The sequence below is a fragment of the Arthrobacter sp. NPDC056691 genome (genome assembly GCF_042791415.1).
In the GTDB taxonomy this organism is placed as follows: domain Bacteria; phylum Actinomycetota; class Actinomycetes; order Actinomycetales; family Micrococcaceae; genus Arthrobacter.
The window spans coordinates 1-83,342 of record NZ_JBHTXX010000028.1; the positions used below are offsets into that span (position 1 = coordinate 1).

The following is an 83,342-nucleotide window of genomic DNA, read 5'->3' on the forward strand; positions in this document are numbered from 1 at the left end:
GCTACCAGCCGAAAAAACAAAACACCCCCGGTCCGTAGACCGGGGGTGTAGCCGATGTCTCGGGACATCTGTAGTCGATGTCCCGAGACATCACATGCGTGCGCGAGGGGGGATTTGAACCCCCACGCCCTTTCGGACACTGGCACCTGAAGCCAGCGCGTCTGCCGTTCCGCCACTCGCGCGCAACTTCTCCCACTCGGCCCCACCGGAATCCGGTTTGTACCTCGTAAAAGCAGCGAGATCAAGCATAACGGACGTTCCCCGCAAATTCCTAATCGGGGCGTGGGAGCCACTTTGCGGCACGGTTTTCCCCTGCGAAGCCACGGCGAGGCGGGCCCCTAAGCCGCGGCCAACGGAGGATTCGCGCCTGTGATCGCGCCCACATTGACTGGGGAATCGTGAACGAATCGGGTTCCCGGCGCGTTGTGGATTAAGGTCTTTCGCAGACGTGGCAAGTAGTATCGGATACATAGGCGCCCGCTTCCGGCGGGCACAGTGTTCTGTTGTGACTACGTTGCCAGAATGAGTTTCCCGGGACGTGCTATCCCTCAGCAGCAAGGAAAGGAGAAGACCATGGGTTTGCTGGACAAGGTCGAGCGCGGCATTGAAAAAGCCGTCCGCGGCGTCTTCTCCACCGGCTCCAAAGCCCAGGTTGAGCCCGTGGAAATCGCGAGCCGCCTCCGCCGCGAAGTTGACCACAAGGCCATCACCATCGCCGCCGGCCGCACTCTGGTGCCCAACGTCTTCGACGTTCTCCTGAGTGACGAGGATTTCCAGCGCGCCCAGGAATGGGGAACGCCGTTGGCCGAGGAACTCTGCGATGTCGTAATTAACCACGTCCGCAGCCAGGGCTACATCCTCCAAGGGCCGGTCCGGATTTCTTTCCGCCGGGACGAATCCCACCGGGCCGGCGACTTCGAAATCATCTCAAAGACCGAGAAGTCCTCCGGTTCAGCGCCGGCCGCCCCGCGGGCAAATGTCCCGGCAGCGCCAAGCCGCCAGCCGGTCCGCCTGCAGCCTGTCCTGGACATCGACGGTCAGCGGTATTCACTCAATGCGCCCTCAGTTGTCCTGGGCCGTTCATCAGAGGCTGACATCCTGGTGGACGACACCGGAGTCTCCCGCCGGCATCTGGAAATCCAGACCCACGACGGAACCACCACCGCCGTCGACCTTGGCTCCACCAACGGCAGCTACGTCAACGGACATAAAGTGGCCGGCAGCATGGAGCTCACCGACGGCTCCACCATCACGATGGGACGGACCAAAATCATTTTCCGCCTCCTGCCCGCCAACAATGGCGGCCGCCCATGAGCGAACTGACCATCACTGCCCTGCGCTTCGGGTTCCTGCTTCTTCTCTGGGTCCTCATCTTCAGCATCGTCTCTGCCATGCGGCGGGACCTCATGATCGGCCGCAAGGCCGCCACCGGGGCCCCCACGGCACGGCAGGTGCGGAAGAACCCCGAACTCGCCGAACCGGCTCCCGCGCCGGCCAGGCAGCAGGCCCGCCAGTTGGTGGTCACCGAAGGCCCCCTCAAGGGCCGTACTGTCCCCCTGGCTGCCAGCCCCATTCTGCTGGGCCGCGCGCAGGAGGCCACACTGGTGCTTGAGGATGACTACGCTTCCGGCAGGCACGCCCGGCTTTTTCCGCAGGGAAGCCGCTGGTTCATCGAGGACCTCGGCTCCACCAACGGCACCTATCTGGCCGACCAGCAGCTCACCAGGGCCCTCCCCGTGGACCTTGGTGTACCCGTGAGAATCGGCAAGACGGTCATTGAATTGAGGCCGTAGCCATGGCCGCTCCGGACATGCCCGCGGGCGAGGTGCCAGCCTCGCCTCGGCCCCTCATCCTGCGCTACTCGGCGCGCTCTGACGTGGGCCGCATCCGCGCGAAGAACGACGACTCCGCCTACGTTGGCCGGCACCTCGCCGTTGTGGCTGACGGCATGGGCGGACACGCCGGCGGCGATGTCGCTTCCGCCGCCACCGTCCTGGACATGATCCACCTGGACACCGACGATTACGACGACGACGCCGGCACCGTACTGGCCGACGAGATCCAGACCGCCAACTCGCTGCTCTCGGAACTCGTCCACATCAATCCCAAGCTGGCGGGCATGGGCACCACCGTGACCGCCCTGCTGCTGGCCGGGGGAAAGCTGCATTTCGCCCACATCGGTGATTCCCGCGCCTACCGGCTGCGCGACGGCGAGTTCGAACAGATCAGCGTGGACCACACGTTCGTCCAGCGCCTCATCGACGAAGGCCGGCTGCGCCCCGAAGAAGCGGAAACCCATCCGCACAAGAACGTCCTGATGCGCGTCCTCGGTGACGTCGATGCCAGCCCCGAGCTGGACCTCGCCACGATCGATGTGCAGCCCGGTGAGCGCTGGCTGCTCTGCTCCGACGGCCTGAACTATGTTGCCGGTCACGTCGTGGAGCGCACCGTGCGCGAAACGCCGGATCTCCGCGAATGCGTCGAGACACTCGTAGACCTCACCCTGGAGGCGGGCGCGCCAGACAACGTCACGGTTGTCATGGTGGAGATCGTGGAAGAAACGCCCGACGACGTCAGTACGGCCGCCGTCGACATCGTGCCCGGCGCCGGACAACCGGAAGCGATTACCGGAACGAAGGCAGCGGCCCCGGACGAAGCAACGGCTCCTGCTGCCGAGCCCGCCGCCGGGGCTCCTGCCGCCCAGCCCGCCGACTCGAAGCCCGCGGCTCCTCCCGCCCCGCCCGCCGCAGCACCCGCGTCCGCCGGCTCCCCGCCTGACCGGGCCTCCGGGCCAGAGGGGGCGGAAGAAGGTGGCGGCAAGCCGTCCAACGAGCCAGCCACCAGCACCGATCCCCACCTGGGGGAACATCTTTCCGCCGAGGTGCTGCGTGAGGAGCTTTCCTCCCGGCCGCACATCCTCGTCGGCGCAGCCGTTGCTGCTGCCGAAACCGGCTCCATCCCTACCATTGCGGGCCGCACCGTCGCGCGCCGCGCGGCCACGGTCCTGACCCACAAGTCGGACCAGGCCCGCGAGGAGGCTGACGACTTCACGCCGGCCAGGCGTCCGCGCCGCTGGCTCACCCTGGGAATTGCGGGCGCCGCACTCCTGGTGCTCGCCGTCGGCCTCTGGCTCGGATACGCCTGGACCCAGACGCGCTACTACATCGGCGAATTCGACCAGCGGGTGGCCATCTTCAACGGGGTATCCCAGCGCCTCGGGCCCATACAGCTTTCCACCCTGGAGGCGGTCACGGACATCAAGATGGACTCGCTGCCCCAGTTCTCGCAGCAGCGGGTCCGCCAGACGGTCCCGGCGCGGGACCTCTACGATGCCCAGCGGATCGTCAAGAACCTGGAGCGCACAGGAAGCACCGCGCCTTCGGATGAGTGCCTGACGGCGTCACCCACCCCCACAGCTTCGGTCACGCCCACGGCCACCGCGAAAGCCACGGGTACAGCAACGGCCAAGGCCTCCGCCACCCCGAAGCCAACAGCCACGGCGTCCCCTAAAGCGACCGCAACCGCCAAGCCGACGGCATCGCCGGCCGCAACAGCCGGCGCCTCGGCCGTACCCACCCCAACCGCAACCTGTGAGGGGGGCCAATGAGCCACGCCGACACCATGCCCAAACCCCGGCGCAACGTGGAACTGCTGTTGCTCGTGCTGGCCCTGTCGGTCAGCATCGGTGCCAACGCACTGATCAGCATCGATGAGCAGACGTCACTGGACACTGACTTCTGGTTCCAGTCCAGCCTGCTCGCCGTGGCATCGCTCGTGTTCCACGTCGTCCTCCGGCTCCGCGCCAAATATGCCGATCCGGTAATACTTCCGCTGGTCATCACCCTTAACGGCCTGGGCCTGGCGATGATCCACCGCCTCGACGCCCCGGGTGAGGACACCGGCAACAACCAGCTGCGCTGGACCGTCATCGCCATGGCTGTTGCCATCGCCGTGATCTGGTTCCTCAAGGACCACCGCGTCCTGCGCCGCTTCACGTACATTTCCCTGGCCGTCAGTGCCCTGCTCCTGATCCTGCCGCTGGTCCCCGGCATCTCCGCCGGCGAAATCCTCGGTGCCCGGGTCTGGATCCGGCTCGGTCCCATGACCTTCCAGCCGGGTGAGGTCGCCAAGATCACCCTCGCCATATTCTTTGCCGGCTATCTTTCCTCGAACCGCGACCTCATCATGCTGGCCGGACGCAAGATCGGCCCCATGCAGTTCCCGCGGTTCAAGGACATGGGGCCCATGATCACCGCCTGGCTCGTGAGCATCGGCGTGCTCATCTTCCAGCGCGACCTCGGATCGTCCGTGCTGTTCTTCGGCCTGTTCATCGTGATGATCTACGTGGCCACCAGCCGCATCAGCTGGGTGGTCATCGGCGTCGCCCTGATCCTCGGCGGCGGCTTCGTGGCGTCCAAGGTCTTCTCGCACGTTGCGCTGCGCATCGACAGCTGGCTCAATGCCTTCACCGAGGAAGTCTTCGGACGTTCCCCCGGCGGCAGCGGCCAGATCGTCGAAGGCCTGTTCGGCATGGCCAGCGGCGGGCTCGTGGGCACCGGCCTCGGACAGGGCCGGCCCAACCTGGTCCCGTTCGCCAACAGCGACATGATCATCGCCTCCTTCGGCGAGGAACTGGGCCTGATCGGCCTCTTCGCGATCGTGATGATGTACCTGCTGCTCTTCACCCGGGGTTTCCGCGCGGCCCTCGGCACCCGCGACGCCTTCGGCAAACTGCTCGCGTGCGGCCTGTCCTTCGCGGTGGCCCTGCAGTGCTTCGTGGTGATCGGCGGCGTCACGCGGCTGATCCCGCTGACCGGCCTCACCACGCCGTTCCTGGCCGCGGGTGGCTCCTCGCTGCTGGCCAACTGGATCATCGTGGGCCTGCTGCTGATGATCTCGCACACGGCCCGCGGCCCGGTGGACACCTCACCGATGCAGCCCGGCCGGACACCGGAGGCTCAAAAGCCGGTGACCGCGGCAGGAAACCGGCAGGACCGTAACGCCACCCAGACTCTCCCGGACGCTCCCACCGAGGCGGTGAAACACCTGTGAACCAGGCCATTCGACATTCATGGATCGCCGCGATCGCCATGTTCGCCCTGATTTTCGGCGCGATCAGCTACGTCCAGGTGGTGGGCGCGGACGAACTCAAAGCCAACCCGTGGAACCGGCGGGCCATCCTGCAGAACTACTGCAATGACCGCGGGGCGATCCTGGTGGGCGGCTCTGCCGTCGCCGAATCCGTCCCGGGCAATGAATCCTGCAAGTTCCAGCGCAAGTACAACCAGCCGGAGCTGTACGCCGGGCTGACCGGATACTTCTCCCGGAGCTACGGGGTCACCGGCCTCGAAGGCGCCATGGATGCCCAGCTGGCCGGAAGTTCGGACCAGCTGTTCTTCGACCGGATCGGGCAGCTCTTCCTGGGCAACCAGCCCAAGGGCGCGTCCGTCGAGCTGACCATTGACCCCAAGATCCAGAAACTGGCGTACGACCTCATTCCGGACGGCCAGCGGGGCTCGATCGTGGTGACCGATCCCAAGACGGGCAACATCCTGGCCATGGTCAGCAAGCCGTCCTACGATCCCAACCTCATCGCCACCCAGGACGTCGCCAAGGAACAGGCAGCCTACAACGAGGCCATCAAGGTCCCGGGCGTCAACCTGAACCCCTCGGTCAGCGGCCCCACCGGCGCCCTGCTGGCACCCGGCTCGGTGTTCAAGCTGGTGGACACGGCAGCAGCCCTGAACTCCGGCAAGTACAACGCCGACAGCGTGCTGCCCAACCCGGCCCAGATGAGCTTCCCGGGCATCGCGTACCAGCTGCCCAACTACGCCGGCGGCAACTGCTACACCCGGAACACGGCCAGCTTCGCGTTCGCGCTGCAGCAGTCCTGCAACACGCCCTTCGCCAGCATTGCCCGCGACCTCGGGGAAAATGCGATAGCCCAGCAGGCCAGCAAGTTCGGCTTCGGCCAGGAGCTCGGCGACCAGCTCAAGCTGGACTACGCCAAGAGCGTTTTCCCGTCGGATCTCGACGCCGCCGGACTGGCCCAGTCGGCCATCGGCCAGCGCGACGTCCGGGCTACGCCGCTCCAGATCGCACTGATGACCTCGGCGATTGCCAACAGCGGGGTGCAGATGGCTCCGAACCTCATCAAGGCAGTCCGTTCCCCGGACCTCAGGGTCATCGACGAACCCAAGCCGGTGGCTTTGCGGACCTCGACGACGCCGGAGATCGCCGGACAGATCACTGACTGGATGACCAGCGTGGTCAGCGAGGGCATCGCCTCCGGGGCCGGCGTCCCCGGTGTCCAGGTGGCCGGCAAGACCGGCACCGCAGAGCTCGGGAACGGCCTGAACAACTCTTGGTTTACGGGCTTCGCCCCGGCCAACGATCCGCAAGTCTCCGTCACCGTCGTCATGCAGGGCGTGGACATCACCACCGGAGCACAGCTAACCAGTCCGAACGCAAAGAAGATTTTTGAGGCGGTGTTGAATAAGTGAGGCCTACATCGGGAATCACCCTCGGCGGCAGATTCCAGTTGACCACGCGTATTGCGATCGGCGGCATGGGTGAAGTCTGGAAGGCCAAGGACCAGATCCTGGGCCGCATCGTGGCCATCAAGGTGCTCAAAGAGGAGTACACGGGCGACCCCGGCTTCCTCCAGCGGTTCCGCGCCGAAGCCCGCCACACCGCCCTCCTCAACCACGTGGGCATCGCCAACGTCTTCGACTACGGCGAGGAGGAAGGCTCCGCCTACCTGGTCATGGAGCTGGTCCCCGGCCAGCCGCTGAGCAGCATCATCGAGCACGAGCAGGTCCTCTCACCGGACCGCACGCTGTCCATCATGGCGCAGACGGCACGGGCCCTTTCCGTGGCCCACGCCCAAGGCCTGGTGCACCGTGACGTCAAGCCCGGAAACCTGCTGATCACCCCCGACGGGCGGGTCAAGGTCACCGACTTCGGCATCGCGCGCCTGGCGGACCAGGTGCCGCTGACCCAGACCGGCCAGGTCATGGGCACCGCGCAGTACCTTGCCCCCGAGCAGGCCACCGGCCAGACCGCCACCGGTGCGTCGGACATCTACTCACTCGGCGTGATCGGCTACGAGTGCCTCACCGGACACCGGCCGTTCTCCGGGGAGTCCCAGATCGCCATCGCCCTGGCCCAGGTCAACGACGCGCCGCCACCTCTGCCGGAGTCGCTTCCCAAGCCGGTCCGTGCGCTCCTGATGTCCATGCTGGCCAAGGATCCAAAGAACCGCCCGGCCAACGCCATCAAGCTGGCCGAGGCGGCAGAGGCCATCCGCAACGGTGACATCTCCGCGGCCCATGCCGCCGTCCCCGGCATGCTCCTGTACGAAGGGGGCACCGGCGCCATGACGGCACCGGTGAATATCGCCACCGCGCCGACCGGCGTGATCGGCTCGGAGAAGAACTCGACGACGGCCACTTCCGCGCTGCCCGTGCTGGGCGCAGCGGCGGCCGGTGCTGCGGCCGGCGGGGCGGCAGCAGCCGCCGGAGACCCGGATGCCGCGCCGACCCGGGCGGGAAGTACGCTCTCGCGTGCCGATGCCCTGGCCGCCGAACGCTCCTGGGACCAGGAACCGGAACAGTACGACGACGAACCAGAGGATGAGCCCGAGCGGCGGAAGCGCAGCCCGTGGACCTGGCCGCTGATCGCCCTGATCCTACTGGTCCTGTTCGCTGTCGCCGGTATCCTGCTGAGCCAGGCAGGTTTCCTGTTCCCGGGCCAGAACCCTGCCGCCACCGCGTCGGGCACGCCCAGCCGCAGCGTGAGCACCAGTGCCACGCCCACGCCGACCCAGACGTCGGAAACCCCGACGCCGACCCCCACACCGACGCCCACGCAGACAACTCCCGAGGCCATCAACGTGATTCCGGAGGCGTACCTCGGCAAGCAGTTCAGCGAGGTACGCACCGAACTCATCGCTCTGGGCCTCAAGGTGGACGGCAAGGAAGTGTTTAACCCTGCCACTCCCGGCACGGTCACCGACCTCAACCCGTCGGGTCCGCTGCAGGCCGACGACACCGTCACGGTCACCTACTCCAAGGGGCCCGAAAAGATCAAGGTTCCGGACATCAGCACGGGCAGCAGCGAAACCGAGGTGCAGTCAGCCATCGAGAAGGCCGGGCTGCGCTGGCAAAAGGGCGCCGACGAGGCCGGCGAACCCGGCCAGGAACCGGGAACGCTTGTCCGGACCGAGCCCGACAGCGGCCGGGAGGTCGACGCCGGGTCGGTCGTGACCTACCACCTTGCCGAGGCGCTGATTCCCACACCCACGCCAACTCCAAGCGGCTCGCCGACTGGAAGGTAAGCCGTGACCACGCCACGAACTCCGTCACACCGGGAAGACAACGTCCCGGTGACCAGTCAGCGCGTCCTGAACGGACGCTATGAACTCGGGGAACTCATCGGCCGCGGGGGCATGGCCGACGTGCACCGTGGCCTGGATAGCCGGCTGGGCCGGACGGTCGCCATCAAGCTGCTCCGCCCCGACCTGGCCCGGGACCCCCAGTTCCAGGCCAGGTTCAAGCGCGAGGCCCAGGCCGTCGCAGCCCTGAACCATCCGTCGATCGTGGCAATCTACGACACCGGCGAGCACACCGTGCCGGGCGACGGGCACGACCAGGTCCGCGTTCCCTACATAGTCATGGAGTTCGTGGCCGGCAAGACCCTCCGGGACCTGATCAGGGCCAGCGACATCACCATTGACCAGGCGGTGGAGTACACGCTGGGTGTCCTGTCGGCACTGGAGTACAGCCACAAGGCCGGAATCGTGCACCGGGACATCAAGCCGGCGAACGTGATGTACTGCGAGAACTCGGACATGGTCAAGGTCATGGACTTCGGCATTGCCCGCGCGGTTGCCGATTCCTCCGCGACGATGACCCAGACCCAGGCCGTGGTGGGCACCGCCCAGTACCTGTCGCCGGAGCAAGCGCGCGGCGAGGCCGTGGATGCCCGCAGCGATCTGTACTCGGCAGGCTGCCTGCTGTACGAAACGCTGACCGGCCGCCCGCCCTTCGTGGGTGAAAGCCCCGTGTCCGTGGCGTACCAGCATGTCCGCGAGAGGCCCGAACCGCCCAGCAATTTCAACCCTGATATTTCCGGGGCGCTGGACAGCGTGCTGGAAAAGGCGCTGCAGAAGAACCGTGCAGACCGTTTCCAGGACGCCGCGGCTTTCCGCCGTGCGCTGCGGGCCGCGAAGAACGGGATTGCCGTCCCGGCGTTGTCACCAAGCGAGGCGCCGACTGACCCCAATGACATCCCTGAGCCGCACCGCACGCCGCCGACGGAAGCGTTCTCGATGACCGGAGCCAGCTTCCTCGACGACGCTCCCGGTGGCCGCCTTCGGCGCACCCGGGACACCGATGATGATGAGTCCGTGCTGCCGGCTGAGGCCTCGGCCGTCTACGAGACGGCCGAGCACGACGAACTTCCGCTCGGGCTGCCCCGTGAACGGGAGCGATCCGGCCTACAGAAGTCCCGGCGTCGGGCCTGGATCACGACGTTCGTGATCTTTACCCTCCTGGTGCTGGCTGGCGGCGGCCTGTGGTTCTACAACTTCCTCAACCAACCGCCTGCCGAACCGGCGCGCGTCGCGATTCCCTCGGTGGAGAAGCTGTCCGAATCAGAGGCGCTGCAGACGCTCTACGACGCGAAATTGCGGCCACAGATCAAGCGGGTGCAGAACGACTCGGTCGCCAAGGGGACTGCCATTGGCACCGCGCCGCCCGCGGGATCGTCGCTGGAACCGAACTCGGAAGTGGTCCTGAACATCTCGGCGGGCCCCAGTGCCGTCAAGATCCCGGAGACGCTGCCGGGACGGACGGAGGCGGCGGCCCGTGACATTTTGCGGCAGGCGGGACTGGTGGGCGCGCCGTCCACCACCATGGCCAACAGCGCCACTGTTCCGGCGGGCCTGGTGATCACCACCAAGCCGGCCCCGGGCCAGCAGGTGGCGGTGGGGAGCACTGTCGAGATCCTGGTTTCCACCGGCAAGGTGGCCATGCCGGAGCTTCGCGGCATGACCCGCGCCGAGGCCGAGGCGGCACTCAAGGAACTCGGCCTGGTTGCCATCATCCGTGAGGTGGAGAACTCCCAGGTCCAGCCCGGCAAAGTGACCGGCCAGAGCGATCCGCTGAACTCGCTCGTGGAACAGGGCAAGGCCATCACCGTAACTGTGGCCACAGCCCCTGCGCCGGCCCCGGAGCCCACACCCACCCCGACGCCGACGGCGAGCCCCACCAAAGGCAAGTAGGGCCGAACCAGCCCTAGTGCTGGATAAGCGGGCTGAGCTTGGCTGCCCGCTCGGCCGCGCCCTTCATGCCCAGCGACTCGAGCCAGTTGCCCAGCATCTGGTAGCCGCCCTCGGTCAGAACGGACTCGGGGTGGAACTGGACACCGCACAGCGGTGCGGTGCGGTGCTGCAGCCCCATGATGACGCCACTGGCGGTTTCCGCTGTGATCTCCAGGATCTCCGGAATCGTGTCCCGGACGGCGGCCAGGGAGTGGTAGCGCGTGGCCGTTACGGGGGAGGGCAGGCCGGCAAAAACGCTGGCCCCGTTGTGCTGGACCAGCGACGTCTTGCCGTGCATGAGCTCGGGGGCGTGGGTCACCGTTCCGCCGTAGGCCTCCGCCAGGGCCTGGTGTCCGAGGCACACGCCGAACATAGGCTTTGTCTTCTCGCCGCACCACCGGATCAGCTCGATGCAGACTCCCGCTTCGGACGGCGAGCCCGGGCCGGGCGAGATGAGTACGCCGTCGCGCGTTTCTGCCATTTCGATCGCTTCGGCGAGGGTCACATCGTCGTTGCGGACCACTGTTGTCTCTGCGCCCAGCTCCTGGAGGTAGCCCACCAGGGTGTAGACGAAGCTGTCGTAGTTATCCACGACGAGAATCTTTGCTGTGCTCATGGGTTTTTTGGCGCACCAATCGTTGAGTCGGTGAATTGGGTGAACTGGGACATCCAAGGGAAAAGGAACTCGACCATCAGGAACAGGGCACCGGCAACCAGCACCAGCGACGTGACTATGCGGAGCCAGAGGGGGCCGGGGAGATGACGGAATATCCAGCCGTACATGCCTATGCTCCCCCTCGAGTGCGGGCCACCTGGGCTGCGATCTCGGCGGGCGGCCCCGCCGAGGCCGGCTGCCAGTGGTCCAGCACCGAGTACGCGATGATCCGTTCCTCGGAGCCGAAGCGGGGGTTGCAGCTGGTCATGGTGAGAAGTCTTTCGGTGGGGCGCACTCCGGGCTGGTTGGGCACCGGCAGGAGGACATCGGCTTCAGTGGGCATGACGATGCGGTTGTTGCGGAAGACATAGACGTAGTAGCCGTCCCGCGTCTGGACGTAGATCTTGTCCCCGGGCACCAGCGTGTGGATGTTGTCCAGCACGGCGCCGTGCGTCTGGCGGTGGCCGGCCACGGCGAAGTTGCCTACCGCACCGGGCATGGAGGTGTTGCCGTAGTGCCCAAGGCCCAGGGTGTCCAGGACGTCCGCGCTGGTGCCTTCGACGATGGGCCGGGTGTAGTTCTCACCGAACCGGGGGATGTACATGATTCCGATGGTGCCGCCGTGCCCGGGGGCCTCTCCCACCACGGGCGCTCCGTAGTCCTTCGGGCCGGCAGCAGCGGTGCCGCCTGTGGCTGCCGGCGTGGGCGCGGGGGTCACGGGTCCGCCCAGGTCCCGGGCAAAGTCCTTGACCGCGGCGCTCTGCTTGGCATCGGACTCCACGTTGGTCCACCACAGCTGCCAGGCAACAAACAGCAGCAGCACTATGCCGGCGGTGATGAGCAGCTCGCCGAAGATCTGGACGGCCTTCCGCAGGATTACGACGCCGGTTGCCGGCTTGGCGGTGGCCGTCACCTTCTCCTGCACTACCAAGCGATCTCCTCCAAGGCGGTTGCGGGGCACCGGCGCGGACTGAACTACAGCTAGAATTGGCTGCTAGTAAGACTTCAGACCTGACCAAGAGTGTGCAGACCGCCGGCAATCCCCTTCCAGCAGGATATCAAGCCTCGGTCCCTCCTCTTGATTCAGCCGCCAAGGAGGACATGTGCCCGAGTCAAAGCCCCGCAAGAAGCCTGCCCGCCCCGCCGAGCCCGTTTCCACCGAGGCCTACAAGCCGAACCCCGTCTGGTTCAAGCCGGTCATGTTCGGCCTGATGATCATCGGCCTGCTCTGGATCATCACCTTCTACATCAGCCAGGGTGTGTTCCCCGTCGAGTCTTGGGGGTCCTGGAACATCATGGCCGGGTTCGGCATCGCAATCGTCGGCTTCCTGATGACCACGCGCTGGCGCTCCTGAGCCCGCGCCCATGACCGCAGAAGGCGTCATCATCGGCGACGATGGGCTGGCCCGTCCGCTGTGGGCTTCCACGGATCCTCTTCTGCGCGAGTATTACGACACTGAGTGGGGCCTGCCAGTCCGGGACGAGCAGGGCCTGTACGAGCGCATCAGCCTCGAAGCTTTCCAGGCGGGCCTGTCATGGGCCACGATCCTGCGCAAACGGCCTGCCTTCCGGGCGGCCTTCGACAACTTCCGCCCCGAGACCGTGGCCGCCTTTACCGACGCCGACGTCGAGCGGCTGCTTCAGGACCCCGGCATCGTCCGCAATCGCCTTAAGATCCGTGCCGCGATCACCAACGCCAACGCCACCATCGCGCTGCGCGCCGAGGGCGGCCTCGTGGACTTCGTCTGGAAATTCCAGCCACCGGCGACCCCCGCCCCCGTCACCTACGCCGGCGTGCCCACAACGTCCCCCGAGTCCATAGCCCTCTCCAAGGCACTGCGGAAGAAGGGCTTTGCCTTCGTGGGGCCCACCACCATGTTCGCCCTCATGGAGGCGATCGGAATGGTGGACACACACCTAGTGGACAGCCACCGCCGGGGAACGTCAGGCGTCTGGGCCTAACCGCTGCCGGGCACGCTGCCGTCCCGGACCGGCCGGCCCACCGATGACCGGTCCACACATGTTGGTAAAGATATCCACAGTGTTGATAACTTCGCTGGCTGCGGCCCGGGGAAAGGGCACCGCGTCCCCGGTTGGCGGCGCGGGAGGGCCGAAACTTGCATTTTCCAAGTTATTAACAGTTGTGGAAATGACTGTGGAAAACCCCGGCCGCTAGCCCTTTTCAGGCCGGACAGGGTGCTGGCTGGTGATGGAAACGCGGTTGAAGGCGTTCATCGCGATGGCCAGCCAGCTCACCGCTGAGTACTGCTCCTCGGTGAGGTGCTCCCGCGCGTAGGCGTCTTCCAGATCGCGTGTGCGGGCATCCGGGAGGACGGTGACGCTCTCGGCCAGGGCCAGCGCGGCACGCTCGTGGTCCTCGAACACCGCGGTGTCGCGCCATGCCGGCAGGACGGCCAGGCGTTGGGCGGATTCCCCGCCTTTGACGGCGTCCTTGACATGCATGTCGAGGCAATAGGCACAGCCGTTGATCTGCGATATCCGGACATTGAGTAGTTCGATCAGCTTCCCGTCCAGGCCGGTCTCAAGCATCGCTTCCTTGGCCTTTAGCCCGAGTCCGTTCAGTGCCCGCCAGGCTGCGGGGTGGTGCTTGTCCAGGAAGATGTGGTTGTGGGTACTCACGCCATAGAGACTACACGGGCGCGGTGTGGATACAGGGACGGTTATCCACTTAGCAACAGGCGACTACCCACAAGTTATCCACAGATGGGGAAAACTTGTGGGGATCGTTGGCAGGAACGGCAGAAACTAGGCGTTGCGGGGCCTCTGCGCCGTGGAATGACAGACCTGTGAGTTATTAACACTGTGAATAACCCTGTTGAAAGCACGCCCGCAAAGCGGGCCAACCGGCTTTGAGATGTCTGTCTAGGCCCAGAACACCCCACTGCGGTGAAATTTGGATGAAGTTGTCCACTTAACCACAGCGGCGGGCACCAAAGTTATCCACAGGTGTGGATGAAGCCGCGCACATTGTCCTTAACCGGCTCATCGGCCTGTCATCCCGGGGTCTGGCCGGTGACTTACACCCATGTAAGTTATTAACAGTGTGGATAACCGCTGTGGAAAACCCACCGGCGCAGGTCCACGACGGAGGTGCACCGGCTGCGGCCTGCGCACACAAAAATGCCCCCGCTTCGGAAAGCGGGGGCATGGGGGAGGACTGGACCCGGCAGAGCTGCCGGAGCCCCAGCGTCAGGACGCCACGAGCACCCGGTACCAGGACGCCGCCACCAGCAGGGCCATCACGAGCGCCAGCCCGCCCGCCTGCAGGATGTTGCGTCGCGGGCCACGTGGGGCGTAGGCGATGGCAGCTGCGCACAGGGCGCCGGTGATGAAGCCGCCCAAGTGGGCCTGCCAGGCGATCTGCGGCACCATGAAGCCGATGACGCCGTTGATTGCGATCAGTACCCAGAGCTGTCTTGTCTCACCGCCACGGTGGCGCTGCACAACGAGCATGGCACCGAACAGCCCGAAGATCGCGCCGGAGGCGCCCACGAGTCCCACGGGCCCGCCCTCGGGCAGGATCGGTGTCAGCAGCAGGTATCCCACCGACCCGCCGATGGCGGACAGCAGGTACACAGCAAGGAAACGGATCCGGCCCAGCAGCGGTTCCAGCGCCTGGCCGAAAATCCACAGGGTGTACATGTTCAGGACGATGTGGAGCAGGAAGCCCTGGGAATGCAGAAAGGCCGAGGTGAGCATGCGCCACGGCTGGAACACCCCGTACTCGGGCGTCGCATAAACCGATGCGTAGGCGAGGGTCCGGAACACCGCGTTTCCGGGAAGCAGCCACTGCAGAACAAAGAGCAGGACACACGCGGCGATGATCGCGTATGTCACCACAGGCTTGCCGGACGCGACGGCACCGCCGTAAACGGTCCGTGCTGTCGGCGTCGTACGCTTTGCCTCGTTGACGCAGTCAACACACTGGAATCCGACGGCGGCCGCGCGCTGGCACTCGGGGCATGCCGGCCGCCCGCAACGCTGGCAGCTGACATACGAGGGCCGGTCCGGATGCCGGGGGCACACCGGTACCTGCGCTGACGGCTCCGCCGCCGGAGTTCCGTAGCTCATGTGGCTAGAGCTGCTCGATGTCGATGCTGTTGATGGTCACATCTTCAACCGGGCGGTCGCCCATGCCGGTGCGGACACCTTCAATGGCGTCCACAACCTTCTTGGATTCATCGTCAGCAACTTCACCGAAGATGCTGTGCTTGCCCTGCAGCCAGTCGGTGGGGATGGTGGTGATGAAGAACTGTGAACCGTTGGTTCCCTTGCCCATCTGGATGCCGGCGTTGGCCATGGCCAGCTTGTAGGGAGCGCTGAAGCTCAGCTCGGGGTGGATCTCGTCGTCGAAGCGGTAGCCCGGTCCGCCGGTGCCGCGGCCCAGCGGGTCGCCGGCCTGGATCATGAAGTCCTTGATGATGCGGTGGAAGATGGTGCCGTTGTAGAGCGGCGTGCCCGTCTTGTCCTCGCCGGTTTCCGGGTGGGTCCAGGCCTGTTCGCCGGTGGCCAGTCCGACGAAGTTCTTAACAGTCTTCGGCGCGTGGTTGCCGAAGAGGTTCACAACGATGTCGCCGAGGCTGGTGTGGATGGTTGCTTTTGCAGTTGCTGAGGCAGTCATACGGCCATTCTTTCACGGCGCGTCAACGCGAACCCGGGCGGAAAAGACAGTTCCGCGCTCGGTGAAATCCACCGTGAATCCGCCGGAACAATAGCAGCCCGGCTATTCGTACACGTAGGCTAACAACAGAACCGTCACATTAATCGGGAGGTAGTTGTGAAGAAATCGGATCGTATTGCCCGCGAACTGGAGTTGTCGGTCAGTTCTGCAGTTGAGAACGCAAAAGACCGCGTGGAAGCAGCAGTGGACTGGGCAGTTCCCCGCCTGCAGCACGGCATTGATACGGCTTCCCCCAAGATCCAGGAGGGCCTCAAGGTGGCGGCCCACAACCTTGCCGACGGTGTCGCCACGGTAACCCCGCGGCTCCAGGACGGTTTGGCGCAGCTTGCCCCGAAGATCCACGACGTCGTGGAAGGCGCCACCCCATACATGCATGACGCACTGGACCGGGCCACACCCGTTATTGCGCAGGCCCGCGACCGCGTAGTGGTGGAGTACCTTCCGCGGCTCTCGGACCAGATCGGAACCGCTTCCGAGGCTGTCCACAGGACACTCGAGGGCACCCCCGCCCGCGTTGACGCCGTGGCCCAGAAGCTCGGCGACGTCGGCATCATCCACACCATCCAGGAACAGGCCCATGTTGCCGGCGGCCACCTGAAATCAGCCGCCAACGAGGCCAGCCGGGCAGTGACGGGCAAGGCGCTGGTAGTGGAGCCCCAGAAGCCGAAAAAGCGCGGACTCCTCATTCTTGGGGTGATCACAGCGGCCGTAGCCGCCGGCGTGGCCGCATGGAAGGCGTCAAAGCCGGTCGAGGATCCGTGGAAGACCCCCGCGCCCGTGACGCCCGCACCCTCGACGCCGGTTGCAACCACCCCGGCAGCCTCCGCCACCCCGGTAGCTGAGAGTGCCGTGTCCGAAACTCCGGCGCCGGTTCCCGCCGCAACCACGTCGGCTTCGTTGGAAGACTTGGCCTCCTTGGAAGAGGACAACGCCGACGCCTCCGCCGATAAGGCAAAGCACGTTGCCGACGACGCGGATTCCGACGCCGGCCAGGTTGCCACCGATGAAAAGACTGCGGTGAAGAACATCGCATCCAACATCGGGAACGGTGCCGATAAGAAGGCCTAGCCAAATGCCCGCAGGGCAGTAACAAGAGGGGTTCCGCAACGGCGGGGCCCCTCTTGCCGTCTCTGCGGGAGTATCCTGTGCCCTCCCTGCCTGACGGGCACTGTGCCGCCGTAATGGAAAGCATCGGTGCTAAGTTTGAGGTGATGTCACCCGATAGATCCGCAGAGGATGCCTTGACTGACACTGAGCCGCGCGTATCGATTGTTATCCCGGCCTACAACGAGGAAAGTGTTATCCGGCAGTGCCTCATCGCGGCGGTCTACCAGTCGGTTCCGGCGCACGAGATCATCGTGGTGGACAACATGTCCAAGGACCGCACGGCATCGATCGTCACCCAGATGCAGCAGGAGTACCCGGAGAGCCCCATCATCCTGCTCCGCCAAGACATGGCGCAGGGACTCATCCCCACCCGCAATTTCGGCCTGGACAACGCCACCGGCGACGTCCTGGGGCGGATCGACGCCGACTCGGTGGTCGAACCTGACTGGGTGGAGCAGGTGCAGAAGGCCTTCGAGGACCTCTCCACCTCCGCCGCCACCGGGCCCGTGGTCTATTACGACATGCCGATGCGCCGCTTCGGACTCAAGGCAGATGACAAGATGCGCCAGCTGATGCTGAAACTGGCCAAGCACCAGTACCACTTCCTGTTCGGCTCCAACATGGCCCTCCGCCGGTCCGCGTGGGAGACCATCCGCGGTGAAACCTGCCGGGATGAAAAGGATGAGATGCACGAGGACATCGACCTGTCCCTGCATCTCGCGGACCACGATCTCAAGGTCCAGTACTGGCCGCAGATGGTCTCCGGGATGTCGGCCCGCCGGCTTGAGGACTCACCGCGCGACTACAGGTACTACGTGACGCGCTTCGACCGCACGTACAAGGCCCACAACGTGAAGAAGATGGCCCTCAAGGCACCCATGGTGGTCTTCTTCTCGGTGTATTTCCCGGCGAAGCTGCTGCGCGCCATCCACACCGTGAACACCAGCCAGCCGGTCCGCCGCGGCGGCCAGTAGGCCGGCGTCGTCAGTCGGTCCCCAGCCCGGCCAGTCGGCGCTCCTCAGGAGGCTTGCCCCGTCGGCCTTTGCCGTTCCGCTGTCCGGCCACCACAACGGCGAGGCCCACGAGGATGAACGCCAGCCCGACGTAGGTGCCGGCTGGCAGCTTCTCGTTCAGGAACACGGCGGCCAGCAGTGCTGCACCGGGTATTTCGAGCAGGATAATCATGGATACCAGCAGCGGGCTCATGGTTGCCAGCAGGTGGTTGAATGCCGTATGCCCCACGAGCTGGGCGCACACCGTGATGGCCAGAATTCCCAGCCAGCCGCCGGCGTCGAACCCGGTCAGCGGCTGGTTGGTGAATATTGCCAGTACCGCCACCAGGACAGCGCACATGCCGTAGCAGAGGGCCGTGTAGGTTCCGGTGGTCATGCTCTGGCGGGCCCGGCCGCCGGCAAGGGTATAGATGCCCGCTAGTAGCCCGCCGGCCATGGCCAGGACGTCGCCCAGCAGGGCATCTGGGGAAGTGCCCATGTCGAAACCCGTAATGGCCACGACGCCGCCGAAGGAGATGCCCAGGCCCACCAGCACCTGCCAGCGGTGCCGCACGCCGCGGAAGAGCTGAATGACGGCGATCCAGGCGGACTGCAGGCAGACGAGGGCGGTAGCCGCAGCCACGGAGGTCAGCTGCAGGGACGTGATGAAGCAGGCGAAGTGCAGGGCCAGGGCCACGGCCGCAACGAGCGACCAACGGAACTCGTAGCGCCCGATCCGGCTGAACTGGCGCGGTTCCCGGATCAGGGTGGGGGTGGCCATGACGGCGGCCGCGATGGCATTGCGCCAGAAGGCGATGGCGAGGGCCGTGACAGTGGTGGCGCCGAGCGTGGCGGCGATGAGCGGTCCTGATGAAGCCACGCCCAGGACGCCCAGGGCTGCAAAGAAGAAGTTCACGCTTCCACAGTAATGTGCCGGCCACACCCCGCCGGTTGGGGCCGATTGGGTCTGTCGAACCCGGGGGGGGAACCTCCACGGGCCGGCGCAGGAGATTAAAGCAAAAGGCCCCGGCCGTTTCCGACCGGGACCTTTCTTATGGTGGAGGCACGGGGACTCGAACCCCGAACCCCCTGCTTGCAAAGCAGGTGCGCTACCAATTGCGCCATGCCCCCATAAGAAGCAACCCGTCCATCATACCCTAGTTCCGGAGGCTGGCTGACCAGCCTCCGCACCGGGATCCGGGCTATTCAACCTTGTCGGTTGATTCGCTCCAGACTGTCTTCCGGGCTTCGGATTCCTGCACCTTTTTCTTGTACAAGAGGACGCCTGCGACTGCAGCTGCAATAACCAGCAACTTCTTCACACGCACCCCGTTCCGGCTTGATTCCTGGGAATCGCACCTAAACCTCGACTTGAACCTGTGCAGGTTCCGTGGGCGTACCAGGACTTGAACCTGGGACCTCTTCGTTATCAGCGAAGCGCTCTAACCGCCTGAGCTATACGCCCCGATGCCTCATCGGGCCGAGACATGACTCTACAGCACATCCCGGCCCGATCTCAAATCGAGGCATTCCGGCAGGGTTTTCCCGCGGAAATACAGGGTTTTTAGTCGTCTGTCAGGGTCACGCCGATGCCGCCAACAAGGGTTGCCGAAATGTTGTACAGCACAGCTGACAGCATGGACAGGGCAGTCAGCAGCACAACATTCACAACGGCGATGATGGTGGCGAAGGATGCCACCTGGCCGAGCGAGGCGACCTTCTTCAGCTCGAAGCCGCCGCCCTCGGAACCGGCAAGGGTTCCCAGCAAGCTATCCACCTGGTCGAAGATTCCGGTCAGGTCGAGTACGGTCCACAGCACGATGGCGGCGACCACCGTGACGATGCCGAGAGCGACGGACAGCAGGAACGCCATCTTCAGGACGGACCAGGGGTCCACCTTGCTGACCAGCAGCCGGGCGCGGCGCACCTTGGCCTTCGGAGCCGGTTTGACCAGCCCCGGAGCACCCGGCGCACCTTGGGGGCGCTGTCCTGGCGCCGCCGGGCGCTGCGCCGGCGCGGCCGGCCGCTGGCCCTGCGGACGCTGTCCTGCGGGCGCCGGGCGCTGTCCCGCACCTGCGGGGCGCTGTCCCGGAAGTCCCGACGGCGTGGCCGGGCTCTGCTGGGGACGCACCGGGGCGTTCACCCGGGGAGCGGATGCCGGCTGACGCATCCCGCCGGGACCATTACTGCTCGGCTTGGGAAATGAGTCGGAATTGCTCACTCGTTACCTCCGGTGTTGTCTTCGTTCGCCTCAGCATCGCCGGACGTTCCTTCTGCTTCATCGGCCAGTGCTGAAGCCGCCGCTGCGGATTCCTCGTCTGGTCCGGCATCTTCAGCCAACGTTACGTCATCAGCGGCGATAGCCAAGATTTCTGACGCACCCGGTTCATCGGCGTGGTCGGCTTCAGACTCTCGCTCGGCGCTGGCTTCAACTTCGGCTTCGAGGCCGCGTTCGGTGTTGCGGGCAACCTCGATGATGCGGTCGTTCTTGTCCGGCTTCGCGAAGATGACACCCATCGTGTCGCGGCCCTTGGCCGGGACGCCGGCCACGGATGAACGGACAACCTTGCCGCCGCCCATGACCACCAGGACCTCGTCTTCCTCCTGGACGATCAGCGCGCCCACAAGATCGCCGCGTTCTTCGGCGAGCTTAGCCACCTTGATGCCCAGGCCGCCGCGGCCCTGGAGCCGGTATTCCTCGACTTCCGTCCGCTTGGCGTAGCCGCCTTCGGTCACGACGAAAACGTAGGAGCCCTCGGCCACCACGTTCATGGCCAGCAGTTCGTCGTCCTCGCGGAACTTCATGCCTGTCACGCCGGACGTGGCCCGGCCCATGGGACGGAGCGCGTCGTCGGTGGCCGTGAAGCGGATCGACTGTCCCTTGCGGGACACCAGCATGAGGTCATCCGTCTCGGAAACCAGCTGCGCGGAGACCAGTTCATCCTCTTCCCGGAGGTTGATGGCGATGACGCCGGCAGACCGGTTGGTGTCGTAGTCCTCCAGCCGGGTCTTCTTGACCAGGCCGCGCTTGGTGGCCAGCACCAGGTACGGCGCGTGCTGGTAGTCCTTCAGGTCCAACACCTGTGCAATGTGCTCGTCCGGCTGGAAGGCCAGCAGGTTTGCCACATGCTGGCCCTTGGTGTCGCGGCCGCCCTCGGCAAGTTCGTAGGCCTTGGCCCGGTACACCCGGCCGAAGTTGGTGAAGAAGAGCAGCCAGTGGTGGGTGGTAGTAACGAAGAAGTGTTCCACCACGTCATCGCCGCGCAGCTGGGCACCCTTGATGCCCTTGCCGCCGCGCTGCTGCGAACGGTAGTTGTCGCTCCGCGTCCGCTTGACGTAGCCGCCGCGGGTGATGGTGACCACCACTTCCTCTTCGGGAATGAGGTCTTCCATGGACATGTCGCCGTCGTAGCCCATCAGGATCTGGGTGCGACGGTCATCGCCGTGCTTGGCCACGATCTCGGCGAGTTCCTCGCTGATGATCGTGCGCTGGCGTTCCTCCGAGGCGAGGATCGCGTTGTATTCGGCGATCATCGCCTCGAGCTCGGTGTGGCGGTCCTGGATCTTCTGGCGTTCCAGGGCAGCGAGCCGGCGGAGCTGCATGTCGAGGATCGCGCGGGCCTGGATCTCGTCGATGTCCAGCAGCTGCATGAGGCCATCCCGTGCTGCCTCGGTGGTGCTCGAGGCGCGGATCAGGGCAATGACCTCGTCCAGCATGTCCAGCGCCTTGAGAAGGGCACGCAGGATGTGCGCTTCTTCCTCCGCCTTGCGCAGGCGGTAGCGCGTGCGCCGGGCGATGACATCCAACTGGTGGGTGACCCAGTGGCGGATGAAGGCATCGAGGCTGAGGGTGCGCGGCACCCCGTCCACGATCGCCAGCATGTTGGCACCGAAGTTCTCCTGCAGCTGGGTGTGCTTGTAGAGGTTGTTCAGCACCACCTTGGCGACGGCGTCGCGCTTGAGGACGATGACCAGGCGCTGGCCGGTGCGGCCGGAAGTTTCATCCCGGAGGTCGGCGATGCCTTGAACCTTGCCGTCCTTGACCAGTTCGGCGATCTTGATGGCCAGGTTGTCCGGGTTTGCCTGGTAGGGCAGCTCGGTGACCACCAGGCAGGTCCGTCCCTGCAGTTCCTCGACATTCACCACGGCGCGCATGGTGATGGAGCCGCGGCCGGTGCGGTAGGCATCCTCGATGCCCTTGTGGCCCAGGATGGTGGCGCCGGTGGGGAAATCCGGTCCCTTGATCCGCTTCAGCAGTTCTTCGAGCAGCTGCTCGCGGCTGGCGGTCGGGTTGGCCAGGTACCACTGGACGCCGTCGGCCACCTCGCGGAGGTTGTGCGGCGGGATGTTGGTGGCCATGCCGACGGCGATGCCCGAGGAGCCGTTGACCAGCAGGTTGGGGAACCGTGCCGGGAGGATGGTGGGTTCCTGGTTCTTGCCGTCGTAGTTGTCCTGGAAGTCGACGGTCTCCTCGTCGATGTCACGGACCATCTCCATGGCAAGGGGCGCCATCTTGGTTTCCGTGTACCGCGGGGCCGCGGCACCGTCGTTGCCGGGTGAGCCGAAGTTGCCCTGGCCCAGCGCCAGCGGGTAGCGCATGGTCCAGTCCTGGATCAGGCGCACCAGTGCGTCGTAGATCGCCGTGTCACCGTGGGGGTGGTACTGGCCCATGACCTCGCCCACCACACGGGCACACTTGTTGAAGGCGCGGTCCGGGCGGTAGCCGCCGTCGAACATCGCGTAGAGAACGCGGCGGTGGACCGGCTTCAGCCCGTCACGCACATCCGGCAGCGCACGGCCGACAATGACGGCCATCGCGTAGTCGAGGTAGGAACGCTGCATCTCCGTCTGCAGGTCCACCTGCTCCACGCGGTCGACCAGCACGTCGCCCTCCAGCACCGGCTCCGTGCCGTCCGGGGACTCGGCCGGGACCTCAGGTGTTTCGTCACTCATAGTCTGTATTTTCCGTTTCAGGTATATGTCTGTTCTGGAATATCAAGGGCGCAAACCCGCTAGATATCGAGGAACCTGACGTCCTTGGCGTTCTGCTGGATGAAGTTTCGGCGGGATTCGACGTCCTCGCCCATCAGCACGGCGAAGATCTGGTCGGCGGCCGCTGCGTCCTCCATGGTGACCTGCAGGAGGGTGCGCCGGTCCGGGTCCATGGTGGTGTCCCAGAGTTCGGTGTAATCCATCTCGCCCAGACCCTTGTAGCGCTGGATACCGTTTTCCTTCGGAATGCGGCGGCCCGATGCCTGGCCGGAAACCAGCACGGCGTCACGCTCACGGTCGCTGTAAACGTAGTCGTGCGGCGCGTTGGACCACTTGATGCGGTACAGCGGCGGCTGGGCCAGGTAGACATAGCCGTTCTCGATCAGCGGGCGCATGTACCGGAACAGCAGTGTCATCAGCAGCGTGGTGATGTGCTGGCCGTCCACGTCGGCATCAGCCATCAGCACGATCTTGTGATAGCGCAGCTTGCTGAGGTCGAAGTCCTCGCCGATGCCCGTGCCGAATGCTGTGATCATGGACTGGACCTCGTTGTTGCCCAGCGCCTTGTCCAGGCGTGCCCGCTCCACGTTGAGGATCTTACCCCGGAGCGGAAGGATGGCCTGCGTCTCCGGGTTTCGACCGCGCTTGGCCGAACCGCCTGCCGAGTCACCCTCCACCAGGTAGACCTCGCACTTCGCGGGATCCTTCGAGGAGCAGTCGGAGAGCTTGCCCGGCATGCCGAAGGACTCCAGCGGGCTCTTGCGGCGCGCATTGTCGCGGGCCTTGCGCGCAGCCATGCGAGCCTGCGCGGCGGAAATGGCCTTGCGGATCACGTCGCGCGCCGGGGCGGGGTTGCGTTCCAGCCAGTCGCCGAGCTGGTCGGTGACCACGCGCTGCACAAAGCCCTTGACCTCGGAGTTGCCCAGTTTGGTTTTGGTCTGGCCCTCGAACTGGGGCTCGGACAGCTTCACCGAGATGACGGCCGTCAGGCCTTCGCGGATGTCGTCGCCGGTGAGGTTCTCCTCTTTTTCCTTGATGATTTTCTGCTCCCGCGCGTAGCGGTTGATGAGCGACGTCATCGCGGCACGGAACCCTTCTTCGTGGGTTCCGCCCTCGTGGGTGTTGATGGTGTTGGCGTAGGTGTGGACGCTCTCGGAGTACGCCGTGGTCCACTGCATCGCCATCTCGACGGCGATGTGCCGCTCGGTGTCCTCGGTCTCGAAGGCGATGACGTCCTCGTGGACAACATCCACCTTCTTGCTCGAGTTCAGGTGCTTGACATAGTCGAGAAGACCATCGTTGTACTGGTAGACCACGGTGCGGTGCTCGGCCAGGACCTCGCCCTCGGTCAGCACGCCGTCCAGGTCCAGGTCGCCGGCATCGTCCGTGCCGGCCGCCGCCTGGCGCTCGTCCGTCAGGGTGATCTTCAGTCCCTTGTTGAGGAAGGCCATCTGCTGGAAGCGCGCGCGGAGCGTCTCGAAGTCGAATTCCACGGATTCGAAGATGCTCGGATCCGGGTAGAAGGTCTGGGTGGTTCCCGTCTCGGCAGTTTCCTCGCCCTGGACCAGGGCGCCTTGGGGCTTGCCGCCGTCGGCAAAGGACATGCGCCAGACGTGGCCCTGCCTGCGGACCTCGGTGTCCACGCGGCTGGAGAGCGCGTTAACGACGGAGATACCCACGCCGTGCAGGCCGCCGGACACGGCGTAGCCGCCGCCGCCGAACTTGCCTCCGGCGTGCAGGATGGTCATGACCACCTCGACGGTCGGCTTGCCCTCGGTGGGGTGGATGTCCACCGGGATGCCGCGGCCGTCGTCTGTTACCTTGACGCCGCCGTCCGCCTGCAGAACAACTTCGATGTGCGTGCAGTAACCTGCCAGTGCCTCATCCACGGAGTTGTCCACAACTTCGTACACCAGGTGGTGCAGGCCGCGCAGACCGGTGGAGCCGATGTACATGCCGGGCCGTTTCCGTACGGCCTCGAGGCCCTCAAGAACGGTGATGTCGCTGGCGCCGTACTCCCGCGGTGTGGCAGTCTCAGCCGGGGCGCCGGACGTCCGGGCATCCTCCGCTACAGGCTCCACTGCCTCGATATCTGCATTGTCGTTAGCCACAGGCGCTTTCGACTCCTCTATGTTCGATGATGGCCGGCCTCCGCCGTCCGCCGGGGAAGGGCGTCCGCCAAAAGGCACGTCACTGCCAGCGCCAGCTGCTCGGTTGACCTGCGGAACCGTTCCCACGCGGAAAAAGCGCTGGAAAACGGACTCAGTCAACGTTTCACCGGCGCCCAGTTATCTAGAGGAATTCTATCGTGAAACATCGTCGATCCCCGCATTGGCGGGGCGCCGACGCGGCTCAATATGCCTCTCGCTGGCCATTGGCCCCGCCTGCAAGGCTCCAGCAGTCCCTGTTTTGGACTCCTATACGGCCGACGGCGGTTTAAGCGCCCTGCACGCCGTTTGTGCTGTCGGCTATCCGTACGTGTCCCTCGGCCCGCGTCCGTTGACAGTGCGGCCGCCCTTGCGCCAGTTCGGGGCGGCCGGCCCCAGCACCTGGATGCTGGTGACCACTCCATCACCGAGTTCGGTGCGGAACTTTTCGAGCAGGCTCATGCTGAGCAGCCGGAGCTGCGTCGCCCAGGCAGTGGAGTCGCACCGGACATGAAGGGTGGTGTCGGTGAAGCTTTCCGGGGTGCAGTGCGCGGCGATTTCCGGTCCCACGAGTGCCGGCCACTCGGCCATGACCGAGCCGACGGCGACCGGGGAGGTCCAGCCGCGCTCGGCAACCAGCCGCCCCACCACCTTTCCCAGCCCCAGGGGGTCGCGTCCGGTGGAGTGGAACTGGCTGAAGCCCCGTGTTCCCTGGGCCGCAGTTCGCGGTTTTTGTCCGGTGCCTGCCCGTGGCGCTTTCCGGCGGATCTCCCCACGGGCAGCCGCCGCCTCACGCATCCTGTTTAGCGCCGCCTGGGCGGCATCGATTTCATCGGGATCGCGGCCCGGCTGCAGGCCGCCGTCCTTATCCCTGTTCATCGATTCCTCCCGGAATTACTTTCACCCGCCGGCCCGCAAGCTCGTCCGGAATATCGGCGTCGACGGCGGCGGTCACCAGCACCTGCTCGGCGCCGGCAACTATTGCGGCCAGTTTACGCCGCCGCTGGACATCAAGTTCGGCGAAAACGTCGTCCAGGATGAGGATCGGCGCTGAGCCACCGGTGCGGGCGTCGTCAAGCATGACGTAGTAGGACGCCAGCCGGAGCGACAGGCACATCGACCAGGTTTCACCGTGTGACGCGTAGCCCTTGGCGGGAGCCTGCCCCAGCACGAGTTCCAGCTCGTCCCGGTGCGGACCTACCAACGAGATGCCCCGTTCGACTTCCCTGCGGCGGGATGCCGCGAAGGCCTGCATGTAGCGTTCGGCGAGCTCCTCCACGGACAACAGGCGAAGATCCTCGGCCGGGTTTCCCGGCCCGGATGGTGCCGTCGAAGCGCCAGCCGGCTCGCCGTCGTCGTCCATTATGTTCTGCAGTGTCGACCTGTAGATCGCATCCGCGGCTTTGGAGCCGTCGGTGAGCTGGGCGTACGCGCTGTTGAGATGAGGCCGAAGGCGCTCAACGAGTTCCAGCCTGGCGTGCAGCAGTTCCGCACCGGCGCGCGCCATGTGCTGGTCCCAGACATCGAGGGTGGCCTCGTGGCCGGCAGTGAATTTCCCGGCCCGCGCCGACTTCAGCAGTGCGTTGCGCTGTTTGAGGACCCGGTCGTAGTCGCTGCGGGTGGCGGCGTGCCGGGGAACCAGGCTCACGAGAAGCTCGTCCAGGAAGCGGCGGCGGTTCGACGGATCGCCTTTGACGAGCGCCAGGTCCTCCGGAGCGAAGAGGACGGTGTGGCAGATGCCCAGCAGGTCACGCGCACGGACGGGGTTGCTGCGGTTGATGCGTCCCCGGTTGGCCCGGCCGCCGTTGATTTCCAGCTCCAGGATGGTGGATTGTTCGCCGCGGACCAGCTTCGCCCGGATCAGGGCGCGGTCGGTTCCGAAACGCAGTAACGGAGCGTCGGCGCTGACCCGGTGGGAACTGAGGGTCGCAAGGTAGCCGATGGCCTCCATCAGGTTGGTCTTGCCGATTCCGTTGGAGCCGACCAGGACCGTGACGCCCGGGCCAAAGCGGAGATCCACCTGGGCGTAACTGCGGAAATCGGTCAGGGACAGGTGTTCTAGGTACACGCGATCTTCAAATTCTCGGGAACCGTCGGGCCGGAAGCCGGGCGGAACCCGGACACGGAGCTACTTGGCCGGACGGGTGGCATGCCCGCCGAACTGGTGGCGCAGCGCGGACACCATCTTCATGGCCGGCGAGTTGTCCTCGCGGGAGGCGAAGCGGGCAAATAGCGCGGCGGTGATCGCAGGGGCCGGCACCGCATTGGCGATGGCTTCTTCCACGGTCCAGCGGCCTTCACCGGAGTCTTCGACGTAGTCATCGATCGAGGCAAGTCCCGGATCCTCGTCCAGGGCCTTCACCATGAGGTCCAGCAGCCAGGACCGGACAACCGTTCCCTTCTGCCAGGCGCGGAAGGTTCCGGGAAGATCCGTAACGATTTCCTTGGCAGCGAGGAGTTCGTAGCCCTCGGCGTAGGCCTGCATCAAGCCGTACTCGATGCCGTTGTGCACCATCTTGGCGTAATGCCCGGCGCCGACGCCGCCCACGTGCACGAAGCTGTCCGCACGGTCACCCTCCGGACGGAGCGCGTCAAAAACCGGAAGTGCACGTTCAATGTCCTCGGCGGCGCCGCCAGCCATGAGCCCGTAACCGTTCTGAAGTCCCCAGACCCCGCCGGAGACGCCGCAGTCAGCGAAGCGGATTCCCTTTTCGGCCAGGGCCGCACCGTGCTTCTGGTCCTCAGTGAAGCGGGAGTTGCCGCCGTCGATCACCATGTCGCCGGGCTGCAGCTTGGCGCCGAGCTCGGTGATGACGGCGTCGGTGATTTCACCGGCCGGAACCATGACCCAGATGAGGCGCGGCGCAGGAAGCACGGCAATGAGGTCGTCCGTGGAGGCGACATCGGTGACCTCGGGGTTGCGGTCGAAGCCGGTGACTTCGATTCCGCCCTTACGCAGCCGCTCGCGCATGTTGAAGCCCATTTTTCCAAGGCCGATCAGTCCGATATGCACCGTGTGAACTCTTTTCTGCGCGGAGGTTTGGGATGGGCGGTCCTCCCAACCAGGTAGCAGCTCGAGGCGTTTTGAAGGCTCAGAAGCCCCTCACCTGCTACCCAGTTGGGGTGTGGCTTAGTTGGGCAGGCGCACCGGCATCACGAGGTAGCGGTAGTCGTCCTGGTCCTCGCCGTCGATGTCGTTCTGTGCGGTAATCATTGCGGGCTTGGGTGCCGTGGTGAAGGAGAATCGCACGAACTTGGTTTCGATCACGCTGAGGCCCTCAACCAGGTAGTGCGGGTTGAAGGCAACGGTGATGTCCTCGCCGGACAACTGTGCCTCGAGCTCTTCGGAGGCCTGGGCGTCCTCACCGGTGCCGGCGTCGAGGTGCAGCTGGCCCTGGGTGAACGCGAGCCGGACCGGGGTGTTGCGTTCGGCCACGAGCGAAACACGGCGGACAGCCTCCACGAGCTCCTGGGTCTGCACCGTGGCGTGAATGGGCGTGGAATCCGGGAACAGCGAGCGGATCTTGGGGTAGTCGCCGTCGACCAGCAGCGACGTGGTGGTGCGGCCGCCGCTTTCAAAGCCGATGAGTCGGCTGTCGTCGTCGGCGATGGCGAGGTTGATGTCACCGCTGCCGCCCAGGGTCTTGGCAACTTCGTTGAGCGTTTTGGCCTTGACCAGGGCACTGGTGGAGATGCCGGGAGTGACAGGCTTCCAGGGAACTTCCCGCATGGCGAGCCGGTAACGGTCGGTGGCCAGGAGGGTGATGAGGTCGTCCTCGATCTCCATCCGCACGCCGGTGAGGATGGGAAGGGTGTCGTCCTTGCTGGCGGCGATGATCACCTGGGACACGGCCTGGGCGAAGGCGTCGCCGGCAACAGTACCGGTGATGGTGGGCAGCGCGGGCAGAGGCGGGTATTCGGCCTCGGGCATGGTGGCGAGGTGGAAGCTGCTTCGGCGGCAGGTGAGGGTCACCTTGTTGCCATCGGTTTCGATGTCCACCGGCGCTGAGGGAAGGCTGCGGCAAATGTCCGCGAGGAGCCGGCCCGAAACCAGGATGGTGCCTTCTTCCCTGATGTCGGCAGGTATTTCAAGCCGCGCGGACGTCTCGTAATCGAAGCTGGACAGGCTGACGGTCCCGGATTCGGCCTTGAGAAGGAGACCGGAAAGCACGGGTACGGGCGGCCGCGGAGACAACGACCGGGCTGTCCATGTGACGGCTTCTGCCAGGACGTCCCGTTCGACTCTGAACTTCACGGAAGGGTGCCGCCTTTCATTGCTGCTGCCATTTTCTGAACGGGAACTCGCAAAGAGCCCACAAGACCTTTGCCCCCAAACCCCGGAACCTGCATGGTCCGCGCATGGCCGACTGCAAACGAACCCAGGGATGGGAGCGCTGCAGACAGCTTAGCCGGAACTACAAGCATTTCCCCATCCCCGCCGTTGCTGCCGGCTCTGCCGGCGGCCAGTGGCCGATCCTTTGGCCGGTGCGTGGAGGTCGGGGAAGGAGATTGTTGTTTGAGGGATTTCAATTTTTTGGGATTAGTAGTGTTAATAACTGCTGTGGAAACTGTGGATAACCCCGTTTCACGGCTCGGATCCGCGGTTAAGCCCTGTTCATGGACTGTGGGTTCGGCACGTTTTAAACAGGCTGTGGATGGGGACAACATTTTTGGCCTGTTTGCGTGATCCACAGACGCCTTAAGGGTTTTAAGCCCATTAACCGCGGTTGTCCCCTTAACTGTCCACAGGGTTATCCACACGCACCTGTTAATAAGGTTAAGAACCTCGGATCAGGAGTCGCGCTGCTGCTGCTTGATGCGGTTGGTGAGCTCCGTGACCTGGTTGTAAATCACACGACGCTCGGCCATGAGTTCACGGATCTTGCGGTCGGCGTGGATCACCGTGGTGTGGTCGCGGCCGCCGAGCTCCTGGCCGATCTTGGGAAGCGACATGTCGGTCAGCTCGCGGCACAGGTACATGGCGATCTGCCGTGCGGTCACCAGCGTCCTGGTCCGCGACTTGCTGCAGAGCTCCTCCATGCTGAGCTTGAAGTAGTCCGCCGTCTGCTGCAGGATCTGGCCGGACGTGATTTCCTGGGCGCCGTCGTCGGTGATGAGGTCTTTGAGCACCATCTCCGCGAGAGCAACATCCACCGGCTGGCGGTTGAGGCTGGCGAATGCGGTGACGCGGATGAGGGCGCCTTCGAGTTCGCGGATGTTGCTGGCGATCTTCGACGCGATGTATTCGAGTGCGTCGTCGGGGGCGGAGAGGCCTTCGCTGAGGGCCTTCTTCCGGAGGATGGCGATGCGGGTTTCAAGTTCGGGGGGCTGGATGTCCGTCAGCAGGCCCCACTCGAAGCGGGATTTCATCCGGTCCTCGAAACCCGCGAGCAGCTTGGGCGGCTGGTCCGAGGTGATGACCACCTGCTTGTTGTTGTTGTGCAGGGAGTTGAACGTGTGGAAGAACTCCTCCAGCGTCCGGTCCTTGCCGGCCAGGAACTGGATGTCATCGATCAGCAGGACGTCGACGTTGCGGTACGTCGTCTTGAAGCTGGCGCCTTCGTCGTCACGGATCGAGTTGATGAAGTCGTTGGTGAATTCCTCGGAGTTGACGTACCGGACGCGGATGCCGCTGTAGAGGCGCCGGGCGTAATGGCCGATGGCGTGCAGGAGGTGCGTCTTGCCCAGACCCGAGTCACCGTAAATGAACAGCGGGTTGTAGGCCTTGGCGGGCGCTTCCGCCACGGCGACGGCTGCGGCATGCGCAAACCGGTTGGAGGATCCGATCACGAAGGTGTCGAAGACGTACTTCGGATTAAGCCGGCCGAACTCGTGTGAAGTGCTCGGCAGCATGGGCTGCGGCTTCTGTTCAATGGAGGGGTCGTTTGCGAGGGAAAGCTCGACGGCGGGTTCGGGCTCTTCGTGGATGGGCACCAGATCGGTGTCGACGTCGATCGCGCATCGGATGTCGTCTGAGAAGACGTTGCGGAGAGCGTCATCGAGGGCGTCCTTGACCTGCGTCTGGAGCACTTCCCGGGTCAGTTCGTTGGGCACTGCGACGAGAAGGGTGGAACCGATGAGGCCCTGGGCCTGCGCGAGGATGACAAAGCCGCGTTGCCGGGGCGAGACGCGGTCGTCCTGTTCGAGAAGATTCACCACGCGCCGCCAGGAACTTCCGACAGTGTTGGCGTGGTTGGCTTCGTCTACTGTCATCAAATTTGGTTCCTCAAAGCTTGCTGCCTGCATTACATGCAGCCGCAAGCCCGAACCAGGGTGCTGGCCCGGCTTAATCCACAGGGTTATGCACAGTCCGTGGATAATCGGCTACTGAGACACTCTAGGGGATGAAAAGCCTAGAAGATAGCTGGGAAGTGCCTTGTGGATAATTACACCGTTGTGGTTCGAAAACGCCGGTTGTGAGCCGCTTCATCCACAGGTTCGGCGCCCCCGTTAGCCACAGCTGGGGAAACACGCCGGGCGGCCTGCTAGTTTGACTCCTGCCCGCGTTTTGCCCTAACGTTGTGGAGTCCTTTGTGCCTGCTTTCTGACCCTATTTTGGACTTCCGGACACTTCGCGTGTTCGGGAAAAACCTAGGGGAAGCAGACACATACAAAACTTAGCGTCGGCCAGTTCTTCCCCTTACTGATCGGGTGGGCGCACCTTTGATCCACTGGAGTAACTAACGTGAGCAAGCGGACTTTTCAGCCGAATAACCGCCGTCGGGCCAAGAAGCACGGCTTCCGCCTTCGTATGCGCACCCGTGCCGGCCGCGCCATCCTGGCCGCCCGCCGTGGCAAGGGCCGCACCGAACTGTCGGCATAAATACTGACTTGTCGGTCTTCTTCCTTCTGCGAGATTAGCGGTGCTTGCCACCCGTAACCGCCTGAGGACTTCAACCGATTTTTCAACAACTGTACGTTCCGGCGTCCGCAATGGACGCCGGAACGTAGTGTTATATACGGCAACTATTGGAGCCGACGAACCCAGCCGCATCGGGTTCATCGTTTCCAAAGCTGTCGGGAACGCTGTTGCCAGGAACCTCGTTAAGAGGAGACTTAGAGAAGCCGGCGCTGTCTCGTTGCACGAGTACGGCACCGGATTCGCTATTGTGGTGCGTGCTTTGCCCGCCTCCGCAACAGCCAGCTGGGATGAACTCCTGGCGGATTACAACGCCGCCTTGGAAAACACCATGAGGCGGCTGGCTGGCCGCCTTCCGGCGGTGACCGGAAAACGGCCAGCTGGAACGCTACCGGACGCAACAACACAGGAAGGGACACAGCGTGCTTGACCCGACTGCCGCCGTCGTCCGTTCCCCGAAGTCCGCAACAGCGGCCGCGGGCAGCTTCATCTGGAACCTGCCCCGCAATATCCTCATTCTTCTGCTTCTGGCCTACCGCAAGGTGGTTTCGCCCTTGTACGGCCAGGTTTGCCGCTTTTTTCCCTCCTGCTCGGCCTACGCGCTTGAAGCGGTCACCGTCCACGGCGCTGTCAAGGGTGGCTGGCTCGCGGCCAGGCGCCTGGCACGTTGCCACCCGTGGAACGCCGGTGGTGTGGACCATGTCCCCGCCGGCCACCGGGAATGGCCTGAAAACCGGACCCCCAGAATTGTTGTGCTGAATAACCCGGATAAGTACCTGGCTGCTCAGACTGATGAAGAAGGCCGCGCTGCGGCCTGACGAATAGGGAATCGTATGGACTTCTTTGGAACAATCATGGCCCCGTTCAAGTGGCTGGTCTCAGTCATTATGGTCGGCTTCCATGACGGATTGAGCTTCATCGGCCTGCCGGCCGCGAACGGCTGGACCTGGACGCTGTCCATCATCGGGCTGGTGCTGGTGATCCGCGCCGCCCTTATCCCCGTGTTCGTCAAGCAGATCAAGGCGCAGCGAGGTATGCAGCTGCTGCAGCCCGACCTGAAGAAGATGCAGGACAAGTACAAGGGCAAGACCGATCAGCTTTCCCGCCAGGCCATGGCGCAGGAGCAGATGGCCCTGTACAAGAAGCACGGCACCAACCCGTTCTCTGCCTGCCTCCCGATGCTCATCCAGATGCCGTTCTTCTTTGCGCTGTTCCAGGTGCTCTCCGGCATCAGCTCCGCCAAGGCCGGTGGCCAGGGCATCGGCGCCATGAGCATTGAGCAGGTCAGGCAGTTCGACGAGTCCAGCATCTTTGGCGCTCCGCTCTCCGCGACCCTGCTTCACGGCACGCCACCCAACGGCAACGTGGTGACGGTGTGGATCCTCTCCATCGTGATGATCCTGGCCATGACTGCCTCGCAGTTCATCACGCAGAAGCAGATCATGGCCAAGAACATGTCCGAAGAGGCCATGGCCAGCCCGTTCATGCGCCAGCAGAAGATGATGCTGTACATCCTGCCCATCGTCTTCGGTGTGGGCGGCATCAACTTCCCCATCGGTGTCCTGATCTACTGGACCACCACCAACCTGTGGACCATGGGCCAGCAGTTCTTTGTCATCCGCCGCATGCCGACGCCGGGATCCCCCGCAGCCAAGGCCCTCGCCGAACGCCGTGCCGCCAAGGGCCTTCCGGCCCTTCCCATCCTGGGCGGCAAGAAGGCCGACGCCGAAGCTGAAGCAGCTGCCGCCGCTGCGGTTGCGCAGGCCCGGACGCAGCGCACTCAGCCACAACGTAAGAACAGGAAGAAGAAGTAATGTCTGTTGAGAGCTCTGAACACGCACTTTCCGCTGAAGCAAGCGAAGACCAGGACTCCGTTGCCGGTACCGTGAACGCGGGCAAGGGCACGTCGGCAAGCCGCCTGGAAGAAGAGGGCGACGTCGCCGCCGACTACCTTGAGGAACTGCTCGACATTGCCGACATCGACGGCGACATTGACATCGAAGTCCGCAACGGACGTACTTACATCTCGATCGTGGCCGAGGAAGAGTCCGCCGGGCTCGAGAGCCTCGTGGGACGCGACGGCGAGGTATTGGAGGCCCTTCAGGAGCTGACCCGGCTTTCGGTTCTTTCCGCTACGGAAAACCGTTCGCGCCTGGTGCTGGACATCAACGGGTACCGCAAGGAACGCGCGGGCCACCTGCAGAAAATTGCCGAGGACGCCGTCGCTTCCGTCAAGGAAACCGGTGAGGCCGTCGCGCTGGATCCCATGAGCGCCTACGAACGGAAGATCGTGCACGACGCCGTTGCCGACCTTGGATTCGTCAGCGAGTCCGAGGGCGAGGGTGCAGGCCGGCACATCGTCGTTTCCGCCGACTGAACCCTTTGGCTGAGTTACAGATGGTTGAAATTACTGCAGCCGAGCGCCAGGCGGCGGAGAAGATTTTCGGGGACCGTTTTGGCCTGGCTGAACGGTATGTCGAGCACCTCGCGACATCCGGCACCGAGCGGGGACTCATCGGGCCGCGGGAGGTCCCCAGGCTCTGGGGACGCCATGTCCTGAACTGCGCGGTGATCGAAAGTGAAATTCCCCAGGGCAGCCACGTGGCCGACGTCGGGAGCGGCGCCGGCCTGCCTGGCCTTTGCCTGGCCATTGCCCGTCCCGACCTGGAACTGACCCTCATCGAACCGCTGGAGCGCCGGGTGATCTGGCTGCAGGAAGTGGTTGACGATCTCGGGTTGAGCAACGTCACCGTCATGCGCACGCGCGCCGAACTGGCTGTTGGAATGGTGACGGCCGACGTTGTGACCGCCCGGGCAGTGTCTGCTCTGAGCAACCTTGCCGGCCTGACCATTCCGCTGCTCGGTGGCGAGGGTGAAGTCGTGGCCATCAAGGGTCGCAGCGCTGCCGAGGAGATCGAGAAGGCAGCCAAGGCCATCCGCAAGCTTGGTGGCGTGGAGACATCCGTTGTCACAGTAGGCCAAAACCTGCTCGAGGAACCCACCACGGTGGTGCGGATCGTAGTTAAGAAGACCCAAAAGAGCGCCTAGCCCCGCACGGTGCCGCGGGTCCACAGGATGTAGCGGTTAGGCTAGAGAACGGCAGTGAAAGCCGAACGAGAGTGAGTGTGTCCCAGTGACCAGTAGCGAAACCTCCACGCAGCGGATTCCCCCGTTCGTGTCCCTGGGGTCGGCGCGTGCCTTTGGCGTATCACCGGTCGCTACCACGGCAAATCAATTCAATCCGGTTGCAGGCACTACTGCTGCCAAGGTTTCACGTGAAACCGCGGCCCGCGGAAACGTGCTGGATACCATGGATGATTCGAGCCCCATTGCACGGGAACTCGCGCACGAGAACCGGCGTCGGGAGCGGCTCCTGGGACGCAACCTGCCGAAGCCGGAGAAGACCCGAATTTTCACGGTTTCAAACCAAAAGGGTGGAGTGGGAAAGACCACGACCACTGTCAACATCGCTGCGGCGCTGGCTGCGGCCGGCCTCAACGTCCTGGTCATCGACATCGACCCGCAGGGCAATGCCTCCACGGCTCTGGGCATTGAGCACCATGCCGACGTCGACAGCATCTACGACGTGCTGATTAACGATATGGCGCTTGAGGACGTGGTGGCACAGTGCCCCGACATCAGCAACCTCATCTGCGCCCCGGCCACCATCCACCTGGCCGGTGCCGAGATCGAGCTGGTCTCCCTGGTGGCGCGCGAACAGCGCCTCCGCCGCGCCATCGACGTCTATGCCAAAGCCCGCCAGAAGAAGGGCGAGCAGCGGCTCGACTACATCTTCATCGACTGCCCTCCGAGCCTGGGACTGCTGACAGTCAACGCCTTCTGCGCTGCCGGCGAGGTGCTCATCCCCATCCAGTGCGAGTATTACGCGCTCGAGGGCCTGAGCCAGCTGCTGAAGAACATCGAGATGATCCAGAAGCACCTGAATGCGGATCTGGAAGTCTCCACGATCTTGCTGACCATGTACGACGGCCGGACCAACCTGGCCGCCCAGGTCGCAGCTGAAGTCCGGCAGCACTTCCCGGACCAGGTCCTTGACGCTGTCGTCCCTCGGTCCGTGCGGATCTCCGAAGCACCGAGCTACCAGCAGACTGTCATGACCTACGATCCATCCTCCAGCGGCGCGTTGTCCTACCTGGAAGCCGCAGCGGAAATCGCTGAGCGTTAGAATTTTCCAAACACAGCAACAGCCGGAGCCCGGCATAGCCGGGCTCTTCCGATGGAGGGAATCATCCATGAGCGATAAGCGACGCGGGCTCGGTCGCGGTCTTGGCGCACTCATTCCAAGTTCCGCTTCCGCAGGCGCTTCGGGTAACGGAGCAGCTCCGTCGCGCCCTGTGGATCTCTTCTTCCCGGAGGCTCGGAAGACGGCTGAACCCGTCCCCTCCTCGGAACCGGACAAGTCTGGCCTCGATGATGCCCCGGCGCCCCGGTCCGGCCGGAAAGCTGCGGCTGAAGTTTCAACCACGGTCGAAGCAGATAGTAAGCATGCCTCGGATACAGTGAAGCCCTCCCCTGCCAAGTCCACGGCGAAGACTGCCGCTTCCCGGGGTGGTGCTTCGGCTGCCGGCGCTGGTGCCGCGAAGCATGGTGGTGCGGCCAAGGCCGCCGGCGCGCCCGATTCTGAGAATGCGGAGAAGGCCGACGCCGTCCGTGAAGCGGATGTCGCAGTGGCTGCAGATGACGTGGTCCGCTTGGACAACGACGTAGAACTCGTCGAGGTACCGGGCGTCCGCTTCGCTGAAATCCCGGTCACGGACATCCATCCCAACCGCAAGCAGCCCCGTACCGTCTTCGATGAGGACGACATGGCGGAGCTTGTTCACTCGGTTCGCGAAATAGGCGTCCTCCAGCCAATTGTGGTGCGTACTTCAACCGAAAAGGGTGGAGAACCGTACGAGCTGGTGATGGGTGAGCGCCGGTGGCGGGCAGTACAGGCCGCCGGACTCTCGACGATCCCGGCGATTGTCCGTGATACGACGGATGACGACCTGCTCCGCGACGCACTTCTGGAGAACCTGCACCGCAGCCAGCTCAATCCGCTCGAAGAGGCCGCTGCGTACCAGCAGCTGCTCGAGGACTTTGGTACTACGCACGAGCAGCTGGCTGACCGCATCGGCCGTTCGCGCCCGCAGGTGTCCAACACTCTCCGGCTGTTGAAGCTCCCGCCCCTGGTGCAGCGTCGCGTCGCTGCCAATGTCCTCTCGGCAGGCCACGCCCGGGCTCTGCTGTCGCTTCCCGACGCGGCGTCCATGGAACGCCTGGCCCAGAAGATCGTGGCTGAGGGTATGTCGGTCCGTGCCACCGAGGAAGCGGTCACGCTGCACCGTGAACCCGCGACGCCGGCCAAAAACAACATTCCCCGTCCGGGCGCACGCCACGAGCGGCTGGATTACCTGGCCTCCTCGCTGTCGGACAGGCTCGACACCAACGTGAAGATCTCCCTCGGAGCCCGCAAGGGCCGCGTGAGTATTGAGTTCGCGAGCGTTGAAGACCTCAACCGGATCATGGATGTCCTTGCCCCTGGGAGCGACAACTAAAGAATCACGAGAAGATCAGGGCCCGTTCAGAGGAACGGGCCCTTTTCTGTTGGCGCGACGTCAGTGTCTGCACAGCCAAGATGGATTGCAAGCTGGCCGGTGGGTTGTTTGAGCTGGGGCATATGGCACTCACTGCCTTCTGGGTACATTGCAAGTGGGGCGTTAGGGAAGCCGGCTTCTGGCCCTATCGATAGAGTTCTTTCAACGGCAGGGTTTCTTGTTAAAGATTTCCGTCGGTTCCCCAGCCAAGAGGGTTAGTAGAACCTTCAGGCAGCGCCGGACTGCCGTTTGGATAGAACCGGGAGCCAGGAAATTCGATGGGACAGGAAGCCCAGGAACCTGCATGGGTGAACTTGATGTTTTCAGACGCAGGTTTGATTTCGGAGGGCTTCCTCGGAGGCTCGCGGCTGTAACAGCGCCGTTCAACGGCCTCTGCAGCCTCCAGGAGGCCTCCACTGCTGCGTTGACCCAACACGCACCGTGCGTCTCCATCCGGGCGCAGGCTGGGCCCCCGCCAGAGTTTCCACGACGCGTGTATTCGTTGACCCTCGAAGGGGTCTTCTGGCGCAGTAGTGGTTGCCAAAAGCACGCGGAAATTTGGGTTTCCTGAGCCTTTTGCCGGACCTTTATGTCGCGCGAATGGCCGAAAAGCAGGGGGTGCCTGTGCCGCATCCGCAGGAATTCATAGGTGCGATTCTGCCGCATTGAGGAAGTGCGTAGAGGCCATGGCTGGTGTTTTGCGGGCTGCGCCCAACTGCCTACGTGTTCCGCGTCGTTTATGACGGTAAACTCGGCGCAATCTGGTCCCCGGGGTCGGACAGACTTCCATCAGATCGGACTTCGCTGCTTTGCGATCGTCTGCCATCTCTTCCTTCCTTCTTGCTTGCGGCGACGCATGCAGGGCGCGTCCAGATGGTGCATGCATGTGCTTGGCACATCGGCGCATCTATCTAGAGGCAGAGATCTGATTGCTCGCGGCTACGCTTCTTGGCCAATTCATACTGTTGCCGGGTATCCATCGCGTAGCGGTGACTGAAGCTGCTTAAATCCGGCCTGGTAGCAGTTCGCCATCATCCGGGAATGGGAAGGCCAGCAGACCGGTGTTCCAACTGCGCCACATGGATCCAATGCGGTAGCTCGGGGTGGTTCTCCATCTACCGTCGAAGGATTGCTTCCATCCTTGCCGCTGAATTGCAGACCGGCCCCTGCAGTGACATCCGGGAGCCTAAGCATCTGTGCCGCCTGATGCTTGTTTCACGTGAAACATCATGCTCCGGACCTTCGTCGCCCGCCCTCGGCCGCCCGCGCGGTCTGAGTCCTCGCCCTCCCCTGTGCGGTTTCACGTGAAACAACTGACAAGGAAATGAGCGAGAGCCTGACGCGTGACCGGAGGTTGAGCCAATGGTGCAATACTGCAGTGGGGAGCTTGCCCCTCCTACCGAGGCCGGCCCTACTGAGACCGGCGTCGAATCTCGGGGTCCTCGGAGGGCTTTGACGGGCATACCGTATGTGGGGAATAGGATCGGCGCAGCCATGAAGACTGAGGCACGTCGGGGGCATCCCGTTGCCTCCACGGCGCTCACGAAAAGCGGATGCCAGCCCCATCTTCCCAGATCGTACCGAGCGGGAAGAGTCGCGAACCAGCGAAGCAAGACGGTGCAGGCTCGGGAATGACCCATACGGCGCAAGGGCACTGCGAACCGACAATCCAGACGATAGCCCCTAGCTCGATTCGAGTGGAAGATGCTGATCCCCTCGGCTTCCGTTTGGCGGGTGCCGGTCGCCTGTTTCGTTGTTGTAATGCTGGCCCTCTCGTTGTCCGCCCGCTCGTTGTCCGCCCGCTAGTTGCCCGCGCTGGAGATGGCAGCTTGATGCTTCCTTCGAGTCAGTGCCAGGTCATATGGAGCCCGCCTGCAGGGGGCCTTTAGTGTCTCCCCTGCGTATCCCGGATCGGCATTTGTTTGTGTGGCTCGGGTTCGCCAAGTGGGGTCAGTATGCTCTCCGATGCTCCTTCGATTGGACGAGGCGATGACAGGTTTCACGTGAAACGGTCAGCTGTCCCCCAGCCGTTTGTCCAAGGCGATGCGAAGCTCTGCCACGGACTCGCTGTTCTACGGCATGCCAGCGTAGCTCGGTATCCTTGGAGCGCTTCGCCGTCATCCACGGTTAGGTCTCCTTCTGTTCTGGTTGGTCCCCTGTGCGTACACCGAGCGTTCCCGCCGGGACCACCTCTAGCCGGCGGGCACGGCCCAGCGTCCTGAGTGGCGTGATCCCTCAATCACTTCGGGAATGCATCCGACTTCAGAAATGGCTACGAAGAACGGACACCAAGAGCCGTGTCCCGAGAGTCGTGTGGACCAAGAGCCTTGACCCATCCCCCGTCCACGGATTCAGCGCAGACGGTAGGTAAGGCATCGCCGCATCTGACTTGCCGTGACCTGATCGATGGCTAGGCGCGGTAGCTGCCTATATGACAGATGGCCGCTGCCGCGCGGATGGAATGTGTGCCACTCGGAGAGTAACCTGCCCTACTGTTGACGTGCGGGCGCCGAGGGCTGCGCAAAGGAAAGTGCTGATCGACTATCGGCGAACCAAGGTATCTCAGCTGTCACGGGGCCGCTCGCCCCTGGTGACAGGCCGGTGGATAAGGCTGTGGATAACCTTGTGGGTAACGTTGGGGATATGACACAGCTCGCGGCTTTGACTTCTAACACCAGCGGGCACTGTCGGACTTGGGCGGCAGCCGAGCTGGCGAGTTTCTCCTCCCCGTGTTTCACGTGAAACACAGGGCCATCCCCTATGCGTTGGCTCATTTCGGTGAGCCGGGCTGCAGTTAGGGCTGTGATCAAAGCAAATAAGTGTCTTATGGCCGCTCCGGACGGACATATTCCGCGACCCGTCATCTGAGCTTTCGTATCGGACGCACCGACGCAACTCGTCGGGCCGTGCTGCCGCGGGCATCCGAGCTGTGATTCTGCTCACGGACGGTGGAGAGTAATCCACAAGATCACACGAGAGGCTGTGGATAAACCTGTGGATTTCGCTGTGGAAAAGACTGTGAATAATGTCATGGTGAGTCTTAATACAGAGGCGCCCAGCGGGGTCATGACCGCCCTAGGAAGGGCCAGTCCGCGGCCCGTACGAGAACCCTCGATCCGGATTTCGGGCTGGCTCTTTGGAGCTTCCGCTCCCGAGGCCTCATGATTGCTGCCCAGTAGAACGCGATGGACCCGGCTCCAAATTTTCCACCCTAGCCCTGGCAGCTGATCGCTTTTGCCTACAGTACCCGTTCGCCGGCTTGTGCATGCGCGTAATGATCCAGTTGGTCTATCGGCGCTCAATTGGTCAGTGTAGGGCCGCATCTACGCCTTCGAATGAACGGTGCACGAGCTTGGCTGAGCAATGGGTGGTGCGGATTAAGCCCCGCGAAGGCGGGTCTGCTTCAGGACAAATCGTTAACGGGATGACGCCGTCACGTCAGTCAGCGTAGTTCTTTCGCGCGCGTCTGAAGTGAATGTCATACCGAAGCGTGCTTGTGTATTGATGACTGGGGTGAAGCTCCGTGCATGAGGTGGTCGCCTTGCGGCTGCTGGGCATCCACGCCGACTTCGCCGCGGTGTGCTTCGCACCGCCACATCACCGCCCCGGCGGTGGTGTGATCCTTCGATTGGTTCCTTCCTGGGCGCCGCTCTGGCGTTGGTGAGTTCGGCTAACAATGGGTCGGCTATGTGGGACTGTTGCTTCTCGATACCGACTCGCTCACCCCTACTCTCCGGATGCATACCGCATCGAGCAACGTTGGCGAACCGTTGGTGAGCCCGCTGTGCTTTGTGGGCAGACTGATTGCATGTGGCGCCAGCGACCGGTGGCCGGACTGGTTGGCCATTACTGGCGTAGTCCCAGCGGCTGTTCCGGTACTCGGTGTTGTCCCCAACGGAGCAGCTGTCGTGAGGGACAAGGTTGGGCTGAGTAGTGCAGCTCTACGTCTGATGGTGAAGCCGTCCGGGCCTTCGTTGCAGTATGCGAGATCGACATCCGGCGCCTCGGCCCGTGACGATCGATTCGTAGCGGGCGGGAGGCAGTAACCGAGCAGCCACAGGCACGGCCTCCCGCTCCTATTCCTGGATTAGCCAAGTGCAGTGACGCAGCAGGCTCCTGCCTGCCACCATCATTTGACGAGGCCGCCGGCACGCACATCACAAGCATCGCGAGTCCTGCGGCAGGCGCGTGGGCCCGTGGGGCGAGCTACCTCGCTGCTGATTCTTCACGGGTGGGACGCCGGGTCGTGAACCAACCCTGCGTCTTCGTTTCACGTGAAACCTTGAGCGCGAGCCAGGCATGGGCGTTTCCGCGTCGGACCAGTTCTTTGACGGACTGCCTGATTGATCCGGGCTCACCGGTGCGCGGCACTACTGTCTTCCGCCCCCGGTGAAGACTTTGGGTGGCTCTACGCGTGAGCGGTCGCTGGCATCGGGAATTTCATCGATTGCGGATGTTAGGCCGGCGATACATTGGCCCCAACGCCGGAGCCATACTTTGAACCGCCTAGGAGGAGAGAGATAGGGCCCATCCGGAGCGCCGCGCCGGCTCGGACCGGGCCAGCTGCCTAGGCATGCTAGTTCACTCCGGCGCTCCGGACCGATCAGCTAGTTGTGTGGCAAAGAAATCCCGCTTTCCCTCATCGAGGCAGGCGCGCACCTCAGATTGAACTTGTTTCACGTGAAACGGAGTACCACTCCTCTACCACGCTTGGATGCGGTGGGCTGTCCTCCCCCTGCAATCCCTCGCGGCGACGACATCCAGGATGACAACCGGAGCGCGCCTGGCGCAGCGGCAGCCATCGGAGAGCCAAGCACTACATTTGCGTATCCGGTCGTTCATTTGCAGCACGCCAGTCTCCCTTAGCTGTCGAGGGAGGAGTCGAAGTGCTGTATTGCTTTTGGCGAAAGCGGCATTTCTCGGTTTGGGGCTGCAGCTGGTAGCCAATCTCCGAACCACGCTGTCTACCTGATTTCTCGGGACCCCTGCTGATGGTGGCGGTGTCCGCGTGGGCCGGAAACACCCGATTGGCAGGGGTCCAGTGTCAGCCAGGTAGACAGCTTTCGTGAATTGGGTGTGGTGTGAATGGAGGGCAGTCGATGGGGTCCGGGATGCAAGCGTCGGGCTGTGGGTGCCATCGAATCCTTGGCGTGCATGGTAGAGGTAGTCCCGGCAAGGCCACGTCGACGAAATCGATCGGGAGGCCTGCTCCTGTGGGCCTGGAGCTCGTGTGCGTTGTCGGTTCCGCGCCAGGCATATCCGTGATCGTAGAATTGGCCGTCTCGACAAGTAGCGGGACCAATATTGTCTATTGCCTTAGGATGTCGACTAGCTTTTTAGGTTGCATTTATTGCAAACTGCTTGAGCAGCTCTCGTGGACTGGTGGCCGATACGAGGGTTGAGGATGAAGTCCCCCTTGACGCTTGGCTATGGATACGCGGGGCGACTCCGATTCAGCGCTCCCGTATTAGCGATGAAAAGATTGGGTGCGTCGAGATTAGCGATGAAAAAATTGGGTGCGTCGAGCAGTTCCACTGCTACGTGTGGCCTCCGATGTTTCACGTGAAACGCCACCGCTTCACAGGCTCCAGTCCGGCTTCTCTTATCGAGCTTCGTGTCACGAGATCTTTCATTGACGTCGGGTACGCCACTGTAGCCGCGGCCATAGATGGTGGCTCCCCGACTTAGGGGTAGGACGCGGTGTCATGCGCTCGAGACTTGGGCCTGACTCGCGGGCATGGCGCCGCTGACCTGCGCGGAAGCTGGCCGGTGTAGCGGTCCGTGTTTCCCCCTCCGCATCGACTGACGGACAACATCAGCGTCCCTGTGGAGCGCGCTGTTACTGACCCGACCGGCCCCTTGGGCGCGATCCCCCAGGGGTTGGTTCACATGCGCCGTTTGCTGGCATGCCTGACGATAGGTTCCGCTCTCATCTGGAACGGCCACATCCAACGTGCTGGGCCCACCCATTTGTTGCATTCACCTGTATCCGCAGCCTTCAGAGTCTCACGTCGTTCGCCATGGACGTGACAGAGTGGAGGTGGAAAAGGACATCGCGCGTTGTTCAAGCGCCGGGCGACCCCTTGTTTCACGTGAAACAGCGGCTGCGACTGTGCTCGCTGCCGGCGAAGGAGGCACCGAGCGTGGGGACCAGCTCGGGACTTCCATCGAACAAGGCAGGGTGGGCAATCTGAAGGAACCAGGGGTGCAGAATGTGACCAGCCTCGACGGTCTGCACGGTCGCAGCGCGTTTACGGCACGACTTACGGAACTCAACGATTCTGAGCGATAAGACATGAACAAGCAAATCGATAGAGGTCTCTTTTGAGAATCAATCGTCACCGCTGAGAGGAGGCGCAGCGAACAGCATTGGACCTGAGCGCGTGGAGACCGGAGTGGCGTGGGGCGCCGCCCTACCAGAGTGGGCACACCGGGGCAACGCGTTCCTTCGCGGCGAGTTCCGCCGGCCCAACAAACAAAAGGTGGCCACCACTCCCCTGGGAGTGATGGCCACCTTCGTGGCTATGCCGGCGTTGCCTCTTGGGTACGCCGTCCAGGCCTAATGCGGCTAGGACAGGACGTCCGCGAATTCCTTCTCGAAGAACTGCTTCGGCTTGGCACCGATGACCGTGCTCTTCACCTCGCCGCCCTGGAACAGATACACGGCAGGAATGGAGGTGATGCCGTACTCGGCGGCGATGGCCGGGTTGTCATCGACATTCACCTTGACGACGTTGACCTTCTCGCCGTATTCCACCGAGATCTCATCCAGGATGGGTCCCAGCTTCCGGCACGGGCCACACCACTCGGCCCAGAAGTCAACAATTACCGGCTTGTCAGCGGCAAGTACGTCAGTGCTGAAGCTTGCGTCAGTTACGTCTTTTGCGTTGCTCATAACCCTTGTCTCTCTCTTCGAATGATTTCAGCGCCGGTCAGGCGTGAAGGTCTGCGAGGTAGTGCTCGACGTCGATCGCTGCGACACAGCCGGAACCGGATGCAGTAATCGCCTGGCGGTAGGTCGGGTCCACGACGTCGCCGGCGGCGAAGACGCCCTTGATGCTGGTGCGGGAACTGCGGCCTTCTACGGCGATAGTGCCGGTGCCCGTGATCTCAAGGCTGTCCTTGATGAGCTCGGTGCGCGGGTCATTGCCGATCGCCACGAAAACGCCTGTCACGGCCAGTTCGGACTCGGTGCCGTCGACCAGGTTCTTCAGCTTTAGGCCGGTGACCTTGTCGCCGCCGAGGACGTCCTCGACGGCGGTGTTCCAGACGAAGTTGATCTTCTCGTGGGCCTGGGCACGGTCACCCATGATCTTGGAGGCCTTCAGCGTGCCGCGGCGGTGGACCACCGTCACAGACTTGGCGAACTTGGTGAGGAAGAGTGCTTCCTCCATGGCCGAGTCGCCGCCACCGATCACAGCGATGTCCTGGTCCTTGAAGAAGAAACCGTCGCAGGTTGCACACCAGCTGACACCGTGGCCGGAGAGCCGCTTTTCGTTGGCTAGGCCTAGCTCGCGATACGCCGAACCCGTGGACAAAATGATGGCCCGGGCGCGGAAGGTCTCCCCCGTTGCGATGGTTACGGTCTTGATGTCGCCGTCGAGGTCCAGGGCAGTGACGTCCTCGAACTGGATCTCAGTGCCGAAGCGGGCAGCCTGCTTTTCGAAGTTCTCCATGAGGTCCGGACCCATGATGCCCTCGGGGAAGCCCGGGTAGTTCTCGACGTCGGTGGTGTTCATGAGCTCACCGCCCGCGGTAACGGAGCCAGCCAGCAGCAGCGGCTTCAGGTTGGCGCGCGCCGTGTACACGGCGGCTGTGTAGCCTGCGGGGCCGGAGCCGACGATGATGACATCACGTACTTCTGACGCGCTGTTTTCTGCGGTGCTCACTGAACGGTGAACCTCTTCCTTTGTCGATGCGCCAGCCTTCCGGCCAGCCACAGGGCACAACTGATTGGCAGTGTGGAATATTCCAAACGTGCTTGGGGGCAGGCGTGAACGCCCGTGCCTGCACGGAAACACCGCCACGGGACTTTCCACAAGGGTACCGCCTCCGACAACCTCAGGGCATGCCCGTTACGCCCGGAAGGAACGTGACTGGTGCCTCTGTACCGCCGTGCCGCTTCGCCTACTGGACCTTGATCTCCGCGAGCCGCAGGCCGTAGCCAAAGCGGGTCTTCGGGGCTGCGAGCTTGGGCAGGTTCTTGATCGAGATGATGACGTACTGGGCGGTCACCGGTTCGGCCAGCGGCATGGTGAGGTCAGGCGAGGTGAAGCTGTTGGCTCCCACCTGCTTTGCACCGTCCAGCGACGGGCGGTCATTTGTGTAGACCGTGATGCTTCCGCCCGAGGCACCCAACTGGTTCAGGGTGATCGAGGAGACCCGGGAAGGGCTCTTAAGCTTGACCACCAGCGGGACACCCTCGGGAGCAAGTCCGCCCCAGTCCTCCGTGGCAAACTCCATGTCGGACCAGTAACTGGCCGCATTTCCGTCGAACGCCTTGCCGAGGTCGTCGTCGTACGTCGCAGCGAAATCAAAGTTGCCCTGGCGGGTGATCCCCTCGATGGCCGGCGGCCCTGCCGCCGGAGCGGTGCTCTTGGTCGGCGTTCCTGTGCTTGGCTGGGCGGCCGACGGCGGTGCGGTGGCTCCGGGGGTCGCTTCCGTTTGCGGTGCACTCTTGAAGAGGCTGCCAAGGTTGGTCACAGCGAAGATGAGGCCGACGACCAGGACGGCCGCGAGAAGGCCGCCAACAAGCCACCGCATGGAACGCGGTTCCTTCTGTGGTTCGTCGTCTTCGTCGTCGTAATAATCGGCAGCGGGAGCGGCGCCGGTGCGGGCGACGGCAGGGAAATTACCTGCACGGCGGTCCCGCTCGTCCACGTTGCTGCCCTCGTCGCCGTACTCGTCTTCGGGAACGTAGTCATAGTCGTTCTCGGACCACAGCGACACCTTCGACGAGTTGTGGCCGTCACCGGACGCAGCGGCTGCGCCTGCGTCTGCGCCGGCTGCGCCTGCTGCACCGCGGGTAGCGTTTCCGGAGCGGCTGGTGTCGCGCTGCAGCAGTGCCTGCTCAACGTTATCGTGCTGGACGGTATCCTGTACGGCGTCCTGCTCGTAACCTCTGTCCGGCTGAATCGGCTGCGGGGCAGTCGTCTCCGGGACGCCCTGCCTGATTCCCCGCGAACCAGCCACGCCGGCGGCGGCTGCACCGGCTGCACCCGCTGCCGGACCCGCGGCGGGGCGGGCAGCCGGAAGTGGCGGCACGACGGGAGCCTTCCGCACGGGCGCTGTGGGCGCCTGCTGCGAAGGAGCCTGCTGCCCAAGTCCCTGCGGAGCTGCGGACCCGTGAGTGGAGGCCCCGTGGCCGGACCGGCTGGTGGCGGGGCTTGGCGCGGTGGCAGGGTACTGCCCGCCCGGCTGGGACTGGTCGCCGGTGTAGTTGATGTACCCGGCTTCGACCTCGTCGTCTTCGTCGTAGGTTTCGGGTTCGTGGGAGCGCGCCTGGCCGAAGATCTCACTGCCCAGGGTGTCGGTGAAGAATGGTTCCACGTAGGGCGGGTTGGAGGCGACCACAAGATCCAGCAGATCAGCGGCCGAGGTGTGGTTGGTGATCAGGTACGTCGTTGCGTCGCTGACTCCAAGGTCCAGGATCTGCACGTTCCCCGGGCGCTCCCCAGTGGCCACTTCGCGGGCGCTCTGGGCCACCTGGTCGGCGTTGTACGGGCCGGCCACCAGGATGCTGACCGGACGGTTCAGCACCTGGTCCACACCGTCCAGCACCAGATCCTGGTCATGCGAACTCAGCACTGTGGCCGTGACCTTGTAGCGGCCGCCCAGTACTGATCCGACGTCGATCGGGTGGGACACGTGTTCCTCCTAGCCTGTCCGGGAATTGCTTTTGGCCCTGGCGATGCACCGCCCGGGAAGGCCTCCGGCACGCCGGCGGACCCCTGGTCTGCAACTACCCTTGTTCCCCTCGATCCTAGCCGATGCTGTGCAACGGCCGCGGAAGACGGGGCTGGCCGGCTCCCGGCCGGGCTACTTTTTCTTCCGTCGCCGCGACGGGAAATGCGGGTTCTGGCCGGGGGTCCCCTGATATGTCCGGCGGCCAGGAAGCGGGATCTCCCCGCGCAGGGCGTTTCCCCGGGCCGTCCCGGCGACGTCCTCCTCGGGAAGGTAAGTGGCGCCGTCGTAATCTTCCGGTTCCGGCTGGGGCGCAGGCCCGGCACGGAAGGAGGCAGAATCGAACTCGCCGGAAATCCGGGGAATCAGGCCGGTGTCCGAAGAGACCGTGGCGCGCTCCGGCGTCGGACGCCGCCGAGACGGAGTGCCGGCGGCCCTTCCGGCTGCCGAAGCTCCGGCACCTGCAGGGGCAGGCGGCGCAGCCGCAGGTGCGCCTGAACCGCGGCCCAGCCGCCCGAGCAGCGGCCGCAGCAGGTCGCGCAGCTCCGTGACCTTGAACAGCTTCAGCAGCAGCAGGTACGCGGCCAGCATCACAGGTCCGACGACGACGATGGTCACCAGGGCGGCGGGCCGGCTGCTCCAGGCGAAGCCGACCGGGCTGTAACTGCCCATGAGCCACAGTGCCCCGGCGCCGGCAATGGCCGAGCCGAGGGCGGCGTAGCCCATGCGGATGTACGAGTTGATGATTCGCGGGCCGTCCAGGTGCCCCAGCAGCCGCCGCAGGAAGAAGGAAGAGACGACCACCGAGAGGATATTCCCGGCGGTGTAGAGGACCGCGATGGCGAAAATGATCTGATCAAACGGCAGGAACTGGATGAAGAACGCGGCCACCACGTTCACCAGGGCCAGTACCAGCTGGATGTAGAACGGCGTACGCGCGTCCTCGTTGGCGTAAAAGACCCGGGACATCATGAAGTTGGCGCTCATGAACGGGGTGCTGAGCGCCAGGATGGTGAGGGTCTGCGCCAGCATGACGCCGTCCGTGCGCAGGCCGCCGGAGAAGAACATGCCCAGCGGACCGGCAAGGGCGAACAGTGCCAGCGCGCCGAACACCGTGGCCACTGCCATGGTCCGCAGCCCCTGTGACAGGGCTTCCCGAAGTGCCACGCGGTTGCCGTCCTGGGAGGCGCGGGTCATGCGGTTGAACAGCACCGTGGCCAGCGAGAGCGCGATGATCGAGTGCGGCAGCAGGTACAGCTGGCTGGCCACTTCCAGCACGGCGTTGCCGGGAAGCATGGCGGCGGCGGGGTCGCCGGCCTCCTGCAGCCTGAGGCGCTCGGCGCCGGGGATGGTGGCGATGCGCATGACGTACAGGAAAGCGAGCTGCCCGACGGCGGCCGTCATGAGCGTCCACACGCTCAGCCTCGCGGCCTGGCCAAGTCCCACCCCGCGCCAGCCGAAGCGCGGGCGCAGCCCCAGCTTCAGCCGGAGCACGGGAATCAGCAGAATGGCGGTCTGGGAGACGACGCCGATGGTGGAGAATCCGGCGACGAAGAACGTCTGGGACGCACCCCAGTTGTCCAGGGAGTGCGGGTTGACCACGTTGGCGCCGAAGATCCAGATGAACATGCCCAGGCCGGCAATGGCCACGATGTTGTTCAGGATGGGCGCCCACATGGCCGGGCCGAAGGCGCCGTTGGCATTGAGGACCTGGGTCAGCAGCGCGTACAGGCCGTAAAAGAAGATCTGCGGCAGGCACCAGAAGGCGAACGCGACTGCCAGGGCCCGCTGCTGCGGCGAGTAGCCCTGCGTGGTGAGTTCGATGACGGCAGGCGCAAACAGGGTAACCAGCGCTGTCAGGGACAGGAGGACAAGCACTGCCAGCGTAAGCAGCCTGCTGATGTAGTCCGCTCCCCTGTCCGGGGCCTTGCTGGCCTTGATGATTTGCGGCACCAGCACGGCGTTGAAGACACCGCCGGCCACCAGCAGGAAGATCAGGTTGGGCAGGTTGTTGGCGTTGATGAATGTGTCATTGACTGTGGAGCCCAGGCCGAGCGCCGCGCCCAGCATCCAGGTCTTACCGAATCCCAGCACACGGGAGACCAGCGTCCCGGCGGCCATGATGGCGCTGGAACGGGCCTCGCCGGGCTGCGCGGCACTGGAGGCTGCCTCGCTGGCGGGCGTCACACCGGGCGGTGTTTCGCCCGGCTGCGCGGGCTGGTCGGAGGACGGATTGGCTGCTGACATCGTCTTCATCGTCTCACCCGGGTGCTGACATTGCGGCACGCAAGGGGGTATCCGGCGGGCATTGCCGGACGGTCAGAGGTGCTCGGGAAGGACTTCGCGTGCCAGGTCGGCGATGCGGCGTTCATTGGGAAACGAAAGCTTGCGGGCAAGTTCATGGATGGGAACCCAGGCAACATCAACCGCTTCCTTGTCAGGATCGTTTTCGATGGTGAGTTCGCCGCCGGTGGCGCGCAGCAGGTAGTGGTGCACTGTCTTGTGTACGCGGTGCCCGCTGACCGTGAACCAGTAATCGATGCTGCCCAGCGGGGCCAGGATGTCACCGTCGATGCCGGTTTCCTCGGCAATCTCACGGACCGCGGCTTCCTCGTTGTTCTCCCGGCCCTCCGGGTGGCCCTTGGGCAGGCACCACTCCAGACGTCCGCCCCTATTAAGGCGGGCAATAATCGCAACCCTCAGCTCGTCGTCGGACGTGTCCACCACGACGCCTCCGGCGGAGATCTCCTCCACGGTGGGGAGCGAGGCCGGGGCCGAGTGCGGTGCAGGCGCGACGTGGGCACCGATTGCCGACGGCAACGGCGGGTTCGTCCTCCTGCCGGGAGCGCTCGGTACTGGATGGGCCATGCAGTCCACTCTAACGACTCTTGCCCCGCCGTGATGACCGGGACATGGCGTGAAGGTGGACTGCATGTGACGGGCTACGCCGGTGCCGTCGCACAATGACGGGATTTGGTGCGGTGGGGCTTGGTTTTCTGACAAGCTTAAGTAACTATGGCGCACGCACATCAAAAGACTGATCTTCACACCGTTGACTTCCAGGTGGACCCGGTGGTCCTGGAGCTCGGGCAGCGGTTCGTGGACGCCGGTCATGAGCTGTCGCTCGTCGGCGGCCCGGTCCGGGACCTCTTCCTGGGCCGCACCTCCCCCGATCTCGATTTCACGACGGACGCGACGCCGGACCAGACCGTGGCGCTGATCAAGAAGTGGGCAGACAACTTCTGGGAGATCGGCCGCGCCTTCGGAACGATCGGCATGCGCAAGGCCGGGTTCCAAATCGAAATCACCACCTACCGCGCCGAGGCCTATGACCCCGAGTCCCGGAAGCCCGTGGTGGCCTTCGGTTCCTCCCTCACGGATGACCTGCTGCGCCGCGACTTCACCATTAACGCCATGGCCCTGCGGCTGCCCGCGATGGAACTCGTGGACCCCTTCGGCGGAGTCCGCGACCTCCACGCCTCCGTGCTGGCCACCCCCGGCGCTCCCGAGGCATCTTTTTCCGACGATCCGTTGCGGATGATGCGCGCAGCGCGGTTTGCGTCCCAGCTGGGTGTGGCCGTGCGGGACGACGTCCGCGATGCCATGACCCGGATGGCCGAGCGCATCGGCATCATTTCGGCCGAACGCGTCCGTGACGAGCTGGTGAAGCTCATCAACGGCCGGCACCCGCGCGCGGGCATCGACCTGCTGGTGGACACGGGCCTCGCCGAGTTCGTGCTGCCGGAAGTGTCCGCCCTCCGGCTGGAGGCAGACGAGCACCACCGGCATAAGGACGTTTACCAGCACTCCCTGCAGGTGCTGGAGCAGGCGGCCGCCCTGGAAACAGATGCGGACGGCGCCGTCCCCGGCCCCGACTTTGTGCTGCGGTTCGCAGCGCTGATGCACGACGTCGGGAAGCCGGCTACGCGCCGGTTCGAACCGGGCGGTGCGGTCAGCTTCCGCCACCACGACATGGTGGGGTCCAAACTGACCACGAAGCGGATGAAGAACCTGCGCTTCGACAACGACACCATCAAGGCGGTGGCCCGCCTCGTGGAACTGCACATGCGCTTCTACGGCTACGGTGACGCCGGCTGGACCGACTCGGCAGTGCGCCGCTACGTCACCGATGCCGGTCCCCTGCTGGAGCGCCTGCACCGGTTGACCCGGTCCGATGTCACCACACGCAACCAGCGCAAGGCCGACAGGCTGTCCTTCGCCTATGACGACCTCGAATCCCGGATTGCCGCCCTCCGCGAACAGGAATCCCTGGACGCGGTCCGGCCGGACCTCAACGGCGCCGAGATCATGGCACTGCTGGACCTCAAGCCCGGGCCCGTCGTGGGCAGGGCGTACAAGTTCCTGCTGGAGGAACGGATGGAAAACGGTCCGCTTGACCCTGCCGTTGCCGAGTCCCGGCTACGGGCCTGGTGGGCTGAGCAGCCCGAGTCAGCTGCTCCTTCTGCTTCCGTGTCCCCTGACTCTCCCGCCGACGTCGAATCTTCCCCAACCGAGGAGTCCAAGTGAACGCCGCCAACATCGCCCGCCCCCAGCTCTGGATCCTGCGGCACGGCGAAACCGAATGGTCCAAAAGCGGCCAGTACACCGGATTGACGGACCTGCCCCTGACGGTGGAGGGCGAACAGCAGGCGGTCGAGGCGCGCAGGATCCTGGACGCCGTTGACTTCGACCTGGTTCTGACGTCCCCGCTGCGCCGTGCCCGGCGGACCGCTGAACTCGCCGGATTCCCTGATGCCGTCCACGAACCGCTGGCCGTCGAATGGGACTACGGCGACTACGAGGGCATCAGCTCCGACCTGATCCGCAAGGACAACCCTGACTACCTCATCTGGACGCACGGCGTCCCCAACGGCGAAAAGCTCCATGATGTGGCTGCCCGGGCAGACAAGATCGTGGCCCGGGTCCTGGAGTCCGGGCTGGACAACGTCCTGATCGTGGCCCACGGCCACTTTTCCCGCATCCTCACCGCCCGCTGGCTCGAACTCGAACCCGAAGAGGGCCGGCATTTCCTTCTGGGAACAGCGAAAGTCTGCACCCTGGGCTGGGATAAAAGAACTCCCGTCATTCTCCGCTGGGGCCTGTAAAAACGCCTTTAGGATTATTTTTCGGAATTTTCTGATAATAAGTAGTCAAGGCGCTCATTCTTGGTGTATTTTTATTCCTGACCCCAGAGCGACCTGCCAGGGTCATGGCGCACGTTGCCCGGCCAGTCCGCCGGCACCGGCATAGCGGAAAAGGAGGTTGGGAAAATGATTACTTTGACTAGCGGATGGAAGATGACCATCACCGCGTTTCCGGCCTTCGTTGCTGACCTGCGCCCTCTCCACGGACTCGCCCGAGCGTAATTCTGACTTCCAACCCGCTCTCCCACTCCTTAGTGGAAGAGCAGGCGGGACTTCGGCAGACGATTCTGCTGCTTTCTCAGAAAGACTCTGACTCCGGCGGTCTGATGTAGCGGAACCACGCGGTTGCGCAGCTCCCCCATAATTCGGAACCCTGCTTCTTGTTGGGATTGCCGCGCTGCCTCTTTGCAGGCCAATTGCCGCATTTTGCGGATTCTATTTCCTTGCCGGCATTTCTTTGCCTTTTTTTATCGTCATTTCTTTGCATGCCTGAATGGCTCTAATTGCCATGCCCGGATTCTTTTCATCATTTCCTGAAAGGAGGTGAAAAACTATGCTTCGCAAGCTTCAGGAGATCCTTTCCGGCCGAGATTCCAGCGGTGATGCCGGCCTTTCCGGCGTCGAGTCCGCATCGGTACAGCCACAGTTCAACGGCCAGCTGCTGGACCGGAAACGGGAGGACGTCTACACGCTCATGCATGAGCAGATGAGCAGCCTGCGCTGAACCACCGGCCCCTCGCGGTTTCGATCCAACCCTTAGAAGCATTTAGGAGGATCTGATGGGCCACATCGGTCAGCCAGCTCCACAGGGAGCCCGCGCGGCTACGCGCGGGCTCCCGCCGTTTGGGCCTCGCCCTCTAAGCAGCGACCCACCGGTAAGCTCGAGACCATGCAGGAGACACAGCCGCCGCCCGATCGAAAGCTCGCGCGCCTGGTGGTGCCGAGCCGCAGCGACCGGCTCCTGCGGAACTTTACCGAGCTTGTTGGCGGACCCCTGGGCCAGCGGTCTGCGCCGGGGGTGGTGGCGCCTGGTTTCTTCACCGTGGAACGCGTGCTGATCATCCTGACCGTGCTTGCCGCCCTCGCTGCCATCGCCGTCAAGGACTATTGCCGGGTGAACGGGTGGGAGACTCCGTCGCAGTTCTACGCGACCTGCTATTCGGATTTCCCGGAGCTGTTCCGCAACCGTGGCCTGGGCGACGGGGCTTTTCCGTTCTTCACCCCGGGTGCCCTCTTCGAATATCCGGTCCTGATGGGCCTGATCGCCGGCATTACGGCACGCCTGGTACCCGGCGAGGGAGTCACGGACGCCCGGATCCTCGGCTACTTCGACGTCAACGCAACCCTTATTGCCGCTGTCTGGATTGTCACCGTGCTGGCCACTGCCCGCATGACCCGGCGGCGGCCCTGGGACGCAGCTATGGTGGCCCTGGCGCCCGGCATCGTCCTCGCAGGAGTGATCAACTGGGACATGTGGGCCGTGGCCATGCTGGCCCTGGGCATGTACATTCTGTCCCGGGAGCGGCTGATCCTTGCCGGTGTCCTGCTCGGCCTGGGAACCGCCACCAAGCTGTACCCCGTACTGGTTTTCGGCGCCATCTTCTTGCTGGCCCTGCGCGCCGGTAAGGTTCGTGCCTTTGTGGTTCCTGCAGCGTCCGCCGCTGCAGCCTGGCTCGCCGTCAACCTGCCCATAGCCGCACGGGACCCGGCAGGCTGGAAGTACTTCTTCGAGTTCACCCAGGACCGCCCAGCCGGCTACAGCTCGCCCTGGTTTGCGTACAACCTGGTGGCCGGGCGGGTGCGCTGGACGCTCCTCACTCCGGAGGTCATCAACACCCTGGCCTTGAATTTGTTTCTGCTTGCCTGCGTCCTCATTGCGGTCCTGGCCCTGACCGCCCCGCGGCGGCCACGGATCGCACAGCTGACCTTCCTGATCGTGGCGGCCTTCATCCTCACCAACAAGGTCTACTCGCCCCAGTTTGTCCTGTGGCTCGTGCCGCTGCTGGCGCTCGCCCGGCCGAAGTGGCGGGATTTCCTGATCTGGCAAGGCATCGAGGGGCTGCACTGGGCGGCCATCTGGATGTATCTTGGCCAAGTGACCAGCGGCGGCGTCTCACAGCACAACATCGACATGCCGTACTACGTTCTGGCCGTCGCCGCGCATATGCTTGCGACTGCATATCTCATGCTGCGGGTTGCCTGGGACATCTGGGACCCGCGTTACGATCCCATCCGGCGGCACGCCATGGACGATCCCCACGGCGGGCCCTTCGACAATGCCCCGGACAGGCTGCGGATCGATCTGCTCCGTCCCTCCGCTTCCCTGGTGCCCTGGCGAACGGTCCCCCGCAATGCCTGACGTCGCCGTCGTTGGTTCAGGCCCCAACGGACTCGCCGCCGCCGTCGTCATGGCGCGGGCGGGACTGAAGGTGCACGTGTATGAGGCCGCGGACCAGCTCGGCGGAGGCTCCCGGACCTCTGAGGTCATCGAGGAAGGGCACTGGCACGACGTCTGCTCGGCAGTGCACCCCATGGCGCTGGTTTCACCCTTTTTCCGTGCGTTCGAACTGGCGCGGCGGGTGGACCTGCGGCTTCCGCCAGTGCAGTTCGGGTCCCCGCTTGACGGTGGCCGGTCGGCGCTGGCGTACCGGTCACTCGACCGGACCGCCGACGAGCTGGGCCGGGACGGCCACGCCTACCGCCGGCTCCTCGCTCCGCTGGTGCGGCACATCGACGGCATTGTGCAAACCACGTCCGACCAGCTGCTGCGGGTTCCCGGCGACCCGCTGGCTGCCGCCATTCTGGGACTGCGGACCTTTGAACAGGGATCGCCCATCTGGAACCTGCGCTTCCGGCAGGACCGGGCCCCAGCGCTGGTCAGCGGTGTTGCAGCCCATGTGGTGGGGCGCCTCCCGTCATTGTCCGGAGCGGGGGCCGGCCTGCTCCTCAACGCGCTGGCGCACAGCGGCGGCTGGCCGATACCGGTGGGCGGATCGTCCGCGATCGCCGGGGCCATGGCCGAGGACATTAAAGCCCACGGGGGCCAGCTGCAGACAGGGTTCCGGGTCACGTCGCTGGCGGAGCTCGAGCCGGCGAAAGCAGTGCTGCTGGATGTGGCGCCTCCGGCGCTTTCACGCATTGCCGGCAGCCGCCTGCCCGCGTCCTACCGCCGCAAGCTGGAGTCCTTCCGGTTCGGCAACGGCGCCTGCAAGGTGGACTTCATCCTGTCCGGGCCCGTACCGTGGACCGCTGCCGGACTGGCAGGAGCCGGAACAGTCCACGTGGGCGGCACACGCGAAGAGATGACGGCGGCGGAAAACGCCGTGTCCCAGGGCAGACACCCCGAGAGGCCCTACGTCCTGGTCTCGCAGCCGACCGTGGTTGATCCCGGCCGCGCGCCACAGGGCAGGCATATCCTCTGGACCTACTGCCATGTTCCCGCGGGATCCACGGTGGACATGGGCCAGGCCGTCATGGACCAGCTGGAGCGCTTCGCCCCCGGTTTCCGGGACCTGGTGCTGCGGCACAAGGTCACGACGGCGGCCGAACTGGCTGCCTACAACGAAAACTACGTCGGCGGAGACTTTAGCGCCGGCCTGGTGGATCCCCGGGGCCTGATCCAGCGGCCCGTCGTCTCGCCCGTTCCCTGGCGCACCCCCGCGCGGGGCGTATACCTTTGCTCCTCCTCGACGCCGCCTGGGCCCGGTGTCACCGGCATGCCCGGGTTCCATGCCGCCAAATATGCGCTCAAGGACATATTCGGCATGGATGTGCCCGCCCTCGGGCTTTAGCGCCCACCTCCACCGGGCGCGAACGTACATTGAGCCCCGCCTGAGTGCCGGCGCAGGTGCCCGTTTGCTCTCGGTGCAGGGGCTGTCAGGGTGTGACCGTGGCGTGACCGTTTCGTGGCTGGCTCCGGGCGGCCGCCGGGGGATAATAACGCGGTGGGGAACACTAAGAAACTTTCACTTGTCCTTGCCGGTCTCATACTGAGCGGCTCACTGGCGGCCTGCGACGACGGCCGCGGGGGTGCCGAAGCCGCGGCAAAGCAACTGGCGTCCGCCGTCGCGGGCCTGGACCTGCGGCCGGTGGCCTTCGACGGCCGCGACTCAACCGTGGCCAACGACCAGCTCAACCAGGTCTTCAAGGCGCTGGCGCCGGCCAAGCCGTCCGTCGAAGCGGGAGAGCTGACGCTCGACGGCGAGACCGCCCGGCTACCGCTCAACTACAGCTGGAAGATATCCACCGGCGAGTGGAAATACACCGTATCGGCCGACCTAAGGAAATCCGGGGACAAATGGCTCACCGTCTGGTCACCCGGGCTGCTGGTCCCGAACCTGGCCGAAGGCGAGATCCTCAGCAAGGCCACGCAGTCGTCCCCGCGCGCCGATATCCTCGGTGCCGGCAACCAGAAGCTGGTGACGCTGCGCCCGGTGGTCAATGTGGGCATCGACAAGCCCCAGCTGGGCGGCGCCGATGCCGCAGATTCCGCCACCAAGCTGGCCAAGCTCGTGGGCGTGGATCCCGCGGCCTACGTGCAGCAGGTGGAAGCATCCGGGGCTGAGGCATTCGTTCCCGCCATCACCCTTCGCAACACCAGCGACCGTGCCGTGACCGACGCCGAGATCGAGGCGATTCCGGGTGGCCGTGCGATCCCGGACGAACTGCCACTGGCACCGACGCGGAACTTTGCCCGGGCTGTCCTTGGCACGGTGGGCGAGGCCAGCGCAGAGCAGATTGAAAAGTCCAAGGGCACCCTCACCGCGGGCGACGTCATCGGTACGGGCGGGCTCCAGCAGCAGTACGACGCCCAGCTTCGCGGCACGGACGGCACCGTGGTCCGCGTGCAGCGCGCGGACCTGACCCGGGAAGAGATCCAGGCCGCTCCGACTGATCCGCGGCGCACCGTCTTCGAAGTGAAGGCAGTTCCGGGCACGCCGTTGCAGACCACCCTCGACACAAAGCTGCAGCAGCTTGCCGAGGACACACTTGCCGACATCAAGCCGGCGTCCGCCATCGTGGCACTCCGGCCCTCCACGGGAGCGGTGCTGGCCGCCGCGTCGGGACCCGGAAGCAACGGCTACAACACGGCGATGCTCGGGCAGTACGCGCCGGGATCCACCTTCAAGGTGGTGGACTCCCTTGCCCTGATCCGCAACGGATTCACCCCGGATTCCACCGTCGAATGCACGCCCACGCTCACCGTCGACGGCCGGAAATTCAAGAACGCCGAGGGCTATCCCACGGATTCCCTCGGCTCCGTGACGCTGCGGGATGCCTTCGCCCACTCGTGCAACACGGCCTTCATTGGCGCGCGGGACAAGGTCACCCAGGCCCAACTGGAGTCGGCCGCCACTTCGCTTGGGGTAGCCGTGGAGGCACCGAAACTGGGTGCGGAGGCATTCATGGGCTCCGTTCCCGGTGAGGCCGAGGGCACCGAACATGCGGCAGCCATGATCGGCCAAGGCAGGGTGCTGATGTCCCCGCTGGCAGGCGCCGTGATGGCAGGCTCGGTGGCGAAGGGCGCACCCGTCTCCCCGGTACTGGTGGAGGAGAGCGCTCCCTCCGCACCGGCGTCGGGAAGCCCGGCGGCGACCGCGGAAGGTTCCGCCCCGTCGTCGACCGTCACAGCGGAAGCCCCCGCCAAGACCGCGCAGACCCCCGTCACCAAGGCGGAGGCAGCGTCCCTCACGGACATGATGCGTGCGGTGGTGACCTCCGGTCACGCCGGATTCCTGGCCGACGTCCCCGGTGAACCCGTTGGTGCCAAGACCGGAACCGCCGAGTTCGGCAATGCCAAGCCGCCCAAGACGCACGCGTGGATCATCGCCGTGCACGGTGACCTGGCCGTGGCGGTATTCGTCGAGGACGGCGGGCTCGGCGCCACCACCTCCGGCCCGTTGCTGAAGAAGTTCCTCACCGCCGCCGGCTGACACCCGCAGGCGCACCCCCATTACGCCGGAGTTTTTGTCCATTTGTCGCGACTTTGCCCCCTATTTGGGCACGATATCTGGACAAAAACTCCGGCGTGCGGGGCGTGGGAGAATTACCCGGTGGCCCATATTGACGTTTCCGGCATCGACTACTTCCTCTCCGACGGCACCCAGCTGCTCAACGGGGTGACCTTCAAGGTTCCGGACGGCACCAAGACGGCGCTGATCGGACCCAACGGGACCGGCAAAACCACCCTGTTCCGCATCATCGCCGGTGACCTGACCCCGGACGAGGGCGTCATCGGCCGCTCCGGCAATATGGGCATCATGCGGCAGTTCGTGGGGCAGGTCCGCGACGACTCCACCGTCCGCGACCTCCTGGTTTCCGCCGCCCCGCCGGCGCTGGCGGACGCCGCCCGCGCCGTGGATGAGGCCGAACTGGCCATGATGGAGCACGACGACGAGCCCACCCAGATGCGCTACGCCCAGGCCATCGTGGACTGGGGAGATGCCGGCGGGTATGACGTCGAGACCGTCTGGGACGAGGTCTGCATGGCCGCGCTGGGCCTGCCCTTTGACCGCGCCCAGCACCGCCGCGCGTCGACGCTGTCCGGCGGCGAACAGAAGCGGCTGGTACTGGAGGCGCTCTTTGCCGGTCCCGACGAACTGCTGCTCCTCGACGAACCGGACAACTATCTGGATGTCCCCGGCAAGCGCTGGCTCGAGGACAAGCTCAACGATTCCAGGAAAACAGTCTTCTTCATCAGCCACGACCGAGAGCTCCTGAACAATGCGGCCGGCCGTATTGTCACGCTCGAGCCGGGCATCAATGGGGCGGGAGCCTGGATTCATGGCGGCGGATTCGGCTCCTACGTTGAGGCACGGGCGGACCGGAACGCGCGCTTCGAGGAGCTTCGCAAGCGCTGGGACGAGGAGCACGCCAAGCTCAAGGAACTCGTCAACATGTACAAGAACAAGGCAGCCTTCCGCTCGGACATGGCCAACCGCTACCAGGCAGCCCAGACCCGCCTGGCCAAGTTCCTTGAGGCCGGGCCGCCGGAGGCCCTGCCTATTGAGCAGAACGTCCAGATGCGGCTCAAGGGCGGGCGGACCGCCAAGCGCGCCATCGTGGCCGAAAAACTGGAGCTGACCGGCCTCATGAAGCCCTTCTCCACGGAGATCTGGTTCGGTGACCGGGTGGGCGTGCTCGGCTCCAACGGTTCCGGCAAGTCACACTTCCTGCGGCTGCTCGCCACCGGCGGCACGGATCCGGAGCGGGAGCACCTTCCGGTGTCCGACGTCGAAATCGCCGAAGTGCCCCACGAGGGCACCGTGAAACTCGGCGCCCGTATCCGCCCCGGGTTCTTTGCCCAGACCCACGTCCGGCCTGACCTTATGAACCGCTCGCTGCTGGACATCCTTCACCGCGGCGACGAACACCGTTCCGGCCTGGGCCGCGAGGCCGCTGCGGGCGCACTGGACGGCTACGGGCTGGCGGGACAGTCGGAACAGAAATACGACTCGCTGTCCGGCGGCCAGCAGGCGCGGTTCCAGATCCTCCTGCTGCAGCTCTCCGGCGCCACGCTGCTGCTGCTGGATGAGCCCACGGACAACCTCGACCTCCACTCGGCCGAGGCACTGGAGCGGGCCATCGACCACTTCGAGGGAACGGTCCTTGCTGTCACGCACGACCGCTGGTTCTCCCGGACCTTCGATCGCTTCCTGGTCTTCGGCTCCGACGGCAAGGTGTACGAGTCCGCCGAGCCGGTCTGGGACGAGAAGCGGGTGGAGCGCGCCCGCTGAGCCGGAAACCCTCCCGCAGTCTCCGCGCGCTACGGTGTGCCCGGTCCGCTCCGCCGGGTGGGCCGTCCGCCGTCGGAAGTGATTTATTGCCTTGCTGGCAGAGGCTTGGCAGCGCCCGCGAGCAACAGGGCCACCAGGATCGGAGCCCCGATGGCCAGCAATGCCAGATGGATGCCGGTCAGGTCTCCGAGGTACCCGAGCAGCGGGGGCCCGGCCAGGAACGCCACGTAGCCGATCGTGGAAACCACTGAGACCCTGGCTGCCGCATGCCGGGGATCGTCTGCAGCGGCGGACATTCCCATGGGGAACGCCAGCGCTGCCCCTAACCCCCACAGCGCAGCGCCAACGGCGGCCAACCATAGGTTGCCGGCGAACACGAACAGGGCCAGACCCGCGGCTGCTGTGGCCATGCTGCCGCGGAGCACGGCTACGCGGCCGTACTTGTCGATGACAGTGCCGCCGACGAAGCGCATGGCAGTCATGGCCAGGACGAAGAGGGCGAAGAGCAGTGCACCGGTTGACTCGGAGGTTGCCAGGCCGTCGACGGACGCCTTGGCGATCCAGTCGTTGCCCGCACCCTCGGTCAGCGTGGCACCCAGCACCACCACGCCTATCATCAGCGTCCGGCCGTCGCGCCATGCCGACGGGCCCCGCGGAGCCCCGGGGCCGCCGTCGGCCGGCTGCTCGGGAGCGGCATGCGGCAGGAAGTAGCGGGGCGTGACGAAGGTCAGCACCGCCACGGCGGCGGCGATGACCAGCAAGTGCTGCGGCAGGCCCACGCCCAGTCCGGACAGCCCTGCCCCGATCAAGGCGCCGAGGAAAGCGCCGCCGCTGAACGCCGCGTGGAACTTTGGCATGACAGTCTTGCGCAGCCGGTGCTCGACGTCGGCCCCTTCAACGTTTTGGGAAACATCCCACAGCCCGACGCCCATACCGAAGAAGAAGAGCGCGATCGCGGTGCCCGGCACTGATTGAGCGAGCAGCGACACGGCAATGCCCATGCTGGCCAAGGCGGCCAGGAAACCGCTGGCGCGAACGCTGTTGGCGGTGCCGATTCGGTTGATGACACGGCCGGCGGTGGGTAGGGCAATGAGTGAGCCAACGGCCGTGCACAGCAGCAGCGTTCCCATCTGCCCGGACGATATCCGGAGAATCTCCGTAACCGCCGGAATGCGGGCCGCCCAGCTGGCAAAGACTAGGCCGTTGGCGCCGAAAATAATGAACGTTGCCAATGCCGCGGCCGACACCTGCCGGCCGGCGAGCTGCTGGGTGGTAGTCATCCGACAACTCTATCGATGTCCCCCGGTTGTGCATGCCCCCGTCTGGGGACGGGAGGTGAGGGAGCGTTTGGGGAAAGGCGACGGGAGGTGAGGGAGCGTTGGGGGGAAGGCGACGGGAGGTGAGGGAGCGTTTGGGGAAAGGCGACGGGAGGTGAGGAAGGGTCAGGATTCCCAGCCGCTGCCGATACCGGGCGGTAGGGTGGGGAAATGCGACGAATGCTGCGCCGCGGACCCGGACGGGTTGCCGCCCTCGACCGCACGCTGATGCGGGCCGTCTCGGGCTTTCCGGGCGGGCACCATGACACCTTTTTCCGGCGGCTTTCGGCCTCGGCCAACAAGGGGAAGCTCTGGTTCGGCGTCGCGGCCGTGGCTGCCGCCATCCCGGGACGCACCAGGCGCGCGGCGGTGCACGGGCTGCTGGCCCAGGGAGTTGCGTCGGCCGTAACCAACCTCGTTTTCAAGACCCTGCTGCCCCGGGCCCGGCCGCTGCCGGAGCACTTGCCGGTGTTCCGCTTTGTCCATCCGCAGCCCACCAGCTCGTCCATGCCGTCGGGGCACTCGGCCTCCGCGGTGGCGTTCGTCCTCGGCACCGGACTGGTGCAGCCGGTGCTCGGAGCAGTGGTGGCCCCGCTGGCCGCCGGCGTTGCATACTCCAGGGTGCATACAGGAGCCCACTGGCCCTCCGATGTGCTGTTCGGTTCCGCTATCGGGGCGGGCGCAGCCCTCGTGACGAGGAAGTGGTGGCCGGTCCGGCCGCCCATGCCTGCCACTTCCAGGCGGCGGGTGGACGTCGCCAAAGTCCCGCAGGGCGAGGGTCTGAGCATCGCGGTGAACACGCTGGGCGGATCCTTCACGGAAGAAACAGCGGCCGCCCTGAAGGAAGTATTCCCACTCGCTCATACAACGCTGATGGCACCCGAAGACAACGTAGCCCAGCGGATGGCGGAGGCAGCCACTGTCCCGGGCATCCGCGCACTCGGGGTGTGGGGCGGGGACGGCACGGTGGGCACTGCCGCGGCTGCCGCCGTCGAACATGACCTTCCCCTGCTGGTGCTGGCCGGGGGAACCCTCAACCACTTCGCCCGCGACGCCGGAACCCCCTCCCTGGTGGAAGCGGTGGCAGCGGCGGAACGCGGCGAAGCCGCGCTGGCGGACGTGGGTGCCGTGGCTGTGGAACGCGGCCTCGCGGACGAGCCCGAGAAGGTGGAGCTCATCATGCTCAACACGGCGAGCATCGGGCTGTACCCCAACCTGGTGCGGCGCCGCGAACACCTGCAGCCCGCCCTGGGGAAGCCGCTCGCCGGCGTCATGGCGATGTTCCGGACCTTCGCCGTGGAGAAGCCGATCACGCTGATCGTCAACGGCGTCCGGCACAGGCTGTGGATCATGTACCTGGGCCGCGGCCGCTACTACCCGCGGGATCACGCCCCGCTCTTCCGCCCCGTGCTGGACGACGGCGTGCTTGACGTCAGGATGATGACCGCCGACGAGTCCTTCGCCCGGCTGCGGATGCTCTGGTCGGTGCTGACCGGCACAGTGGCGACGTCCCGGATCACCCACCTCACCGAAGCCACCCGCGTCCGCGTGGAGTGCGGCACAGCCCCCATGGTGCTTGCCGTGGACGGCGAAACCATACCCGGCGTCCGTGCCGCTGAGTTCACGCTGAAGCGCGCAGCCCTGCGTTACTACTCACCGGCGGAAGGCAGCTGACGCCGGGCCGCTGACCGCCGGCCGCTCATCCCACCGGATGATGCCGGAACCCTGATTCACCCCTGAATCATCCCTGAGACCGGCGAATTCGGCAGGCGGCGTCGGTAGCGTGGAACGTGCACACCAGACAGCACGCCCGCAGCTACGCAAAGGAAAGCTTCCATGATTGAGGCAGAAGGCCTGACGAAGGTCTACGGCGACAAAACCGCCGTCGGCGGCGTCAGTTTCACCGTCCAAGCCGGGCAGGTCACCGGCTTCCTGGGACCCAACGGGGCCGGCAAGTCAACCACCATGCGCATGATCATGGGCCTGGACACCCCGACGGCGGGAACGGTCACCGTCAACGGCGTGCCGTTCGCCCGGCACACTGCACCGCTGCGCGAAATCGGGGCGCTGCTGGACGCCAAGGCCGTCCACACGAGCCGCTCCGCGTACAACCACCTGCTGGCCATGGCCGCCACCCACAGCATCCCGCGGAAACGGGTGCACGAGGTCATCGACATGACAGGCCTCGCGGACGTAGCCCGGAAGAAGGTCAAGGGTTTCTCCCTGGGCATGGGCCAGCGGCTGGGCATCGCCGCCGCACTCCTCGGCGATCCGCAGACCATCATTTTGGACGAACCGGTCAACGGCCTCGATCCGGAAGGCGTGGTCTGGGTGCGGAACCTCGTGAAGTACCTGGCCTCCGAGGGGCGCACGGTGTTCCTCTCCAGCCACCTGATGAGCGAGATGGCCCTGACCGCCGACCACCTGATCGTAATCGGCCGCGGAAAGATCATCGCCGACGCCCCCATTAAGGACATCATCACGGGCAAGGGCCAGAGCCGGACGCGGGTGCGCTCCGACCAGCCCGACCGGCTCATGAACGTCCTCGCCGGAACCGGGGTCTCGGTGGAGCTGCAGGACCACGAACTCCTTGAGGTCACGGGCCTGGATCCCCGCCAGATCGCCCGCAGCGCCCTGGACAACCACGTCCTGATCTACGAACTCACCCCGCTCCAGGCGAGCCTCGAAGAGGCCTACATGGAGCTGACCAAGGACGAGGTCGAATACCACTCGCTGATCACCACGGGAGCCCCGGTTCCCGCCCAGTCCGGAGGCAACTGACGCCATGAGCACATCGACTTCCACCCAGCCTGCCGCCCGTTCCGGCCGCGCCGCCGCCCGCAACGCAGCAAGCCCGGGGCCCGGTCCAAGCTTCTTCCGGGTCCTGAACTCCGAATTCATCAAGTTCCGCACGCTTCTGTCCACAATGATTTTGCTCGCTTCGACGGCCGTCGTCATGGTTGGCTTCGGAGCACTGTCCGCCTGGGGAACAGGCCAGTTCGCGGACCAGGCCAGCTCCGATCCGGAAGCGGCCGCAGCCATCGCGGCACAGGGCGGTGACCTCGCCGTCACGGTCCCCACCTCCGGCGTATCCTTTGCGCAGCTGATCTTGGGTTCACTGGGCGTCCTGCTCATGAGTTCGGAGTTCACCACCGGCATGGCCCGCTCCACCTTCGCGGCCGTACCCAAGAGGCTGCCGGCGTTCGTCGCCAAGCTCGTGGTGGTGATCGTCAGCGCCTTTGTCCTGACTGCGGTGTCCACCTACATCGCCGGCCTGGTGGCGGTGCCGATCCTGGACAACTTCGACCTCAAACTCGACCTCGCCAGCTCGCAGTCGGTCAAGCTGCTGCTCGTCACCAGCGCCTACGTGGCCGCGGTGGCCGCAATCGGCATGGCGCTCGGGACGCTGCTCCGGAACTCAGCCGGCGGCATCATGGCCCTCGTTGGCCTGTTCTTCGTGGCACCGATCGCGTTCCAGCTCATTCCGGGTGACTTCTTCGAGGAGGCCCGCAAGTACCTCCCCGGCAACACGATCACTCCAATGACCGCCGTGGAGCACGTCCCGGACACGCTCGAAGTCTGGCAGGCCGCTCTCGTGCTGGGCGCCTGGGTGGCGGTGCCGGTGGCGCTGGCCATGATTCTGCTGAAGAAACGGGACGTCTAGCCGCACCCAGGCTCTGCCCATGATTGACACCTTTGCCGTGAAGGACGCGCCAGCCACCCCGGCTGACGCGTCCTTCGCCGAGCTTGCTGCCCGTCGTCGGGGCCGGCTCCGGCGCTACCTCCACCGGCGTCCGCGGGTGATGGATGCGGTGGTCGTCGCCTGCTATGCGCTGCTGGTGGTGCCCACTGTGGTCGACGCGGTGAACGCGGGCCGGTGGGCCGCTGTCGGGCTGCTGGCCGCCGTGGCGCTGTCCCTGTTCCTGCGGCGCCGGTGCCCGGTGGCCGTGGTGGTTTTCATCGCGGTGGCTGAGGTTGGCGTGAGCCTGCTCCACCCGTGGGGATCCAATGTTTCCGCCGGACTGTGGTTCTCGCTCTACGCGGTGGCCGTGGTCCATACCCGCCGCTTTGCCCTGGTCACGATGGCCCTGGCCACCGCGCCGCTGGCCCTGCTGTACTTCCTGGCCGCCGTGGGGCCGCTTGAACGGGAGCTGCCCAACCCGCCCGCCTCGCCCGAAGAGTTCCATCTGGTGACCAGCATTGCCGCGGGCACCAGCATCGCGTTTTCCAACATCATCGCCACCGGAATCGGCATTTCTGTCCGCCAGCGGCGTGAGCATGAGCAGGAAGTTGCGGCGTGGGCGGCCCAGGCTGCCCGCCTGGGCTCGGTTAACGAACGCAACAGGATCGCCCGGGAGATGCACGACGTCGTGGCCCATTCGCTGACCGTCATGGTCGCCCTGTCTGACGGGGCCGCCGTCGTGGTCCGCAGGGATCCTGAACGCGCGGCGGAGGTGCTCGCTGAGCTGTCCCGTACCGGCCGCGCCGCCCTGACGGACATGCGCCGGGTGCTCGGCGTCCTGCGGGATGACGCGGCCGGCGGCCAGGCGCCCCGTGAGCCGCTCACGGACGGCGCCAGCCTAGGGAAGCTGCTGGACGGCTTCCGGACCGCCGGCCTTCCGGTCCACTACTCGCACACGGGCCCGGCGCTGCCGGACGACGTGGCCCTCCAGCTGACGGTGTACCGGATCGTGCAGGAATCGCTCACCAACGTGCTGCGCTACGGCCGGGCACTGGGCCGGGTGGACGTGCTGGTGGTGCGCGAGGATTCCACGGTCACCATTGAAGTGCTCGACGACGGCCGGGGCACCGTTGACGCCGTCATCCCCGGCGGGACGGGACAGGGCCTGACCGGAATGAAGGAACGGGCCGGAATCTACGGCGGTACGGTGGAGGCGGGGCCCGTGGCCGGCGGCGGCTGGCGTGTGCGGGCGGTCCTGGCACTGAATGGCAACACGCTGGCCGGGAAGATGCGGGACGGCAACTTGGAGAACGGCAAATGGGGGAACGAATGAACGAGTCCGGGCGCCTCCGGGTCCTGCTGGCGGATGACCAGCCGCTGCTGCGGATGGGCTTCCGGCTCATTCTGGAGGGCGAGGACGGCCTCGAGGTGGTGGGTGAGGCCTCCGACGGTGCGGACGCCGTCCGCCAGGTGGGCCAGCTCGATCCCGACGTCGTGCTCATGGATGTCCGCATGCCCACACTCGACGGAATCGAGGCCACCCGGGCCATCACCGGTTCAGGCTCGCGTGCCAGGATCATCATCCTGACCACCTTCGACCTGGACGAGTACGCGTTCGCCGGGCTCCAGGCCGGAGCCTCGGCCTTTCTGCTGAAGGACGTGGCACCCGCGGAGCTGGTCCAGGCCGTGCGGGTGGTGGCCAGCGGAGACGCGGTGGTGGCGCCCCGAGTCACCCAGCGGCTTCTTGAGACGTACGTCCGCGGCACCGGACCGGCCCCCGCGCCGGATGGTCCGGACATGGCGGCCCAGCCTGCCGCGGTGCCCGCTCCACGCGACCCGCTGCTGGAGGACCTGACGCCACGGGAAACCGAGATGCTGGAGGCGATGTCCGAAGGGCTGTCCAATGCGGAGATCGCGCACCGCTATTTCCTGTCCGAGGCCACGGTGAAGACACACGTGCGGCGGATCCTGACCAAGCTCCACCTGCGGGACCGTGTCCAGGCCGTGGTCTATGCCTACGAGACCGGCCTGGTGACCCCGAGCAACCCGGACTACTGAGGCGACTGACTGAAACAGGCTCCACAGCTTCCGCACAGCGCTGCCCTATGCAGGCCATAGCCCGCTGGAGTTGGATGGTGCCATGACAACCGCACCCCGCAGACCCGATGGACAGCAGCCACGGCACGAGCCGCACCCCAACCATGACCGCGGCCTCGAATTCGATCTCTCCACGCTGATGTCCCGACGGTCGCTGGGCATGTTCCTCGGCGCCGGCACGGCGGCCGCTCTGGCGGCGTGCACGCCAGGCGGGTCATCGCCCGCACCGTCGGGATCGCCGTCGGCTTCCGCCAGCGAAACCGCAAGCACCACGGCCACCGCCACCACAACGACGGCGGCGCCGGCAGCTTCCGCAACCGCCTCGGCTTCTGCGTCCCCCACCGTGACCCGTGCGATCGCCGAATGCGGCGTCGAAATTCCACAGGAGACGGCCGGACCGTACCCAGGCGACGGCTCCAACGGACCGAACGTCCTGGAAGCCTCCGGCGTGGTCCGGCAGGACATCACCTCAAGCTTCGGCACATCCAGCACGAAAGCTGACGGTGTGCCCCTGACAGTCACGCTTAGCCTGCTCGACAACGCCAACGGCTGCGTTCCGCTGGCCGGCGCGGCCGTCTACGCCTGGCACTGCGACAAGGAGGGGCGGTACTCGCTCTACGATTCGGGTCTGGAAAACGAGAATTTCCTGCGCGGCGTGCAGGAGGCGGACGCCAACGGGCAGGTCACCTTCAAGACCATCTACCCGGGCGCCTACAACGGCCGCTGGCCGCACATCCACTTCGAAGTGTTCGAGTCCATGAACAACGCCACGGCGGCAGGCCAGGTGCTTGCTGTCTCGCAGATCGCCCTGACCGACGCCGCCTGCCGCCAGGTCTATGCCTCCGCGGGCTACGAAACCAGCGCCCGGAATTTCCCCAACACCACGCTGCAGTCGGACAACGTGTTCGGCGACGACGGCGGCATCTACCAGCTGGCCACCATGACCGGTTCCGTCTCCGGCGGCTACACGGCGGGGCTGAACGTCACGATCTAGGGCAGCGCTAGACTCGGAGCCATGCCTCTCCACTCCTCCGCAGCAGAGCACATCCGGGACCTGGGCGACTACGTCAGCGCCTCGCCGTCGAGCTTTCACGCCGCCCATGAGGGCGCCCGGCGCCTCACGGAGGCAGGCTTCACCGGCCTGGACGAGCTGCAGCCCTGGGATGCCACGGCAGGGAAGTTCTACGTCGTCCGCGACGGTGCGCTGATTGCCTGGGTCACGCCCGAAGGCGCCGGGCCCACCAGCGGCTTCAACATCCTGGGCGCCCACACGGATTCGCCGTCGTTCAAGCTCAAGCCCAAGCCGACCACCGGCCGGTACGGCTGGCTCCAGGCCGGCGTCGAGATCTACGGCGGACCGCTGCTGAACTCGTGGCTGGACCGGGAACTGCAGCTGGCCGGGCGGCTCGTGATGCTCGACGGCACGCAGCATCTGACCGCCACCGGGCCGCTGCTGCGCTTTCCGCAGCTGGCCATCCACCTGGACCGGGGCGTGAACGACGGCCTCACCCTCGACAAGCAGCAGCACATGAACCCGGTGTTCGGGCTCGGCGACCCTGCCGGCGAGGACCTGCTGGCGGTGCTGGCCGAGCGGGTTTCCGGCGGGGGCGCACCTGTCGACCCGGCCCGGATCGGCGGGTACGACGTCGTCATCGCGGACACGCAGCCGCCTGCGGTTTTCGGGGTCAAGGGTGAGTTCTTCGCCTCCGGGCGCCTGGACAACCTGTCCGCCACCCACGCCGGGATCACGGCATTGATCGCGCACGCTGACGCTTCCGACGGCGGCCCGGCGGCGTCCGGGGGAACCGCACCGATTGCGGTGCTCGCCGCCTTCGACCACGAGGAAATCGGTTCGGCGTCCCGGTCCGGGGCGTGCGGGCCGGTTCTGGAAGACATTCTGGTCCGGATCTCGGACGGGCTGGGCGCCTCGGCGAGCCAGCGGCGGCAGGCGTTCGCGGCGTCGTTCTGTGTTTCTGCCGACGCCGGCCACGCCGTCCACCCCAACTATGCCGAACGGCACGACCCCGTCAACCGCCCCGTCCTCAACGGCGGGCCGCTGCTCAAAATCAACGCCAACCAGCGGTACGCCACCGATGCCGCGGGGGCTGCGCTCTGGGCGCGGCTGTGCGCAGAGGCCGGCGTTCCCTTCCAGGAGTTTGTCTCCAACAACGTGATGCCGTGCGGTTCCACGATCGGCCCGCTGACGGCTACCCGGCTCGGCATCAGGACCGTGGACGTGGGTGTTCCCCTGCTGTCGATGCACTCGGCCAGGGAGCTCTGCGGCGTCGAGGATCCGCACCGCCTGGCCCGGGTGGCTGAGCTGTTCTTCGGAGCCCCGGCGCACGCGTAGCGGCGAGGCACCAAGTTTCGCCGTCGTTACAAAATTGCCTACTGGGCAACCTTTGTTGCATCCTCATGTCCGCGCTTGGGAGGATGCCCGTTTTGGCCTCCCCTAAACTGGTTGATTGCACAGCCCGGAGTAACCCGCGGCTCGCTTAGTGTGAAACGCACAGTGTGGTCCCCGGCACAGACCCTGCCGCCCGGCCACCGCCCAAAACCTGCAATCAAAACGAGGATGGCGCAGCCATGCACGCTGACCAACAACTGTCGAAATCCCTAAAGCCCCGGCACCTGTCGATGATCGCCATCGCGGGCGTCATCGGCGCCGGCCTGTTCGTCGGCTCCGGCGCGGCCATTCAGCAGGCCGGCCCCGGCATCCTGCTGGCCTACATGGCCGCAGGCATCGTGGTCATCCTGGTCATGCGGATGCTGGGCGAGATGGCGGCCGCGAACCCCGAAACCGGATCCTTCTCCACCTACGCGGACAAGGCGCTGGGCCGCTGGGCGGGCTTCAGCATCGGCTGGCTCTATGCGTGGTTCTGGATCATCGTGCTGGGCATCGAAGCCACGGCCGGCGCCGCGATCATGCACCGCTGGGTGCCCGGCATCGACCAGTGGGTCTGGGCCCTGGCGCTCATGGTCCTGCTCACGCTGACCAACCTGGGCTCGGTGAAGTCCTACGGGGAGTTCGAGTTCTGGTTCGCCTCCATCAAGGTCACGGCCATCATCCTGTTCCTCCTTTTCGGGGTGGCGGCGATCCTGGGCCTGGTTCCGGGCGTTCCGGCGCCGGGCCTGAGCAACCTGACGGGCAACGGCGGTTTCCTGCCCAACGGCCCGGGAGCCGTGCTGGCCGGAATCCTCGTGGTGGTCTTCGCGTTCTTCGGGGCGGAGATCGCCACCATCGCCGCCGGTGAATCCGAAAACCCGGTCGAGGCGGTTAAGAAGGCCGTCAGGTCCACGGTCTGGCGCATCCTCGTGTTCTACATCGGCTCCATCGCGATTGTTGTCACGCTGCTGCCCTGGAACTCCGCCAACGTGGCCAAGAGCCCGTACGTCGCGGTCATCGAGCTGTTCGGGATCCCCGGCGCGGGCACCATCATGGACGTCGTGGTGTTGACTTCGGTGCTGTCCTGCCTGAACTCGGGCCTCTACACGGCCAGCCGCATGCTGTTCTCGCTCTCGAAGCGCGGCGACGCCCCGAAGTCGTGGACCCGCATCTCCAAGCGCGGCGTGCCCGCCGCGGCGGTGCTGGCCTCCACCGTGGTCGGCTTCGTCACCGTGGGTCTGAACTACATCGCCCCCGAGACAGTCTTCCTGTTCCTGGTGAACACCTCCGGCGCCATCGCGCTGTTCGTCTGGCTGGTCATTGCCACGTCCCAGCTGGTGCTGCGCCGCCGGATGGGGGCTGCAGCCAAGGACCTGACGCTGAAGATGTGGTTCTTCCCCTACCTCACCTGGCTGGCGATCGGCAGCATCGTGGCGCTCATCATCGGCATGGTGATCCTGGACTCCACCCGTGAGTCGCTCCTGCTCTCCGTGGCCCTGGCTGTCGTGGTGGTCGGCATCGGTGTGTGGCGTTACCGCAAGGGCGGTCGCGGGAAGGCTGAGGCGGACGCCGCCTCCGCAACGTCCACCGCTGACCGCGAAACGGCCGCCCAGGAAGCCGAAGATGCAGGCGTGGGGGCCGGGCCGGCGTCGTAATCACGTCCCGTACCTGTTCTTCAAACGATCCGCCCGGTTGGCCGTAACGGCCAACCGGGCGGATCGTTTTTGTGTGGGGATCAGCCCTGTCTGGGGGCGAACATGATGACGGCGACGCCAATGAGGCAGACGGCGGCACCGATGAGGTCCCAGCGGTCGGGCCGGAAGCCGTCCAGAAGCATGCCCCACACAAGGGAGCCGGCGATGAAGACCCCGCCGTACGCAGCCAGCACCCGGCCGAAGTGGGCATCAGGCTGGAAGGCGGCCACGAAACCGTAGAGCCCCAGCGCCACGATTCCGAGTCCGGCCCACCACCATGCCTTGTCCTCCCGCACGGCCTGCCAGATCAGCCAGGCTCCGCCAATCTCGGCCACGGCAGCCAGGGCGAACAGGAGTACGGATTTCAGAATCGTCATGGCTCCAGTATTCCGCGCAGGTTGTCCACATAGCCGGGCCGGCACTTCCTGCCCACTGCCGGGCCCAGTAGCCTTGGAGCTGTCCGAATCGCGGAATTCCTCGCCGATGCACTAAGCTAGTGAAGTCTGTGCTGCGCCCTGGTCCATTTTTGGGTGTGGGCGCGTACGGCATCGCAAATGAACCTCCTGTTACGGAAATACCGTAACCGCTTAGCCCAAAGGAGGTGGGTTCACATATGCGTCCTTACGAATTGATGGTAATCATCGACCCCGAGGTCGAAGAGCGTACCGTAGAGCCGTCGCTTCAGAAGTTCCTGAACGTCATCACGAACGATGGTGGAACCATCGAAAAGGTTGACATCTGGGGCCGTCGCCGTCTGGCTTACGACATCAAGAAGAAGTCCGAAGGTATCTACGCCGTGGTGAACTTCACCGCGACGCCGGCTACCGCCAAGGAACTTGACCGCCAGCTGGGTCTCAACGAGACCATCATGCGCACCAAGATCATCCGCCCCGAAGAGCAGAAGGTTGTTGCTGAGTAATTTCAGCTCCCAACTTTCATTCTTTACCCCGCAGGAACGAACAAGGAGGCAGTAGATGGCAGGCGAAACCACTATTACGGTCATCGGTAATCTCACCAATGACCCCGAACTGAGGTTCACACCGTCAGGTTCGGCAGTAGCGAACTTCACCATTGCGTCCACGCCTCGCACCTTCGATCGCCAGTCCAATGAATGGAAGGACGGGGAAACCCTGTTCCTCCGTGCTTCGGTATGGCGCGAGGCAGCAGAAAACGTCGCCGAGTCCCTCACCAAGGGCACCCGCGTGATTGTTTCCGGCCGCCTGAAGAGCCGTTCCTACGAAACAAAGGAAGGCGAGAAGCGCACCGTTATCGAGCTCGAAGTCGACGAAATCGGCCCGAGCCTGCGTTACGCCAATGCCAAGGTCAACCGTACCCAGCGCTCCGGCGGCCAGGGCGGTTTCGGCGGCGGCAACAGCGGCGGATTCGGTGGCGGTGGATTCGGTGGCGGCCAGGGTGCAAACCAGGGCGGCAACACCGGAGGAAGCTGGGGCGGCAACCAGCCCGCAGCGCAGCAGGAGGACCCGTGGGCCACGCCCGGGGTCAGCAACGCTGGCGGCGGATGGGGCAACGGCCCGGATTCCGAACCTCCCTTCTAAACAACAAAACAAAGGTCCGGCGCAGCATCCGCCAAAGCGTTCCATCCGGCACGCTCTGCTCCTGCCGCGGTCGGGCCACCACCATCCCGTGGATCACGATTCACGGGCTCCCTAGAATAGGAGCTCCACGATGGCTAAGGCTGAACTCCGTAAGCCCAAACCAAAGTCCAACCCCTTGAAGGCCGCTGACATCACCGTCATCGACTACAAGGACGTAGCATTGCTGCGCAAGTTCATCTCCGACCGCGGAAAGATCCGCGCCCGTCGCGTCACTGGCGTCACGGTGCAGGAACAGCGCAAGATCGCCCAGGCAATCAAGAACGCCCGCGAAGTTGCCCTGCTGCCCTACTCCGGCGCTGGCCGGGGCTAAGGAAAGGGATTAACTAACATGGCAAAGCTCATTCTGACCCACGAAGTAACCGGTCTCGGTGCTGCTGGCGACGTCGTCGAGGTCAAGGACGGTTACGCACGTAACTACCTGCTGCCCCGCGGTTTCGCCCTGACCTGGTCGAAGGGTGGCGAGAAGCAGGTTGAGTCCATCAAGGCTGCCCGCGCTGCCCGCGAGCACGCTTCCCTGGAAGATGCTCAGAAGCAGGCCGCCGCTCTGTCCGCCAAGCCGGTCAAGCTGGTTGTCAAGGCCGGCGAAAGCGGCCGCCTGTTCGGCACGGTCAAGCAGGCCGACGTCGCCGACGCTGTTGAGGCCGCAGGCCTTGGCAGCATCGACAAGCGCAAGGTTGAACTGCCGGCTCACATCAAGTCGGTCGGTTCCTACCAGGCCAACGTCCGTCTGCACGACGACGTTGCCGCTGTGATCGAACTCGACGTAGTCGCAGGCAAGTAGTAGGTCCGGCGTTTGCCGGATCACTCCGCAGTCCTGAACTGCTGACGGCCCCCGCCGTCGGATTCCTCCGGGAATCCGACGGCGGGGGCTTCGTCGTTCCGTCGGCTTCCGGCGGGCTGCCTACCGGCTGTGCAGGACCGTGGTGCCGTATCGGTAGCCGATGCTGATCATCTCGGCCAGCACGGCTTCATCGACGTCGGCGAGCTTGTTGATGTAGAGGCAGCCGGCGCCGGTTTTGTGCTTTCCCAGACGGTCGAGGAGTGCAGCCGACTGCGGTGCATCCGTCAGGCCATACAGCGAGAGGCTGGCTTTTCGGGGAGAAAACCCCACCGCGGCAGTGTCGCCTTCGCGCCCGGTGGCGTACTTGTAGTGCACCCGGCCGAATCCGACGATCGTGGGACCCCACATCTCCGGTTCCTGGCCCGTCAGTTCCGCCATGAGGGCACGCAGGCGCAGGCCGTCCTGCCGGCGCACCGGGTGCCGCACAGCCGCAATGAAGTCGTCCGCCGAAACCCCGGTCACCTGTGTCTTGTTCTCCGCCATGGACGCAGTGTACTGGGCCGCCTGCTGGGCAGCGGAATAAAGGACGGTCGTCCCGGGTTGAGCGAATAGATGCAAACGCATATACAGCGCCGATCTGAGGAGACCGCCATGGAGACCCGCCGCGTAACCGTTCTGTCCGCCGGCCTGGGAGTGCCGTCGTCGACCCGCCTGCTGGCCGACCAGCTGGCCGCCGCCGCCACACGGGAGCTCACGGCTGCCGGGTACGAGGTGGCCACCCACGTTGTTGAGCTCCGAGACCTGGCCGTGGACATCGCCAACAACTTCGTCACGGGCTTCGCCCCGCCCCGGTTGGCAGAGGCGATCGCCGGTGTCGAGGCCTCCGACGGCATCATCGCGGTGTCACCGGTGTTCAGCGCGTCCTACAGCGGGCTTTTCAAGTCCTTCATTGACGTACTCGACCCCAAGTCGCTGGACGGCAAGGCTGTCCTCGTGGGGGCCACCGGCGGCACGGACCGACACCAGATGGTGCTGGACCACGCCATGCGCCCGCTGTTCAGCTACCTGCGCACGCGGACCGCGGCCACGGCCGTCTTCGCCGGCCCCCAGGACTGGGGATACACCGACGACGGCGGTACCCCCCTTTCGGTGCGGATCGAACGGGCGGCGGCAGAGTTCAGCCGCCTCCTGGAAGGGGACCAGCCGGGCCGCAAGCCGGCCCTGCTGGAGTCGCTGCCCTTTGAACAGCTGCTGGCCGGGATCTCCGGTGGGCAGTAAGGCGAACTAATCGCAGCACCCGCTCGTTGTGCCGGGCATGAAATGTCCCATTGATTCTTCGGACCTGGTCATGAGCGAACGCAGCGGGGTGGAAATCGACTACTGCCCGCAGTGCCGGGGTGTGTGGCTGGACCGCGGCGAACTGGACAAAATCATCGACCGGGTCAACGGCCGTGCGCCGGCGGCACCTCCGGCGCCCGTGCCACCAGCTCCGGCGTCACCCGCGCCGGGCATGGTTCCTCCGCCGCTGTACGGCAACGTGGAACCGCGGCGTGACCAGCCGCGGTACGACGACCGCGGCTATGGCAGGGGATACGACCGTGACAAGGGGTACGACCGCGACTATGACCGGCGGCGCCATAAGAAGAAGGAAGGCTGGCTGGGGGACCTGTTCGACTTCTAGGTGCTCCGGCCGCCCGGCGGCAGTTAGTCGTCCAGCAGGGCGATGAATTCGCGCGCCTGCTTCATGGTGATGTCTGAGTGCCGGGTCAGCGCCGTGGCGGCCGCTTCGATGTTGCCACTCTTGGCCAGCGTGCGGATGCGGCCGTAGATCTCGTCATTGAGCATGTTGCTGCTGACCTCCCGGGTGACATCGCCTTTGCTGGCGATGGCCCGGTACCGGTACGGGAACCGCTGCGGGGGCTCGTCGTCGTCCTCGGGTTCGCTGGTCTCCTGTGCCGGTGGGCGGAAAGGCTGCGGGTGGGCTGCCAGCGCTGCCACCGCGTCCCGAGATGAGCGCAAGCCCTCTCCTGACACCTCGTAGTACAGCTTGATCGCCGCCATGGCCTGGCCTTGGGCGATGAGCGCATACAGCCGCCGGTGTTCATCCTCGGACAGCTTGGCGGCGGCCTCCCGTGCCAGCTCTGCAGACTCCACCGGCGGTTTGGCCGGTTCCCTGACCGTAGCGCGGCGGCGGCTCAACGCACGTGCCGCCAGGACCACGGCGACGGCCACGGCCACGAGGATCAGGAAGGGGATCAGGAGCGATTCCATGGTTACAGCCGATCTACATATTGCTTGGCGGTCAAAAGGTTGGAATGGGTGGCCTGACGCAAAAGCCTGATCGCCTGGATCTTCTGCCCGTTGCGCACCAATGTCTGCAGCTGCAGCGCCAGTTGCGGGTTCAGCGTGGTCCCGGGCGCAAGTGCCGCGGGGTACGAGCCGTGCGGGTAGTCAGGATGTCCTGGAGGTGACGCCGGACGATGCTGATCCTGCTGGATCTGCTGCTGCCGGTTCTGGCTTGGCAGGGCTGCCGCCTCCATGCGTGCCCGGGCCGCCAGGGCCGCCTGAACCTGGGCTGCGTAATGGGCTTGGGAACGCCGGGCCAGATCCAGCTGGTAGCGGTCCGCGTCGGACATGCCCCCATCACGCGGCTTCAGTGCCGTAGCGAGAGCCCAGAGGGCTGCAGCGAGGACAAGGGCAGGAACCAAGACTGTCAGAACGTCGCCCATACCTAGAGCTTAACGCCAGATCCGCGTTATCCACAGCATATGCCCGCCTGCGCATGGTGCGGCCCCGTGGTGCTGCCGGTTGTGACCCTGGGCCGGAAGATTCGTCCAGGCGGCATGCATGCAGCGACGGCTCCGGACATATGCCGGTGATCCGTATCACAAAATGGGAATGGAGGCGGCGAAATCGCCCTCCAACGGTGGAATTACCCGCCAGTATCCCCAGTAGGCGGTTAAGGCTGTGGATGAAGGTTGGTGAAAAAATTAAACTTGTCCACAGCAAAATTTGAATGTTTCCGCAGGTCAGACGGCATATATGCCGCAAAGAAACTTTCTATCCACAGCTTCCCCCACAGGCTGTGCACAAGCAGCAGTAGCTTGTACACACGTTATCCACAGAGGTGCGGAACTGCGGGCTTTGTGAGTGGCCAGCCGGGCGCTAACGTAGCGGAGACACCCCATTCGGGTGAGTTTTCCCTTCCGGCCTGAAGACCGGAGCCGGCGATTACCCGGACTCCGGCATATTCGTGCTGCCCTGTGGAAAACCTGTGGATGAGGCGTCGCCGGGGTTCAACCGCCCGGACCGAAAAATGTCAGGGCCTGCTGGTGTAGTTGCATTAGCCCGGGCAGCAGATTCGCTGCGCGGCCCACCCACGGCACACGGCACACGCGCCGCAGTCCTCCTGCACGGACTGCGGACACAATGGAGGACGGCAGCTTTGTCAGTTACGCACCTGGACTCAATCGAAGGTACCCGCGAATCCGAGGGCAGCCGTAAACCTCCGCAGGACATTCCGGCAGAACAGTCCGTCCTGGGCGGCATGATGCTCTCCAAGGACGCCATTGCGGACGTCGTTGAGATCCTGCGGGGGCAGGACTTCTACCGCCCTGCCCACGAAACCATCTACGAGGCCGTCATCGACCTCTACGGCCGCGGCGAACCCGCGGATGCCGTCACAGTGTCCGACGAGCTGACCAAGCGCGGAGAGATCAACCGCATCGGCGGTCCCGCCTACCTCCATGAGCTCATCCAGACGGTACCCACGGCCGCGAATGCAGGCTACTACGCCGAGATCGTGGCAGAGCGCGCCGTGCTCCGGCGGCTGGTCAATGCGGGCACCAAGATCGTGCAGCTCGGCTACGGGCAGGACGGCGAGGTGGAAGACCTGGTCAACCAGGCCCAGGCGGAGGTGTACGCGGTCGCCGAACGCCGCACAGCGGAAGACTACGTCGTCCTGAAGGACGTCATGGAGTCCACCGTGGATGAGATCGAGGCCTCAGGCCACCGCGGCGAGGGCATGGTGGGTGTCCCCACCGGCTTCTATGAGCTCGATGAGCTGACCCACGGCCTGCACCCGGGCCAGATGATCGTCATCGCTGCCCGACCGGCCGTTGGTAAGTCCACGTTCGCGCTGGACTTCGCCCGTTCGGCCGCCATCAAGAACAACCTCGCCACGGTGATGTTCTCCTTGGAAATGGGCCGCAACGAGATCGCGATGCGTTTGCTGTCCGCCGAGGCCACCATCGGCCTGCAGGACCTCCGCAAGGGCACCATCAAGGATGAGCAGTGGTCCAAGATCGCCACCACCATGGGGCGCATGAATGATGCCCCGCTGTTCATCGACGACAGCCCCAACATGTCCCTCATGGAGATCAGGGCCAAGTGCCGCCGGCTCAAGCAGCAGCACGACCTCAAGCTCGTGATCCTCGACTACCTGCAGCTCATGAGTTCGGGCAAGAAGGTGGAGTCCCGCCAGCAGGAAGTCTCCGAGTTCTCCCGTGCGCTGAAACTGCTCGCCAAGGAGCTGCAGGTCCCCGTCATCGCGCTGTCCCAGCTGAACCGTGGCTCTGAACAGCGCCAGGACAAGCGTCCCATGGTCTCCGACCTGCGTGAATCGGGGTCCATCGAGCAGGACGCCGACATGGTGATCCTGCTGCACCGCGAGGACGTCTACGACAAGGAGTCCCCGCGCGCGGGTGAGGCCGACATCCTCATCGCCAAGCACCGTAACGGCCCCACCAAGGACATCGTGGTCGCCTTCCAGGGCCATTATTCGCGGTTCGCCAACATGGCGGGGGATGCCGGCGGAGGCGGCGGCTTCTAGGCTGCGGTGGTGTTGCTAGTGCGGTTGCGACTGCAGCAGGTGGTTGGGCAGCCTGTTTCCCGGGGCTGCTGCCCTGATTTCCAGGAGCTCCCGTGCGTGGGCGTGGAGCCGCTTGTCCTCCTCGGACACGGGGGTCCATGCAGGGACGGGGACTGAGGTGCCCTCGGCGTCGCGGGCAACCATGACGGTGAGGCAGTACGTGGTCAGGTTGAGTTCGCGGCCCTTGGGGTCCCCGGAGCGGACGTGTACGGCAATGTGCATGCCCTTGGTGCCCGTGTAAACCAGCCGGGCCTCCACCTCCACCACGTGGCCGATCAGCAGCGGCCGGTAGAAGCGCACGCCGCCGGAAAAGACAGCCACTGTGTCCCGGCCGCAGTAGCGTGAGGCGCAGACATATGCGGCCTCGTCGATCCATTTCATGACGATCCCGCCGTGGACTTTTCCACCCCAGTTCACGTCGGTGGGTGCCGCCATGAACCGCAGGACGACGCGCTCGGCGGTGCCGGCGTCGGTATATTCCTGGGCGCTCATGGCTTCGACGATCTGCTCGCGGATCCCGATCCGGGCCAGGGCGTGGTCCCGCTGTTCCAGCTCCTCCGGCGTTACCGGTTCGAACGGCCTCACCGGGACGGGTTTCCCGTCCTCGCCCACCGCTACAAAGATCACCATGCACTGGCTGCGCATGGTGGCTGGCCCGCCCTTGGGATCCCCGGAGGAAACTACCGTTCGGATGTGCATGGAGGAGCGGCCCGTGTAGACGATGGTGGCCGTGACCTCAACCATGTCGCCAATGTTTACTGGATCGGCAAAGTGGATGTTCCCCACATAGGCGGTGACGCAGTAGGACTTGGCCCAGCCCACGGCGGCCGCATAGGCGGCCTTGTCCACCCACTCAAGCACCGTTCCGGCGTCAACGGATCCGCTGTGGCCCACGTCCATGGGGGCGGCAAGGAATCGGAGGGTTACTGAGTTGGCGTCAGTCTCGCTCATGGTCGCAGTTTACTGACCGCTCTGCTGCGGGCGGATCCGGGCCTTCACAATCCAGCGCACCGGCGCCATAAGAGACGGCCGGCCCGTGCAGCCCGCGTCATGAAAGAGAAAGAGTCGTTCCCATACTAACGATAATGATTATCATTAGTGCATGTTGACGAGACGATTCACACTTGCTGACCCGATAGCCAACCACCGACGCGACCGCCCAAACGAGCCATTCACGAGGCCGTTCGCAAGGCTGCCAGCCAAGCCACTAAACCCGCGCAGGCCCCCGCTCGCGGCGCCGCTGACGGCGGTCTGCGGAGTTGCCCTGCTGCTGTCAGGCTGCGCCGCCGGCCCCGCGCAAAGTGCCGCCGAAAATTCCGCCAGCCCCTCCCCGCGCGGGGAGACCGCAGAACCCACTGAGCTTCGGGCCCCAAAACCGCGCCTGGCCTACACGTACGCCGGCGGCCTCGGAGTGCTGGACGCTGCAACCCTTGAGCCCGCGGGAGACGTCGCGCTGGACGGCTACAACCGCATTAGCCCTGCCGGGGACGGCCGCCACGTCCTGGTGGCGGCGGGCGACTCGTTCCGCGTCCTGGATGCGGGTACCTGGACCGAGCGCCATGGCGACCATGGCCATTCCTATGCCGCCCGGCCCGCGCTGGCGGATCATGCGTTCGAGGCGAGCAAGCCGGGCCATGTGGTGCGGCACGCCGGCAGGACCGTCCTGTTCAGTGACGGGTCCGGCGCGGTGCAGTCCTTCGAATCGGCCGCCCTCGGAGGGCTGGCGGAAGACGGGCTTCCGGAAGTGTCCACCTACACCGCGCCCGAGGCCCACCATGGCGTGGCTGTGGAGCTGGAGGACGGCAAGCTGCTGGTGACCGTGGGGGACGAGAATGCCCGCAGCGCTGTGGCACTCCTGGGCCCCGCCGCTGGGACGGCCCGGGAGCGCAAGCAGGTCCTCCGGAGCCAGAGCTGCCCCGGCGTCCACGGTGAGGCTGTGGCTCGCGAAAACACCGTGACCTTTGGATGTGAAGACGGGATGCTGGTATTCAGGGACGGGAAGTTCTCCAAGATTTCCAGTCCTGACGCCTATGGCCGGATGGGAAACCAGGCCGGTTCGGCGGCGTCGCCCGTGGTGCTCGGGGACTACAAGGTGGACAAGGAAGCGGTTCTGGAGCGGCCCACCAGGATTTCGCTGGTGAACACCGACACCAAGGCCCTGAAGCTGGTGGAGCTTGGTACGAGCTATTCCTTCCGGTCGCTGGGCCGCGGGCCAGCCGGGGAGGCGCTGGTCCTCGGCACTGACGGCGCGCTGCACGTTCTCAATCCGCTGACCGGCGCCACCATGTCCACCGTCCCCGTCGTGCCGGCCTGGCAGGAGCCCGAGGCGTGGCAGGACCCGCGGCCCACCTTGTATGTCCAGGGCTCCACCGCCTATGTAACCGAGCCGGCGACCCGGAAACTCCACGCCGTGGACCTGAACGCGGGAAAGGTCATTCGTACTGCGCAGCTGCCACACTCGCCGGATGAACTGACCGGCGTCACCGGCTGAACCAAGAGCAGTTGGCCGAATCAACAGCGACCGGCAGAACCGATTGAAGAAAAGCAAAACGACGGCGGCCGCACACCGGGCGCCGAAGCGCCAGGCGAGCAGCCGCCGTCGTTGTTTTCCGGACAGTCACCGCCCTTGGGCGATGCTGTGTTTCCGGGAGTATTAAGCGAGGACCTTGAGCTTTGATTCGCGGCGGCCGAAGAGGGCAGCGTCCGCCGAAAGGCGGCCGGCTCCGGCCACGGCGATGGCTGCTGCCCCGGCTGCCAGCAGGAGGACCAGCTCGTAGCCGCCGGTGGCGACGAAAACTCCGGCCGAGGCGTGGACGAGGAAGAGGGCGCCAAGCATGTCCAGGGCGAGCAGGGCAGCGAAGACGCGAGTCAGCACGCCGAGGATGAGGGCGATCCCGCCCGCCAGTTCCAGGGTGGCGACGATCGGGGCGGCGACCTCGGCGGCCGGAACACCCATCTTGGCAAAGGATGCCTGTGTGCCGGCGATGGTGAATTCGCTGAACTTCTGCCAGCCGTGCGCGGCGAAGAGGAATCCTGCGATCACCCGCAGGATCGTCAGTGCAGTGGTGGTCTGGGTGGACTGGTTCATGGAGATTCTCACCGTTCGGATCGATTGGGGGGTTGTCTCTTTGGGCACGCGGTCAGGAGCGCGCAGGGTGAAGCTTCCCTTCCACTGTCCCGAAATTTTGTTGAAGTGTCAACTAATGTGTCGTGGGTATCTTTCGCCCTCGCCCGCTGCCTGGGCCGTTAGGCTGGCTCCGTGCCCCAATCGCCTTCCGCCGCCGTTTCCATTCCAAAGCCCGAGAGCCACGGCCGTGAAATCCTCCGGCTTGCCGTTCCCGCCTTTGGCGCGCTGATCGCCGAGCCGCTCTTTCTGCTCGCCGACTCGGCCATCGTGGGCCACCTGGGCGTTGCCCAGCTGGCCGGCGTCGGGCTGGCCTCGGCGGTGCTGCATACTGCGGTGGGGCTGATGGTCTTCCTGGCCTACTCCACCACACCCGCCGTGGCGCGGGCGGTAGGGGATGGCCAGCTGGGCAGGGCGCTGGCTGCCGGGCGCGACGGCGTCTGGCTCGCCTTGCTGCTGGGCACCGTGCTGGCCCTGGCCGGGTTCCTCGCCGCGGAGCCGCTGATCGGACTCATGGGGCCGACTCCGGAGATCCGCACCTTCGCCGTGGATTACCTGCGCTGGTCCATGCCCGGGCTGGTCGCGATGCTGCTGATCTTCGCCGGGACAGGCGTGCTGAGGGGGCTGCAGGACACCCGTACGCCATTGGTGGTGGCCACGGCGGGATTCTCGCTGAACATCGTGCTGAACCTCGTGTTGGTGTACGGCCTCGGACTTTCTGTGGTCGGATCCGCGGTGGGAACCAGCATTGCGCAGTGGGCCATGGCCGCGGTGTATCTGGTGATGGTGCAGCGCAACGCCCGGCATCACGGCGTCAGCCTGCTGCCCGACTGGCATGGGATCCGGGCCATGACCCAGGTGGGCTCCTGGCTCATGCTGCGGACGCTGAGCCTGCGCACCGCCATCCTCGCCACCGTCCTCGTGGTCACGGCCCAGGGTGCCGTGAACCTGGCCGCCCACCAGCTTGCCATGACTGTATTCACCTTCCTCGCCTTCGCGCTGGACGCCCTGGCCATTGCCGCGCAGGCGCTGATCGGCAAGGAATTGGGGGCCGCCAACCCCGGCAAGGCCCGGATCCTGACCCGGACCATGATCCGCTGGGGCACCGGCTTCGGTGTGGCCACCGGCGTGCTGCTCGCCGCGGTGGCCCCGTTCGCCGGGGCCCTCTTCACGTCCGATTCCGGCGTCCAGTCGGTACTGACCGCCGCCCTCTGGGTCCTCGCCGCGGGTCAGCCTCTCGCCGGGTACGTGTTCGTCCTCGACGGGGTGCTGATCGGCGCCGGCGACGCGAAGTATCTGGCGATTGCCGGCGTCGTAAATCTTGCGGTGTACCTTCCGCTGCTGCTTGCGGTGCCGCTGGCCGGGGCCGGCGGCGCGGCGGCGCTGATTTGGGTGTGGGTGGCTTTTTCGCTGGGCTACATGTGCGCCCGCGCCGTGACGCTGGGACTCCGCGCCCGGACGGACCGCTGGATGGTGCTTGGTTCATAGGTTGCCGCCTGGATTCGCCGCCACAGGCTGGCGCACTGACATGAAAATTAACGGTTGTGGTTTCTTAGCCGGCTTGTTGCAAGGGTTCGAGAATGACTTGGTAGCCCAGGGACTCGAGCTGTCCGATCGC

The 83,342-nt window shown here is 65.0% G+C and carries 71 protein-coding genes and 3 tRNA genes; 44 read left to right on the forward strand and 30 right to left on the reverse strand.

What is annotated here, in order from left to right; all coding sequences use genetic code 11:
- Positions 1–99 precede the first annotated feature (99 nt).
- Positions 100–182, reverse strand: a tRNA-Leu gene (locus ACFRAU_RS19150).
- Positions 183–573: 391 nt separating this feature from the next.
- On the opposite strand from ACFRAU_RS19150, the gene ACFRAU_RS19155 reads away from it, so the two are divergent.
- From ACFRAU_RS19155 to pknB, 7 genes are read left to right on the forward strand one after another with little or no spacing between them, the layout of a single operon-like run.
- Complete coding sequence (locus ACFRAU_RS19155; RefSeq protein ID WP_378001091.1) at positions 574–1,314, forward strand: FhaA domain-containing protein; 741 nt, start codon at positions 574–576, stop codon at positions 1,312–1,314.
- Positions 1,311–1,793, forward strand: a complete 483-nt coding sequence (locus tag ACFRAU_RS19160) for an FHA domain-containing protein (RefSeq protein ID WP_087872353.1) — start codon at positions 1,311–1,313, stop codon at positions 1,791–1,793. Before ACFRAU_RS19155 ends, ACFRAU_RS19160 begins: the two co-directional genes overlap by 4 nt.
- Positions 1,794–1,795: 2 nt before the next feature.
- On the forward strand, positions 1,796–3,607 hold the full coding sequence (locus ACFRAU_RS19165) for a protein phosphatase 2C domain-containing protein (RefSeq protein WP_378001092.1): 1,812 nt from the start codon (positions 1,796–1,798) through the stop codon (positions 3,605–3,607).
- The gene (locus ACFRAU_RS19170; protein WP_377994829.1) at positions 3,604–5,052 is read left to right on the forward strand and encodes an FtsW/RodA/SpoVE family cell cycle protein; all 1,449 of its coding nucleotides are present in this window, start codon (positions 3,604–3,606) and stop codon (positions 5,050–5,052) included. The genes ACFRAU_RS19165 and ACFRAU_RS19170 overlap by 4 nt, the downstream gene beginning before the upstream one ends.
- On the forward strand, positions 5,049–6,503 hold the full coding sequence (locus ACFRAU_RS19175) for a peptidoglycan D,D-transpeptidase FtsI family protein (protein ID WP_378001093.1): 1,455 nt from the start codon (positions 5,049–5,051) through the stop codon (positions 6,501–6,503). The genes ACFRAU_RS19170 and ACFRAU_RS19175 overlap by 4 nt, the downstream gene beginning before the upstream one ends.
- Positions 6,500–8,338: a protein kinase gene (locus ACFRAU_RS19180; protein WP_378001094.1), complete on the forward strand. Its 1,839-nt coding sequence runs from the start codon at positions 6,500–6,502 to the stop codon at positions 8,336–8,338. The genes ACFRAU_RS19175 and ACFRAU_RS19180 overlap by 4 nt, the downstream gene beginning before the upstream one ends.
- A gap of 3 nt (positions 8,339–8,341) precedes the next feature.
- Positions 8,342–10,285, forward strand: coding sequence for a Stk1 family PASTA domain-containing Ser/Thr kinase (gene pknB / locus ACFRAU_RS19185; RefSeq protein ID WP_378001095.1), 1,944 nt, complete (start codon positions 8,342–8,344; stop codon positions 10,283–10,285).
- Between the two features lie 13 nt (positions 10,286–10,298).
- Here the strand turns inward: pknB and ACFRAU_RS19190 are convergent, their stop codons facing one another.
- Positions 10,299–10,940, reverse strand: a complete 642-nt coding sequence (locus ACFRAU_RS19190; protein ID WP_378001096.1) for an aminodeoxychorismate/anthranilate synthase component II — start codon at positions 10,938–10,940, stop codon at positions 10,299–10,301.
- Positions 10,941–11,109: 169 nt separating this feature from the next.
- Entirely contained in the window at positions 11,110–11,910 is an 801-nt protein-coding gene (locus ACFRAU_RS19195) for a class E sortase (protein ID WP_377994834.1), read from the reverse strand.
- A 172-nt stretch (positions 11,911–12,082) separates the two neighbouring features.
- Here ACFRAU_RS19195 and ACFRAU_RS19200 point away from each other — a divergent pair, with 172 nt between their 5' ends.
- Together ACFRAU_RS19200 and ACFRAU_RS19205 are read left to right on the forward strand one after the other, a co-directional pair.
- Positions 12,083–12,334, forward strand: coding sequence for a cell division protein CrgA (locus ACFRAU_RS19200; protein ID WP_377994835.1), 252 nt, complete (start codon positions 12,083–12,085; stop codon positions 12,332–12,334).
- Positions 12,335–12,344: 10 nt separating this feature from the next.
- The gene (locus ACFRAU_RS19205) at positions 12,345–12,941 is read left to right on the forward strand and encodes a DNA-3-methyladenine glycosylase I (protein WP_378001097.1); all 597 of its coding nucleotides are present in this window, start codon (positions 12,345–12,347) and stop codon (positions 12,939–12,941) included.
- A gap of 210 nt (positions 12,942–13,151) precedes the next feature.
- On the opposite strand, the gene ACFRAU_RS19210 is transcribed toward ACFRAU_RS19205, so the two are convergent.
- The 3 genes from ACFRAU_RS19210 to ACFRAU_RS19220 all read right to left on the reverse strand — a co-directional run bounded on the left by ACFRAU_RS19210 (position 13,152) and on the right by ACFRAU_RS19220 (position 15,621).
- On the reverse strand, positions 13,152–13,619 hold the full coding sequence (locus tag ACFRAU_RS19210; protein ID WP_378001098.1) for a carboxymuconolactone decarboxylase family protein: 468 nt from the start codon (positions 13,617–13,619) through the stop codon (positions 13,152–13,154).
- A gap of 570 nt (positions 13,620–14,189) precedes the next feature.
- A complete protein-coding gene (locus ACFRAU_RS19215) occupies positions 14,190–15,071 on the reverse strand; it encodes a rhomboid family intramembrane serine protease (protein WP_377994838.1) in 882 nt (293 codons plus the stop codon).
- A gap of 4 nt (positions 15,072–15,075) precedes the next feature.
- On the reverse strand, positions 15,076–15,621 hold the full coding sequence (locus ACFRAU_RS19220; protein WP_377994839.1) for a peptidylprolyl isomerase: 546 nt from the start codon (positions 15,619–15,621) through the stop codon (positions 15,076–15,078).
- 156 nt (positions 15,622–15,777) lie between these two features.
- Here ACFRAU_RS19220 and ACFRAU_RS19225 point away from each other — a divergent pair, with 156 nt between their 5' ends.
- Together ACFRAU_RS19225 and ACFRAU_RS19230 are read left to right on the forward strand one after the other, a co-directional pair.
- Positions 15,778–16,749 carry a hypothetical protein gene (locus ACFRAU_RS19225; protein WP_378001099.1) on the forward strand — a complete coding sequence of 324 codons (972 nt, stop codon included), beginning with the start codon at positions 15,778–15,780 and terminating at the stop codon, positions 16,747–16,749.
- Positions 16,750–16,892: 143 nt separating this feature from the next.
- On the forward strand, positions 16,893–17,762 hold the full coding sequence (locus ACFRAU_RS19230) for a glycosyltransferase (RefSeq protein WP_377994841.1): 870 nt from the start codon (positions 16,893–16,895) through the stop codon (positions 17,760–17,762).
- 10 nt (positions 17,763–17,772) lie between these two features.
- Here the strand turns inward: ACFRAU_RS19230 and ACFRAU_RS19235 are convergent, their stop codons facing one another.
- The 12 genes from ACFRAU_RS19235 to dnaA form a co-directional block, all read right to left on the reverse strand.
- Positions 17,773–18,696 carry a DMT family transporter gene (locus ACFRAU_RS19235; protein ID WP_378001100.1) on the reverse strand — a complete coding sequence of 308 codons (924 nt, stop codon included), beginning with the start codon at positions 18,694–18,696 and terminating at the stop codon, positions 17,773–17,775.
- 139 nt (positions 18,697–18,835) lie between these two features.
- Positions 18,836–18,911 (reverse strand) — tRNA-Ala (locus tag ACFRAU_RS19240).
- A gap of 71 nt (positions 18,912–18,982) precedes the next feature.
- Positions 18,983–19,108, reverse strand: a complete 126-nt coding sequence (locus tag ACFRAU_RS19245) for a DLW-39 family protein (RefSeq protein ID WP_377994843.1) — start codon at positions 19,106–19,108, stop codon at positions 18,983–18,985.
- A gap of 63 nt (positions 19,109–19,171) precedes the next feature.
- A tRNA-Ile gene (locus ACFRAU_RS19250) sits at positions 19,172–19,245 on the reverse strand.
- A gap of 99 nt (positions 19,246–19,344) precedes the next feature.
- A complete protein-coding gene (locus ACFRAU_RS19255) occupies positions 19,345–20,001 on the reverse strand; it encodes a DUF3566 domain-containing protein (protein WP_377994844.1) in 657 nt (218 codons plus the stop codon).
- Positions 19,998–22,733 carry a DNA gyrase subunit A gene (gene gyrA / locus ACFRAU_RS19260; protein WP_377994845.1) on the reverse strand — a complete coding sequence of 912 codons (2,736 nt, stop codon included), beginning with the start codon at positions 22,731–22,733 and terminating at the stop codon, positions 19,998–20,000. Before gyrA ends, ACFRAU_RS19255 begins: the two co-directional genes overlap by 4 nt.
- 59 nt (positions 22,734–22,792) lie before the next feature.
- A complete protein-coding gene (gene gyrB, locus ACFRAU_RS19265) occupies positions 22,793–24,883 on the reverse strand; it encodes a DNA topoisomerase (ATP-hydrolyzing) subunit B (RefSeq protein ID WP_377994846.1) in 2,091 nt (696 codons plus the stop codon).
- Between the two features lie 357 nt (positions 24,884–25,240).
- Positions 25,241–25,798: a DUF721 domain-containing protein gene (locus tag ACFRAU_RS19270; protein WP_377994847.1), complete on the reverse strand. Its 558-nt coding sequence runs from the start codon at positions 25,796–25,798 to the stop codon at positions 25,241–25,243.
- Complete coding sequence (gene recF / locus ACFRAU_RS19275) at positions 25,785–26,987, reverse strand: DNA replication/repair protein RecF (protein WP_378001101.1); 1,203 nt, start codon at positions 26,985–26,987, stop codon at positions 25,785–25,787. Before recF ends, ACFRAU_RS19270 begins: the two co-directional genes overlap by 14 nt.
- 60 nt (positions 26,988–27,047) lie before the next feature.
- Positions 27,048–27,992 (reverse strand): phosphogluconate dehydrogenase (NAD(+)-dependent, decarboxylating), encoded by a 945-nt coding sequence (gene gnd, locus ACFRAU_RS19280; protein WP_378001128.1) that lies wholly within the window; start codon positions 27,990–27,992, stop codon positions 27,048–27,050.
- Between the two features lie 57 nt (positions 27,993–28,049).
- Positions 28,050–29,174 (reverse strand): DNA polymerase III subunit beta, encoded by a 1,125-nt coding sequence (dnaN, locus tag ACFRAU_RS19285; protein WP_377994850.1) that lies wholly within the window; start codon positions 29,172–29,174, stop codon positions 28,050–28,052.
- A 536-nt stretch (positions 29,175–29,710) separates the two neighbouring features.
- Positions 29,711–31,132: a chromosomal replication initiator protein DnaA gene (dnaA, locus tag ACFRAU_RS19290; protein WP_377994851.1), complete on the reverse strand. Its 1,422-nt coding sequence runs from the start codon at positions 31,130–31,132 to the stop codon at positions 29,711–29,713.
- 472 nt (positions 31,133–31,604) lie between these two features.
- On the opposite strand from dnaA, the gene rpmH reads away from it, so the two are divergent.
- The 9 genes from rpmH (at position 31,605) to ACFRAU_RS19335 (ending at position 43,938) form a co-directional block, all read left to right on the forward strand.
- Positions 31,605–31,742, forward strand: coding sequence for a 50S ribosomal protein L34 (gene rpmH / locus ACFRAU_RS19295; RefSeq protein WP_003800212.1), 138 nt, complete (start codon positions 31,605–31,607; stop codon positions 31,740–31,742).
- A 40-nt stretch (positions 31,743–31,782) separates the two neighbouring features.
- A complete protein-coding gene (gene rnpA, locus ACFRAU_RS19300; RefSeq protein ID WP_377994852.1) occupies positions 31,783–32,208 on the forward strand; it encodes a ribonuclease P protein component in 426 nt (141 codons plus the stop codon).
- Positions 32,201–32,596, forward strand: coding sequence for a membrane protein insertion efficiency factor YidD (yidD, locus tag ACFRAU_RS19305; protein WP_377994853.1), 396 nt, complete (start codon positions 32,201–32,203; stop codon positions 32,594–32,596). The genes rnpA and yidD overlap by 8 nt, the downstream gene beginning before the upstream one ends.
- Before the next feature lie 15 nt (positions 32,597–32,611).
- Positions 32,612–33,592 (forward strand): membrane protein insertase YidC, encoded by a 981-nt coding sequence (yidC, locus tag ACFRAU_RS19310; RefSeq protein ID WP_377994854.1) that lies wholly within the window; start codon positions 32,612–32,614, stop codon positions 33,590–33,592.
- Positions 33,592–34,155 (forward strand): protein jag, encoded by a 564-nt coding sequence (locus ACFRAU_RS19315; RefSeq protein WP_377994855.1) that lies wholly within the window; start codon positions 33,592–33,594, stop codon positions 34,153–34,155. Before yidC ends, ACFRAU_RS19315 begins: the two co-directional genes overlap by 1 nt.
- Before the next feature lie 20 nt (positions 34,156–34,175).
- Positions 34,176–34,826, forward strand: coding sequence for a 16S rRNA (guanine(527)-N(7))-methyltransferase RsmG (rsmG, locus tag ACFRAU_RS19320; RefSeq protein ID WP_377994856.1), 651 nt, complete (start codon positions 34,176–34,178; stop codon positions 34,824–34,826).
- 85 nt (positions 34,827–34,911) lie between these two features.
- Complete coding sequence (locus tag ACFRAU_RS19325) at positions 34,912–35,964, forward strand: ParA family protein (RefSeq protein ID WP_377994857.1); 1,053 nt, start codon at positions 34,912–34,914, stop codon at positions 35,962–35,964.
- Positions 35,965–36,031: 67 nt separating this feature from the next.
- Positions 36,032–37,336: a ParB/RepB/Spo0J family partition protein gene (locus tag ACFRAU_RS19330; protein ID WP_378001102.1), complete on the forward strand. Its 1,305-nt coding sequence runs from the start codon at positions 36,032–36,034 to the stop codon at positions 37,334–37,336.
- 6,422 nt (positions 37,337–43,758) lie between these two features.
- Entirely contained in the window at positions 43,759–43,938 is a 180-nt protein-coding gene (locus ACFRAU_RS19335) for a hypothetical protein (RefSeq protein ID WP_378001103.1), read from the forward strand.
- A 5-nt stretch (positions 43,939–43,943) separates the two neighbouring features.
- Here the strand turns inward: ACFRAU_RS19335 and trxA are convergent, their stop codons facing one another.
- The 5 genes from trxA to ACFRAU_RS19360 all read right to left on the reverse strand — a co-directional run bounded on the left by trxA (position 43,944) and on the right by ACFRAU_RS19360 (position 50,098).
- Positions 43,944–44,270 (reverse strand): thioredoxin, encoded by a 327-nt coding sequence (gene trxA, locus ACFRAU_RS19340; RefSeq protein ID WP_003800194.1) that lies wholly within the window; start codon positions 44,268–44,270, stop codon positions 43,944–43,946.
- A 37-nt stretch (positions 44,271–44,307) separates the two neighbouring features.
- The gene (gene trxB, locus ACFRAU_RS19345; RefSeq protein WP_378001104.1) at positions 44,308–45,264 is read right to left on the reverse strand and encodes a thioredoxin-disulfide reductase; all 957 of its coding nucleotides are present in this window, start codon (positions 45,262–45,264) and stop codon (positions 44,308–44,310) included.
- 238 nt (positions 45,265–45,502) lie between these two features.
- The gene (locus tag ACFRAU_RS19350; RefSeq protein WP_378001105.1) at positions 45,503–47,242 is read right to left on the reverse strand and encodes an ABC transporter substrate-binding protein; all 1,740 of its coding nucleotides are present in this window, start codon (positions 47,240–47,242) and stop codon (positions 45,503–45,505) included.
- Between the two features lie 171 nt (positions 47,243–47,413).
- Positions 47,414–49,525, reverse strand: coding sequence for a murein biosynthesis integral membrane protein MurJ (murJ, locus tag ACFRAU_RS19355; RefSeq protein ID WP_378001106.1), 2,112 nt, complete (start codon positions 49,523–49,525; stop codon positions 47,414–47,416).
- A 72-nt stretch (positions 49,526–49,597) separates the two neighbouring features.
- Positions 49,598–50,098 (reverse strand): NUDIX hydrolase, encoded by a 501-nt coding sequence (locus tag ACFRAU_RS19360; RefSeq protein ID WP_076799448.1) that lies wholly within the window; start codon positions 50,096–50,098, stop codon positions 49,598–49,600.
- Positions 50,099–50,293: 195 nt separating this feature from the next.
- On the opposite strand from ACFRAU_RS19360, the gene ACFRAU_RS19365 reads away from it, so the two are divergent.
- The 7 genes from ACFRAU_RS19365 (at position 50,294) to ACFRAU_RS19395 (ending at position 60,158) form a co-directional block, all read left to right on the forward strand.
- Complete coding sequence (locus tag ACFRAU_RS19365) at positions 50,294–51,805, forward strand: CCA tRNA nucleotidyltransferase (protein WP_378001107.1); 1,512 nt, start codon at positions 50,294–50,296, stop codon at positions 51,803–51,805.
- The gene (locus ACFRAU_RS19370) at positions 51,802–52,383 is read left to right on the forward strand and encodes a histidine phosphatase family protein (protein ID WP_377994863.1); all 582 of its coding nucleotides are present in this window, start codon (positions 51,802–51,804) and stop codon (positions 52,381–52,383) included. The genes ACFRAU_RS19365 and ACFRAU_RS19370 overlap by 4 nt, the downstream gene beginning before the upstream one ends.
- A gap of 592 nt (positions 52,384–52,975) precedes the next feature.
- Positions 52,976–53,146 (forward strand): hypothetical protein, encoded by a 171-nt coding sequence (locus ACFRAU_RS19375; RefSeq protein ID WP_378001108.1) that lies wholly within the window; start codon positions 52,976–52,978, stop codon positions 53,144–53,146.
- Between the two features lie 165 nt (positions 53,147–53,311).
- Positions 53,312–54,781: a glycosyltransferase family 87 protein gene (locus tag ACFRAU_RS19380; protein ID WP_378001109.1), complete on the forward strand. Its 1,470-nt coding sequence runs from the start codon at positions 53,312–53,314 to the stop codon at positions 54,779–54,781.
- Entirely contained in the window at positions 54,774–56,213 is a 1,440-nt protein-coding gene (locus tag ACFRAU_RS19385; RefSeq protein ID WP_378001110.1) for a phytoene desaturase family protein, read from the forward strand. The genes ACFRAU_RS19380 and ACFRAU_RS19385 overlap by 8 nt, the downstream gene beginning before the upstream one ends.
- Positions 56,214–56,366: 153 nt before the next feature.
- Positions 56,367–58,355, forward strand: a complete 1,989-nt coding sequence (locus ACFRAU_RS19390; protein ID WP_378001111.1) for a penicillin-binding transpeptidase domain-containing protein — start codon at positions 56,367–56,369, stop codon at positions 58,353–58,355.
- Between the two features lie 120 nt (positions 58,356–58,475).
- Positions 58,476–60,158, forward strand: coding sequence for an ABC-F family ATP-binding cassette domain-containing protein (locus tag ACFRAU_RS19395; protein WP_378001112.1), 1,683 nt, complete (start codon positions 58,476–58,478; stop codon positions 60,156–60,158).
- Positions 60,159–60,241: 83 nt separating this feature from the next.
- Here ACFRAU_RS19395 and ACFRAU_RS19400 read toward each other — a convergent pair whose 3' ends face one another.
- On the reverse strand, positions 60,242–61,438 hold the full coding sequence (locus ACFRAU_RS19400; protein ID WP_378001113.1) for an MFS transporter: 1,197 nt from the start codon (positions 61,436–61,438) through the stop codon (positions 60,242–60,244).
- 207 nt (positions 61,439–61,645) lie between these two features.
- On the opposite strand from ACFRAU_RS19400, the gene ACFRAU_RS19405 reads away from it, so the two are divergent.
- The 8 genes from ACFRAU_RS19405 to ACFRAU_RS19440 all read left to right on the forward strand — a co-directional run bounded on the left by ACFRAU_RS19405 (position 61,646) and on the right by ACFRAU_RS19440 (position 71,294).
- Positions 61,646–63,148: a bifunctional phosphatase PAP2/diacylglycerol kinase family protein gene (locus ACFRAU_RS19405; protein WP_378001114.1), complete on the forward strand. Its 1,503-nt coding sequence runs from the start codon at positions 61,646–61,648 to the stop codon at positions 63,146–63,148.
- A 162-nt stretch (positions 63,149–63,310) separates the two neighbouring features.
- Positions 63,311–64,255 carry an ABC transporter ATP-binding protein gene (locus ACFRAU_RS19410; protein ID WP_378001115.1) on the forward strand — a complete coding sequence of 315 codons (945 nt, stop codon included), beginning with the start codon at positions 63,311–63,313 and terminating at the stop codon, positions 64,253–64,255.
- A gap of 4 nt (positions 64,256–64,259) precedes the next feature.
- Positions 64,260–65,138 carry an ABC transporter permease gene (locus tag ACFRAU_RS19415; RefSeq protein WP_378001116.1) on the forward strand — a complete coding sequence of 293 codons (879 nt, stop codon included), beginning with the start codon at positions 64,260–64,262 and terminating at the stop codon, positions 65,136–65,138.
- Between the two features lie 19 nt (positions 65,139–65,157).
- The gene (locus ACFRAU_RS19420) at positions 65,158–66,489 is read left to right on the forward strand and encodes a sensor histidine kinase (RefSeq protein WP_378001117.1); all 1,332 of its coding nucleotides are present in this window, start codon (positions 65,158–65,160) and stop codon (positions 66,487–66,489) included.
- The gene (locus ACFRAU_RS19425) at positions 66,486–67,214 is read left to right on the forward strand and encodes a response regulator (protein ID WP_377994874.1); all 729 of its coding nucleotides are present in this window, start codon (positions 66,486–66,488) and stop codon (positions 67,212–67,214) included. The genes ACFRAU_RS19420 and ACFRAU_RS19425 overlap by 4 nt, the downstream gene beginning before the upstream one ends.
- An 82-nt stretch (positions 67,215–67,296) precedes the next feature.
- Positions 67,297–68,247 (forward strand): intradiol ring-cleavage dioxygenase, encoded by a 951-nt coding sequence (locus tag ACFRAU_RS19430; protein WP_378001118.1) that lies wholly within the window; start codon positions 67,297–67,299, stop codon positions 68,245–68,247.
- A 21-nt stretch (positions 68,248–68,268) separates the two neighbouring features.
- Positions 68,269–69,603, forward strand: a complete 1,335-nt coding sequence (locus tag ACFRAU_RS19435) for a M18 family aminopeptidase (RefSeq protein ID WP_378001119.1) — start codon at positions 68,269–68,271, stop codon at positions 69,601–69,603.
- Positions 69,604–69,839: 236 nt separating this feature from the next.
- Entirely contained in the window at positions 69,840–71,294 is a 1,455-nt protein-coding gene (locus ACFRAU_RS19440; RefSeq protein WP_377994877.1) for an amino acid permease, read from the forward strand.
- 80 nt (positions 71,295–71,374) lie between these two features.
- Here ACFRAU_RS19440 and ACFRAU_RS19445 read toward each other — a convergent pair whose 3' ends face one another.
- Entirely contained in the window at positions 71,375–71,710 is a 336-nt protein-coding gene (locus ACFRAU_RS19445) for a YnfA family protein (RefSeq protein ID WP_377994878.1), read from the reverse strand.
- Positions 71,711–71,946: 236 nt separating this feature from the next.
- On the opposite strand from ACFRAU_RS19445, the gene rpsF reads away from it, so the two are divergent.
- From rpsF to rplI, 4 genes are all read left to right on the forward strand, one after another.
- Positions 71,947–72,252, forward strand: a complete 306-nt coding sequence (gene rpsF / locus ACFRAU_RS19450) for a 30S ribosomal protein S6 (RefSeq protein ID WP_003800148.1) — start codon at positions 71,947–71,949, stop codon at positions 72,250–72,252.
- Between the two features lie 55 nt (positions 72,253–72,307).
- Entirely contained in the window at positions 72,308–72,889 is a 582-nt protein-coding gene (locus tag ACFRAU_RS19455) for a single-stranded DNA-binding protein (RefSeq protein ID WP_377994879.1), read from the forward strand.
- A gap of 130 nt (positions 72,890–73,019) precedes the next feature.
- Positions 73,020–73,259, forward strand: coding sequence for a 30S ribosomal protein S18 (gene rpsR, locus ACFRAU_RS19460; protein WP_003800144.1), 240 nt, complete (start codon positions 73,020–73,022; stop codon positions 73,257–73,259).
- Between the two features lie 18 nt (positions 73,260–73,277).
- On the forward strand, positions 73,278–73,730 hold the full coding sequence (rplI, locus tag ACFRAU_RS19465) for a 50S ribosomal protein L9 (protein ID WP_076799464.1): 453 nt from the start codon (positions 73,278–73,280) through the stop codon (positions 73,728–73,730).
- Between the two features lie 120 nt (positions 73,731–73,850).
- On the opposite strand, the gene ACFRAU_RS19470 is transcribed toward rplI, so the two are convergent.
- Complete coding sequence (locus ACFRAU_RS19470) at positions 73,851–74,273, reverse strand: DUF1801 domain-containing protein (protein WP_378001120.1); 423 nt, start codon at positions 74,271–74,273, stop codon at positions 73,851–73,853.
- 108 nt (positions 74,274–74,381) lie between these two features.
- Here ACFRAU_RS19470 and ACFRAU_RS19475 point away from each other — a divergent pair, with 108 nt between their 5' ends.
- Both ACFRAU_RS19475 and ACFRAU_RS19480 read left to right on the forward strand, forming a co-directional pair.
- Complete coding sequence (locus ACFRAU_RS19475; protein ID WP_378001121.1) at positions 74,382–75,008, forward strand: FMN reductase; 627 nt, start codon at positions 74,382–74,384, stop codon at positions 75,006–75,008.
- 37 nt (positions 75,009–75,045) lie between these two features.
- Positions 75,046–75,411 carry a zf-TFIIB domain-containing protein gene (locus tag ACFRAU_RS19480; protein WP_378001122.1) on the forward strand — a complete coding sequence of 122 codons (366 nt, stop codon included), beginning with the start codon at positions 75,046–75,048 and terminating at the stop codon, positions 75,409–75,411.
- Between the two features lie 23 nt (positions 75,412–75,434).
- On the opposite strand, the gene ACFRAU_RS19485 is transcribed toward ACFRAU_RS19480, so the two are convergent.
- Entirely contained in the window at positions 75,435–76,001 is a 567-nt protein-coding gene (locus ACFRAU_RS19485; RefSeq protein ID WP_378001123.1) for a hypothetical protein, read from the reverse strand.
- 2 nt (positions 76,002–76,003) lie between these two features.
- The gene (locus ACFRAU_RS19490) at positions 76,004–76,459 is read right to left on the reverse strand and encodes a hypothetical protein (RefSeq protein WP_378001124.1); all 456 of its coding nucleotides are present in this window, start codon (positions 76,457–76,459) and stop codon (positions 76,004–76,006) included.
- Positions 76,460–77,175: 716 nt separating this feature from the next.
- On the opposite strand from ACFRAU_RS19490, the gene dnaB reads away from it, so the two are divergent.
- Positions 77,176–78,561 (forward strand): replicative DNA helicase, encoded by a 1,386-nt coding sequence (gene dnaB, locus ACFRAU_RS19495; protein ID WP_236805906.1) that lies wholly within the window; start codon positions 77,176–77,178, stop codon positions 78,559–78,561.
- Positions 78,562–78,576: 15 nt separating this feature from the next.
- On the opposite strand, the gene ACFRAU_RS19500 is transcribed toward dnaB, so the two are convergent.
- Complete coding sequence (locus ACFRAU_RS19500; protein ID WP_378001125.1) at positions 78,577–79,551, reverse strand: acyl-CoA thioesterase; 975 nt, start codon at positions 79,549–79,551, stop codon at positions 78,577–78,579.
- A gap of 319 nt (positions 79,552–79,870) precedes the next feature.
- On the opposite strand from ACFRAU_RS19500, the gene aztD reads away from it, so the two are divergent.
- Positions 79,871–81,091, forward strand: coding sequence for a zinc metallochaperone AztD (gene aztD, locus ACFRAU_RS19505; protein WP_378001129.1), 1,221 nt, complete (start codon positions 79,871–79,873; stop codon positions 81,089–81,091).
- Positions 81,092–81,253: 162 nt separating this feature from the next.
- Here aztD and ACFRAU_RS19510 read toward each other — a convergent pair whose 3' ends face one another.
- The gene (locus tag ACFRAU_RS19510) at positions 81,254–81,688 is read right to left on the reverse strand and encodes a DoxX family protein (protein ID WP_378001126.1); all 435 of its coding nucleotides are present in this window, start codon (positions 81,686–81,688) and stop codon (positions 81,254–81,256) included.
- Positions 81,689–81,859: 171 nt separating this feature from the next.
- On the opposite strand from ACFRAU_RS19510, the gene ACFRAU_RS19515 reads away from it, so the two are divergent.
- A complete protein-coding gene (locus ACFRAU_RS19515; RefSeq protein ID WP_378001127.1) occupies positions 81,860–83,212 on the forward strand; it encodes an MATE family efflux transporter in 1,353 nt (450 codons plus the stop codon).
- The last annotated feature ends 130 nt before the right edge of the window (positions 83,213–83,342 follow it).

Coding starts and splice junctions, on each gene's coding strand:
- ACFRAU_RS19155 (WP_378001091.1), top strand. CDS start 574: ATGGGTTTGCTGGACAAGGTCGAGCGCGGCATTGAAAAAGCCGTCCGC.
- ACFRAU_RS19160 (WP_087872353.1), top strand. CDS start 1,311: ATGAGCGAACTGACCATCACTGCCCTGCGCTTCGGGTTCCTGCTTCTT.
- ACFRAU_RS19165 (WP_378001092.1), top strand. CDS start 1,796: ATGGCCGCTCCGGACATGCCCGCGGGCGAGGTGCCAGCCTCGCCTCGG.
- ACFRAU_RS19170 (WP_377994829.1), top strand. CDS start 3,604: ATGAGCCACGCCGACACCATGCCCAAACCCCGGCGCAACGTGGAACTG.
- ACFRAU_RS19190 (WP_378001096.1), bottom strand. CDS start 10,940: ATGAGCACAGCAAAGATTCTCGTCGTGGATAACTACGACAGCTTCGTC.
- ACFRAU_RS19205 (WP_378001097.1), top strand. CDS start 12,345: ATGACCGCAGAAGGCGTCATCATCGGCGACGATGGGCTGGCCCGTCCG.
- ACFRAU_RS19215 (WP_377994838.1), bottom strand. CDS start 15,071: ATGAGCTACGGAACTCCGGCGGCGGAGCCGTCAGCGCAGGTACCGGTG.
- ACFRAU_RS19220 (WP_377994839.1), bottom strand. CDS start 15,621: ATGACTGCCTCAGCAACTGCAAAAGCAACCATCCACACCAGCCTCGGC.
- ACFRAU_RS19230 (WP_377994841.1), top strand. CDS start 16,893: ATGTCACCCGATAGATCCGCAGAGGATGCCTTGACTGACACTGAGCCG.
- gyrA (WP_377994845.1), bottom strand. CDS start 22,733: ATGAGTGACGAAACACCTGAGGTCCCGGCCGAGTCCCCGGACGGCACG.
- ACFRAU_RS19270 (WP_377994847.1), bottom strand. CDS start 25,798: ATGAACAGGGATAAGGACGGCGGCCTGCAGCCGGGCCGCGATCCCGAT.
- dnaA (WP_377994851.1), bottom strand. CDS start 31,132: ATGACAGTAGACGAAGCCAACCACGCCAACACTGTCGGAAGTTCCTGG.
- yidC (WP_377994854.1), top strand. CDS start 32,612: ATGGACTTCTTTGGAACAATCATGGCCCCGTTCAAGTGGCTGGTCTCA.
- ACFRAU_RS19315 (WP_377994855.1), top strand. CDS start 33,592: ATGTCTGTTGAGAGCTCTGAACACGCACTTTCCGCTGAAGCAAGCGAA.
- rsmG (WP_377994856.1), top strand. CDS start 34,176: ATGGTTGAAATTACTGCAGCCGAGCGCCAGGCGGCGGAGAAGATTTTC.
- ACFRAU_RS19330 (WP_378001102.1), top strand. CDS start 36,032: ATGAGCGATAAGCGACGCGGGCTCGGTCGCGGTCTTGGCGCACTCATT.
- trxA (WP_003800194.1), bottom strand. CDS start 44,270: ATGAGCAACGCAAAAGACGTAACTGACGCAAGCTTCAGCACTGACGTA.
- murJ (WP_378001106.1), bottom strand. CDS start 49,525: ATGTCAGCAGCCAATCCGTCCTCCGACCAGCCCGCGCAGCCGGGCGAA.
- ACFRAU_RS19365 (WP_378001107.1), top strand. CDS start 50,294: ATGGCGCACGCACATCAAAAGACTGATCTTCACACCGTTGACTTCCAG.
- ACFRAU_RS19375 (WP_378001108.1), top strand. CDS start 52,976: ATGCTTCGCAAGCTTCAGGAGATCCTTTCCGGCCGAGATTCCAGCGGT.
- ACFRAU_RS19380 (WP_378001109.1), top strand. CDS start 53,312: ATGCAGGAGACACAGCCGCCGCCCGATCGAAAGCTCGCGCGCCTGGTG.
- ACFRAU_RS19385 (WP_378001110.1), top strand. CDS start 54,774: ATGCCTGACGTCGCCGTCGTTGGTTCAGGCCCCAACGGACTCGCCGCC.
- ACFRAU_RS19400 (WP_378001113.1), bottom strand. CDS start 61,438: ATGACTACCACCCAGCAGCTCGCCGGCCGGCAGGTGTCGGCCGCGGCA.
- ACFRAU_RS19405 (WP_378001114.1), top strand. CDS start 61,646: ATGCGACGAATGCTGCGCCGCGGACCCGGACGGGTTGCCGCCCTCGAC.
- ACFRAU_RS19410 (WP_378001115.1), top strand. CDS start 63,311: ATGATTGAGGCAGAAGGCCTGACGAAGGTCTACGGCGACAAAACCGCC.
- ACFRAU_RS19415 (WP_378001116.1), top strand. CDS start 64,260: ATGAGCACATCGACTTCCACCCAGCCTGCCGCCCGTTCCGGCCGCGCC.
- ACFRAU_RS19420 (WP_378001117.1), top strand. CDS start 65,158: ATGATTGACACCTTTGCCGTGAAGGACGCGCCAGCCACCCCGGCTGAC.
- ACFRAU_RS19425 (WP_377994874.1), top strand. CDS start 66,486: ATGAACGAGTCCGGGCGCCTCCGGGTCCTGCTGGCGGATGACCAGCCG.
- ACFRAU_RS19430 (WP_378001118.1), top strand. CDS start 67,297: ATGACAACCGCACCCCGCAGACCCGATGGACAGCAGCCACGGCACGAG.
- ACFRAU_RS19435 (WP_378001119.1), top strand. CDS start 68,269: ATGCCTCTCCACTCCTCCGCAGCAGAGCACATCCGGGACCTGGGCGAC.
- ACFRAU_RS19440 (WP_377994877.1), top strand. CDS start 69,840: ATGCACGCTGACCAACAACTGTCGAAATCCCTAAAGCCCCGGCACCTG.
- ACFRAU_RS19445 (WP_377994878.1), bottom strand. CDS start 71,710: ATGACGATTCTGAAATCCGTACTCCTGTTCGCCCTGGCTGCCGTGGCC.
- rpsF (WP_003800148.1), top strand. CDS start 71,947: ATGCGTCCTTACGAATTGATGGTAATCATCGACCCCGAGGTCGAAGAG.
- ACFRAU_RS19455 (WP_377994879.1), top strand. CDS start 72,308: ATGGCAGGCGAAACCACTATTACGGTCATCGGTAATCTCACCAATGAC.
- rpsR (WP_003800144.1), top strand. CDS start 73,020: ATGGCTAAGGCTGAACTCCGTAAGCCCAAACCAAAGTCCAACCCCTTG.
- rplI (WP_076799464.1), top strand. CDS start 73,278: ATGGCAAAGCTCATTCTGACCCACGAAGTAACCGGTCTCGGTGCTGCT.
- ACFRAU_RS19470 (WP_378001120.1), bottom strand. CDS start 74,273: ATGGCGGAGAACAAGACACAGGTGACCGGGGTTTCGGCGGACGACTTC.
- ACFRAU_RS19475 (WP_378001121.1), top strand. CDS start 74,382: ATGGAGACCCGCCGCGTAACCGTTCTGTCCGCCGGCCTGGGAGTGCCG.
- ACFRAU_RS19480 (WP_378001122.1), top strand. CDS start 75,046: ATGAAATGTCCCATTGATTCTTCGGACCTGGTCATGAGCGAACGCAGC.
- ACFRAU_RS19485 (WP_378001123.1), bottom strand. CDS start 76,001: ATGGAATCGCTCCTGATCCCCTTCCTGATCCTCGTGGCCGTGGCCGTC.
- ACFRAU_RS19490 (WP_378001124.1), bottom strand. CDS start 76,459: ATGGGCGACGTTCTGACAGTCTTGGTTCCTGCCCTTGTCCTCGCTGCA.
- ACFRAU_RS19500 (WP_378001125.1), bottom strand. CDS start 79,551: ATGAGCGAGACTGACGCCAACTCAGTAACCCTCCGATTCCTTGCCGCC.
- ACFRAU_RS19510 (WP_378001126.1), bottom strand. CDS start 81,688: ATGAACCAGTCCACCCAGACCACCACTGCACTGACGATCCTGCGGGTG.